The 92,839-nt window shown below is 28.7% G+C and carries 84 protein-coding genes, 4 tRNA genes, 2 pseudogenes, 3 riboswitches and 1 other annotated feature; of the genes and pseudogenes, 78 read left to right on the top strand and 12 right to left on the bottom strand.

Annotated features, from left to right (window positions below):
* Window positions 1-12: 12 nt before the first annotated feature.
* Window positions 13-1,143 carry a zinc-dependent alcohol dehydrogenase gene (locus tag A500_RS01585; RefSeq protein ID WP_016205845.1) on the bottom strand — a complete coding sequence of 377 codons (1,131 nt, stop codon included), beginning with the start codon at window positions 1,141-1,143 and terminating at the stop codon, window positions 13-15.
* Between the two features lie 187 nt (window positions 1,144-1,330).
* Window positions 1,331-1,510: a hypothetical protein gene (locus tag A500_RS01580; RefSeq protein ID WP_040436407.1), complete on the bottom strand. Its 180-nt coding sequence runs from the start codon at window positions 1,508-1,510 to the stop codon at window positions 1,331-1,333.
* A 143-nt stretch (window positions 1,511-1,653) separates the two neighbouring features.
* On the opposite strand from A500_RS01580, the pseudogene A500_RS01575 reads away from it, so the two are divergent.
* The 8 genes and pseudogenes from A500_RS01575 (at window position 1,654) to def (ending at window position 7,411) form a co-directional block, all read left to right on the top strand.
* Window positions 1,654-2,480 (top strand): annotated as a pseudogene (locus A500_RS01575) (AIM24 family protein).
* Window positions 2,481-2,580: 100 nt separating this feature from the next.
* Window positions 2,581-2,886, top strand: a complete 306-nt coding sequence (locus A500_RS01570; RefSeq protein WP_016205844.1) for a YerC/YecD family TrpR-related protein — start codon at window positions 2,581-2,583, stop codon at window positions 2,884-2,886.
* A 106-nt stretch (window positions 2,887-2,992) separates the two neighbouring features.
* Entirely contained in the window at window positions 2,993-4,336 is a 1,344-nt protein-coding gene (gene glmM / locus A500_RS01565) for a phosphoglucosamine mutase (protein WP_016205843.1), read from the top strand.
* A 120-nt stretch (window positions 4,337-4,456) separates the two neighbouring features.
* On the top strand, window positions 4,457-4,885 hold the full coding sequence (locus A500_RS01560) for an Rrf2 family transcriptional regulator (RefSeq protein WP_016205842.1): 429 nt from the start codon (window positions 4,457-4,459) through the stop codon (window positions 4,883-4,885).
* A 137-nt stretch (window positions 4,886-5,022) separates the two neighbouring features.
* The gene (locus A500_RS01555; protein ID WP_016205841.1) at window positions 5,023-5,646 is read left to right on the top strand and encodes a DsbA family protein; all 624 of its coding nucleotides are present in this window, start codon (window positions 5,023-5,025) and stop codon (window positions 5,644-5,646) included.
* Window positions 5,647-5,701: 55 nt separating this feature from the next.
* Entirely contained in the window at window positions 5,702-6,478 is a 777-nt protein-coding gene (gene ygiD, locus A500_RS01550) for a 4,5-DOPA-extradiol-dioxygenase (RefSeq protein ID WP_016205840.1), read from the top strand.
* Window positions 6,479-6,722: 244 nt separating this feature from the next.
* Window positions 6,723-6,959, top strand: coding sequence for a helix-turn-helix transcriptional regulator (locus A500_RS01545; protein ID WP_016205839.1), 237 nt, complete (start codon window positions 6,723-6,725; stop codon window positions 6,957-6,959).
* Entirely contained in the window at window positions 6,959-7,411 is a 453-nt protein-coding gene (gene def, locus A500_RS01540; protein ID WP_016205838.1) for a peptide deformylase, read from the top strand. Before A500_RS01545 ends, def begins: the two co-directional genes overlap by 1 nt.
* A gap of 145 nt (window positions 7,412-7,556) precedes the next feature.
* On the opposite strand, the gene A500_RS20255 is transcribed toward def, so the two are convergent.
* Complete coding sequence (locus A500_RS20255) at window positions 7,557-7,694, bottom strand: hypothetical protein (protein WP_157453596.1); 138 nt, start codon at window positions 7,692-7,694, stop codon at window positions 7,557-7,559.
* Between the two features lie 677 nt (window positions 7,695-8,371).
* Here A500_RS20255 and ilvN point away from each other — a divergent pair.
* The 15 genes from ilvN (at window position 8,372) to A500_RS01470 (ending at window position 26,606) form a co-directional block, all read left to right on the top strand.
* Entirely contained in the window at window positions 8,372-8,884 is a 513-nt protein-coding gene (gene ilvN, locus A500_RS01535; protein ID WP_016205837.1) for an acetolactate synthase small subunit, read from the top strand.
* Between the two features lie 161 nt (window positions 8,885-9,045).
* Window positions 9,046-10,641 carry a citramalate synthase gene (gene cimA / locus A500_RS01530; protein WP_016205836.1) on the top strand — a complete coding sequence of 532 codons (1,596 nt, stop codon included), beginning with the start codon at window positions 9,046-9,048 and terminating at the stop codon, window positions 10,639-10,641.
* Window positions 10,642-10,659: 18 nt separating this feature from the next.
* On the top strand, window positions 10,660-11,934 hold the full coding sequence (gene leuC / locus A500_RS01525) for a 3-isopropylmalate dehydratase large subunit (protein ID WP_016205835.1): 1,275 nt from the start codon (window positions 10,660-10,662) through the stop codon (window positions 11,932-11,934).
* 292 nt (window positions 11,935-12,226) lie between these two features.
* Complete coding sequence (gene leuD, locus A500_RS01520) at window positions 12,227-12,712, top strand: 3-isopropylmalate dehydratase small subunit (protein ID WP_016205834.1); 486 nt, start codon at window positions 12,227-12,229, stop codon at window positions 12,710-12,712.
* 198 nt (window positions 12,713-12,910) lie between these two features.
* Window positions 12,911-13,987, top strand: coding sequence for a 3-isopropylmalate dehydrogenase (leuB, locus tag A500_RS01515; RefSeq protein WP_016205833.1), 1,077 nt, complete (start codon window positions 12,911-12,913; stop codon window positions 13,985-13,987).
* A gap of 14 nt (window positions 13,988-14,001) precedes the next feature.
* Window positions 14,002-15,660: a dihydroxy-acid dehydratase gene (ilvD, locus tag A500_RS01510; RefSeq protein WP_016205832.1), complete on the top strand. Its 1,659-nt coding sequence runs from the start codon at window positions 14,002-14,004 to the stop codon at window positions 15,658-15,660.
* Window positions 15,661-15,758: 98 nt separating this feature from the next.
* Window positions 15,759-17,435, top strand: coding sequence for a biosynthetic-type acetolactate synthase large subunit (gene ilvB / locus A500_RS01505; protein WP_016205831.1), 1,677 nt, complete (start codon window positions 15,759-15,761; stop codon window positions 17,433-17,435).
* A gap of 12 nt (window positions 17,436-17,447) precedes the next feature.
* Window positions 17,448-18,452: a ketol-acid reductoisomerase gene (gene ilvC, locus A500_RS01500; protein ID WP_016205830.1), complete on the top strand. Its 1,005-nt coding sequence runs from the start codon at window positions 17,448-17,450 to the stop codon at window positions 18,450-18,452.
* Between the two features lie 103 nt (window positions 18,453-18,555).
* Window positions 18,556-18,984, top strand: coding sequence for a hypothetical protein (locus A500_RS01495; RefSeq protein WP_016205829.1), 429 nt, complete (start codon window positions 18,556-18,558; stop codon window positions 18,982-18,984).
* Between the two features lie 221 nt (window positions 18,985-19,205).
* Window positions 19,206-20,162, top strand: a complete 957-nt coding sequence (gene menA, locus A500_RS01490; protein WP_016205828.1) for a 1,4-dihydroxy-2-naphthoate polyprenyltransferase — start codon at window positions 19,206-19,208, stop codon at window positions 20,160-20,162.
* A 122-nt stretch (window positions 20,163-20,284) separates the two neighbouring features.
* The gene (locus tag A500_RS01485; protein ID WP_016205827.1) at window positions 20,285-20,524 is read left to right on the top strand and encodes a GIY-YIG nuclease family protein; all 240 of its coding nucleotides are present in this window, start codon (window positions 20,285-20,287) and stop codon (window positions 20,522-20,524) included.
* A 739-nt stretch (window positions 20,525-21,263) separates the two neighbouring features.
* The gene (gene glmS / locus A500_RS01480; RefSeq protein ID WP_016205826.1) at window positions 21,264-23,090 is read left to right on the top strand and encodes a glutamine--fructose-6-phosphate transaminase (isomerizing); all 1,827 of its coding nucleotides are present in this window, start codon (window positions 21,264-21,266) and stop codon (window positions 23,088-23,090) included.
* A 112-nt stretch (window positions 23,091-23,202) separates the two neighbouring features.
* A complete protein-coding gene (locus A500_RS20665) occupies window positions 23,203-23,373 on the top strand; it encodes a hypothetical protein (protein WP_016205825.1) in 171 nt (56 codons plus the stop codon).
* A 307-nt stretch (window positions 23,374-23,680) separates the two neighbouring features.
* Window positions 23,681-24,349, top strand: coding sequence for a helix-turn-helix domain-containing protein (locus A500_RS01475; protein ID WP_016205824.1), 669 nt, complete (start codon window positions 23,681-23,683; stop codon window positions 24,347-24,349).
* Window positions 24,350-24,366: 17 nt separating this feature from the next.
* A riboswitch (cyclic di-GMP riboswitch) is annotated at window positions 24,367-24,453 on the top strand.
* Window positions 24,454-24,617: 164 nt separating this feature from the next.
* The gene (locus A500_RS01470) at window positions 24,618-26,606 is read left to right on the top strand and encodes a methyl-accepting chemotaxis protein (protein ID WP_016205823.1); all 1,989 of its coding nucleotides are present in this window, start codon (window positions 24,618-24,620) and stop codon (window positions 26,604-26,606) included.
* 173 nt (window positions 26,607-26,779) lie between these two features.
* On the opposite strand, the gene A500_RS01465 is transcribed toward A500_RS01470, so the two are convergent.
* Window positions 26,780-27,517, bottom strand: a complete 738-nt coding sequence (locus A500_RS01465; protein WP_016205822.1) for an alpha/beta hydrolase — start codon at window positions 27,515-27,517, stop codon at window positions 26,780-26,782.
* Window positions 27,518-27,578: 61 nt separating this feature from the next.
* Here A500_RS01465 and A500_RS01460 point away from each other — a divergent pair, with 61 nt between their 5' ends.
* The 13 genes from A500_RS01460 to A500_RS01400 all read left to right on the top strand — a co-directional run bounded on the left by A500_RS01460 (window position 27,579) and on the right by A500_RS01400 (window position 42,145).
* On the top strand, window positions 27,579-28,058 hold the full coding sequence (locus A500_RS01460) for a hypothetical protein (RefSeq protein WP_040436405.1): 480 nt from the start codon (window positions 27,579-27,581) through the stop codon (window positions 28,056-28,058).
* An 83-nt stretch (window positions 28,059-28,141) separates the two neighbouring features.
* Window positions 28,142-28,429: a helix-turn-helix domain-containing protein gene (locus A500_RS01455; RefSeq protein WP_051993115.1), complete on the top strand. Its 288-nt coding sequence runs from the start codon at window positions 28,142-28,144 to the stop codon at window positions 28,427-28,429.
* A gap of 110 nt (window positions 28,430-28,539) precedes the next feature.
* Window positions 28,540-29,484 (top strand): ABC transporter substrate-binding protein, encoded by a 945-nt coding sequence (locus A500_RS01450; RefSeq protein ID WP_016205821.1) that lies wholly within the window; start codon window positions 28,540-28,542, stop codon window positions 29,482-29,484.
* A gap of 145 nt (window positions 29,485-29,629) precedes the next feature.
* Window positions 29,630-30,637, top strand: a complete 1,008-nt coding sequence (locus tag A500_RS01445) for a FecCD family ABC transporter permease (protein ID WP_016205820.1) — start codon at window positions 29,630-29,632, stop codon at window positions 30,635-30,637.
* Window positions 30,630-31,652, top strand: a complete 1,023-nt coding sequence (locus A500_RS01440; RefSeq protein WP_016205819.1) for a FecCD family ABC transporter permease — start codon at window positions 30,630-30,632, stop codon at window positions 31,650-31,652. The genes A500_RS01445 and A500_RS01440 overlap by 8 nt, the downstream gene beginning before the upstream one ends.
* 11 nt (window positions 31,653-31,663) lie before the next feature.
* On the top strand, window positions 31,664-32,449 hold the full coding sequence (locus A500_RS01435) for an ABC transporter ATP-binding protein (RefSeq protein ID WP_016205818.1): 786 nt from the start codon (window positions 31,664-31,666) through the stop codon (window positions 32,447-32,449).
* Between the two features lie 208 nt (window positions 32,450-32,657).
* The gene (locus tag A500_RS01430; protein ID WP_016205817.1) at window positions 32,658-32,912 is read left to right on the top strand and encodes a DUF4176 domain-containing protein; all 255 of its coding nucleotides are present in this window, start codon (window positions 32,658-32,660) and stop codon (window positions 32,910-32,912) included.
* A 411-nt stretch (window positions 32,913-33,323) separates the two neighbouring features.
* Entirely contained in the window at window positions 33,324-34,697 is a 1,374-nt protein-coding gene (locus A500_RS01425; RefSeq protein WP_016205816.1) for a PTS mannitol transporter subunit IIBC, read from the top strand.
* 504 nt (window positions 34,698-35,201) lie between these two features.
* Window positions 35,202-37,334 carry a BglG family transcription antiterminator gene (locus A500_RS01420; RefSeq protein WP_016205815.1) on the top strand — a complete coding sequence of 711 codons (2,133 nt, stop codon included), beginning with the start codon at window positions 35,202-35,204 and terminating at the stop codon, window positions 37,332-37,334.
* Window positions 37,327-39,177 carry a PTS mannitol transporter subunit IICBA gene (locus tag A500_RS01415; RefSeq protein WP_016205814.1) on the top strand — a complete coding sequence of 617 codons (1,851 nt, stop codon included), beginning with the start codon at window positions 37,327-37,329 and terminating at the stop codon, window positions 39,175-39,177. The genes A500_RS01420 and A500_RS01415 overlap by 8 nt, the downstream gene beginning before the upstream one ends.
* Window positions 39,178-39,189: 12 nt before the next feature.
* Window positions 39,190-40,350: a mannitol-1-phosphate 5-dehydrogenase gene (locus A500_RS01410; protein WP_016205813.1), complete on the top strand. Its 1,161-nt coding sequence runs from the start codon at window positions 39,190-39,192 to the stop codon at window positions 40,348-40,350.
* A 319-nt stretch (window positions 40,351-40,669) separates the two neighbouring features.
* On the top strand, window positions 40,670-41,683 hold the full coding sequence (locus tag A500_RS01405; RefSeq protein WP_016205812.1) for a ketoacyl-ACP synthase III: 1,014 nt from the start codon (window positions 40,670-40,672) through the stop codon (window positions 41,681-41,683).
* A gap of 69 nt (window positions 41,684-41,752) precedes the next feature.
* Window positions 41,753-42,145: a hypothetical protein gene (locus tag A500_RS01400; RefSeq protein ID WP_016205811.1), complete on the top strand. Its 393-nt coding sequence runs from the start codon at window positions 41,753-41,755 to the stop codon at window positions 42,143-42,145.
* Between the two features lie 132 nt (window positions 42,146-42,277).
* Here the strand turns inward: A500_RS01400 and A500_RS01395 are convergent, their stop codons facing one another.
* Window positions 42,278-42,766, bottom strand: a complete 489-nt coding sequence (locus A500_RS01395; protein ID WP_016205810.1) for a spore coat protein — start codon at window positions 42,764-42,766, stop codon at window positions 42,278-42,280.
* Between the two features lie 236 nt (window positions 42,767-43,002).
* On the opposite strand from A500_RS01395, the gene A500_RS01390 reads away from it, so the two are divergent.
* From A500_RS01390 to A500_RS22015, 15 genes are all read left to right on the top strand, one after another.
* A complete protein-coding gene (locus tag A500_RS01390) occupies window positions 43,003-43,425 on the top strand; it encodes a MarR family winged helix-turn-helix transcriptional regulator (protein ID WP_016205809.1) in 423 nt (140 codons plus the stop codon).
* Window positions 43,426-43,529: 104 nt separating this feature from the next.
* Window positions 43,530-44,129, top strand: a complete 600-nt coding sequence (locus A500_RS01385) for a nitroreductase family protein (RefSeq protein ID WP_016205808.1) — start codon at window positions 43,530-43,532, stop codon at window positions 44,127-44,129.
* A gap of 533 nt (window positions 44,130-44,662) precedes the next feature.
* A complete protein-coding gene (locus A500_RS01380) occupies window positions 44,663-45,370 on the top strand; it encodes a pirin family protein (protein WP_016205807.1) in 708 nt (235 codons plus the stop codon).
* Between the two features lie 301 nt (window positions 45,371-45,671).
* A complete protein-coding gene (gene nifJ, locus A500_RS01375; RefSeq protein ID WP_016205806.1) occupies window positions 45,672-49,199 on the top strand; it encodes a pyruvate:ferredoxin (flavodoxin) oxidoreductase in 3,528 nt (1,175 codons plus the stop codon).
* Between the two features lie 359 nt (window positions 49,200-49,558).
* Window positions 49,559-51,028 (top strand): glycosyltransferase family 39 protein, encoded by a 1,470-nt coding sequence (locus A500_RS01370; RefSeq protein ID WP_016205805.1) that lies wholly within the window; start codon window positions 49,559-49,561, stop codon window positions 51,026-51,028.
* A 254-nt stretch (window positions 51,029-51,282) separates the two neighbouring features.
* Window positions 51,283-51,993: a glycosyltransferase family 39 protein gene (locus tag A500_RS19290; protein ID WP_051993114.1), complete on the top strand. Its 711-nt coding sequence runs from the start codon at window positions 51,283-51,285 to the stop codon at window positions 51,991-51,993.
* A 26-nt stretch (window positions 51,994-52,019) separates the two neighbouring features.
* Entirely contained in the window at window positions 52,020-52,763 is a 744-nt protein-coding gene (locus A500_RS19285) for a hypothetical protein (protein ID WP_051993113.1), read from the top strand.
* Complete coding sequence (locus tag A500_RS01360; RefSeq protein WP_040436404.1) at window positions 52,764-53,225, top strand: hypothetical protein; 462 nt, start codon at window positions 52,764-52,766, stop codon at window positions 53,223-53,225.
* Between the two features lie 26 nt (window positions 53,226-53,251).
* Entirely contained in the window at window positions 53,252-54,565 is a 1,314-nt protein-coding gene (locus A500_RS01355; protein ID WP_051993112.1) for an LTA synthase family protein, read from the top strand.
* Between the two features lie 25 nt (window positions 54,566-54,590).
* On the top strand, window positions 54,591-55,547 hold the full coding sequence (locus tag A500_RS01350; protein WP_016205804.1) for a glycosyltransferase family 2 protein: 957 nt from the start codon (window positions 54,591-54,593) through the stop codon (window positions 55,545-55,547).
* 7 nt (window positions 55,548-55,554) lie between these two features.
* Window positions 55,555-55,947 carry a GtrA family protein gene (locus A500_RS01345; RefSeq protein WP_016205803.1) on the top strand — a complete coding sequence of 131 codons (393 nt, stop codon included), beginning with the start codon at window positions 55,555-55,557 and terminating at the stop codon, window positions 55,945-55,947.
* A gap of 245 nt (window positions 55,948-56,192) precedes the next feature.
* Window positions 56,193-56,348, top strand: a complete 156-nt coding sequence (locus tag A500_RS20250) for a hypothetical protein (protein WP_016205802.1) — start codon at window positions 56,193-56,195, stop codon at window positions 56,346-56,348.
* A 144-nt stretch (window positions 56,349-56,492) separates the two neighbouring features.
* The gene (locus tag A500_RS01340) at window positions 56,493-57,599 is read left to right on the top strand and encodes an MBL fold metallo-hydrolase (protein ID WP_016205801.1); all 1,107 of its coding nucleotides are present in this window, start codon (window positions 56,493-56,495) and stop codon (window positions 57,597-57,599) included.
* Window positions 57,592-57,720 (top strand): hypothetical protein, encoded by a 129-nt coding sequence (locus A500_RS21585; protein ID WP_278245065.1) that lies wholly within the window; start codon window positions 57,592-57,594, stop codon window positions 57,718-57,720. Before A500_RS01340 ends, A500_RS21585 begins: the two co-directional genes overlap by 8 nt.
* Window positions 57,708-57,968, top strand: coding sequence for a GNAT family N-acetyltransferase (locus A500_RS22015; RefSeq protein WP_083935656.1), 261 nt, complete (start codon window positions 57,708-57,710; stop codon window positions 57,966-57,968). The genes A500_RS21585 and A500_RS22015 overlap by 13 nt, the downstream gene beginning before the upstream one ends.
* A 156-nt stretch (window positions 57,969-58,124) precedes the next feature.
* Here A500_RS22015 and A500_RS01335 read toward each other — a convergent pair whose 3' ends face one another.
* Complete coding sequence (locus tag A500_RS01335) at window positions 58,125-58,874, bottom strand: NAD-dependent protein deacylase (RefSeq protein WP_016205800.1); 750 nt, start codon at window positions 58,872-58,874, stop codon at window positions 58,125-58,127.
* 239 nt (window positions 58,875-59,113) lie between these two features.
* Here A500_RS01335 and A500_RS01330 point away from each other — a divergent pair, with 239 nt between their 5' ends.
* The 14 genes and pseudogenes from A500_RS01330 (at window position 59,114) to A500_RS01265 (ending at window position 72,543) form a co-directional block, all read left to right on the top strand.
* Window positions 59,114-59,974 carry an AraC family transcriptional regulator gene (locus A500_RS01330; protein WP_016205799.1) on the top strand — a complete coding sequence of 287 codons (861 nt, stop codon included), beginning with the start codon at window positions 59,114-59,116 and terminating at the stop codon, window positions 59,972-59,974.
* A 189-nt stretch (window positions 59,975-60,163) separates the two neighbouring features.
* Window positions 60,164-60,358 (top strand): hypothetical protein, encoded by a 195-nt coding sequence (locus tag A500_RS01325; protein WP_016205798.1) that lies wholly within the window; start codon window positions 60,164-60,166, stop codon window positions 60,356-60,358.
* Window positions 60,359-60,402: 44 nt separating this feature from the next.
* Window positions 60,403-60,912 (top strand): DNA topology modulation protein, encoded by a 510-nt coding sequence (locus tag A500_RS01320; protein WP_016205797.1) that lies wholly within the window; start codon window positions 60,403-60,405, stop codon window positions 60,910-60,912.
* Between the two features lie 551 nt (window positions 60,913-61,463).
* A complete protein-coding gene (locus tag A500_RS01315) occupies window positions 61,464-63,149 on the top strand; it encodes a PTS transporter subunit EIIC (protein ID WP_016205796.1) in 1,686 nt (561 codons plus the stop codon).
* A 246-nt stretch (window positions 63,150-63,395) separates the two neighbouring features.
* Window positions 63,396-64,682 carry a neutral/alkaline non-lysosomal ceramidase N-terminal domain-containing protein gene (locus tag A500_RS01310; RefSeq protein ID WP_016205795.1) on the top strand — a complete coding sequence of 429 codons (1,287 nt, stop codon included), beginning with the start codon at window positions 63,396-63,398 and terminating at the stop codon, window positions 64,680-64,682.
* A 72-nt stretch (window positions 64,683-64,754) separates the two neighbouring features.
* On the top strand, window positions 64,755-65,471 hold the full coding sequence (locus A500_RS01305) for an SIS domain-containing protein (protein WP_016205794.1): 717 nt from the start codon (window positions 64,755-64,757) through the stop codon (window positions 65,469-65,471).
* Window positions 65,472-65,596: 125 nt separating this feature from the next.
* Window positions 65,597-66,319, top strand: coding sequence for a GntR family transcriptional regulator (locus A500_RS01300; RefSeq protein WP_016205793.1), 723 nt, complete (start codon window positions 65,597-65,599; stop codon window positions 66,317-66,319).
* Window positions 66,320-66,572: 253 nt separating this feature from the next.
* Window positions 66,573-67,631: a homoserine dehydrogenase gene (locus A500_RS01295; RefSeq protein WP_016205792.1), complete on the top strand. Its 1,059-nt coding sequence runs from the start codon at window positions 66,573-66,575 to the stop codon at window positions 67,629-67,631.
* Between the two features lie 374 nt (window positions 67,632-68,005).
* Window positions 68,006-68,437 carry a helix-turn-helix domain-containing protein gene (locus A500_RS01290; protein ID WP_242835020.1) on the top strand — a complete coding sequence of 144 codons (432 nt, stop codon included), beginning with the start codon at window positions 68,006-68,008 and terminating at the stop codon, window positions 68,435-68,437.
* Window positions 68,438-68,475: 38 nt separating this feature from the next.
* A pseudogene (locus A500_RS01285) lies at window positions 68,476-69,053 on the top strand (5-formyltetrahydrofolate cyclo-ligase).
* 55 nt (window positions 69,054-69,108) lie between these two features.
* A riboswitch (SAM riboswitch) is annotated at window positions 69,109-69,229 on the top strand.
* A 137-nt stretch (window positions 69,230-69,366) separates the two neighbouring features.
* Window positions 69,367-70,644: an O-acetylhomoserine aminocarboxypropyltransferase/cysteine synthase family protein gene (locus tag A500_RS01280; protein ID WP_016205789.1), complete on the top strand. Its 1,278-nt coding sequence runs from the start codon at window positions 69,367-69,369 to the stop codon at window positions 70,642-70,644.
* A 296-nt stretch (window positions 70,645-70,940) separates the two neighbouring features.
* Window positions 70,941-71,720 carry a ZIP family metal transporter gene (locus tag A500_RS01275; protein WP_016205788.1) on the top strand — a complete coding sequence of 260 codons (780 nt, stop codon included), beginning with the start codon at window positions 70,941-70,943 and terminating at the stop codon, window positions 71,718-71,720.
* A gap of 39 nt (window positions 71,721-71,759) precedes the next feature.
* A complete protein-coding gene (locus A500_RS01270; protein ID WP_016205787.1) occupies window positions 71,760-71,942 on the top strand; it encodes a hypothetical protein in 183 nt (60 codons plus the stop codon).
* Between the two features lie 43 nt (window positions 71,943-71,985).
* A complete protein-coding gene (locus A500_RS01265; RefSeq protein WP_016205786.1) occupies window positions 71,986-72,543 on the top strand; it encodes a sugar O-acetyltransferase in 558 nt (185 codons plus the stop codon).
* A gap of 105 nt (window positions 72,544-72,648) precedes the next feature.
* Here the strand turns inward: A500_RS01265 and thrS are convergent, their stop codons facing one another.
* Window positions 72,649-74,586 (bottom strand): threonine--tRNA ligase, encoded by a 1,938-nt coding sequence (thrS, locus tag A500_RS01260; RefSeq protein WP_016205785.1) that lies wholly within the window; start codon window positions 74,584-74,586, stop codon window positions 72,649-72,651.
* 114 nt (window positions 74,587-74,700) lie between these two features.
* Window positions 74,701-74,913, bottom strand: a binding site (T-box leader).
* Between the two features lie 129 nt (window positions 74,914-75,042).
* Between thrS and A500_RS01255 the strand changes: the two genes are divergently transcribed.
* Window positions 75,043-75,126 (top strand) — tRNA-Leu (locus A500_RS01255).
* Between the two features lie 26 nt (window positions 75,127-75,152).
* Window positions 75,153-75,227, top strand: a tRNA-Gly gene (locus A500_RS01250).
* Window positions 75,228-75,300: 73 nt separating this feature from the next.
* Here the strand turns inward: A500_RS01250 and A500_RS01245 are convergent.
* The gene (locus A500_RS01245; RefSeq protein ID WP_016205784.1) at window positions 75,301-75,711 is read right to left on the bottom strand and encodes an HNH endonuclease signature motif containing protein; all 411 of its coding nucleotides are present in this window, start codon (window positions 75,709-75,711) and stop codon (window positions 75,301-75,303) included.
* A gap of 230 nt (window positions 75,712-75,941) precedes the next feature.
* Between A500_RS01245 and A500_RS01240 the strand changes: the two genes are divergently transcribed.
* From A500_RS01240 to A500_RS01225, 4 genes are all read left to right on the top strand, one after another.
* Window positions 75,942-76,616 (top strand): hypothetical protein, encoded by a 675-nt coding sequence (locus A500_RS01240; RefSeq protein WP_016205783.1) that lies wholly within the window; start codon window positions 75,942-75,944, stop codon window positions 76,614-76,616.
* A gap of 64 nt (window positions 76,617-76,680) precedes the next feature.
* Window positions 76,681-76,754, top strand: a tRNA-Gly gene (locus A500_RS01235).
* Window positions 76,755-76,757: 3 nt separating this feature from the next.
* Window positions 76,758-76,833, top strand: a tRNA-Lys gene (locus A500_RS01230).
* Window positions 76,834-76,995: 162 nt separating this feature from the next.
* Window positions 76,996-77,102, top strand: a riboswitch (SAM riboswitch).
* Between the two features lie 118 nt (window positions 77,103-77,220).
* Window positions 77,221-78,498 carry a Na+/H+ antiporter NhaC family protein gene (locus A500_RS01225; RefSeq protein WP_016205782.1) on the top strand — a complete coding sequence of 426 codons (1,278 nt, stop codon included), beginning with the start codon at window positions 77,221-77,223 and terminating at the stop codon, window positions 78,496-78,498.
* Window positions 78,499-78,670: 172 nt separating this feature from the next.
* On the opposite strand, the gene ispF is transcribed toward A500_RS01225, so the two are convergent.
* Complete coding sequence (ispF, locus tag A500_RS01220; protein ID WP_016205781.1) at window positions 78,671-79,153, bottom strand: 2-C-methyl-D-erythritol 2,4-cyclodiphosphate synthase; 483 nt, start codon at window positions 79,151-79,153, stop codon at window positions 78,671-78,673.
* Between the two features lie 430 nt (window positions 79,154-79,583).
* Here ispF and A500_RS01215 point away from each other — a divergent pair, with 430 nt between their 5' ends.
* From A500_RS01215 to A500_RS22010, 5 genes are all read left to right on the top strand, one after another.
* Window positions 79,584-80,174 carry a class D sortase gene (locus A500_RS01215; protein ID WP_016205780.1) on the top strand — a complete coding sequence of 197 codons (591 nt, stop codon included), beginning with the start codon at window positions 79,584-79,586 and terminating at the stop codon, window positions 80,172-80,174.
* Between the two features lie 14 nt (window positions 80,175-80,188).
* Window positions 80,189-81,184, top strand: coding sequence for an anti-sigma factor domain-containing protein (locus A500_RS01210; protein ID WP_016205779.1), 996 nt, complete (start codon window positions 80,189-80,191; stop codon window positions 81,182-81,184).
* Between the two features lie 20 nt (window positions 81,185-81,204).
* Window positions 81,205-81,984: a 23S rRNA pseudouridine(2604) synthase RluF gene (gene rluF / locus A500_RS01205; RefSeq protein ID WP_016205778.1), complete on the top strand. Its 780-nt coding sequence runs from the start codon at window positions 81,205-81,207 to the stop codon at window positions 81,982-81,984.
* 332 nt (window positions 81,985-82,316) lie between these two features.
* On the top strand, window positions 82,317-82,805 hold the full coding sequence (locus A500_RS01200) for a DUF4163 domain-containing protein (protein WP_016205777.1): 489 nt from the start codon (window positions 82,317-82,319) through the stop codon (window positions 82,803-82,805).
* Entirely contained in the window at window positions 82,802-83,020 is a 219-nt protein-coding gene (locus A500_RS22010) for an RsiV family protein (protein WP_083935654.1), read from the top strand. Before A500_RS01200 ends, A500_RS22010 begins: the two co-directional genes overlap by 4 nt.
* Before the next feature lie 51 nt (window positions 83,021-83,071).
* Here the strand turns inward: A500_RS22010 and A500_RS01195 are convergent, their stop codons facing one another.
* Both A500_RS01195 and A500_RS01190 read right to left on the bottom strand, forming a co-directional pair.
* A complete protein-coding gene (locus A500_RS01195) occupies window positions 83,072-85,735 on the bottom strand; it encodes a cation-translocating P-type ATPase (RefSeq protein WP_016205776.1) in 2,664 nt (887 codons plus the stop codon).
* A gap of 362 nt (window positions 85,736-86,097) precedes the next feature.
* Complete coding sequence (locus A500_RS01190; RefSeq protein ID WP_016205775.1) at window positions 86,098-88,923, bottom strand: endo-beta-N-acetylglucosaminidase; 2,826 nt, start codon at window positions 88,921-88,923, stop codon at window positions 86,098-86,100.
* A gap of 270 nt (window positions 88,924-89,193) precedes the next feature.
* On the opposite strand from A500_RS01190, the gene A500_RS01185 reads away from it, so the two are divergent.
* A complete protein-coding gene (locus A500_RS01185; RefSeq protein ID WP_016205774.1) occupies window positions 89,194-89,460 on the top strand; it encodes a sugar phosphate nucleotidyltransferase in 267 nt (88 codons plus the stop codon).
* Between the two features lie 302 nt (window positions 89,461-89,762).
* Window positions 89,763-91,679, top strand: a complete 1,917-nt coding sequence (locus A500_RS01180; RefSeq protein WP_016205773.1) for an SIR2 family NAD-dependent protein deacylase — start codon at window positions 89,763-89,765, stop codon at window positions 91,677-91,679.
* Between the two features lie 442 nt (window positions 91,680-92,121).
* Here the strand turns inward: A500_RS01180 and A500_RS01175 are convergent, their stop codons facing one another.
* A complete protein-coding gene (locus tag A500_RS01175; RefSeq protein ID WP_016205772.1) occupies window positions 92,122-92,589 on the bottom strand; it encodes a hypothetical protein in 468 nt (155 codons plus the stop codon).
* Window positions 92,590-92,839: the final 250 nt, after the last annotated feature.

Genomic DNA, 92,839 nt, shown 5'->3' with positions numbered 1-92,839 from the left:
CGCATTTTAAAACTATGGTTTTAGTATTACCTTTATGCAGTTGTCTTTTTTATTGCTAAATATATCGTAAGCATGAGTTCCTTCATCTAAGGAAAGCTTATGAGTAATTATATCTGTAGCATCAAATTTTCCTTCTTTTATAAGTTTTAATATTGGATCAACATAAGCTTGAGCAGGACATTGCCCCATTTTTAAAGTTATGTTTCTAGAAAAGAAGTCTCCAAGAGGAAATAAATTATACCTAGCGCCATAAACACCAACCATAGAAACAGTTCCATATTTTCTAATGGATCTACTAGCAATTTCTATTGCAGATTTAGAACCACCTTGGAGTTTTAATATAGATTCTATTTTTTCAAATGTTGACATTTTACCGTCCATACCAACACAATCAATTACTACATCTGCGCCTCCACCAGTTAATTCTTTTATGTACTCACCAGTATCATCATAATCTTCTAAATTAATAGTTTCTACGCCCTTATAGTTTTTAGCATGATTTAGTCTGTAATCTACGCAATCAACAGCAATAACTCTTTTAGCACCCTTAAAAATAGCCCATTTTATAGTTAAAAGCCCAACAGGACCACATCCAAGAACCACAACTGTATCATCCTTCTTCATTCCGCTAATATCAACACCCCAATATGATGTTGGAAGTATATCAGTTAAGAATAATACTTGTTCGTCACTTAAATCATCAGGGATAATTGTAGGACCAACATTTGCATAAGGAACTCTTAAGTACTCTGCCTGACCTCCATCATATCCTCCGAAAGTATCGCTATATCCAAATAATCCGCCTACTTCTCCATATTCATTAGAATTATCACATTGTGAATATAAATCATGCTCACAGTACCAACAATGTCCGCAAGATATAGGAAAAGGTACAATAACCCTGTCACCCTTTTTGACTTTAGTAACATCATTGCCTATCTCTTCAACTATACCCATGGTTTCATGACCCAAAACTGACCCATGTCTAAGATTAGGAACTCTACCATTAATTAAATGTAAATCAGATCCACATATTGCTGTAGATGTAACTTTAATTATAATATCTTCACTATGCTGAATCTTAGGATCTTCAACTTTTTCAACTCTAACATCTTTAATACCTTCATAAACAATTGCTTTCATAATGTCCTCCTAAAAGTATGATAAACATAACATAGTTTTACATTTTTAATTCTTAATGTTTAATTGGAGCCATCTTGAGACAGCTCCAATTAAACATTAAGAATAAGATTGAAAATAGTCGTGTTAAGTTTAATATAAGAAAATAGTAAAGTAAGTTATTTTTATGTGCATTGTAAATTAATAAGTTTTATGGTTTTAAAATAATTTTTACGTAAGTATCCTTTCCATTGTTAATCATATTAGATGAATAATCTCTGTTGTCAAATGTATTAGATTGGTTATTTCCATTATTTAAAGAAATACCATGATTTATTATGTCCTTTGTATTGCTAGTATCTCTAATACCTTCATATACAATTGCTTTCATAAAACACCTCCAACAAAATAATGAGATTTAAAACTAATGGATATATTTTAATTCTACCTATTTTGAGCTTAGAATATACATTAAATTATATGGTAGTTTACAAATATAAAATTATGGTAAAATATAGATGGAGGGATAGAATTATGATAACTTCATTTAATGCAAATAATAAAATGACAATGATTTCGGAAATGAGAAATGATAGTATATTTCAAATATTAGAATATGATAATTTAGAAGGTTCGGATGATTTAAACTTATCAATACAATTGAATTTCATGAAAAAATCATCGGTCAAATTAAGACAAATAAGAGTGATATTAGAGGATAGTGCAGTAAAGATTGAAGCAGGCGCCTTAAGTTATATGAAAGGTGATATAGAAATAGAAAATAAAACAGGAGGAATTATAGGACTTGGAAAAAAATTTTTTCAAGTAAAGTAACAGGAGAAAGTATGTTTAAGCCAGTTCTTAGAGGAAATGGAGAGGTGTTTTTAGAACCTAGATTTGGACATTTTACATTAATAGAACTAGAAGATGAAGAAATTATAGTTGATGATGGATTATTTTATGCTTGTGAAGAAAATATAGAAGTAGAGCCAGTAATGCAAAAAAATATATCTTCAATGATTTTTGGTAATGAAGGAATTTATCAGACTAGACTTAGAGGTAGTGGAATAGTAGTGTTAGAAGTACCAGTGCCTGAAAATGAAATATTAAGATGTAAAATGTTTAGAGATACCTTAAAAATTGATGGGAATTTTGCTATTTTACGAAGTAATAATATAGAATTTACAGTGGAAAAGTCAGGAACTACACTTGTTGGAACAGCTCTTAATGGAGAAGGATTATTAAATGTTTATAGAGGAACTGGAGAAGTATGGCTTATTCCAACTAGAGCTGTATATAATGAGCTTAAAGAAAGAGGCTTAAAAGAATTTATATCTGTAGACATAGAGGAAGATGTTTAAATTAGTAAGGCTTTACAATGTTACAGTTATAAACTAATATTAATATAAATTATACTTTAACTTATGAGAACTATTCTAAAGAAAAGGAGGATTGAAAAAGTTGGGTAGAAATGAAAGTAAACTTAATAATCCTGAATTAGATTTATTTTTTGAAGCTGTTTTAAAATTGGAAAATATAGATGAATGTTATAATTTTTTTGAAGATGTTGCAACTATAAATGAATTAAAGGCTTTAGCACAAAGAATACATGTAGCTAAGATGCTAAAGGAAAAAAAGATTTATACAGAAATAGCAGAAAATACAGGAGCTAGTACGGCCACAATAAGCAGAGTTAATAGGTGTTTAAACTATGGAACCGGAGGATATAACCTAATATTAGATAGGCTAGAAGGAAATAGAAAATAATAAAGTTGTAATATAATAAAGTTGTAATATGTAAATTAAAAATGTATACTATTAGTGTTATATTATGTACAACCAATAAACCAATAGAAAAAGTGAGGTAAAAAGTATGGGTAGAATGTTTGGGACAGATGGAGTTAGAGGAATTGCAAATACAGAATTAACATCTGAAATAGCGTATGGTTTAGGAAGAGCAGGAGCTTATGTATTAACGGAAGGAACTCATAAACCAAAGATATTAGTTGCAAAAGACACTAGAATTTCAGGAGATATGCTTGAAGCAGCTTTAGTATCAGGAATACTGTCAGTAGGAGCTGAGGCTGTTATATTAGGTGTTGTTCCAACTCCAGCAGTAGCACATTTAATAAGAGAATATAATGCTGATGCAGGTATAATGATTTCAGCATCACATAACCCTGTTGAATATAATGGAATAAAGTTTTTTGATAATAAAGGATATAAGTTGCAAGATGAATTAGAAGATGAAATCCAAAGAGTTATAGAAAGTGGATTTGAAGGAGTACCAAGTCCAACAGGACATGATTTAGGAAGATCATCTATGGAAGTTGGAGCTCTCGATGAATATACAGACTATGCATTATCTACAATCCCAGTAGATTTAAAAGGTTTAAGAGTAGCTTTAGATTGTGCAAATGGAGCATGTTATAAAGCTGCAGTAAAAGCATTTAGAGAGCTTGGAGCAGAGGTTTATGTTATAAATGATAATCCAGATGGAACAAATATAAATGAAAATTGTGGATCAACTCATCCAGAAGAATTACAAGATTATGTTGTAAGAAAAAAATGTGATTTAGGTTTTGCTTTTGATGGAGATGCAGATAGATGTTTAGCAGTAGATGAAAAAGGGAATCTTATAAATGGAGATTTCGTATTAATGCTATGTGCAAAATACCTTAAAGATTTAGGGAAGCTTAAAGATGATACTTTAGTAGTTACAGTAATGAGTAATTTAGGCTTAGACATTGCTTGTAAAAAAGAAAGTATCAATGTTATTAAAACAAAAGTTGGAGACAGATATGTTTTAGAAGAAATGGTTAAGGATGGATATATTCTTGGTGGAGAACAATCTGGGCACATAATATTCTTAGAATACAATACAACTGGTGATGGATTAGTTACAGCGCTTCAGGTTGCAGCGATAACAAAGAGAAGTGGTAAGACTTTAAGTGAATTGGCTGGAATAATGAAAGAGCTTCCTCAAGTATTAGTAAATGCTGAAGTTCCAAATGATAAGAAAAATATATATTTAGAAGATGAAGAAATAGTTAATGAAATAAAGAAAATAGAAGAAGCACTTCATGGTGCAGGTAGAGTTTTGATTAGACCTTCAGGTACAGAACCTCTAGTTAGAGTTATGCTAGAAGGAGAAAATCAAGAAGAAATAGATAAAATGGCGCATGGATTAGTAGATTTAATATTAAGTAAAATATAATATGTTAATAAAAATATTACTAGTAATAAAAATACTAGTAATATTTTTTTTTTGATTCCAAATAAAATATTGACATTTTATTTAGCTGTAACTATAATGGTTACAACGGGAGGGGTTATTATGAAAATAAGTAGCAGATTTTCTGTAGCTGTTCACATACTATCAGTAGTATCTATTGAGAAAGATAGACTATGTACATCAGAATGGATTTCTGAAAGCGTAAATACTAATCCAGTAATTATTAGAAGAGTTACAGGGATGTTAAAAAAAGCTGGTATAGTAGGTGTAAATCCAGGAAGCGGGGGCGCATATCTTTTAAAAGATATAGAAGAAATTTCTTTGCTAGATATATATAAGGCTGTTGATGTTGTTGAAGAAGGTCAGCTTTTTCAAATACATGAAAATCCTAATCCTAAGTGTCCAATAGGAGCTAACATTCAGATTGTATTAGAGATTATACTTTTTAAAGCTCAAGATGCCATGGAAAATGTCCTAAAAGACGTTACTATGAAGGATATAGTTGAAGGACTAATTAAAAAGATGGAATAAATATATTCTATTTTTTTTATAATAGGTGTAACTTAATTGGTTACAACAAAATTATTTAAGTGATTATATGAATAATATTTAAAGTTTATATATTGACCATTTAAAAATTTATTTAAATTTAGGAGGAATAAGTAAATATGAAGAAAAAAATATATTATATTATGGATACAATGTGTGGTTGGTGCTATGGTTTCAGCAACGTAATAACTAAAATACAAGAAAAATACAATGATAAATATGATTTTATAATTTTACCAGGTGGAATGTGGGTAGATGAAAATATTAAAGAAATTAATGAGGATTTAGGAAATTATATAAAGAATCACAATACAAATATAGAGAGACTAACAGGAAGGAAGTTTGGAGAAGGATTTAATAAAAATATATTAGGTAATAAAAACATGGTTTTAGATAGTTTACCTGGAGCCAAAGCTGTAGTTTTAGCACAAAAGCTAAAGAAGGATATTTCATTTGAATTTCTTAAAAAGATTCAAGAATCATTTTTTATTGAAGGAAAAGATCCTAATAACTTAGAAATCTATACTACAATAGCAGAAGAGTTTGGAATAGACAAAGATGAGTTTGAAAAGAAATTTTTATCAGAAGAATTAACAAATGAAACTTACTCAGTTTTTAATATGGTAGCTTCAATGGGGGCAATGAGTTTCCCAACTGTTATTATGGTAGAAGGTAATAAAGGAAAAATAATAGCACAAGGTTATAGCAGCTTTGAAGAATTAGATAAAATACTATCGATATAGATAAAATATAAAAGCAGAATTTATTGATAAATTTAAAAATAAGGAGGGAAATAATATGAATAAGAAAATGCCAGTACTATTTATTTCACATGGAAGTCCTATGAATGTAGTATTAGATAATGACTACACTAAAGCATTAAAAAATTTGGGAAAGAGTTTAAAAGAACCAAAAGCAGTAATGGTAATATCAGCACATTGGAAAACAAAAGGAACTTATGTAACATATAGTGATAAGCCAAAACAAATTTATGATTTTTATGGATTTCCAGATGAAATATATAATATAAAATATACTCCAGATGGTGGGAAGGAATTTGCGAAAATGGTAGTAGAGGAATTATCTGAAGAAGGTCCCAAGCTTACAGATGAATGGGGACTAGACCATGCTTCATGGGGAGTGTTAAAATATATATTTCCAAAAGCTAATATACCAGTGTTTGAATTAAGTTTAAATGCACTTCTAACAGAAGAGCAGCATTATAATATAGGTAAAAAACTATCTAAGTTTAGAGAAATGGGATTATTAATTATAGGTAGTGGGGATATAGTTCATAACTTAGGAACAGCAGACTATGATATATATGGAGAGGCATATGAGTGGGCAGAAGCTTTTGATAATTATATAGTTAAAGCAGTGAAAGAGTATAAGCATAAAGATATAATTAATTATAGAGAGCTAGGAGATATAGTAAAACTTGCAGTTCCAACAGATGAACATTTTTTACCACTATTATATGTAATTGGATTACAGCAAGAAGGTGAGAATGTAGAGATTATTCATCAAAGTATTCAAAATGGGTCTATTTCAATGAGTTGTATAAAAATAGGATAACTATATATAAACTAATAAAAAATGAATTAAAGAGCTTAGTACAGATACTGAGCTCTTTAATTTAAGAAATAAGATTAAGCACTAAAGCTTTATAAAATTATAATATTAAAGAGAAAGTATAAATATAGATAATTTTAAAAAATATATGAGATATAATTAATTTAATTGATGTAATGTAGACTTGACATAAAAGTAGTGAAATAGTAAACTAAAAGTAAGGTAAACTTTACAGGAGTGGTAGTGTATGAGAAATAGATTAAAAAAATTGCGTGAAGATTTAGGTTTAACTCAAGAACAATTAGGAGAATTAGTTGGTGTATCAAGACAAGCAATCAATGCCATTGAAACAGAGAAATTTGAGCCATCTATTTGGTTAGCTTATGATATTGCAAAAGTATTTAATAGTAGGATAGAGGATATTTTTTTATTTGAAGAAAGTGAGAGAAAATCTAGGTCACAACAAAGAAGAGGTGTAGTGTAATGGCATTAAGGCAAATTAGATTAGTTGGTGATGAAATATTAAGAAAAAAGAGTAAAGAAGTTAAAGTTGTTGATGATAAAATAAGACAGCTACTAGATGATATGGCAGAAACTATGTATAATACCGAAAATGGTGGCGGACTTGCAGCTCCTCAAATAGGAGTGCTAAAAAGATTAGTTGTTATTGATATGGGAGAAGGCCTTATAAAGCTAGTTAATCCTAAAATCATTAAAGCTGAAGGAACTCAAAAGGTGGTTGAAGGTTGTCTAAGCATTCCTAATAAATATGGAAAATTAGAGAGACCAGCTAAAGTTACCATTGAAGCTTTAAATGAAAATGGTGAAAAAATTATATTGACAGGTACAGGAGATTTGGCAAAATGTTTTTGTCATGAAATAGACCATTTAGATGGAATTCTTTTTACTGATTTTGTTACAGAATATATTAATTAATTAAAAAATACATTTCTGAGTGTTAGATAATATCTAGACAAGGAAATGTATTTTTTTTACTCTCTAGGAAATTATATTCTAAAAATCTGTGTATAAAATAAGTTGTTAAAGTTATTTCTACTTATTCTTCTATTGTTACAACTATTTATAATTCACCATTATCTTTTACATTTTTTATTCGTATATGAAGTACTCCAGAGTATTTGACGGCTTTACCTGGATTAATTATATCAGGTTTTAGTACATAAGAAAAAGTTTCTCCATTAACTTTGTTGTACATCATTATATCAGTATGATTTTTTTAATTAATAGTAGAGATTCCTATTTGTTTATTAGAATTTGCTTTTAAATCATACCTTTCAAAATATATATTGAATATATTCTATATCAATTTCAATATAATGTAAATAATTTAAAATATTTTAAAAAATGAAAATAAAATGTATAAATCAATTTGTTAATTTAAAGAAATAAATATATAAAACAAATATACATAAATAAAAATAATTACAATTTATTTAATAATATAGCTATTATATTATTAAAGTGATAAAAGTTTGCATTAAAAACAGTGTTGAAAAAAGTAATTTAGCAAAGTTTTCATAAATTGTTGACATCAGAGAGAATGGGGAGTAAAATTTTAGCAATACCAAAATTTAATAGGTCCTTATAAATTTTATAAAATGCAAAGAAGGAGACTTTTATTTAGAGAATAAAGTTACAGAGAGTCCATGGTAGGTGTGAATGGATACTTTACTAAATGATTATCACTCCAGAGCAGTGTCCTTGAAAGTACGAAGAGGTATAAGTAAAGGATAACCGGTAAGCACCGTTAAAGGCAAGGGTTTGTTGGAACCTAGTGATAGTATAATTAAGGCGGAATGTTTATTACCACCATATTGAGTCATATCATTAATGGTGGTTTTTTCACACAATTTTTTAATAAAAGGGGGCAAAAAATTGGAAAGGCATGTGTTATCAGTACTAGTGCGAAACTCATCAGGGGTATTAACTAGAGTTTCAGGGTTATTTGCAAGGCGTGGATTTAACATTGATAGTTTAACAGTTGGAAGAACGGAAAATACTGAAATATCAAGAATGACAATAGCATTAATGGGAAATGAGGATGCTTTAGAACAATTTAAAAAGCAGCTGAACAAGCTAGAGGATGTACTAAGAGTGCATGAATTAAAGTCTGAATATTCAGTATATAGAGAGCTGGTTTTAATTAAAGTCCAAGCTTCAGCAGAAAAAAGAGGGGCAATAAACGAAGTAGTAAAAATATTTAGAAGCAAAATAATAGATGTAGCCCACAATACAGTAACCATTGAACTCACAGGAGACGATAGTAAGATAAATGCATTAATAGAACTTATGGAAGACTACGGAATAGTGGAAATAGTAAGAACAGGAATAACAGCATTAGAAAGAGGAGACAAAAATATAACAGACTATGGGGAATATTTTAATTAGAATGAAAAAATGAAGGAATGAAAAAATGAAAAAATTTATATTGAAATTCCTAAGGGATTTCTTAAATTAAATTTGATAATTCAGCTTTGCTGAATTATTATAGTAATTTTTTCATTATTAATTCTTTCATTCTTCACATTACTATTGGGGGTGTTTTAGCAATGAGCAATAGTCGTATAGAGATTTTTGATTCGACTTTAAGGGATGGGGCACAGGGTGAAGATATTTCATTTTCTCTTGAGGATAAAATCAAAGTTGCTATAGCGTTAGATGAAATAGGGGTATCTTATATAGAGGCTGGTAATCCTGGATCTAATCCTAAAGATATGGAATTTTTTAAGAGAATGAAAAATGTTAATTTAAAGAATTCTAAGTTAGCAGCATTTGGGGCAACAAGAAAAGCTAACATAAGGGTCGAAGATGACAATAATATTAGAAGCTTATTAGAGGCTGAAACTGATGTTGTTGTTATCTTTGGGAAGACATGGGACTTTCAAGTTAAAGATATATTAAAAACTTCTTTAGAAGAAAACATAAGGATGATAGTTGATTCAATAAAGTATTTAAAAAGCAAAAACAAAGAAGTAATATTTGATGCAGAGCATTTTTTTGATGGATACAAAGAGAATAAAAAGTATTCTCTTGAAACTATAACCTCAGCAAAAGAAGCAGGAGCTGATGTAATAGTATTATGTGATACAAACGGAGGAACACTTTCTAGTGAAATTAAAAATATATCAAAAAGTGTAGTTGATTCACTAGGTGGAAGAATTGGTATTCATTGTCATAATGATATTGGTATGGCAGTATCAAATTCAATAATAGCAGTAGAAGAGGGGATATGTCATATTCAAGGTACCTTTATAGGTATAGGAGAAAGATGTGGAAATGCTAATTTATCAGTTATTATACCGACATTGCAATTGAAAATGGGATATGAAGCTATACCAAAGGAAAAATTAGCAGATTTAACAAAGACAGCAAGGTTTGTTTCGGAAATATCCAATATAAACTTGTTAGATAATATGCCTTATATAGGAGCATCAGCTTTTGCGCATAAAGGTGGTATGCACATAGATGCAGTAGGAAAAGCATCAAAATCATATGAGCATATAAAGCCAGAGCTGATAGGAAATAATAGAAGATTCTTAGTATCAGAAGTAAGTGGTAAAAGTACCATTCTAAAAGAAATACAAAAAATTTTCCCAGGTATAACAAGAGATAGTAAAGAAGTGGAAAAGATAACAAATAGGCTAAAGGACTTAGAATATGAAGGCTACAAGTTTGAAGGAGCAGAAGGGACAGTTGAACTTTTAATAAGAAAGACAATAGGGAAATACAAACCTTTCTTTAAATTGAATCACTTTAAAACTATAGGTGAGCAGCCTTGGAATAATAAGAATTTTACGTCAACAGCATTAATTAATATAACAGTTGATGGAAAAAATAAAATGACCGCATCCGAAGGAGATGGACCTGTAAATGCATTAGATAAAGCATTGAGAGAAGCTCTTGAAAGTTTTTATCCACAGTTAAAAGAAGTTAGATTAGTGGATTATAAGGTTAGAGTTTTGGATTCGGAAAGTGCTACAGGAGCAAAGGTAAGAGTTCTTATAGAATCAACAGATGGAGTAGAAAATTGGAGTACAGTTGGGGTATCAAGAGATGTTGTAGAAGCCAGTTGGATAGCATTAGTAGATTCATTAGAATATAAATTAATAAAAGATATAGAAAAAACAGTAAGAATGTATTTTTAAAAAGGGGGACAAAAAAACATGGGAATGACTATGACTCAAAAGATTTTGGCAGCTCATGCAGGCTTAGAAAGTGTAAAGGCAGGACAATTAATTGAAGCAAACTTAGATTTAGTATTAGGTAATGATATTACATCTCCAGTTGCAGTAAATGAATTCAAAAAATTAAATTTAGATAAGGTATTTAACAAAGATAAAATAGCAATAGTTCCAGATCACTTTACACCTAATAAGGATATAAAGGCAGCAGAGCAATGTAAATTTATTAGAGAATTTGCTAGAGAAAAAGAAATCACTAATTTTTTTGAAGTTGGAGAAATGGGAATAGAGCATTGCTTAATACCAGAAAAAGGTTTAGTAGTTGCAGGAGATGTTGTAATTGGGGCAGATTCACATACTTGCACATATGGAGCATTAGGAGCATTTTCAACAGGAATAGGATCAACAGATATGGCAGCTGGAATGGCTACAGGTAAGTGTTGGTTTAAGGTTCCTTCAGCAATAAAGTTTGTATTAAAAAACAAGCCATCAAAATGGGTAAGTGGAAAAGATGTAATACTTCACATAATTGGAATGATAGGTGTTGATGGAGCTTTATACAAATCAATGGAGTTTGTAGGTGATGGATTAAAATACTTATCAATAGATGATAGATTTACAATGGCTAATATGGCTATTGAGGCAGGAGGAAAAAACGGAATCTTTCCAGTAGATGATGTAGCAATAAAATATTTAATGGAGCATGCACAAAGAGAATGGACAATTTATGAAGCAGATGAAGATGCAGAATATGATGAAGTTTATGAAGTAGACTTAAGTAAGTTAAGACCAACAGTGGCATTCCCACATTTACCAGATAACACAAGAACTATAGATGAAGTTGGAGAAGTGGTTGTAGATCAAGTAGTTATAGGCTCTTGCACAAATGGAAGAATATCAGATTTAAGAATTGCAAGAGATATTCTAAAGGGTAAGAAAGTTAGAAAAGGAATTAGATGCATTGTTTTCCCGGGAACTCAAAAAATTTATCTTAAAGCTTTAGAAGAAGGTATAATAAAGGATTTAGTTGAAGCTGGAGCAGTAGTTTCAACACCAACTTGTGGTCCATGTTTAGGAGGACATATGGGAATTCTTGCTAAGGGGGAAAGAGCAATATCAACAACAAATAGAAACTTCGTAGGAAGAATGGGGCATGTTGAATCAGAAGTTTACTTAGCAAGTCCAGCTGTAGCAGCAGCATCAGCACTAACAGGGAAAATAACAAACCCAGAAGGAATTGGAAAAGTGAAGGAATGAAAAAGTGAAAGAGTTATGGATGAAATCCATTGGGAATTTCTGAAATAATTAGTAATAGTTAAAAGTGAAAGAATGAAAGAGGAAAGTTGATGAGAAAATTCTATTGGAATTTCTGTAATAAGTAATAAGCAATAATAGGGAAGAGTAAAAAGTGAAGAGTGAAAGAGTTTAGGAATAAATTCTTTCAGAATTTTATTAAAGTGTTTAAATAATTCAACTTTATTGAATTATTACCTAAAATTTTTCATTTTTTGATTATTCATTTTTCCCATTAAAAAAAGGGGGATTTTATATGAAAGCAAACGGAAGAGTTTTTAAATATGGAGATAATGTAGATACAGATGTAATAATTCCAGCAAGGTATCTAAATACATCAGATCCTAAAGAGTTAGCAATGCATTGTATGGAGGATATAGATGCAGATTTTATTAAGAAAGTTGAAAATGGAGATATAATAGTTGCAAATAAGAACTTTGGATGTGGATCATCAAGGGAACATGCTCCAATAGCAATAAAAGAAAGTGGAGTAAGCTGTGTAATTGCATCAACTTTTGCAAGGATATTTTATAGAAATGCAATAAATATAGGACTACCAATAATAGAATGTGAAGAAGCAGTTAAGTCAATAGATGCAGGAGATGAGCTTGAAATAGATTTTACTACAGGAGTAATAAAGAATAAATCAAAAAATCAAGAATACCAAGGAGAGCCATTCCCAGAGTTTATGCAAAAAATAATAAATTCAAATGGACTAGTTAATTACATTAAGAATAAGTAATAGTAGTCTGTAAGGACTAAGCGTTAATAAGAAAATAAATAAAATAGTGCACAGTGGACAGTCCACAATTCACAGTTAAAGAGTAAACTGCTGCGCAGTTTATAAAAATTTTATAATTCAGCTTAACTGAATTATTTCATCAACTGTGAACTGTAAACTGTGAATTGACAACTGTGAACTGAAGAACGGGGGTTAATTATGAATTATAAAATAGCGGTTATACCTGGAGATGGAATTGGTCCAGAGGTTGTGGAACAAACTGTGAATGTTTTAAATTGTGTTGGGGATAAGTTTAATCATGTATTTGAATATGAGTATTTATTAGCTGGAGGTTGTGCAATTGATGAAAAGGGAACAGCTCTTCCAGAGGAAACTTTAGAATCATGTAAGAAGGCAGATGCTGTACTACTTGGTGCAGTTGGAGGCCCTAAGTGGGATGATCCAAATGCGAAAACTAGACCAGAGCAAGCATTACTTGGTCTTAGGGGTGGAATGAATTTATATTGTAATTTAAGACCAGCATTATTATATGCACCTCTTAAAGATGCATCACCACTTAAGGATAGCATAATAGGTGATGGAATTGATATATGTGTAGTTAGGGAATTAACAGGGGGCATATATTTTGGAGAAAGAGGAAGAGAAGAGATAAATGGTATTAAAGGGGCATATGACACAGAAAGATATAACATTGAAGAAGTAAGAAGAATAGCTAAAATAGGTTTTGAAACAGCTATGAAGAGAAATAAAAAGCTTACTAGTGTTGATAAAGCCAATATTTTAGAAAGCTCAAGATTATGGAGAAGTGTTATAGAAGAAGTTGCTAGAGAATATCCAGAAGTAGAAGTAAATCATATGTATGTTGATAATGCAGCAATGCAATTAGTTAGAGATCCAAGACAATTTGATGTAATAGTTACATCAAATATGTTTGGAGATATATTATCAGATGAAGCAAGTATGATAACAGGATCAATAGGAATGTTACCTTCAGCATCACTAGGTGAAGGAACTTTCGGAATGTATGAGCCAATACATGGAAGTGCACCAGATATTGCAGGAAAGGGAATAGCAAATCCACTAGCCACAATACTTTCAGCTTCAATGATGCTAAAATTTAGTTTTAATTTAGAAGAAGAAGCCAAGCTTATAGAAACATCTGTATTAAAAGTTCTTGAAAATGGATATAGAACAGGTGACATAATGAGTGATGGAATGAAGTTAGTTGGAACTAAAGAAATTGGAGAGTTAGTTTTACAAGAAATATTAAGATAAAAGAGGTGAGTTATTTGAGAAGTGACGTAGTTAAAAAAGGACCATCAAGGGCTCCTCATAGATCATTACTAAAGGCTACAGGTCTTACAGATGAAGAAATAGATAGACCATTAATTGGAGTTGTAACATCACAAAATGATATAATTCCAGGTCATATAAATTTAGATAAAATAGTTGAAGCAGTTAAAAAAGGGGTATTACTATCAGGTGGAACACCTTTGGTATTCCCAACTATAGGAGTATGTGATGGTATTGCAATGGGACATGAAGGAATGAAGTATTCCTTAGTTACAAGAGAGCTTATAGCAGATACCATAGAGTGTATGGTCAAGGCTCATGGATTTGATGCATTAGTTTTAATACCAAATTGTGATAAAATTGTTCCAGGTATGATAATGGCAGCATTAAGACTAAACATTCCAGCGATTGTTGTGAGTGGAGGGCCAATGCTTGCAGGGAAATTTAAGGGCAAAGAAGTATCACTTTCAACTATGTTTGAAGCAGTTGGGGCTTATGAGAATGGGACTATGTTAGAGGGAGATTTATGTGAACTTGAAAACAAGGCATGTCCAACATGCGGATCATGTTCAGGAATGTTTACAGCAAATTCAATGAATTGCTTAGCAGAAGTACTAGGGTTGGCGTTACCTGGCAATGGAACTATACCAGCAGTTTATTCAGAAAGAATGAGACTTGCTAAATATGCAGGTATGAAAATAATGAATTTACTAGAAAAAGATATAAAACCACGAGATATAGTTAATGAAAAATCTATAAAGAATGCTTTAACAGTTGATATGGCTTTAGGATGTTCAACAAATAGCGTACTTCATCTAACTGCAATTGCAAATGAAGCAAAAGTTGAATTGAATTTAGATATTATTAATGAGGTATCTTCAAAAACTCCAAACCTTTGTAAATTAGCACCAGCATCAGACACGCATATAGAAGATTTATACTGGGCAGGTGGAGTTCAAGCTGTTATGAAGGAGCTTTCAAAGAAGGATTTACTTAATTTAGATTGTATAACAGCAACTTCAAATACACATAAAGAAAACTTAAAAGGTGTAGTAGTAAATGATAATAATGTAATAAGAAGTATAGATAAACCTTATAGCAATACAGGTGGTATTCAAGTATTAAAAGGAAATCTAGCAGAAGCTGGAGCTGTAGTTAAAAAGTCAGCAGTACTAGAAGAAATGCTAACACATAAAGGTCCGGCAAGAGTATTTGATTCTGAAGAAGAGGCAATCGAAGCAATTCTATCTAAAAAAGTAATAAAAGGTGATGTAGTAGTGATAAGATATGAAGGTCCAAAAGGTGGACCAGGAATGAGAGAAATGTTATCCCCAACATCAGCAATAGCAGGTATGGGATTAGATAAATATGTGGCATTAATAACAGATGGAAGATTCAGTGGGGCAACAAAAGGAGCTGCAATAGGCCACGTTTCCCCAGAAGCAGCAGAGGGTGGAACTATAGCCTTAGTAGAAGAAGGAGACACTATTTCAATAGATATACCAAATGGAAAACTAGAACTTTTAGTACCTAATGAAGTTTTAGAAGAAAGAAAAAGAAATCTAAAAATACTTGAGCCAAAGGTAAAAGAAGGATACTTAGCAAGATACGCTAAGTTAGTAAGCTCAGCAAGCAAAGGAGCAATATTAAAATAGTTAACAGTTCACAATTCACAGTTTACAGTTAAGGAATAGAATTTTATAACTGTGAGCTGTGCACTTTCAACTGTCAACTGAATAAAAGGGGGGTATTTATGTTTTTGACAGGAGCTGAAATATTAATTAAGTCTCTCTTAGATGAGGGCGTTGACACCATATTTGGGTATCCTGGTGGAGCTGTTCTTAATATATATGATGAATTATACAAGTATAGAGATAAAATAACTCATATATTAACAGCTCATGAACAGGGGGCGGCACATGCGGCAGATGGTTATGCTAGAGCAACTGGAAAAGTTGGGGTATGTTTAGCTACATCTGGACCGGGAGCAACTAATCTTGTTACAGGGATTGCAACGGCATATATGGACTCTATACCTATGGTTGCTATAACTGGAAATGTAACAAAGCAGCTTTTAGGAAGAGATAGTTTTCAAGAAGTAGATATAACAGGAATAACTATACCAATAACAAAGCATAATTATATAGTTAAGGATGTTAATGATTTACAAAAAATAATTAAGGAAGCCTTTTATATAGCAAAGGAAGGAAGACCAGGACCAGTATTAATAGATATACCAAAGGACATAACAGCAACTAAGACAAAATATGAAGCAATAACTCCAAAAAAGGTTGAAAGAAAAACTAAGCATATAACTGATAAAGCTTTAGAAGAAGTAGCTGCTTTAATAAATGAAGCAGAAAATCCTTTTATTTATGCTGGAGGAGGAATAGTTGCATCAGAAGCCTTTGAAGAACTTAGAGAATTTGTTGAAAAAATAAATTCACCAATAGCAACTTCTCTTATGGGGACATCAGCTATACAGTATAATCATCCCTTATATACAGGAATGATAGGAATGCATGGAACTAAAGCATCTAATATTTTAGCTTCAAAGTGTGATTTAGTAATAACTTTAGGAGCAAGGTTTAGTGATAGAGTTGTAAGCAATGAAAATAGTTTGAAAAATGCAAAGATAATTCATATAGATGTAGATCCAGCAGAAATTAATAAAAATGTTAAGGTAGATTCTTTTATAGTTGGAGATTTGAAAATCGTTCTTCAAAAATTGATACCATTATTAAAGGAAAAGAAAAATGAAGAATGGTTAGAAAAAATGAGGGAATTAAAGGGTTTAGACGTTAAGGAAACCTCTATTACTGGTGAACTAACTCCAGAATTCTTATTTAGAAAATTAAGTGAACTAGATGATGGAAGCTTTGTTATTACAACAGAAGTTGGACAGCATCAAATGTGGGCAGCACAGTATTTTAATTATAAAAAACCAAGAAGTTTTATATCCTCAGGGGGACTTGGAACAATGGGATTTGGACTTGGAGCATCAATTGGAGCTCAAATAGCATTAAAAAATAAGCAAGTTTTTAATATAGCTGGTGATGGAAGCTTTGGAATGAATTGCAATGAATTAGTTACAGCTGTTAAAAATAATTTACCTGTAATAGTAATTATATTAAACAATAATTCCTTAGGAATGGTTAGGCAATGGCAGAACTTTTTCTATGAAGCAAGATATTCAGCAACAACTTTAAATAGATCAACTGATTTTGTTAAACTAATAGAAGCTTTTGGAGGAAGAGGTTTTAGAGTATATGAAAAAGAAGAATTAGAACCTATCTTAAATGAAGCTTTAGAATTTAAGGGGCCGGTTGTAATAGATTATGTTATTCATAATGATAAAAAAGTGTTTCCTATGGTTGCACCTGGTGCAGCAATTGATGAAATAATAAGTGAAGAAGATATAGATAATTAGGGGGTTAAAAAAATGGCAAAAATGTATTATGAAAAGGACACAAATTTAGAATTATTAAAGGGGAAGAAAGTTGCTATAGTTGGATATGGTAGCCAAGGACATGCACATGCATTAAATTTACATGATAGTGGAATTGATGTGGTAGTTGGACTTTATGAAGGAAGCAAATCTTGGGAAAGAGCAGAAAAATCAGGTCTACAAGTTACAACTGTTGCTGAAGCTTCAAAAGAAGCTGATGTAGTAGTTATATTATTACCAGATGAGAAACAGGCGAAGGTATATAAATCAGAAATAGCACCAAACTTAGAGGCGGGAAACTCGCTAGTATTTGCCCATGGATTTAATATTCACTATGGTCAAATAGTTCCACCAGAAGATGTAAATGTATTTATGTGCGCACCAAAGGGACCTGGACATATGGTAAGAAGAACTTATACAGAAGGCTCAGGAGTACCTTGTTTAATAGCTGTATATCAAGATGCTACAGGAAATGCTCGTGATTTAGCATTAGCATATTCAAATGGAGTAGGTGGAGCTAGAGCAGGTGTTTTAGAGACAACATTTAAAGACGAAACAGAAACAGATTTATTTGGTGAACAAGCAGTTCTTTGTGGAGGATGTACAGCACTTATAAAAGCTGGATTTGAAACTTTGGTAGAAGCGGGATATGCACCAGAAAATGCTTATTTTGAGTGCTTACATGAAATGAAGTTAATTGTAGATTTGCTATATCAAGGTGGTATGGGAATGATGAGATATTCTATATCAGATACAGCTGAATATGGTGACTATATGGTTGGGGATAGAATAGTAACAGATGAAACAAAGAAAGAAATGAAAAAAGTTTTAAAAGAGATCCAAGATGGAACTTTTGCTAAAAATTGGTTGTTGGAAAATCAAGTTGGAAGACCAATGTTTAATGCAAGAAGAAAAATGGAAGCAGAACATCCAATTGAAAAAGTGGGACAAGAATTGAGAGAAATGATGAGTTGGATAGATACTAAAAAATTAGATTAAGATAATAGTGAAGTTGTTATGTTTTATTATACATAACAACTTTACTTTATATAAAACTAAATTATGGTATAATATAAATAGGTATAAACAAAGGAGGATGGCTATGTTTTTAGGTGAATTTAATAAAGATATAGGTACTGCATATATCAATCTACTTATAGAATTTGCTTTAGTAGATGATAAAGTTGAAAAAAAGGAAAGAGAACTAATTGAAAGAGCTTTAAAAGAAATGAGTATGGAGAATTTAGAGTTAGAAGATATTAGTCATGAAGAAACTATACAAATTCTCAAGGATTCAGGAGAAAGAATAATAAATATAGTATTTTTTGAATTAATGAGGGTTGCATTAGCTGATGCAGAATATGAAATGTCAGAGGTAAGATTTTTAGATGATTTAGCAGAGGAACTAAACATATCAAGAGTAAAAAGATTCCAAATGGCGGACTATTTCTTTAATCATACAGAATATGATGAAAGTGGTTTAGAGAGTCAAGAATCTGCTAAACTAGAAGCACAAGCATTTTTAAATTAAAAAGGGTATAGACCATTTGTACTTCTTAGGAAATTATAAAAAGATTACCCTTTGAATAATCTTTTTATAATTTCCTTCTTTCAGTTTTCAAGTGGACATATGTAAGTTTGCGTTGACTTGGAGCGAAGCGAGGTCATAAGCAAATTTACATATATCCACTTTATTATTTTGGATAAAAGTAATAAAATATAATTTATATTATACTTTTAGGAGGAATAATTTTGAATATAGTAAGCTTTTTAAAATTAGTAGAAATACAAACCAAAGTAGCAAGTGTAATTCCTTTCTTATTAGGAACCTTTTATACTTTATATAGATATGATAATTTTAATATAAAAAATGCAATAATAATGTTTGCATCAATGATTATATTTGATATGACAACTACAGCGATAAATAATTATATGGATTATGCAAAGGCGATAAGGAAAGAAGGATATGGATATGAAACTCATAATGCTATAGTTAAATATAAATTAAATCCAAGATTAGTTAGATTAACTATTTATATTATGTTAGCTTTAGCTACCTTTTTAGGATTATTATTAGTAAAAAATACAAACATAATAGTTTTACTAGTTGGAGCAGTTTCATTTGTTATAGGAATTGCATATTCTTTTGGACCAATTCCGATATCAAGAACACCTTTTGGAGAAATTCTTTCAGGACTTGCAATGGGATTTATAATAACATTTTTAAGTATTTACATACATATATTTGATTTAAAAATTCTATCAATTAGTTTTAGTAATTTAAGTAGTATATCAATTAATTTAAATATAGTTGAATTAATATATATTTTTATAGTTAGCTTACCTTTAATTATGGGAATAGCAAATATAATGCTTGCAAATAACATTTGTGATATAGATGAAGATATAGTTAATAAAAGATACACTCTTCCAATATATATTGGTAAAGAAAATGCCCTAAAGGTATTTAAATGGATATATTATATTGGCTTTATAGCTATAGTAGCAGGGGTATTACTTAGAATACTTCCAATAGTTTCAATAGTAACCTTATTAGCCTTAAAGATAGTACAAAAAAACATAAATAAATTTAATAAAATTCAAACTAAGAAAGACACTTTTATATTAGCAGTAAAAAATTGTGTTATAATGAATGCATTTTATGCATTAACTGTATTAGTTGGAGTTATTTTATCTTATATCTAATATTAAAGAAACTATTATGATAATTTTCATAGTAAATTTGCGACGAAAAATATATAAACAATGATTTTGTAAATAAGTAAACTTCTATAGAAATTTTAAACTACAGGATTCTAGGAGAAAAAATGAATTATGTATATATATTAAAATGCTCAGATAATACCTTATACACAGGGTGGACAACAAATTTAGAAAAGAGACTTAAAGTTCACAATACTGGGAAAGGAGCTAAATATACAAGAGTCAGGTTACCAGTTGAAATAGTATATTTTGAAGAATTCGAAGATAAAAAAGATGCAATGAAAAGGGAATATGCAATAAAACAATTATCTAGAAATGAAAAACTAAAACTAATAAACGGATAGATAGAGAAATGAAAAAATGAAGAAATGAAAGAATTTATGTGAAAACTCAGCTTTGGCTGAGTTTTTTCTATTAATTATACATTATCTATTAGTAATTATACATTGATAATATGTCTAGACATCTACATGTATAGTTATTAACAAGAGCAAACAAGAGATAATAGAAGATATAGTGAATTAATTAACTTAAAAAGCTTAAAATAATTAAATTTAAATTAAAACAGTTGATTTTAACAAAATTTATGTTAAAATTAGTGTAGATTTTGAATTTAGATGCATAGCATATATTACCAAAATCATTTTAGAAGAAAGGAGAAATACTAATTAAGAAGTAGAAAAGCGCCAGAACTTAAGTGACACCCCAAATCTATGATTTGGTTGGTGGAACTTACTTAACGATTAAAAGGAGTTGAGTTTCCTATAAAAAACTTATGCATTATAGCGGTGGAAAAAAGGAAACTCCTTCTCATATGCATTCGAATGAGTAAATTCGCCTGATTAAATCATAGATTTAGAGGCTCACTTAAGTTGACGAGGTTGGGGAGTATCGATACTTCGGCGGGTGCCCCACGGTATTGCACACTACCGTTAACAGCTAACAAAACTGTAGAGCGATCTATAGGACAATATTAGCTTGGTGTTAAAACCTTCAATAGAGAATTTATTTCTTTATTAAAATTAAAACTAGAAACATTATTAAAAATTAGAAAATCTTTAAAGTAAGGAAGGAAGAAAAAGTATGTGCGGAATAGTTGGATTCGTAGGAAAAAAGGAAGCATCTCCAATATTAGTTGAGGGATTATCAAAGCTTGAATATAGAGGATATGATTCAGCAGGAGTAGCTGTATTAGAAGATGGAGAAATTAAAGTAAGAAAATTCAAAGGACGTTTAAAGAATTTAGATGATAATTTAAAGCAGAGTCCTTTAAATGGAACAATAGGAATAGGACACACTAGATGGGCAACTCATGGAGAACCATCAGATATTAATTCACATCCTCATACAAATGAAAATGCTACAATAAGTGTTGTTCATAATGGAATAATTGAAAATTATATAAAATTAAAGGAATGGCTTAAGAAAAAGGGATATGAATTTTATTCAGAAACTGATACAGAAGTTATTCCAAATTTAGTTGATTATTATTATAAAGGTGATTTATTTGAAGCTGTAGCAAAGGCAACTTCTAAAATGGAAGGAAGCTATGCAATTGGGGTTATTTGTAAAAATGAACCTGATAAAATAGTTGCAGTTAGAAAAGATAGTCCATTAATAGTTGGATTAGGTGAGAAAGAATACTTTATTGCATCAGATATACCAGCAGTTTTAAATCATACTAGAGAAATATATCTATTAGAAGATAAAGAATTTGTAATAATGACAAGAGATGGAATAGAAATAAAAACAGAAGATGGAGAAGTTGTAGATAAAGAAGTTTTCCATGTTACTTGGGATGTAGATGCAGCTGAAAAGGGTGGCTATGAAGATTTCATGTTAAAAGAAATTCATGAACAGCCAAAAGCAATAAAAGATACACTAACTTCAAGAGTGTTAAAAGATTCTCCTATTAACTTAGAAAATATAAACTTCACAAAAGAAGACCTTGAAGCCTTTGATAGAGTATTTATAGTGGCATGTGGAACGGCTTATAACTCAGGGTTAGTTGGAAAAACAATTATAGAAAAGCTAGCAAAAATTCCAGTTGAAGTTGATATAGCATCAGAATTTAGATATAGAGATCCACTAATAACAGATAAATCATTATTAATAGTTGTAAGTCAATCAGGGGAAACAGCAGATACATTAGCAGTTTTAAGAGATGCAAAGAGAATAGGTGCAAAAGTTTTAGCTATTACAAATGTTGTTGGAAGCTCAGCTTCAAGAGAAGCAAACCATGTTATTTACACTTGGGCTGGTCCAGAAATAGCGGTTGCATCAACAAAAGCTTATGAAACACAATTAATAGCTATGTATATGCTTGGAATATACTTTGGAGAAATAAAAGGAACTTTATCAAAAGAGTTTGCTGATGAACTAAAAGAGGAATTATTACAATTACCTGAAAAAGTAAAAGAAGTTATGGGTAATAAAGAATATATACAAAAATACGCTTCAAGAAACTATATGGATAAAGATACATTCTTCTTAGGAAGAGGACTAGATTATGCAGTTGCATTAGAAGGATCTCTTAAATTAAAAGAAATATCATATATACACTCAGAAGCATATGCAGGTGGAGAGCTTAAGCATGGAACAATTGCTCTAATTGAAGAAGGGACTCCAGTAGTTGCATTACTAACAGATGATAAGCTAAAAGACAAGATGATAAGCAACATCAGAGAAGTAATTACAAGAGGTGCTAAAGTTTTAGGTATAGCATATGAAGGCGATAAAGAAGCAGAACAAATTTGTGATGAAGTAATATATATACCAAGAACTAGTACTTTATTAGCACCAGTTATTTCAGTAGTTCCATTACAATTAATTGCATATTATATTGCTAAACAAAAAGGCTGTGACGTAGATAAACCACGTAACTTAGCAAAATCCGTTACAGTTGAATAGGAGTTAGAAGATAAATTTTAGAGGGTAAAAGGGTTAAATAAAATATTGTTATTTTATAATTAAATTATATAAAACAACAATGAATTTAAATTAATTTATGGAGTTGATATATATGAATGAAGAATTAATAAAGACATTACTAAATGAATATAAAGAAACTGAAAAAGCATTAGAATTAGGAATAAACTGGCTAACTGACAAGGATTATGCTAAAGGAAAGTTAGATTTAGTAAAAGTTATTATAGCAGATTTAGAAAAGTTATCAGATAAGGCAACTAATTAGATTCAAATAAAGTCTTGAGATATAAAACAAACTTTTCAGAGAGAAAATAAAGTTGTTAGAAAAATTGTGGATAGATTACAGTTTACACACTGAATCTGTGCACAATTTTTTATTTTTCTGAAGGAAGATAGCACGGGGAACATAAGATTTTATCAATTTTAAGACTGAAAAAGGGAAGATTTTACACCTTAAACCTTGATGCCTAACTTTATTTATAACAATAGTATAAAAAATGTAAAAAATAGTCTTTTTATGTTGCGTGATAGCACAACAATATGTATAATTGTGAAATGGAGGGTGATTGAAGATGGAACAATTCGGAACTTACCTAAAAAGTATTAGAAAAGGAAAGATGACACAAAGAGAACTTGCAAGAGAAATAGGGGTAGGATATCCGTATATAAGTAAACTTGAGAATAATGTTGAAACTACTCCAAGTGATGAAGTTCTAATAAAGATAGCAGAGACTTTAAATGTTAGTATTGATGAATTGTTTATGAAAGCCAAGAGAATTCCAATAGATTTTAAAGATTTCATTATTAATGAACCAGAAGTTTTTAAGTTTATTAGATTCTTAAAAGATAATAATCATTTATTAGATGAATTTAGGAACTCAATAAAATCAAGAGAGGATAATTATTGGTCAATGTTTAATCAAAGTAATAAAATAATGTTAATTATTGATCCTCTTACTGGAAATATTATTGATGCCAATGACTGTGCTGCAGAGTTTTATAAATATACCTTAGAGCAACTAAAAAAGATGAAGATAACAGATATAAACACACTATCTATGGAAGAGATATATAAAGAAATGAGAAAAGCAAAATTAGAATTGAAAAAAACATTTTCTTTTAAGCATAAGATTGGTAACGATGAAATTAAAGAAGTAGAAGTATATTCGGAACCCATAATAATTGATGGGAAAGTATACTTGAATTCAAGCGTACAATTAGTACATTTGAATACTATATAGGTAATTAATGAGAGAAAATATATAAAAGGCAAACTTATTGAAAAGTAAGGACGCAAAGCCAAAGGGCCTAAATTACATAAGTAATATGGCAGCCGGTTGCATAATTAAAGGCTTCTTTTGTTCTGATTATGCAGAACTAATGAAGTCTTTTTTTATGTATTTAAAGAGTTTAGCTTTACAAATTTTCTGACTACTTTTTAAATAAGAAAATTTGTTATACATAATAAACTAATATTTAAATAAATAAGATGGAAGAGGTGTGTGTAAAATGAAAAGTATTAAAACAAAATTAATAACTTATTTTTCAATTTTAATTTTATTATCTTCTTTTTTGGTAGGTATTGTTTCTGTATATAGAGCAGGTCAATCTCTTACTAAAGAAGCAGAAAAATCACTGGAAGCACTATCATTTGAGGCTGCAAGACTTACAAATAGCCGAATTGAAACACAGAAGAAAATCTTAGAAATGATATCGTTAAGGGCAGATATTCAAAGTATGGATTGGGAGATACAAAAACCCATATTACAAAGACAAGTAGAAAGAACAGATTTTCTTGATCTGGCAGTTGTACAACTTGATGGTACTGCCTATTATTCAGGTGGAAACACAAGTCAGCTAGGAGATAGAGAATATGTACAAAAAGCCCTAAAGGGAGAGACGAATATATCTGATTTATTAATTAGTAAAGTAACAAATGATATTGTTCTAATGTATGCAACTCCTATTGAAAGAGATGGAAAAGTAATAGGGGCATTAATAGGTCGTAGAGAGGGAGAGGCAGTAAGTAAAATTACAGATGATGTGGGATATGGTAAAGAAGGATATGGATACATAATTAATAATAATGGAACTGTAGTTGGTCATACTGATAGAGAAAAAGTAGTAAAACAGTTTACACCAATTGAAGAAGCAAAAAGCGATAAAAGTTTAACCTCATTGGCTGAGATGTTTGAAAAAATATTAGCAGAAAAGAAGGGGGTTGGTACATACTCCTTTAATAAAAATAAGCTATATGCTGGATATGCACCTATCGAAGATAGTAATTGGATAGTTGTTATTACTGCTAATCAGAATGAAGTTTTGTCTGCAATCCCAACCCTACAAAAGAATATTGCAATGATTATGATTATTGTTTTAATAGTGAGTGTTATTATAGCATACTTAATTGGTAATTCCATTACAAAACCAATTATAAGTATAGTACATCATTCAGAAAAATTAGCAAATTTAGACCTTAAAGAAGATGTGTCAGAGATGTTTTTAAGTAGAAAAGATGAAGTTGGAGTACTATCAAAATCTTTACAGAGTATAACTATAAATCTTAGGGATATAATTAAAGATATTAGCAGTTCTTCAGAAGAAGTGTCTGCTGCTTCGGAAGAATTGACGGCTATATCACAACAATCAGCCACTGCAGCAGAAGAAGTATCAAGAACAGTAGAAGAAATAGCAAGAAGTGCAACTAATCAAGCACAAAATACAGAAGAAGGTGCATTTAAGTCCGAAGCATTAGGAGAAATTATTGAAAAAGATCAAGGACATCTGAAGCAGTTGAACAATGCTTATCAAAATGTTGGGATTGTTGTTGATGAGGGATTAAAAGAAATTGAAAAATTAACAAAAGTAACTGAAGAAAGTAGTAGGGCTACAAAAGAAATTCATGAGGTTATTTTAAAAACCAATGATAGTTCCAATAAAATCGGACAAGCAAGTAATGTAATTGCTTCTATTGCAGAGCAAACTAATCTATTGGCTTTAAATGCGGCTATAGAAGCAGCAAGAGCAGGGGAAGCGGGAAAAGGTTTTTCAGTTGTTGCTGAAGAAATAAGAAAATTAGCAGAACAGTCAGGAGCATCTACAAAGACAATTAATGAAATAGTAAATGAGTTACAAAGCAATTCTAAAAATGCCGTAAAAACAATGGAAAGAGTATCGACTATATCAAATGAGCAGAAAAGTAGCGTGATTAGCAGTAAAAGTAAATATGAACTAATCGCCGAAGTAATGATGGATTCTGAACAAGCTATTAAACAACTAAATATTTCTGGTGAAGAAATGGAAAAGATGAAGAATGAAATACTTACTACTCTACAAAATCTTTCTTCTATTGCAGAAGAAAATTCTGCCGCTACCCAACAAGCATCAGCGTCAATGGAAGAGCAGACGGCTTCTATAGAAGAAATAGCAGGTTCAAGTGATGGATTATCAATTTTAGCACAGAATCTACAGGCAATTATTATGAAGTTCAAAGTTTAAATTCAAAATTTATATAAAAATTAACTCTTTAGAATAAAATAAAGAAAAAATTGTGGATAGATTGCAGAAGAGACTGCATACATCTGCAATTTTTTTATATGTATGAAGAATTATTATAAAATACTATAAAGATTTTATTTTATACAAGTAATGGGGTCTTTTGGAGTGTAGTTTCACCCAAATAAATTAATATATCTAAGGGACCTACTTATACTAGTAATTACTACAGAGCCATGGTTTTCTTCTGGGGCAACATATATAGTACAATTTTTATTAAAATTTTTAATTTTATCATATATTTTTTGTGCTCCATCAACCATATATCCTTCTTTTTCTCCTACTCCAATGAAAATATTTTTATTACTCTTTTCTAAGTTAGGAAAGTTTAAAAGCTCATAGTCATTCCACCATACTGATGGACTAAAGGATATTATATTCTTATAGATATTTGATCCTTTTAATAAATTCCATAATACATAATAGCCGCTTAGAGAATGGCCAATTATAGTAGTGTTATTTTTATCAAAATTAAGATTACCTTCAATTATTGGAAAAAGCTCTTTTTCTATAAATTTGTTAAAGTCCTCACTTCCACCAAGGTTTTCAGGGATTATTGCTTTTCTTTTTTCATCAATTATGTATTTATCTGCTGGAGCTGTAAAATCTAAAAATCTCTTTTCTTTTTTTTCAAATTCTTGATGAGAAATGCCAATAACTATAGCTGAATTAACTCCGGTTTTAGCAGATGCTTGCCTTTGTTGCTTTACACAAGCTTTTACTACATCAAAGTAGTATCCACCGTCTAAAACCAATATTAGTGGTAAATTATTTTCATTTGATTCTTCTGGTATATAGAAACTAATATCATAAAAGCTATTAGTATAATTTGATTTTATTTTAAAATTATTCATAAATTTACTCCTTTATGTTAAGATTTATTCACAAGTATAAAATAATAAAGGGAAAAGGTCAATGAATATGAAACGAAGTATTAATTGGTTAACTGAATATTTTTCTGAGAATTCTATGGAATTTGTTGATATTTTTAAAAGTAGTTTACCTCCTAAAGAGAAGGATCTTAATAGAAAAACTGCAAAAAATTTATGTGGAATAGTAATACCTATAAGAGGAGAATGTTCTTTTTCTGTAAATGGAGAAAAATATGCTTTAAATGAAAATACAATACTTCACTGTGGGTCAAATATGGATATAAGAGTTGAAACAGAGGATATAGGTATTGAGTATTATGTAGTTCATTATAAGAATATTTTAACTATAGAAAAGTTTCAAAACATAGAAAAAGAATCTTTTTATTTAGAAATTGAGGACAGGTTACCTTTGATAAAGTATTGTGAGACTATTAGCGATGAATCATTAAATCCAGATAATTACTCAAGGTTTTCTTGTAAAGTTGATTTTTTAGGTTTAATAAATTCATTAATAAAAATGTAAGGGTATCACAATATAATGATAAATTAAGATTAGTAAATAAGGGAATTGAATATATAAATAAAAATTTTAATGAGTTAATAACAGTGAGTGAAATATCAAATATCCTAGATATAGATAGACGAAGATTTAGTGATATTTTTAAAGAGGTCACAGGATTATCTCCTGTAAAATATTTAGTAGAATATAGATTAAAAGAAGCTAAAAGGTTATTAAAATTTTCTAATTATACAATTTCAGAAATAGCTGATATGACAGGATATAATGATTGTTTTTATTTCAGTAAAACCTTCAAAAAAAATGTAGGAGTATGCCCTAGAAAATATAGAGAAATTAATGATAATGTTATTAAAGGTATTATTATAAAAAAGTAAATTCGGCAAAAGTACAAAAAATTATCCCGAAAGTCTATTTTACCTTTCATAAGATTTTGCTAAAATAATTATGAATTGAAAATGATTATCATTATATATGGAGGGTTAATATGAAAAAATATTTAACATTATTACTATCAACAGTTTTAATTACAAGTTTAACTGCTTGCACTGCAAAGAATTCTTCAGCCCAAAAGGAAGTTGAAGATAAAAATACAGCATTTAAAATAAATTATTTAGATAAAGAATATTCTTTTGATAAAAAGGTTGAGAATGTAGTTCTTGCAAGTCTAGAGGGAATGGAAGATGCAGCGGCTCTAGGTATTAAAGCAGATGGAGTTTTAGAAATTGCTGGAGAGGTTCCCAAATATTTAGCAGAAAACTTTAAAGATGTAACTTTAGTTGGAGATAAAAAAGCTCCTAATGTAGAGGTTATATTAGGATTAAATCCAGATGTCATTATAGGAAGTTCAAAATTTGGGGAAGAAACAATGACTCAGTTAAATAAAATTGCTGTAACTCTACCATATTCACATATATCAGGAAATTGGAAGAATAATCTTTTAGCTTTAGGAGAAATAACAGGTAAGGCAGAAGAAGCTAATAAACTAATTTCAGATTATGAGGGAAAAGCTTCAAAATCTAAGGAAGAGTTTTCAAATAAATATAAGGATCAAAATATTTTAGTTATTAGAGTAAGAGGTGGATTAATGTATATATATCCAGCCGATGTATATTTGAATCCAGTTTTATATACTGATTTAGGGGTAAAGATTCCTGATGTAATAACTCAGGCAAAAGCACAAGCGGAATTGACTATAGAAACATTATCAGAAATAAATCCAGATGTGATTTTCTTACAATTTGAGGATTCAGAAAATAAAGATGCACCTAAAGCTTTAAATGAATTATTAGAAAATCCTATATTTAAAAACATAAAAGCTTCTAAAGATAATAAGGTATTTGTTAATACTGTTGAACCTTTAGCTCAAGGGGGAACAGCTTGGTCAAAGGTTAGATTCTTAGATGCAGTTGTAGACAACTTATTAAATTAAAAATTTAGAATTATTAATATAATTTTTAAAAATTTACTAAAAATATTTCTATTTTAGAAACTCCGAAAGGAGTTTCTTATTTAATTTTGAGTTTCACATCATTCATTTTACATTGAGTTTCAGTGAAAGCTTTAAGGGGATAGATATGAAAAGTTTTAATAAAAAATATTTATTGATTTTTATAATATGTATAATAGGAATAATTAGTGTAACGATTTTATCAGTAACTATGGGAACGAAAGCCATACCAAAAGAAGTTGTTTACAATGCTATTTTTAAATTTGATCAAAGCAATGTAGATCATATAATAATTAGAAATAATAGATTGCCTAGAGCTATTGCTGTACTATTAGTTGGAGGTTTTTTAGCAGTAGCTGGTTCAATTATGCAAGGTATAACAAGAAATTATTTGGCCTCTCCATCTTTAATGGGAGTAAATGATGGTTCAGCATTTCTAATTACTATAGCAATGGTTTTTTATCCAGGACTTTCAAATGGAAGTTTAATTTTAGTTTCTATAATTGGTTCTATAATAGGAGCTGTATTAGTATTAGGTATAGGATCGTCTATAAAAAATGGCTTATCTCCTGTTAGGCTTGCAATTATAGGAACAATAGTAGGTAGCTTTTTAAGTAGTTTAGGTTCTGCTATTGCCATGTATTTTCAAATTTCTCAGACAATCTCAGCTTGGTATAATACAAAAGTTCATACTGTAAATAGTGATTTATTAAAGCTTACAGTACCAATAGGAGTTATTGGTATTTTAATAGCCATAATAATAGCCAAAGATATTACTATAACTTCTTTAGGAGAAGATATAGCTATTAGTTTAGGACAAAAAACAAATATAATTAAATATTTATCAATGACATCAGTTGTATTACTAACAGCTATTTCTGTTGCTTTAGTTGGGAAAATAGCTTTTGTAGGACTTGTAATACCCAATATTACAAGAATGTTAGTTGGACATGATTATAAATATATAATTCCGTATTCATTAATTGGAGGAGCTTTTTTCTTAGGATTATGTGATTTATTAAGTAGATACATAGCATTTCCTTTTGAAACACCTATAGGGACTGTAACATCTATTATAGGGGTACCTTTCTTTTTATATATGATAAAAGTTAAGGGAGGGACAAAAAATGCATAATAAAAAACTTAAATATTCTTTTGTAATAATATTATTACTTATATTAATATTTTTAGCTTTTTACTTACATCTAACTAATGGAATGTTCGATATAAGTGTAATTGAAATATTTCAAACCCTATTTAGTTTAAATGATAATGAAAAATTTAGATTAGTGATATTTGAATTTAGGCTTCCAAGAATAATTATATCTATATTAATTGGAATAGGATTATCAGTATCAGGGCTTTTTCTTCAAGGAATTACAAAAAATGAATTAGCTGATCCGGGAATCCTAGGAATAAATTCTGGTGCAGGAGCAGCAATAATGATGTATATGTATTTCATAAATTTTAAAGCATCAGCATCTGATGGAAGTAATTTTTTGAACATTTTCTCAATGCCTATATTTGGATTTATAGGAGGTTTTTTAGCAGCTTTAATAATATTAATATTTTCAAAGAATAATAAAAAGATGGACATGCAAAGACTTATTTTAACTGGTATAGCAGTAAATAGTGGATTTTCAGCTATTTCAATGCTTTTTTCTATGAAGATGAATGCTTCAGATTTTGAATTTGCAGCAGTTTGGCAAGCTGGTTCAATATATAATGCAAATTGGACATTTATTTATATGATGCTTCCTTGGATAATAATTTTAAGTGTGTATCTTTATAAAAAGGTTCATTTATTAGATTATTTTCAGTTAGAGGAAAGTAGCATAGTTAGTCTTGGTATAGATTTAGATAAAGAAAAGAGAAAATTATTATTTTCTTGTGTTGGTTTAATTAGTGCTTGTGTATGTGTTGCTGGAAATATAGGATTTATAGGATTAATGGCACCTCATATAGCTAGGCAATTAGTGGGTATAAAGCATAGAAAACTTATGCCAATAACTATCTTAGTTGGAGTTCTTCTTTTAATATTATCAGATTTTATTGCTAAAACTATTTTTGCACCATCAGAATTAGCAGTTGGGATAGTTATATCTATAATTGGAATTCCTTATTTTATATATTTATTATACAGATCGTAAAGAGGTAAGATATGAAAAAAGCTATTGATATAAAAAAGTTAAAAGTAGGATATGATAAAAAAATTATAATTGAAGATTTAGACCTTACTCTTGAAAAAGGGAAGATAACTAGTATTATTGGAGCTAATGGTTGTGGAAAATCAACTTTATTAAAGAGTATAGGAAGAATCCTTAAAAAGGAAAAGGGAAATATATTTCTTTTAGATAAAGATATGAATGATATGAAGAGTAAAGAAATCGCAGAGAAATTAGCTATATTATCTCAAAATCCAACTGCACCTTCTCAATTAAAAGTCGAGGAATTAGTGTCTTATGGAAGATATCCTCACAGAAGTAATATAAATAAGTTATCTAATCAAGATAAAGAAAAAATTGAATGGGCATTAAAAGTAACAAATACAATTGAATTTAGAAATAGAGAGTTATCAGATTTATCGGGTGGACAAAGGCAAAGAGTTTGGCTTGCAATGGCATTAGCTCAAGATACGGATATATTGCTATTGGATGAACCAACTACTTTTTTAGATATGTCTCATCAACTTGAAGTACTTAATATTGTAAAAAAATTAAATGATAAAGAAGGATGTACCGTAGTAATGGTATTACACGATATAAATCATGCTGCAAAGTATTCTGATTTTATTGTAGCAATGAAAAAAGGGAAAATACTTTATAATGATGAACCAAATTCAATAATGAATAGAAAGGTTTTAAAAGATATTTACAATATAGATGCTGACCTTATAAAAAGTGAAAATTATAATGTACCATTATGCTTAAATTATGAATTATTATAGTTTGATTTAAATAAAGTACAAACACAAAGCCGTACACTTAATTATAGATGTAGGGCTTTTTTATAATTGAATATTATTAAAAAATTATTTATATTTAATGTTAAGATAGGTAATATTTATATTATTATCAGAATGTAGTACAATATATAGTATAGATGTTTAGAAAGAAGTAAATAAATTAGGGGATAGTATAACTGGAGGACGTAAAATGGATTTATTGCCACTAGGATCAATAGTTGTATTGAGAGATGGATATAAAAAGTTAATAATAATAGGGAGAAAGATTTTAGTAGGAAGAGGAGAAGAATTAAGCGACTATCTAGGTTGTCTTTATCCAGAGGGATACTTAGGCGAGGAATATTGCTATGTATTTAATAATAGTGATATAGATCAAATAATATTTAGGGGATTTGAAGATTTAGAAGAAAAGGCTTTTATCAAAGCTATAAACGATATAGAATAAGAAAAAATAATACAAGCACTCAAAAAGGCATCGTATTAACAGATTAAAATCTGTTAATATGATGCCTTTTTGGTTTATAGTTACCTTTTTAATTGAGAATTGATAGTTTTATGTGGAAAATTATAGAAATAATTCAGCGTTGTTGAATTAAAAAAATACTACGAAACTCTCAACTCTCATCCCTTAATTATCAACAGCTAACTGTCTAATAACTGTGAAATTTGTCTTGTGAATTTTGAATTGTTTTAGACTATGAATAAATTATAGTGTAAATTTGTCACCAACATTAGATGACAAAAGGAAGGTTTCTTCAAATTGAATTGTTGTGAATAAGAAAATATAATTAAGTCATAAAGTAAAAGTTTACATGAAGAAAAGACAGCAATTATAAATTAAATGGAGGGTGGAATTATGTCAAACACTAAATTAAAAACAAATGATACAATGCAAAGATTTGGTAAATTTTTAAGTGGTATGGTAATGCCTAATATCGGAGCTTTTATAGCTTGGGGACTAATAACTGCACTTTTTATACCAACAGGCTGGTTACCAAACGAATCACTAAGTTCACTAGTTGATCCTATGATTAAGTACTTATTACCACTATTAATTGGTTACACAGGTGGTAAGATGGTAGGAGGTTTAAGAGGAGGAGTAATAGGGGCAGTTGCTACTATGGGTGTAATAGTAGGAGCAGACATGCCAATGTTTATTGGAGCAATGATTATGGGACCATTAGCTGGTTTCGTAATTAAGAAGTTCGACAAAGCTATAGATGGAAAAGTTCCAGCAGGCTTTGAAATGTTAGTAAACAATTTCTCTATCGGTATTTTAGGAATGGTACTTGCTATACTTGCATTCCTTGCAATAGGTCCAGTAGTAGTTGCAATAACAGGAATATTAAAAGTAGGTGTAGAATTTATAGTTGGAAAAGGATTATTACCTTTAATTTCAATCTTTATAGAACCAGCAAAAATATTATTCTTAAATAATGCTGTTAACCATGGTATTTTAGGACCAATAGGAATAGAACAAGTTCAAGAAACTGGAAAATCAATAATGTTCTTATTAGAAGCAAACCCAGGTCCTGGATTTGGTATAATATTAGCTTATTGGATGTTTAGTAAAGGATCTGTTAAACAATCAGCTCCAGGAGCTGCAATAATACATTTCCTTGGAGGAATTCACGAAATTTACTTCCCATATGTATTAATGAATCCAGCTTTAATATTAGCAGTAATTGCAGGGGGAGCTTCAGGAGTATTTACATTCTCAATATTAGGAGCAGGACTTGTTGCAACACCATCACCAGGAAGTATATTTGCATTAATGACAATGGCACCTAAGGGAGGATTATTCCCAGTTTTAGCAGGGGTATTAGTAGCTACAGTAGTATCATTCTTAGTAGCATCACCATTTGTTAAAAAGGCTTCAAAAAATAGTAAAGATGAAGATTTAGAAGTTGCAAAAGCACAAATAAAAGATATGAAAGTTACAGTAAAAAGCAATGTAAGCAAAATTATATTTGCTTGTGATGCAGGAATGGGATCAAGTGCAATGGGAGCTTCAAAGTTTAAGAATAAAATAAAAGATTTAAACTTAGGAATAGAAGTAAAACATGCATCTGTTGACGATATAGATAAAGATACTGACATTGTAGTTACTCATGTAACTTTAATAGAAAGAGCAAGAAAATCTTGCCCAAGTGCAGAAATCATCGGTATTCAAAACTTCTTAACAGATAATAATATTCAAGAATTATATAACAGACTAGCAAGTAAATAAATTAATATAATTTACTAATAATTTAGACCTCAAACATTAGATAATTTTATTATACAGTTTCAAAGGATTGAGTATGGTATTAAACCAGTCTCAATCCTTTTCTTTTTTTATAGATAAACTTAAAGAGATAATTTATTATAAAGAAATTATTTTTAAATTATATTTGGGCAAATTAAAAATATATAAATTTTTAATTTAATATTTAATTTAAATAATATAATGGACATTTATATGTTACTTAAGCACTTATATAAATCAATGCTTGGTAAATATATACAATAGTAAAAGCTATTATTCTGATATAATTAATATGTAAATCTATGGAATAAGGAAAGGTTTATAATCCAGTAATAAATATTAAAAGATAGTGACATCTTTAAATATGTCACTAATGGTTTAAGACATTTGTAATGGATGATTGAATTGAGTAAATGGATTCATAGGATTAAAATAAAGATAGAAGGAGCTTAGCATATAAAAATGTCATTAATGGAGAGGTTTAATATGAAAAGTAAAAAGTTGAACTCTAGACAAAAAGAAATAATACAAATTCTAACTAAGTCTACAGTTACAAGCCCTATAACAATAGCTGCTATAGCGGAAAAACTTTCATTAAGTTCTAGAACAGTATTAAGAGAAATGCCAAAAATTGAAGCTTGGTTAGAAGAAAATGAGTTTAAGTTTATAAAAAAGCCAGGCGTTGGATTGGTTATTGATGAAGATTTGGAAAATCAAAAGTTAATATTAGAATTACTAGAAATAGAAAAAATTCATAAGGAATACTCTAGGGAAGAAAGAAAGAAAATAATAGCAAATGAATTGCTTATAGCTAAAGAACCTATTAAGTTATTCTATTTCACATCTCATCTGAAGGTTTCGGAAGGAACTTTAAGTAATGATTTAGATAGTATAGAAAAATGGCTTCAAGACTTTAATATAAAATTAATTAGAAAGCCTGGTTTAGGAATTTATATTGAAGGAAGAGAAAATGACTATAGAAAAGCTCTTATAAATATTTTATATGACACATTAGAAGAAAAAGAATTAATCAATCTTTTAAAGGGCTCCTTGAAAACTAACAGAAATGAAAACGTTATAGAGTTTTCTATAGAAAATAGACTTTTAAGCTTTATTGATAAGTCAATAATAAAGTCAATTGAAGAAATTGTTCAAGGATTAGAGAAGGATATAGATATACATCTTGTAGATAGCGCTTATATAGGACTTGTAGTTCATTTATCATTAGCTATTCAAAGAATAAAAAACAATGAAAATATAAAAATGGATAAGGCTGTTTTAGATGAATTATCAAAATCGCCAGAATTTAGAATTGGAGAAAAAATAGTTAGAGATATAGAAAAAAGATTTGAAGTCAGCATTCCAAAAGATGAGATAGGTTATATAACAATGCACCTTAAAGGAGCGAAACTTAGATTAAACTCTGTATCAGATTTAGAAAAAGATTTAAACAATCTAGATGTTAAACAAATAGCAAACCACATAATAACAGTAGTAGAAAATGAACTAAATGTTTATCTTAAAAATGATGAAAAGCTTATAAAGGATCTTACGAATCATTTAGTACCTGCTATAAGTAGATTAAAGATGAAACTAAATATAAGAAATCCACTATTAAATAATATTAAAGATAAATATTCTGTAGAATATGAAATTACTAAGAAAGCATGTGAAATATTAAAAATTCAAACTAAAGTAGATGAAATCCCAGAATCAGAAATTGCATATATAACAATGCATATAGCAGCAGCTTTATATAAAAAAGGTTTTGAGGATAAGGTTAAAGTTGTTATATCTTGTCCAACGGGGATTGGAACATCAAGTCTACTAGAAGCTATCTTAGAAAAAGAATTTAATAATATAGAGCTTATGGGAACTATTTCAGCATTAAATATAAATGAAGAAAAGCTAAAGGAAGATGGAATAGACATCATAGTTTCTACGATACCTCTAAATATAGATTTTAAAAATGTTTGTGTTAATCCAATTTTATCATTACAAGATAAAGCTATACTACAAGATAACTTTAGAAGGATATCTAAGCAAAAAAAGTATAAAAGTATAATAAAAAAAGCAAAAGTAAATAAAAGTAAAATTGGAATTAGAGAAATTACAGACTTAGGAAGTGAGATTATATCTATCATAGATAATGTGAAGATAAAGGTAATAGATAATGTCAAATCTTTAGAAGATATTATTGATGTAGGAAGTAAACTATTTACAGATAATGAAGATGATATAAAGGAAGTTAAGAATAAACTTTTACAAAGGGAAGATATCAGCAGTACTTATTTACATGAATTAGAAATAATTCTTTTACACTGCAAATGTAATTGTTTTAGTAATAGCAGATTTGGATATATAAGAATTAAAGATGAATTTATAGATAAAGAAAAGATTATAAGGGGAGCAGTAGTCTCTATAATACCTGAAGAAAGTAAAGAAATTACGCCAGAGTTAATGAGTAAGTTAAATAGTGCATTAATAGAAGAAGATAAATTTATAGAGATATTAAGACAAGAAAAAGAAGAAAAGGTAGTAGAAGAAGTAGAAAGAATATTGAAAGATTTCTATTTAAAAAAGGTACAAAAAAGCTTGGAGGCAATTAAAAATGATTAAAGACAATATACAAAAGTTTGGTAAGTTTTTAAGTGCCATGGTGATGCCAAATATAGGAGCATTCATTTCTTGGGGACTAGTAACTGCATTTTTTATACCAACAGGGTGGATGCCAAATGAATCTTTAGGTGAATTAGTAGATCCGATTTTAAAATATTTATTACCACTTATGGTTGGTATGACTGGTGGGTATGTAGTCGCAGGTAAACGAGGAGGAGTTATGGCAGCTATAGCTACAATGGGAGTTATAGTTGGTGTAGAAATTCCAATGTTTATTGGAGCTATGGTAATTGGGCCTATAGCAGGATTTACAATAAAAAAATTTGATGAACTTATTAAAGATAAAGTCCCAGCAGGTTTTGAAATGCTAGTAAATAACTTTTCAATTGGAATTCTAGGAGTATTTTTTGTAATAATAGGATTCAAAACAATTGGTCCAATAATATTAGTTATAACTACCTTCTTAAAAAATGGAGCAGAAGTAATAATACAAAATGGTTTAATATCGCTTGTTTCAATATTTATAGAGCCAGCAAAAGTACTATTTTTAAATAACGCTATAAATCATGGAGTTTTAGGACCAATAGGAATAGAGCAAGTTCAGGAAACTGGAAAATCTATAATGTTCTTACTAGAATCTAATCCAGGCCCAGGACTAGGAGTAATTTTAGCATATTTACTATATGGTAAAGGCGTAGCAAAGCAGTCAGCATCAGGAGCAGCCATAATACATTTTCTTGGAGGAATCCATGAAATATATTTTCCATATATACTAATGAACCCAGCATTAATTATATCAGTAATTGCAGGTGGAGCAGCAGGAGCATTTACATTCTCTGTTTTAGGGGCAGGGCTTGTTGCAACACCATCGCCAGGAAGTATATTTGCATTGGTTGCAATGTCACCAAAAGGAGGAATCATTCAAGTGTTATTAGGAGTAATAGTAGCAATAATTGTTTCATTTATAATAGCAGTTCCATTAGTAAAGAGAGCAGCTAAAAATGAAGAGAAAAATGATAAACAAATGGAAGAAAAAGAAGGAATACTAACTATGGAAACAACTAAAGAAAAAGAAGTGAAAAAAGAGACAATAAAGAAAATAGTATTTGCTTGCGATGCCGGAATGGGGTCAAGTGCAATGGGTGCAACTAAATTAAGAAATAGGATCAAGTCTTTAGATTTAGATATAGAGGTAGCTAATTCATCAGTAGATACAATACCAAAAGATGCAGATATAGTAGTAAGTCATGTAAATTTAGTAGAAAGAGCAAAAAGAAATTCTCCAAATGCGGAGCATATTTTTATAGAAAGTTTCTTAAAAGATGACAAAATAGAGGAGTTATTTAAAAGATTAGAAGAAAAGTCAAAAAATAATTTAGCATGTGAAGTGAAATCGGAGGATATTATGATTGAAGAAAAATTATCAGTATTATCAGAGAAAAATATACTTTTAGGTTTAAAAAGTGAAACTAAAGAAGAAGCTATTGAAAGAGCTGGAAAACTTCTAGTTAGCAGAGGATATGTAAAAGAAGAATATATTGATGCTATGCAAGAAAGAGAGAGAGTTGTTTCAACGTATATAGGAATGGGAGTAGCAATACCTCATGGAATAGGAGAAGCAAAAAGACAAATAGAGGCATCAGGAATAGTAGTTCTTCAATATCCAGAAGGAGTTAATTTTGGTGAGGAATTAGCATACTTAGTTATTGGAATAGCAGGGGTTGGAGATGAGCACTTAGAGATATTATCAAATATAGCAATATCATTAGAAGACCTAGAACTTGTTGATAGATTAAGCAAAACTGAGAATAAAAAGGATATACTAGACGTATTTCAAAAATAAGGGGGAAAAACAATGAAGGAAGCAATACAATTCGGAGCAGGTAATATAGGGAGAGGTTTCATAGGGGGATTACTATCTAAATCTGGATATCATGTTATTTTTGCAGATGTAAATAAAGACATAATTAATAAAATTAATGAAGATAAAGAATATGTTATTAATGTTATGGATGTTGAATGTACTAAAGAAAAAGTAACAAATATAAGTGGAGTTTTCTCTACAGATGATTTAATTCTAGATAAGATAAATAATGCTGAAATAATTACAACAGCTGTAGGACCATTAGTATTACCTAAGATAGCAGGAACAATAGCAAATGGTATAAAGAGAAGAAAAGAATTAGGAGTGGAAAAAAACTTAAATATAATAGCGTGTGAAAATGCAGTTAATGCCAGCACACAACTTAAAAATGAAGTTGTTAAGTATTTAAATGAAGAAGAAGTAGAATATTTAGAAAAATATATAGGTTTCCCAAATTGTTCTGTAGATAGAATAGTTCCACCAGTAAAAAGTGAAAATATCCTAGATGTAGTGGTTGAAAGCTTCCATGAATGGAATGTAGAAGAAGATGCATTTAAAGGTGAAATTCCTAAAATAGAAGGAATGAATTTAGTAGGTAATTTAACAGCATATATAGAGAGAAAATTATTTACACTAAATACTGGACATGCTATAACTGCATATTTTGGATATCTTAAAGGGTATAGAACTATAGATGAAAGTATAAATGATGAAAAGATATATAACTTTGTAAGAAATGCAATGATAGAAAGTGGAAAAGCTTTAATTGCTAAATATAATTTTGATGAAGAAAAGCATATGAAATATATAGATAAGATAATTACAAGATTTAGAAATCCTTATTTGAAGGATGATGTTGCTAGGGTTGGAAGAGAACCATTAAGAAAACTTAATGAAAATGATAGACTTATAAAGCCTTTAATTACAGCAAGATCATATAATATAAATACTGAAAATTTGCTTCTAGGTGTAGGCGCGGCAATGAATTACAAAAATGATGAGGATGAGCAGAGTGTTAAATTACAAAGTTTAATAAAGAGCAAAGGTGTAAAGGGATCTTTATCAGAAGTTGCAAAACTACCGGAAGATAGTGAAATACTAAGCAAAATTGAATATTACTACAACGAGGTAAGATCATTAATTGGAAATTGAAAAGCAAAGAAAAAATAAGCCATTTAGTAATACCCTATAAATAATAAATAAAAGAACTATTGCATAGAGTCTTGCTCTTTGTAATAGTTTTTTATAACTTAGAAACTATTAAACTCTTTTGACAATGTAATGATTTATTAGACAAAATGTTGAATAAAAAAATATAATATAAAATATAATTAAAATTAAAAACAAATTTAAAAAGTTGAAATTTTACACATTATGTTATAATATTTATTTATATGGAATTTAAAGTAATACATGAAAAATATAGAAAATTACTTGAAAGTAATTTAAAGAAACATAGGGAGAGGTATTTATGAGAGAAAAAAATATTAATATTATCAGCACAGGAATATATCATCCTTCAAATAGGGTTCACAACGATTACTTTATTAACCATTTTAATAAGATGGGAATTGAAGTAGAAGGGTTATTAAATCATTTAGAGAGAGAGTATAGATATATTTCTGATGATCCTAATGAAACTGTAATAACTATGGGTTACAAGGCAAGTATAAGTGCATTGAAAGAAGCAAACTTAAGTATTAAAGATATAGATTTACTTATTTTTGCAACAGATACTCCAGAGTACACATCACCTTCCAACGCAATTAAGGTATTAGAGATGCTTGGTGGATCAGATATAAGAATAAAAATGGCATATGATACAAATTCTAATTGCTTAGGTATGATAACTGCATTAGATCAGGCAAGCAGAATATTAATGACTAATAAGAGATTTAAACGAGCATTAGTTGTTGGAGGAATTTTATTTAGTTCAGTAGGAAGTCCAAATGACTCAGTTTCATATGCTAATTTTGGAGATGCAGCAGCGGCTGTAGTTTTAGAGAAGATAGAAGAGGATGAAAAGAGAGGATTTATTGATTCTATACATTTAGCACAAACGGCAGAATGTAATAATATACTTATGCCTAGGGCAGGATATTCCAAGGTTATAAAAGGGCAAATAAAAAATGAAGATGATAAAAAATGGTCTTGGGAACCTTTTGATGGGAATTTCATTTCGGATGTATGGGTAGATTTAATTAAACAAATAGCTGAAGACAACGAAATAAAAGCAAAAGATATAAATCATCTAATTTTTTCACAATTCACTATTCCAGATGCTAGACTTACTTTAGAAAAGTTAAATATAGATAAAAATAGGACAACTTATATTGGAAATGAATTTGGATATACAGGAACAACAAGTCCAATAATAGCACTTGATAGAGCATTAAGGTCAGGTAAAATTAAGAAAAACGATTATGTTACTTTAGCATCCATGGGTTCTGGATCTGTAGTCACCGTTTTGTTATTTAGGTTTTAATATAGTATTAACAAACATAGATAGTTAATATTATTTGAAATATATAATAAAATATTAGGAGGAGTTATTATGGTAAAATACCAAGGAAAAAATTCAAATTATCAATTAAATGCAGACAAGCTAAAAAAGATTTTTCATGCGCAAGCATCTGGATTCTTTAGTGCAGAGGACGGAGCAGCTTTTTTAAAGGATTATGATGAGTTAACTAAAACATTTCCTGCAAAAGAATATGCATTAATTATTGATGCAGCAGAATTAAAGCCATCAAGTCCAGAAGTAGCACAAGCATTAGGTGTATTACTAAAAAGATATATGGATGTACCTTTTAAAAAGAGACTTTTTATTACAAAAGGAAATGTTGTTACTATATCTCAATTTAAGAGATTAGGCAAAGAAATACCTGGCTGGACTGAATCGGTTCAATATGTAGATAATATTAATGAAGCATTAAAAAATGTATAATATTAGAAAATAATAAGACTAAAAGAAAAATATCATAATGATTACATAAATTAATATATAAAAGTACATAAATCTCTAATATATAATTTAGAGATTTATGTACTTTTATTTTATATAGTTTTAAAAATATAATTATTGAGGATTATATAGTCCCTTACTTTCCATATACTGAAATATGGTTTCCCCATGTTTTTGTTCTTCTTTTTGTATATGGTTTAACACATCACGAACCCTAGTATCTCTAAATTCAAAAATTGTAGTATCATAAGTTCCTGATACATATTTTTCTGTCATTAGTAGGTCTTTACACATATCAGCATCAGATACATTTGCTGTATTTACCTGTGTAGTATTCATAGTAGGAGCCGAATTTTGATTAGCCATATTTTGACTTGAATTTTGATTTTGCTGCTGACCCATTTGAGGGATTGTGCCGCTTAATAACTGATTAATGCTATCAAGATGGGTTCTTTCATCTTGAGCTTGTAAATTAAATATTTGTTTTAATTGAGGATCTTGAGCTTGATTAGCATAGTTTGTATATTTTTCTATGCAAATTTGCTCATGACTTTTTTGATCTTCAAGTAATAATCTTTCCTTTTGTGTTAATGTTATATCCATATTATCACACCTCCGAGTCTATTTTGTGTAAAATACTTTATTTTATACTATTAAAATATTTCAAATAATAATTAAGAATAATTTTATAAATATAAATAGATAATAAAGAATTATATTGAAAAGCTATAGAAATGCACAGGGGGAAGAGGGAAGATAATTAATTTTTTAAAATATCTTGACTTCAAGATATTTTAAAGATATAATTATCTTGAAATCAAGATAATGTAGGTGAATATATGAGTGATATAAATTTAAAACTAGTTATTGCTATGGCTAGAACTTATAATGACATGTTTTCTGAAATAGAAAAAAATGTAGAGGGATTTGGATTAAATATTAGTGAGTTTGGTGTCCTAGAGATGTTATATCATAAAGGTGACCAATCTGTTCAAAAGGTAGCTGAGAAAATTCTAGTTACTAGTGGGACAATAACATATGTAATAAATAAATTAGAAAAGAAGGAATTAGTTATTAGAAGAAAATGCGAAAAGGACAAAAGAGTATTTTACGTTTCATTAACAGAGAAAGGTAGGATATTTATTTCAGATATATTTCCAAAACACAAAGATTTCTTAGATAATTTATTTATTCAGTTAGATGAAGATACAAAAAGAGAATTAGTAGATAACTTAATACATTTAAGAAAGGCATTAAAGTAATAGAATTTATTTTGCTTGATAAATTTCATCAAATTAATACTTATATAATTAATACTAAATGAATATTAATTAAAAAATGAAAATAAGATAGGAGAATGATATAAATGAATAAAAATTTTTATGATGCAATAAAGGAAAGAAGAAGTATATATTCAATAAGTAAGGAGTCACCAATATCAGATGAAAAGATTAAGGAAATAGTGGAGTATTCAGTAAAACATGTACCATCATCCTTTAATTCACAAAGCTCAAGAGCAGTTGTATTATTAGGAGAAAGTCATGATAAGCTATGGGATATCACAATGGAAGCATTAAGAAAAATAGTTCCAGAGGAAAATTTTGCTTCAACAGAACAAAAAGTAAACTCATTTAAAGCTGGATATGGAACAGTATTGTACTTTGAAGATTTTAATGTTATAGAAGCATTACAAAATCAATTTGCACTTTATAAAGATAACTTCCCAGTTTGGGCAGAGCAAACTTCAGGTATGTTACAATTTGCAATTTGGACTGCCTTATCAATGGAAGGACTTGGAGCAACCCTGCAACATTATACCGAATTAATAGAAGTAGAAGTAAAGAGAGAATTTAACCTTCCAAGTAGCTGGAAAATGGTTGCTCAAATGCCATTTGGTAAAGGAACTGCTCCAGCAGGGGAAAAGGAATTTACATCAATAGAAGAAAGAGTGAAAGTTATAAAATAATTTATAAAAGTGCAAAGCACTTTTATAGTTCATAGTTCACAATTCACAGTTTCTTGGAGAAAGTAACAGGTGTCAGGGAACAGGGAACAAGTTATTATATAAATTGCTCCGCAAAACCTAAACCATATAATGTACGCGGCATTGAATACTTAGTGAAGTTGAGTGTAGCGATAACTGAACTTAGTATGAAAGCCCATCTACTGAAGCTTGTCTGAAGTAGACGTTCATTTGACGAATACTTAGTGAAGTTGAGTGTAACGATAACTGAACTTAGTATGAAAGCCCATCTACTGAAGCTTGTCTGAAGTAGATGTTCATTTGACGAATACTTAGTGAAGTTGAGTGTAGCGATAACTGAACTTAGTATGAAAGCCCATCTACTGAAGCTTGTCTGAAGTAGATGTTTCTTAATTTTAATTATAGTTTACACTTAGTACTTGTTCCCTGATACCTGTTCCCTGTTACCTATAAAATCAAAACAACTGTGAACTGTGTTATGTGAACTCTAAACTGATATAAGGGAGGTTTTAATTATGTTAAGAAAATTGGACCATAGAAATATGGGAAAAAGTAATTTAGGCTGGCTTAATAGTATATTCCATTTTTCATTTGCAGAATATTTTAATATAGATAATATGAATTTCGGGGTATTAAGAGTTATAAATGATGATTTAATATCAGCAGGAACAGGCTTTGATTTTCATCCCCATAAGGATATGGAAATTGTATCTTATGTTATTAATGGTGCATTAACTCATGCAGATACAATGGGGCATAAAAACACTATATATAGAGGTGAAGTTCAATATATGAGTGCTGGAACAGGAGTATATCATAGTGAACATAACCTTGGTGATGAAACTGCAAGATTACTTCAGATATGGGTAGTTCCAGATAGAAAGGATTATAAACCAGCATATGGTGATTATAGATTTCAGTGGGAAGATAGAAAAAATAAGTGGCTTAATATAGTTTCAAGTAAAGAAGGCTATGCTCCTATTAAAATTAATCAAGATGCTAACTTCTATGTAGTTGAGTTAGATGAAGGAAAAGAGATAGATTTTCAAGTTGCTTCTAATAGACAGGCTTATCTAGTTCAAATAGAAGGAAATTCAATTATTAATGATGTAGAATTAGATGAAAGAGATGCACTAGAAATAATAGAAGAAAATATAAAGATTAAATCAAATAAAAAATCACATATACTTGTAATTGAAATGAAAAAGCAATTAAAGTGGTAAATTTTAAAGTAGGAGAACTTCTCCTACTTTTTGTTTTTACAATCACAATAAAAAGGATTTTTAAAATTATAATATATTTTTAGTAAGCTAATAATACTAATCAATGATTATAAAAAAATAACTATAATTTTGTATTTGCAAGAAAATTTTAGCGTATAAAATTTAAGATATATTACATACGTAATAAAAATAATAACGCATAATAGAACATGGCGATGCAAATACTTAAGTTATTATAAAGATTAAAAAATTTTTATATAAAATAGTTAATATAATAATTATAAGGAGGATTAGTAAATATATGAGAAAAACAAAGACAATGGATGGAAATACTGCTGCAGCACATATTTCGTATGCTTTTACAGAAGTAAGTGCAATCTTTCCAATTACTCCATCTTCACCTATGGCTGAGCATATGGATGAATGGGTAGCACAAGGAAGAAAAAATATTTTTGGGAAACCAGTTAACATCGTAGAAATGCAATCAGAGGCTGGAGCAGCTGGAGCAGTTCATGGGTCACTTCAAGCTGGAGCATTAACTACTACCTTCACTGCATCTCAAGGTTTACTATTAATGATTCCAAATATGTATAAGATGGTTGGTGAAAGACTTCCGGCAGTTATACATGTTGCAGCTAGAGCAATAGCAACATCTTCATTAAGTATATTTGGAGATCACCAAGATGTTATGGCGGCAAGACAAACAGGTTTTGCGATATTGTCAGAGGGATCAGTACAAGAAGTTATGGATTTAGCACCAGTTGCACACTTAACTGCAATTAAGGCTAGAATGCCATTTCTTAATTTTTTTGATGGCTTTAGAATATCTCATGAAATTCAAAAAATAGAAGTTTTAGAATATGATGAATTGGCTAAATTAATTGACTATGAAGCAATTAATGATTTTAGAAAAAATTCATTAAATCCTGATCATCCAGTTGTAAGAGGAACATCACAAAATCCAGATACATATTTTCAATTAAGTGAATCTTTAAACAAATATTATGATGATATTCCAGAAATCGTTGAAGAGTATATGTCAAAAATTACAGAACTTACAGGAAGAGAATACCACTGCTTTGATTATTATGGGGATCCAGAAGCAGATAGAATACTTATAGCTATGGGTTCTGTGATGGAAGTTGCAGAAGAAACTATAGATTATTTAAGAAAAAAGGGAGAAAAGGTTGGACTTGTAAAAGTAAGACTTTACAGACCTTTTTCAATAGAAAAATTACTAAAGGTTATTCCTAGTACAGTTAAAAAAATTGCTGTATTAGATAGAACTAAAGAACCTGGTTCTATTGGAGAGCCTTTATATTTAGATATTGTTAGAGCAGTTAATGAAATGGAGAACCCACCTAAAGTATATGGAGGAAGATTTGGACTTGGTTCAAAGGACCCATATCCATCACATATATTAGCAATTTTCGAAAACTTGAGTCAAGATAAGCCGAAAAATAGATTTACTATTGGCATAGAAGATGATGTTACTAATTTATCAATTTCACCAAAAGAAGAAATTGATGTTGCAGAGGAAGGAACGACTGCATGTAAATTCTGGGGATTAGGTTCGGATGGAACAGTAAGTGCAAATAAGAGTGCAATTAAGATAATTGGTGATCATACAAATATGTATGCACAAGGATACTTTGCTTATGATTCTAAAAAATCAGGAGGAATAACTGTATCTCATTTAAGGTTTGGTAAAACTCCAATAAAATCACATTATGAGATAGATCAAGCAGATTTTGTGGCATGTCATAATCAATCTTATGTATATAATTATAATTTATTAAAAGGACTTAGAAAAAATGGTACTTTTGTTTTAAACACTATTTGGACTGAGGAAGAACTAAATGATAGGCTTCCTGCAAGTATTAAGAGATCTATAGTAGAAAATAATATAGAATTTTATATTATTAATGCAATAAAAATAGCACAACAAATAGGACTTGGTGGAAGAATAAATATGATAATGCAATCAGCTTTCTTTAAGTTAGCAAATATAATTCCGCTTGAAGATGCTGTTAAATATTTAAAGGAAGCAGTTGTTACATCTTATGGTAAAAAGGGAGAAAAAGTAGTAAACATGAACTACGAAGCCATAGATAAGGGAATTGAATCTTTAGTTAAGATAAATCCACCAGAAGAATGGAAAAATGCTGAAGATGATAAGTTAGAAGAAAAAATGAATGTTCCTAAGTTTGTTGAAGAAATATGCATTCCAATAAATAAATTAGAAGGAAATCATTTACCTGTATCTAAATTTATAGAGTATGGAGCAGCAGATGGTACATTTATGGCTGGTACTACTGCTTTTGAGAAGAGAGGAATTGCAGTTAATGTTCCAGAATGGATTCCAGAAAATTGTATTCAATGTAACCAATGTTCATTTGTATGTCCACATGCCGTAATAAGACCATTTTTAGCAACATCTCAAGAAATAAAAAATGCACCAAGTAGCTATAAGAGCTTAAAAGCTAATGGAATAAAAGGAGATAAGGAATACTTCTATACAATAGGAATTACTCCTTTAGATTGTACTGGATGTGGAAATTGTGCACAAATTTGTCCTGCACCAGGAAAAGCATTAGTTATGAAACCTATGGATACGCAAAGTGAGCAAATAGAAGCTTGGAATTATGCTGTAGAAAAAGTTACCCATAAGAAAAACCCAATGAATAAAACTACCGTTAAGGGAAGTCAGTTTGAGCAACCATTACTTGAATTCTCAGGAGCATGTGCTGGTTGTGGAGAAACAGCTTATGCTAAACTTGTTACTCAATTGTTTGGAGATAGAATGATGATTGCAAATGCTACAGGTTGTTCATCAATCTGGGCAGCATCAGGAGCAGCAACAGCTTATAGACCAAACTATGATGGTCATGGTCCAGCCTGGGCGAACTCATTATTTGAGGATAATGCGGAATATGGTTTAGGTATGTACTTGGGTGTTAAGACAATTAGAGAAAGAGTTGCAGATAATATTAAGATAGCTTTAGAAGGCAATATGTCTGAAGATTCAAAGGCTGTATTGAAAGATTGGTTAGATCATAAAGATAGTGGAGAAGGAACAAGACAAAGAGCAGAAAACCTAACAAGAGTTTTAGAAGAAGAGAATTCTGAAATTGCAAAAGAGATTTTAAAGGATAAAGAATTCTTTGTACATAGATCTCAATGGATATTTGGAGGAGATGGTTGGGCTTACGATATTGGATATGGTGGATTAGATCATATTTTAGCATCAGGTGAAAATGTTAATGTTTTAGTATTTGATACAGAAATATATTCTAACACAGGTGGTCAATCATCCAAAGCAACTCCAGAAGCAGCAGTAGCAAAATTTGCTGCAACAGGAAAGAGAACAAAGAAAAAAGACTTAGGATTAATGGCAATGACTTATGGTTATGTATATGTAGCTCAAGTTTGTATGGGTGCTAACTTAAATCAAACTCTTAAGGCAATATCAGAAGCAGAAGCTTATAATGGACCTTCGTTAATAATAGCTTATTCAACTTGTATAAGCCATGGAATAAAGATGGGTATGTCTAATACACCATATGAAGAAAAGAGAGCAGTAGAATCTGGATATTGGCATTTATATAGATATAATCCAGACTTAAAAATTACAGAAAAGAATAAATTCACATTAGATTCAAAAGAGCCAAATAGTAATCTTAAAGAGTTTTTAATGGGAGAGGTAAGATATTCTTCATTAGCAAAAGCTTTCCCTGAAATAGCAGAAGAGTTATTTGCTAAAACAGAGGAGGATGCTAAAGAAAGATATCAAAGATATAAGAGTTTATCTGAAAATTCAGTATTGTAAAATCAAAATATAAATAAATTATAAGAAAACTATAAAATCTAGAATAAATTAAATAAGGTATTTAAAGAGCTATTTGTTTAAAGATAACTTAAACAAATAGCTCTTTTTAGTTATATAAGGATTATTATGAATACATATTTTATGGAAGATAACCAATCATTGTAATAAATGTTAATGAACTATTAATTATATATTCTATATTTCTTAATAAATCCTTAATAAATATGAACTAACATAAAATTAAAGGGTTATTAATTGGGGGAGATAATAACTCTTGTAAGTAAAATTATAATTTGTACTTATGCTATTAGAAAAGTAAAATGTTTATCAGTATCTTATAGACTAGAAAGGGGTAAGATTTGGAGAAATTCAAGGAAAAATTCACGACATTTTTCTTAACAACATTGAAAGTACTAATGATAGTAGTTATGGTCGCCAGTAGTGGATATATTAAAAATTTTAATAAAAACTCCATAATAGTAGGAGCTATTTTATTAAGTATTATAGTAATAGAGGTTTATATTATAAAAAGAAATATATGTTATAAAAAACAAATAGCATTAATATTGATTTGTGGATTTATATTAAGAGGTTTATGGTTATTAAATGTAAAGAGCATTCCAATATCTGATTTTAGCGTTATTTACGAATGTGGACAAGAATTCTTAAATGGTAATACAGGTATGTTTTGGGGACATTCATATATAGCAAGGTTTCCTCATTTAACAATTATGGTACTTTATATGGCTCTTATGATAAAGATATTTCCAACAAATAATATAGTAATGATGAAATTAGTTAATTTAGCTTTAGGTGTTTTAACAATTTACATTATATATCTTTTAGTCAAAGAATTATTTGATTCAAAGAAAAGGGGGATTTATGCAGCAAGTTTAGCATCAATATTCCCACCGTTTATAACATATACAGGAGTATTTTGCACAGAAAATGTAGCAATACCATTATATTTACTTAGTATATATTTTTTTATACTTGTAATTAAAAATAAAAAGAGCAAATATTATCTTATTTCATCTGGAATTTTATTATCTATTGGTAACTTATTTAGAATGGTAGCTGCAATAGTTGTAATAGCTTATGCAATATATATATTAATTTATTTAAAAGATAAAATAATTAATAAATTAAGAAATATAGCACTTTATATAGTTCCATATGTTGTATTTTTAGTTGTAGTTAGCTACACATTACAAAGCTTAAAAATAACAGAGTTTCCATTATGGAAAGGTAGCGAACCTAAGATAACAAGTATATTAAAAGGAAGTAACTTAGAAAGTAATGGTAGATGGAATGAAAAAGATGCAGCTATTGTTGAAAAATATAATTATGATTATCAAAAAATTCAAGATGCTAGTTTAGAAATTATAAAGGAGAGATTAACTAAAACTCCACCATTAGAATTAGTGAAGTTTTATATTAGAAAGATTGCCCTGCAATGGAATGAAGGAGACTTTGGAGGCGTTTATTGGACAAAACTAGGGGTTCCAGAGGAGGATATAAAGGTAGATATCTCATTAGAAGTTTTACAAATTGTTTATTTAAGTGTTATGATACTTATATTTATAGGGCTTTTTAATAGAAAGAATAATAAAGATAGCCAAGAAATAAATTTACTTTACATAATATTGTGTGGATATGGTGTGATGTATTTAGTAACTGAGTCACAAGGAAGATATGCTTATATTATTTCATGGATATTTATAATCTTGGCGATAGAAGGAATAAACTTTATTTTAAATAAATTTAATACATCTAATATAGAGTATCATAATAAATATAAAAAGAATTTTGATTTATATAAGATATAGTTAAGAATTATATAAGATATGCTTAAGAAATATATATTAAGATAATATTAACATATTATTAAGAATTTTATTAAGTTTATTAAGTAATATTTAAAAGGAAGTATAGGTATAAAATTAGAATATTTACATTTAAATACATATTTATAATCCTTATGTAAAATATGTATGATATAATTTGTTTGGTGCTATTTAGCAAATAAAATGTTTATAAATATATAATAGAATATTAAAATAACTTCTTGGAGGTGCATGATTTGGAAAACTTTAAAGAAAGGTTTACTACAACTTTTTTAGCAGTATTAAAAGTATTAGTTATAATAATTATAGCTTGTAGTATAGGAGCTACTTTTCTTTCTCATATTTTTGTTGATAATGAAAACTTTATTAAAAACTTCATAATAGTATTTTTAATTGTAGCATGTGTAATGGCAGTAGAATTTTATATTTTAAAGAAGGACTTACAATATAAAAAGAAATTATTTTTAATATTATGTTGTGGACTTGCTTTTAGGGTTTTATGGTTGCTGAACGTAGATAGTGTTCCAACATCAGATTTTAGTGTTATTTACGAGAGTGCACAAGAAGTTTCAAATGGTAGTACAAGTATGTTTTGGGGAACTTCGTATATAGCTAGGTTTCCACACTTAACAATAATGGTATTTTATATGGCTTTAATGATTAAAGTATTTCCAGCTAATAATCTTTTAATGATGAAATTTGTTAATTTAGGTTTAAGCATTTTAACAATTTATATTATATATTTAATAGTAAAAGAAATATTCAGTTCAAATAAAAAAGGAATTTATGCAGCTGCATTAGCTACAGTATTTCCACCTCTTGTAACATATACAGGAGTTTTTTGCACGGAAAATATAGCAATACCATTATATTTATTTAGTGTATATATGTTTATACTTGTTCTTAGAGGGAAAAAAATAAATATTATCTTATTTTATCAGGATTAAGCTTATCATTAGGAAATTTATTTAGGATGGTAGCTGTAATAATGGTAATTGCATATGCAATGTATATACTAATTTATTCTAAAGATAAAATAGCTACTAAAATAAGAAATATAGCGTTATATACTATTCCATATTTTATACTGTTATTTTTAGTAAGTTTTACACTTCAAAATTTAAAAATAACAGAATTTCCATTATGGAAGGGTAGTGAGCCTAAAATAACTAATATATTAAAGGGGACCAATATAGAAAATCATGGAAGATGGAATAAAGAAGATGCATCTATTGTAGAAAAGTATAATTATGATTATGAAGAAATAACAGAAGCAAGTGAAGAAATTATAAAAGAAAGATTAACTACAACGCCACCTCTAAAGCTTATAGGATTTTATATTAAAAAGTTTGCATTACAGTGGAGTGTAGGAGATTTTGAAGGGACTCTTTGGACAAAGTCAGATGTTCCAGATGAGGATATAATAGTAGACGTTTCACAAGAAATTCCGCAAATTATTTATACATTTATGATGATACTTATATTTTTGGGAATCTTAAATAGAAAAAATAATAAAGAAACCCAAGAGATGAATTTATTTTATATAATATTATATGGATATGGTTTTATGTATTTAATAACTGAAGAGCAAGGAAGATATTCTTATATTGTTTCATGGGTATTTGTAATTTTGGCAATAGAAGGAATAAACTTTTTATTAAATAAAAAAAATACAAAAAAGTTTAATGAAAATGATAAATTGGAGAATGTGGTTTAAATGAAGAAAATAGACAAAAGAATATTTTGGGCAATTATAATGGTTATTATCTTATATATAAAAAGCTTGATTTTAACTTTTATGAGTTCTTCAAATAGTGGATTTGGTTTATATGGAGTATCTGTGGATATAAGATTAATGTTACCACACTTAGCTATATTAGGAATAATTATATTTCCAAGTTTAATGCTTAAAGGTAAATCACAAGTAAGATATTTAATTATTATAGATATAATATATTCAATTTTAATTATTTGTGATATATGGGCATATAGAGGGACAGGCTATGTATTAGAACTTAAGTATTTATTTTTCAAGGATAATTTCAATCCTCTAAATGGAAATCTAATAAATCCATCATTAATAGATATATTTTATATAATAGATATTCCATTATTAATATATAAATATAAAAATATCAATATATATCAAAGTTTAAAAGAAATATTAAAGTTGCTTTAATAGGAATTATATCCTCAATAACAATAGTGGCTTCATATCATTATTTATTCGATATAAAGGGAGTCTTAGATGGACGAGTAAAGTTTATTCAGAATGATTGGCAGGCTTCATGGAGTCCAGCTCAAAGATTTTCTAATAGATCACCTATAGGAGATCATTTATACGAAGCTTATAAGACTTTAAGGAAAGTAAATAGTACTGCCAATGAAAATGAAATAAAAGAAATTAACAAATGGTTATTATGGAATAAGGAAGTAACTGAAGATAATGAATATAAATCAATAGTAAGAGGGAAAAATGTTGTATTTCTTCAAATTGAATCATTAGAAAATTTTGTTATAAATAATAAAATTTATGATCAAGAGATAACACCAAATTTGAATAATTTGATAAAGGAAAGTTTATATTTTAGTAATATCCACGAGCAAAATAATGCAGGAAATAGTATTGATATGGATATGATGGCAGCTTCAGGAGTATTACCATTAGGAGATGTTATAACATATTTAGAATATCCAGAAGTGAAGTATAAATCATTACCAAGGCTTTTAGAAGAGCAAGGGTATAATACAATTTTAAGTCATGCAGAAAGAGCTGGAGATTGGAATTGGGCAGAAGCTGGTAAGTCGGCGGCAGGGTATAATGAAATTTGGGACATAAGACAATATACAATAGATGAATATGCTGGATTTGGTCTATCAGATAGAAGTTTATATACTCAATTTAGTGAAAAACTTTCAAAATTAGAATCACCATTTTTTGCGGTTATTCCTACTTTAACAAGTCATGGACCCTTTGACATAGCTAAAAAGTATAGGGAATTAGATTTACCTAAAGAGTTAGATGAAAATAAATTAGGTGGCTATTTTCAAAGTGTCAACTATGCAGATAAACAAATTGGATTATTTTTTAGTTTATTGGAAAAATATAATTTATTAGATAATACAATAGTTGTAATATACGGGGATCATGGAGGAGTGCATAAATATTATATGGAAGATGTAGAAGCTTCAAATATTCCAGGAGAATGGTGGAAAGAAAAAGACAGTAAAGTTCCTCTTATAGTATATGGCAAGGATATAAAAGAAAAGACTATAGATGTTAATGGGGGGCAAATAGATATAGTTCCAACAGTATCTTATTTATTAGGCATAGATACAAAAGATTATTGTATGGGAAGAAATTTACTTACAACCAAAAGAGATGCTACGGTCATAAAAGATGAAATAATAATAGGAAATCCATCTAAAGAAGAAGAAATAATGCTGAAGGAAGCTTATGACATTGCAGATAAGATAATAAAAAACAACTATTATGTGAATACAAATAAGGTAGATTAATGTTAGGATAATTAGGAGGGGTATTATGAATGAGACATTATACTTGGTTATTCCTTGTTATAATGAAGAAGAAGTTTTAACAGAAACAAGTAGCAGGCTTCTAGAAAAAATGAATTCAATGATAGAAAATAAATATATATCAGAAAAGAGCAAGATATTATTTGTGAATGATGGCTCAAAAGATAAGACATGGGACATAATTGAGAATTTATATGAAGAAAATAAAATATTTAGTGGCGTTAATCTTTCCAGGAACAAGGGACATCAAAATGCATTATTGGCAGGACTTATGACAGCAAAAGAACATGCAGATATGGTTATATCTTTAGATGCAGATTTGCAAGATGATATTGATGTAATAGATGAATTTGTTAAGGAATATTATACTGGAAGTGATGTGGTTTATGGAGTTAGAAGTTCAAGAAAAACAGATACCTTCTTTAAAAGAACAACAGCACTTGGTTACTATAAGGTTATGAATAAACTAGGTGTAGATGTTGTTTATAATCATGCAGATTATAGACTTATGAGCAAAAGAGCCTTAGAAGGTTTAAGTGAATTTAAAGAAGTTAACTTATTTTTAAGAGGAATAGTACCGCTAATTGGATATAAGTATTCCATTGTTGAATATGAAAGGCATGAAAGATTTGCAGGAGAATCTAAATATCCCTTAAAAAAAATGTTAGCCTTTGCTTGGGATGGAATAACATCCTTTAGCATAAAGCCTATAAGAATAATTTCAACTTTAGGATTTTCTATATTTATACTTAGCTTAGTAGCATTAGTATATTCCTTATCAGTAAAATTTTTTGGTAGAACTACAACAGGATGGACATCTTTAACAATATCCATTTGGATGATAGGAGGAATACAACTTCTTTCATTAGGAGTTATAGGAGAGTATATAGGAAAAATATATAATGAAACTAAGGCTAGACCAAGATATATTATTAAAGATAAATTAATAAAGAATAAGGAATAAAAGATAAATGAATATAATAAATAAAATAAAAAATATATTTATAAATAAGGAATTTATATTATTTATAATTATAGGTGTTATAAATACCTTTAATGGAATTATGTTTTCCTTTATATATTCAAGTTTACTTAATGAAAACTTAGCATTTGTTTTAGGATATATTTCTGGTTTAATAGTTTCATACATTCTAAATAGTTATATAACCTTTAAAGAAAAACTATCCATTACTAAGTTTTTAAAATTTGGAATTTCATATATACCAAATTTTATAATTCAAAATATTGTTGTAATAATAACCTTTAATATTTTAGAATTACATAAATTAGTTGCCTATTGTTTAGCTGCAGTAATAGGAATTCCAGTAACCTTTGTATTATTAAAATTTTTTGCTTTTAAATAAAAAATATACTATTGCTTACTTGATTTTAAATTCCAAGTCAATGCAATAGTATATTTATTTAGTTTTCCATCTTTTATTTGGCATCCCCCCATATCAAAATATATACTGTAAAATAAATACTTTATAACTAATTTCTATACAAATATAATACATCTAATTATTAAAATATAGTTAAGAAAGATACGTTTATTCTTATATAATGTTAATATAAGAATATATTATATTACAATGTGAGGGATGATTATATGCTTAGGGAGTTTGGAGAAAAGTTAATTATGGAAAAAATAATTACTGATGATTTTTTATCAGCAATGCATGAAAATATAAGACCAGTAAACGAATTAATGACTTACTATCGTTGTGCAATAATGGAAGTTGAAACAAAGTTCAATGTATTATAGGATAGAAAAAAAGCTATAATATAAATTTTAATAATGATGAAAAATGCACCTGAAAGAATTATATAATATTTTCAGGTGTATTTTAGAATATAAACATTGTAAAAGAGAAAGAATTAATTAGATACTTTAAGGAGTAAATTAATAATGCAAAAAAAGAAGTTGGTGAAAATAGCATTGAGAACATTAGAAATTATAATAGCAATAGTTATACTAGGTACATTATTTGTAAATATTAACCCTATATTTGGGGGTAGAATATCAAAAGAAGACAAAAGTGATTATGAAAAACGTGCAGAAAACTATGTAAATGGAAGGTTTATATATCCATCAGAATATGAAATAAAAAATCAGTTTACTGATAATCCTGTATCAAAGAAAGAAAAAGTTCCAAAAGGAATAGTACCATCAGCAAATCCGTCAATTAGCAAGACTTCAAAAGAGGAATTTGCAGTAACATGGTTTGGACATTCAAGTTTATTAATTCAAATGAATGGAATGAATATTCTTATTGATCCTATGTTTTCTGAACGTTCATCACCTATTTCTTTTATGGGGCCAAAGCGATTTAGCAAATCACCAATAAAAATAGAAGAATTACCTGAAATTGATATAGTAATTATTTCTCATGACCACTATGACCATTTAGATATGAAATCAATTAAAGAACTTGATAGTAAAGTAAGTAAATATATAGTACCCCTAGGAGTAAATAAACATTTGGAACGTTGGAATATTGATAAAAGTAAGATTCAAGATATGGCATGGTGGGAAGAATTTGAAGTAGATGGATTAACAATAGCCTGTACTCCGGCTAGACATTTTTCTAATAGAAAGGGTTTCAATATTAATAGGACACTTTATGCTTCTTGGGTATTAAAGAATGAAAACTACCAAGTATATGAAAGTGGTGATGGTGGTTTTGGGGGACATTTTAAGGAAATACGTGAAAGGTATGGTTACTTTGATTTCGCTATTATGGAAAATGGACAGTATAATATGAAGTGGCATAGCAGTCACATGTTTCCAGAAGAAGCAGCTGAAACTGCAAAAATATTAGGAGCAAAAAAGGCTATGCCTATCCATTGGGGAGCCTTTGTATTATCAGATCATGGTTGGGATGACTCAGTAGAAAGATTTGTAAAAGCTTCTGAAAAGCTTGATACTGAGGTAATTACCCCTAAAATTGGAGAAACTGTATATTTAGATAAATATTTAAATTACCAAGAAAAATGGTGGCAAGATATTGAATAAAAGTAATGGGAATGAAATTGTGTTTATGATAAATAGAGCGAATAAAATGGAAACAAGTAGATGTATAATACAACTTTTAAAACAAGATGATTACAATGATGTTAAGGAATTATATCTATAAATGAACATCATGATAGGATATATAAGGAACTTTCATATCAATTTATTCCGGAATATTGGGGGAATGGGTATGTTTTAGAAGTAACTAAGAAAATTATAAACTTTGTATCTAAAGAGTTAAATATTAAAAGGATTGTATCAGAAACACAAGTTGCTAACAAAGCATCATGTAGATTCTTAAGTAAATTAGGTATGAAAGTAATTGATAAGGTATATAGGTTTAATTCGGAACAATATATTTTTTATTAGAAATAGAATAATAATTAATAAAGTATGATATAAGAAAGGGACTGCCTTAGCAGCCTCAAATAAAGAATTTAGAATGTAAAATGTAGAATTATTAAAGTAATTTGAAACAAATTACTAAAGATATATTTATTTTAGTAACTCCTTAATTTTACATTTTTAATTATTAATTTTACATTGTGCAACAGCCTCTTCTAAAACTTTTCCAATAGAATCATGAATAACTAAATTAGCTTTATTATCTGCAGAAGTTGTGCTCTTATTTATAAGAATAAGATTTTTACCTCTAAAGTAATTAATAAGTCCAGCAGCTGGATAAACTACAAGTGAAGTACCGCCAATTATTAAAGTATCTGCTTTAGATATAGCTTCAATAGCACCTCTAATAGTAGCATCATCTAAACCTTCCTCATAAAGAACAACATCAGGTTTAACTCTTCCACCGCATTTTGTACAAGTGGGAACTCCTTTTGATTCTAGGATAAATTTTTCATCATAAAAGGCATTACAGCTGATACAATAATTTCTTAATACAGATCCATGTAATTCAAAAACATTTTTGCTTCCAGCTTCTTGGTGAAGTCCATCTATATTTTGAGTTATAACTGCCTTTAATTTTCCCATTTCTTCAAGTTTAGCTAATGCTATATGAGCTTTGTTAGGCCTAGCTTCAGGATAAATAAGTTTAGCTTTGTAAAAATTGAAGAATTCCTCAGGGTACCTAATGTAAAAGCTATGAGAAACTAATTGTTCAGGAGTAAAAGTTATATTAAGCTTTTCATTAAATAATCCATTGGAACTTCTAAAGTCTGGAATACCTGATTCTGTACTTACGCCTGCTCCTCCAAAGAAGACTATGTTATCACTCTCATTTATTATTTGAGTTAATTTATATATATTATTTTCCATAAAATCATCTCCAACATTATTTTTATTTATTATATCATAGGATAACTATATTTCATTATTTGTATTCTGATATAATTATAGTAGATTAAAAAGTAATTTATAAAATGAATAATTGACATTGAGTATGTTTTACTCCGTAAAACTTAAATTTAGATAAACCATTTGGACAAATTTGAGCAAACTTAGCTAGGATTTATAAATTTTAATACCTTACAATAAATACATGAGGTGAGATAAAGATGGATTATATCCAAAGTATACAAAAATCAATTGACTATATGGAAAGTAACATTTTAGAAGACATTAATTATGAGGATGTAGCAAGATATGTTTACATGTCAAATTATCATTTTCATAGATTATTTAGCATGATAACAGGTATAACGGCTAACGAATATATAAGAAAAAGACGATTGTCTATGGCTGGACAAGAAATTTCTATGTCGGATGCTAAAGTTTTAGATATTTCATTAAAGTATGGATATGATTCTCCAGAGAGTTTTTCGAAAGCATTTATGAGATTTCATGGAGTAACCCCCAGTATAGCAAGACGTTCTGGAATGGAATTAAAATCTTTTAATCGCCTTATAATAAAAATTTCATTGGAAGGTGGAACAATTATGGATTATAAGATTGTAAAAAAAGAGAGTTTTAAGTTACTAACAAAGGTTAAGGAGTTTAGAGTTGAGTCAATTTCAGAAGAAGATAATAGGGATATACCTAATTTTTGGAATGAATGTGCAGAAAGTGGAGTTCTAAAGCAATTAAAAAGTAATACAAAAAAACAGGACATTTATGGAGCTTGTAAGCCTATATCTAAAGAAAGTAAATATTTTGATTATGGAATCGCTATGGAATATTGTGGTGGTGATATACCAGAAGGATTTGTGGTATGGGATGTAAAGCCAACATTATGGGGAGTTTTTAAGTGCATAGGAGAAGATGAAAAATGTATTGGTGAAATGTGGAATAGAATATTTAATGAATTTCTACCAGGCTCAGAATATGTTATGTTAGATGATATTGATTTTGAATTATATAAAGAAGAAAATAATACAGATTGCTTTTGTGAGATATGGATACCAGTTGAAAAGAAATAAATAAAGTGGAGCTGTTGTGTAGACAGCTCCATTTTATTTTATATTTAATGGTAGGTTAATAGATTTATTAATAGCAATGATAAAATAAAGTTCTATATGGATAAAAATGTATAATGATATGGTATAATTATATAACTATATTATAGAGCAAACAAAGTATTAGAATATAAAAGGATGGTGGAGAAATAGATGAAAAATAAAGAAAAGGCATTATTAGGTATAACATGTTTTTTAGGAGGTGTTGTAGCTGGTTTTTTAATTGCACCAATAAAGAAAGGTATATACTGTGGAAATAACTGTGGAAATCATGTTTCGAACACAGAAGATTTAAAGAAAATCGCGGGAAATGATTTAGAGAAATATGTAAATGAGATAAATAATTAGCTTATATAGGAAGAGGACTATGAATGCACAAAGGAGGCTAAGGTATGAATAGGGTTATAATTATTGGATGTGGTGGAAGTGGAAAATCTACATTAGCTAGAAATTTATCTAAAAAAACTAGTCTACCAGTGATTCATCTTGATAAAATTTTTTGGAAAGAAGGCTGGGTAAATATTTCAAGAGAAGAGTTTAATGCTTTTCTTAAAGAAGAATTAAAAAAAGATAAATGGATAATAGACGGTAACTATGATAGAACTTTAAAAGAAAGACTTAAAGCCTGTGATACTGTAATATATTTAGACTATTCAAGAATAACCTGCATATGTGGTGTAATAAAAAGAACTTTATTAAATTATGGCAAGGTTAGACCGGATATGTCAGAGGGATGCCCAGAGAGATTTGATATGGAATTTATGAAATGGATATGGAATTTTAATAAAAATCATAGAGATGATTTTTATAATATTCTAAAAGCGGAAAGAGAAAAATCTGTATATATTTTTAATAACAGAAAAGATTGCAATAAGTTTTTGAATAGTATAAATGTAGATTAAAAGAAGGGGTAAATTTAATATTAAATTACTCCTTTATCTAATCTGTAAAGATTTATTTATCATAAGCTTAAGCAATATATTAAAAAGAATAATAAGGATGTTAATAATAAAATTATAGATAAATCTATTCTAAGTGAACTGTTGTTATTTTCCAAAATATCACCTCATTGAAATTATATCCAGTTCATAGAGTTATAATCAAAATTTATAAAAGTAATTGAAAAGTATATTCTAAATATAAATTTTATATTGTATTATTAATTGAATAAAAAAATAAAAAAAATCTCAAAAAAACATTTACATTTTAAAAAACATATGATATTATAAGTACATAAATAAATAAGTAGTGTGTTACTGGTTATGCAGGCAAGGACTAAAAATATTATAGATATAGATATATCTATAAGGTTTTGGTACTTTTTTTATTTTTTAATATTATTTATAAAAAGCTTCATAACTTTAATCTTAAATGGAAATAATAAATCCATAGTAGCATGAACTACTGTAGTAATCTATTTTTATTAATATAAATTTTTAAGGAGGAATTATAAATGCTACAATTTTTACAAAGAATAGGTAAAGCTATCATGCTTCCGATAGCAGCTTTACCAATAGCAGGTATTTTATTAGGAGTTGGTGGTGCTTTACTAGGAATAGCAGGACTTGACAATCCACCAGCAGTTTATCAACCACTTATATCTTTTGTTACTATTCCAGCTGTAACTGCAATATTAACAATAATGAAAAACGTTGGAGATATAATATTTGGTAACTTACCTTTATTATTCGCAGTAGGTGTTTCTGTTGGACTAGCTAAAAAGGATAAAGGAACAGCTGCATTAGCTTCAGTATTTGGTTTCATAGTTATGAACCAAGTTATTTCTACAATGTTAACTTTAGGATTAACTCAATTAGGTGTTGTTACTCCTACAGAAGTTGGTGCATATGGTACTTATGTAACTACTAACTTAGGTATATTTACATTAAATATGTCAGTATTTGGTGGTATTATAACAGGTATAGTTACAGCAATATTACACAATAAATATCATACAATACAATTACCACAAGTTATTGGATTCTTCTCAGGATCAAGATTTGTTCCTATAGTAACATCATTAGCAATGGCATTAGTTGGAGCAGTTTTAGCATTCTTATGGCCAATAGTTCAAAACGGTATAGGAGTACTTTCTGAATTAGTTAGAAATGCAGGAGCAATTGGAACATTCTTCTATGGAGTTATTGAAAGAGCTTTAATTCCATTTGGATTACACCATGTATTCTATACACCATTCTGGTTTGGATCATTTGTTGAAGGAAAGATATTAGTAGATGGAACATGGCAAACAGTTGCAGGAGCTAACACAGCTTACTTTACTCAATTATCAAGTATGGGTAGCTTAGTTGGAGCTTCATCAGCAGATATGGCAACAATAGTTTCAGGTACAACAAGATTTATGGCTGGTAAATTCCCATTCATGATATTTGGTCTTCCAGCAGCTGCTTTAGCAATGTATAGAACAGCAGCTCCAAGCAAGAAAAAAGTTGTTGGATCATTATTAGTATCAGCAGCAGTAACAGCAATGTTAACAGGTATTACTGAACCAATCGAATTTACATTCTTATTCGTTGCTCCAGTATTATACGGAGTACACTGTTTATTAGCAGGTTTATCATTCATGCTAATGGATATACTAAATGTATTCATAGGTATGACATTCTCAGGTGGTATAATAGACTTCACATTATTTGGTTTATTACCAGCGGGAGCAGGAGTACCAACTAACTGGATAATGGCTGTAATTGTTGGTCTAGTATATGCAGTAGTTTATTACTTCTTATTCTTATTCATCATTAAGAAGTTCAACTTAAAAACTCCAGGTAGAGATGAAAATGAAGAAGAAACTAAACTTTATACTAAAGCAGATTACCAAGAAAAAGCTGGAATTCCTCAAGCTGATATAAAAGAAGCTTCAAAGGGTAAAAGCAATGAAATAGTTGAAAAGGCTCCAGCAGTTTTAGAAGCATTAGGTGGAGAAGCAAATATAGTTAGTGTTGATGCTTGTATAACTAGATTAAGAGTTGAAGTAAAAGATAAAGCAAATGTAAATAAAGACAAATTAAAATCATTAGGTGCAGCTGGCGTTGTTGAAGTTGGTAATGGAATTCAAGCTATTTTCGGAGCTAAAGCAGATGCATATAAAAATGAAATTAAGAACATCCTAGATATGGATTAATATACATTGATTTTCCCTATAAATAGAGGATCATTAGATTAGCTAATGACTCCTAGACTGCTGATAAGTATCAGCAGTCTTTTTTTGTATAAAATTTTTTATTTCTTATTGACTTACATTTTAAAGGATAATATAATTTGTATATACAAATAGTATATACAAATTATTAATTTATATAAAAAGATTTATAAGTAAAATAATTATATAAAGAATTTAAGGTTTATTATAATGTAAGGGAGATTTTATATGGGGACAAAAGTCGGGTTTTCTCAAGTAAATATAACACCAGAAATTGGAGTGTTACTTTCAGGGTATGATAATTTTAGGCCTTCAAAAGGTATCCATGATGATTTATTTGCAAGAATATTAATAATTGACAATAATGAAGAATTATTATGCTTTATACAAATGGATACACTTTGTGTAGATAATTATTTTATTCAAGAATTACATGATAAAATTAAGCACTTAGGAATAAAAAGAGGAAATTTAATTGTGGGAGCTACACACACTCACTCTGGACCTAAGGGAGTTTCTGATAATATAAATGGAATACTTAATGGATTAGAAGAAATATTTGGAGAATACAATAAAAATTTAGTTGAAGATTATATTAATAAATTAATAGAAGGAGTAAGGGGAGCACTAGATAATAGAGAAAATTGTGAAATACAAATAGGAATTTCAAATGTTTATAATGTATGTAGTGAAAGGCATAATATTAAATTTCCTTGGGATACAGAATTATTTACAATTGAATTTTTACTTAATAATGGTAAAAAAGTATTAATGTATAATTTTTCATGTCATCCAACAATAATGAACCAGGAAAATTTATATATTACAGCGGATCTTCCTTCTGGTGTATTAAAGCATTTAGGAAATTCATACGATATGATTACTTTTACTAATGGAAGTGCTGGTGATATAAGTACTAGATTTACAAGAAAAGAATCATCATTTGATGAAGTAGATAGGCTTGGAAAAAATTTATCAGATGCAATTAAAAGTAGTTTAAGCAATCCTATATATAAAGGGCCTATAAATAATATACAAGTTAAAAATTATAATTTAGATTTAGAAATTAAAGATTTAGATAGTGTTGAAGAAGCTCAAAAAATATTATATGAGTTAGAAAAGAAATTAGAAGAAGTTAAGAAAAAAGAAATCTCTTATAATGATTTAAGAGTAATAGAATCTCAATATGAAGGGGCTTGCACAAATTTAAAATTTGCTAAAAATATAGGTAAAATGGATAAGCTAAATGTAGAAATAAATATAATAAAAATAAATAATTGGAATTTAATAACAGTACCTGGGGAACTTTTTTCAAGCTTAGGCAAGAAGATAAAGGAAGTTGGTAATAATATAATTTTAGGATATACCAATGGATATTATTTATATTTTGCTGATGAAAAATCTTTTGATAATAAATGCTATGAAGCTTCCTCAAGTATTATAAAAAGAGGACAAGGGGAAAAGATGATTTCTTTTATATTAGAAAAGCTAAAACAAGATTTTGATAATAAATAAAATATAAAGATTTTAAAAAGAAAATAGTGTAAAAAAATTTTACGCTAACTAAATTATGTAGGGGGTATATAAATGATAATAAACAAGTATTTAGATTTTGTAATTTCAAAACTAAAAGAAGTACAACAAACTCAAAGTCAAAATATAGAGAAGGCAGCAGACTTAATAGTAGAATCTTGTAAAAAGGGTGGAAGATTTTATGTATTTGGCTCAGGGCACTCTCATATGGTAGCTGAAGAATTATATATTCGTGCTGGAGGATTAGCATATGTACAAGGGATATTACCTCCAGAATTAATGTTACATGAAATGCCTAATAAAAGCACATATTTAGAACGATTAGATGGATATTCAAAAAGCATTCTAGATTTATATAAAGTAAATAAAAATGATACTATAATGGTTGTTTCTAATTCAGGAAGAAATAATGTACCTGTTGAAATGTGTTTATATTCAAAGGAAATAGGAGCAAGTGTTATTGCATTAACATCTCTTAAACATTCTACTAAAGTTGAATCAAGACATAAGTCAGGAAAAAATATGTATCAAATAGCAGATGTAGTAATAGATAATTGCGCTGAAAAAGGTGACGCTGCATTTTATGTAGAAGGATTTGATGTACCTATAGGAGCAACTTCAGATGCAACAGGTATAGCAATAGCTCAAGCTATAATAGCAGCTGTTATTGATAAATTAGTAAAGGCAGGAATAGAACCACCAGTATTTAAAAGTTCCAATTTAGATGGAGCAGATGAGTATAATAATGAATTATTCAATAGATATTATTAATATTTAAGATAAGTATTATATAGATTATATTATATTTGAACTAATGTTTAATAATATGCTATATTAATATAAAACATAGGCAAAAGATATAGAATTATATTAATTTAAAAGCAGGTGACTAGATAATGAAAGAATCAGGAAAGCCTATTTATAAAGAAATTATTGATTATATAAAGAATGAAATAAAAGATGGAAGGTATGAGAAAGGAGAAATTATTCCTACAGAAGAGGAATTCTGTACTCTTTTTAATACAAGTCGTATGACAGTAAGAAGGGCTATTGATGATTTAGTTAGTAAGGGGATGTTAACTCGTATAAGGGGTAAAGGAACTTTTGTGGCTAAGTTCAATATTGAAAAAACAATGAACTCTGTTTCTAAGGGATGGAGCGAAACAATGGAAGCTTTAGGTTTTAAAACTTCCTCAAAAATTTTAATGTTTGATAAAGTTAAAGCTGATAATTATATTGCAGATAATTTAAAAATACCTGTAAATAGTGAAGTTTACGTTTTGGAAAGATTAAGGTATGCAGATAATAATCCAGTAGTAATAGAAAAAATATTTATATCATCTGATAGGTTTCCTGATCTCGATCAATATGTTCTTGAGAATGAATCAGTTTATAATGTATTGAGAAAAAAATATAATATTAAGATAAATCATTCTTATCAAAAATTAAAAGCAGTAGAATTATTAGGAGAAAAAGCTAAATTCTTTTCAGATACAGGAAAAGCAATTGTCATTGAGATAGTTACCACAAACTATGATCAATATTCTAAACCTATAGAATTTGGTATAGATTATGTAAATAGTGAGGTTTATTCTTTAAGATATGTAATTAAGGAATAAAGATATTATTTTAAATTACGGATGAATTTAATTTTTAAATTTAAGAATTTTTACAAAATAGAAAAAGGCTATACTTCTGACTAAGCTAAATTACATTAAATAAGTGTGATTTATTAGTTAGAAGGATAGCCTTATTATATTAAGGATTTTTATATTAACCATAAAATTAAATATATAATTATTCAAGATTAATAAAAAGAAAATTGATACTACTAGAAACTTAGTTATAATTATATTAAAGGGAGGTCTGAATATGGATATAGGAATATTAGGCTATGGCGGAGTAGCTAAAGCTTTAATAAAATTATTACAAGATAAAAAAGATACATTAAAATCTATGAATTTAGATATAAAAATAAAATATATAATAAAAAGTGATGGTGGAATTTACAATAATAATGGAATAGATATTGAAGAAATTATAAAAAATAATTTTAATTTAAAAACATATAAAGATAAGTTTGATGAAAATATAAATATAAATACTATTATAAAAAATAAAGATATAGATACTTTAGTAGAACTAACAAACACTAATATAGAGACAGGCGAACCAGGATTAACTCATATAAAATTAGCACTAGAAAATTCTATTAATGTAGTAACAGGAAATAAAGGACCAATACTATTACAATATAAAAATCTAAAAAATTTGGCGAATAGAAATAAAGTTAACCTTGGTATAGGATGTACAACGGGAGGTGCACTTCCATCCATAAATGTTGGTACTTTTGATTTAGCTGGAGCAGAGATACTAGCAATTGAAGGGATATTAAATGGAACAAGCAATTATATTTTAAGTGAAATGTATGAAAATGAAATTGAATATGGTGAAGCTTTAAATAAGGCAATAGGCTTTGGAATTGCAGAAGCAAACTATAATTTAGATGTACAAGGTTATGATACCGCATCAAAAATATTAATATTAGCAAATGCTATTATGAATTCTGATTTAAGTATTAAAGATATTGATATAAAGGGAATAGATTTATTAGATAAGAATTTAATAATGAATGAAAAAAAGAGAGGTAATAAAATTAAGTTAATAGGAAAAGTATATAAAGAAGGTAGTCAAATAAAAGCATATGTAAGACCAGAAGTAATATGTAAAAGTCATCCTTTATACTGTGTAGATGATAAAAATAAAGGTGTATTTTATAGTACCGATACATTAGGGGATATTAGTGTAATAGGTGGTGCATCAGGAACAATGAATGCAGCAGCATCTATATTGAGAGACATTATAAATATAAATTGTGAAGCATTTTTCAGTTCACAGCGCACAGTTCACAGTTCACAGTTTTTGGAATAAAGTAACAGGGAACAGGTTATGATATAAATTGCAAAGCAATTTATAAATGAAAGAATGAAAAAATTAAGGTTATTTTGCTACACAAAACTAACTACTGTCCCTAAGCTTACCTTGAAGTAGATGTTTCTTAATTTTTAATTATAGTTTACATCTAGTACTTGTTACCTGATACTTGTTCCCTGTTACCTAAAAAAATAAAACAACTGTGCACTGTGCCTTGTGAACTGCAAACTAAAAATTTTGCTTCGCAAAATTTTACAATGGCAACTTTAGGTTGACAAAAAGCAAATAGTAATTGGTAGTATAATACACTTGTATAGGGTATTTTTTTTATAGAGGTGATAAAAATGAAATTTTCAGAAAAGTTACAGTCCTTGAGAAAGGGAAAAGGATTATCGCAAGAAAAGTTAGCGGAATTATTAGATGTATCTAGACAAGCGGTTTCTAAGTGGGAGTCTGGTCAAACCTATCCTGAAATAGAAAAGTTAATAGTATTATGTGATTTATTTGAAATAACATTAGATGAGCTAGTAAGAGATAGAGATAGTATGGTTAATGATACAGTTATTAAAGAAATTAATCTAGAAGATAAAAGCAGTAATGAATATGAAGAAAAAGACGAAAATAAAGAAACTGGTGAAAATAAAGAATTAGATGAAAATGAAGAAAAGGATGAATTGATAATATTAGGAGGGTTTATCGCTGGAACAGCAATTGGATTACTTACAAATAATTTAATGTTAGGAACAGTCGTAGCCTTTTTAGGATTAGGATTATCATATATTATAAAAGGAATTAAAATTTAGATGGCATAAGTTGCAATAGATATTTTTAGGAGAATAATATGAAAAAAGAAGAGAAAAAGATTTTAAGAAATAAAATATTATCAATAAGAGATTCACTAAATAGGAATGAAAAAGAAATAATGGATAATGAAATATTTAATAAGTTAAAAAATACGGAGTTATATAAGAATGCTAGAAACATATTTATTTATATTAGTTTTAGTAATGAAATAAATACAATAAATATAATAAAAAAAGCTTTAGAAGATAAAAAGGATGTTTTTATTCCTAAAATATATAAAACTAATAAATCAATGAAAGCAATAAAGTTAAACTCCTTTGATGATTTAAAGAAAAATTCAATGGGAATATTAGAGCCAATAGATGATTCTAAATATATTGAAAAAGAAAATATAGATTTAATAGTAGTACCAGGAGTTGTTTTTGATAAAGATTGCAATAGAATAGGCTATGGGGAGGATATTACGATAGATATTTAAAGGATATAGCTTATAAAGTTAATAAAGTTGTCTTAGCTTATGATCTTCAAGTAATTGATAAAATAGAAAGTGAAGAACATGATATTAAAGTAGATTATATAATAACTAATAGTAAAATTATAAAAAATTACCAATAATGGTTGAAAAGTATAAAAATGTAGTGTATTATAAAATATAATTAAATAAATAAAGACTTTATTAAGAATGGTGGAGGGACTGGCCCTATGAAACCTAGCAACCTACTAAATTATGAAGATATTTTGTAAATTAGTGTGGTGCTAAATCCTGCAAGCTATGGCTTGGCAAATAAGGTATTTCATTAAACTTTTTAATGAATAATTTAGTATTTTAGGTTGCTTCTTATTTTGAAGTAACTTTTTTTATTTTATTAAAAAATAATATCTAAAAGTATAAGCAATAAGCAATTATATTAAAAAGGGGGCTTTTAATATGACAAATCAATGGAAAAAAGGGACAATATGCATTCAAGGAGGGTATGCACCAAAGGCTGGAGAGCCAAGGGTATTACCAATATTTCAAACAGCGACATATAAATATGATGATCCTGATCAATTAGAAAAGTTATTTAATTTGGGGGCTGAAGGACATCTATATAGCAGAATATCAAATCCAACAGTGGGAGCATTGGAAGAAAAGTTTGCTAAACTGCAAGGTGGTATTGGGGCAGTAGCTACCTCATCAGGACAAGCAGCTTTATTATATGCAATATTAAATATATGCAGCGCTGGAGATCATGTTATATCATCAGCGAGTTTATATGGGGGAACTGTCAACTTATTTACAGTAAATCTTAAAAAAATGGGAATAGATGTTACTTTTGTAGATCCAGAAGCAAGCCAAGAAGAAATACTTTCATGTGCAAAGGATAATACTAAAGTAATATATGGAGAAACAATAGGAAATCCAGGATTAGATATATTAGATTTTGATAAATTTGCAGAGGTTGCAAGAAAATTAGAAATTCCATTTATAGTAGATAATACTGTGGGGACTCCATACCTATGTAATCCATTTGAACATGGAGCTAATGTAGTAGTGCATTCCACAACAAAATATGCAGATGGTCATGCTCAAAGTATTGGTGGAATAGTAGTTGATGGTGGAAATTTTAACTGGGCAAATGGAAAATTTAAAGATTTCACAGAACCAGATGCAAGTTATCATGGGTTAAGGTATGTAGAAAGCTTTGGAAATGCAGCATATATAACAAAATTAAGAGTTACATTAGGACGAGATTTAGGGGCGTGCCAAAGTCCCTTTAATGCTTATTTAACTAACTTAGGGCTAGAAACTCTTCATTTAAGAATGGAAAGACATTCACAAAATGCTTTAGATTTAGCAAAATGGTTAGAAAAACATCCTAAAATAAGATGGGTTAATTATCCATATATTGAAACGAGCTCTCAATATGATAAAGCAAAAAAATATTTAAAAGGTGGAGGAAGTGGATTATTAACTTTTGGAATAAATGGCGGTATAGAGGATGCAAAAAGGTTTGCAAAATCATTAAATTTAGTAGCATTAGTAGTAACATTAGGTGATGTAAGAAGCTGCCTTTTACATCCAGCAACAACTACTCATAGTCAATTATCTGAAAAAGAACAGATAGCAAGTGGAGTAACTCCTGATTTGATGAGAGTATCAATTGGAGTAGAAGATATAAGAGATATAATCTCAGACTTTGAACAAGCATTAGAATCAATATAGAGAATTTTATAAAGCTACTATTCTATATACATTATGTAGAATAGTAGCTTTTTTTTCAAATTTAATATTATTGAGAGTATTCAAATAGGCAGATAAGCTTATTTACAGCAATAAGTATATATTTTAAGACTTTGATGAATATAAATAGGGTAGAAATCCATGAATACTTGATAAACATGAGTAAAAGTTGTAACATATTAATAAGTAAAAATTAAGTCGATATATATGATGAATAAAATTTAATTCATTATTATAAAAATAGAGAACATTCTATTTGTAAAGGAGGAGTAGTAGCAATGAATATTTTAATCGGAATCTTAATACCTTTTGTAGGTACGTCTTTAGGTGCTGCTTGTGTATATTTAATGAAGAAAGAAATGAATAAAAAAGTTAATAAAATACTTCTTGGATTTGCATCAGGAGTTATGATAGCAGCATCAGTATGGTCATTAATTATTCCTTCAATAGATATCTCTAAAGACATGGGAAAATTATCATTTATTCCAGCTGCTGTTGGAATACTTGTCGGTATTATGTTTTTATATTCTTTAGATAAAATCATTCCACATATACATGTTGATGGTAAGAATGAAGAGGGATCAAAAAACTATAAATTAAGTAAAACTACAAAACTGGTATTATCAGTAGTAATTCATAATATTCCAGAAGGAATGGCTATAGGAATTGTTTTTGCAGCAGTTATGAATGAAGGTGGAGCAATAACTATTGCATCGGCTCTCGCTCTTTCTATAGGAATAGCAATTCAAAACTTCCCAGAGGGGGCAATAATATCAATGCCTATTAGAAGTGAAGGATTAAGCAAAAATAAAGCTTTTCTTTATGGAGCTTTATCTGGAATAGTAGAACCTATAGCAGCAGTAATAACTATAATATTTTCTAGTGTTGTTTCACCAATTATGCCATATCTTCTTTCTTTTGCGGCAGGAGCCATGATTTTTGTTGTAGTTGAAGAATTAATACCAGAAGCTGCAGAAGATAATTTTTCAGATATTAGTGCAATAGCTTTTTCTATAGGATTTGTAATTATGATGATTTTAGATGTAGCACTATCATAATTAAATAAATTAATTTACATTAGCATAAGGAGTGTTTTTATGTTTAATAAAGAAGAATTTCAAATTCTCAATGAAGCATTAAAGTTATATGAAGAAAAGACTACAAAGCAATTAGAATCTAGTGTTAATAATAAGGAAAAAATGGTTTCTTATAATAGAAAGCAAAAGAAAATATGGTTACTTCAAAATAAGATGAAAAAGCTTATTGAGGAAAATAAATAGAAGTCTTTTCATAAATATAATTTAATGTTAAAAGGAGATTAATATGACCGAGAAAGAAAAGATGTTAAAAGGTGATTGGTATGTGTCTTTAGGGGATGAGTTGTTTAATGATAGACAGCATGCAAATGAAGTTATGTTTGAATATAATTCATTACACCCAAAAGAAATAGAAAAAAGAATGAATTTGCTTAGGGGATTATTTGGATATACGCCTGAAGAGTTCTATATAGAACAACCATTTAGATGTGCTTATGGATATAATATACATTGGGGCGAAAAATCCTTTGCAAATTATAATTGCACAATATTAGATTGTGGAAAAGTTACTATAGGAAAAAATGTTATGATTGGGCCTAATGTAAACATATTTACAGCTAATCATGCACTTTCCGTTGAAGAGCGAATGAAAGATTTAGAGTATGCAGATCCGGTAGAGATATGTGATGGAGTTTGGATAGGTGGAGGGACTACTATTAATCCAGGTGTAAGAATAGGAAGAAACTCGGTTATTGGGTCAGGAAGTGTTGTAACTAAGAGCATTCCAGATAATGTATTAGCTGTTGGTAACCCTTGTAGAGTAATAAGAACTTTAGATAAATAGCCAAAGAATAGTTTTGTAAGATGATGATAGTTTCTGAGAGTTATAATTTAATGGAAGTAATGAAAAAAGAAGGCATTTGAAATTAATCAAATACCTTCTTTTTTATTACTTTTCTTTATTAGCTATTTCTAATATTAATCTATTTTTTAACTCGGAAACTTGAAGAGCACCTTCTTCTCCATTTTTTCTACTTCTTACTGAAGCCTCATTATTCGCAGCTTCTTTTTCACCAACAACTAATATATAAGGTATTCTTTCAAGTCTAGCTTCTCTAATCTTATAACCAATTTTTTCAGCTCTATAATCCCCATTTATTCTTATGCCTGAGTTTTTGAAATCTTTAACTATTGATTCAGCATAATCATTATATTTATCTGATATAGGAAGTACTATAGCTTGAGTTGGACATAACCAAGTTGGTAATGCTCCAGCATATTTTTCTATAAGCATAGCTAAAGTTCTTTCGTAACATCCAATTGAAGATCTATGAACTATATAAGGATATTTTTTATCACCATTTTTGTCTATATAAGTCATTCCAAATCTACTAGCAAGAGCAAAATCAATTTGAACTGTTATTATTGTATCTTCTTTACCATGAACATTCTTAAATTGTATGTCAAGCTTTGGTCCGTAGAATGCAGCTTCATCATCAGCTTCAACATAATCAATACCAAGATGATTTAGTATATCTCTCATTATATTTTGAGTGTTATTCCAAGCTTCAGGATCATTTATATATTTTTCAGTATTATTAGGATCCCATTTTGAGAATCTATAAGATATATCCTTATCTATTCCAAGAGTAGTCATAATATGATTTATTAAATCAACACAGCCTTTAAATTCTTCTTCAAGTTGTTCAGGTGTACATACAATGTGCCCATCAGCAAGGGTAAATTGTCTTACTCTTATAAGTCCATGCATTTCACCAGAAGATTCATTTCTAAATAGAGTTGAAGTTTCAGCAAATCTTACTGGTAAGTCTCTATAACTGTGTTGAGTTGCATTATATATTGAATATTGGAAAGGACAAGTCATAGGTCTTAGTGCCATAACTTCAGTATCCTTTTCTTCATCTCCTAATACAAACATTCCATCTTTATAGTGATCCCAGTGACCAGAAACTTTATATAAATCACTTTTAGCCATTAAAGGAGTTTTAGTTAATACATAACCTCTTTTTTCTTCTTCATCTTCTACCCATCTTTGAAGAAGTTGTATTATTTTAGCTCCCTTTGGCATTAATAAAGGTAATCCTTGACCGACATTTTCATCAGTAGTAAATATACCTAATTCTCTTCCTAACTTATTATGATCTCTTCTTTTAGCTTCTTCTAAGGCTTCTAAGTGAGCATCTAAATCAGATTTTTTTAAGAATGCAGTTCCATATATTCTTGAAAGCATTTTATTCTTTTCATTACCCTTCCAGTAAGCACCAGCGCTTCTAAGAAGTTTAACTGCTTTAACAGGTTTTAAAGATATTAGGTGTGGTCCAGCACATAAATCAATAAAGTCACCCATTTTATAGAAAGATATAACCTCATTTTCATCTAAATCATTTATTAGCTCAACTTTATAGGATTCATTAGCTTCTTCCATAAGTTTTAAAGCTTCAGATCTTGGTAGTTCAAATCTTTCAATTGAAGGATTTTCTTTTATTATTTTTCTCATTTCATCTTCTATCTTTATTAAATCATCAGCACTAAATGACTTTTCTACATCAAAGTCATAGTAGAAGCCATCATTTATTGCCGGTCCTATAGCTAACTTTGTATTTGGATATAATCTTTTAACAGCGTATGCTAAAACATGAGATACACTATGTCTTAATGCATCTTTCCCTTCTTGTGAGTCAAATGTACAAATAGCAAGTTCACTATCCTCATTTACTGTATGACGTAAGTCAACCACCTTTCCATTAACTATTCCACAGCAAGCATTTCTAGCTAAACCTTCGCTAATTGATTTAGCTATGTCTAAAACAGAAATACCAGCTTCAACTTCTTTTATTGATCCATCTTTTAAAGTGATTTTAATCATTTTATTTTCTCCTTCCATGTTATATAAATAAAATATCGCAATTGCGATTTATGGTTCATTAGCCTTAAAATAATATTTTTATAAATAAAAAAGCCCTCATCCCTTCAAAATAATAGAAGGGACGAGAGCATTAAATTCTTAATTTCCCGCGGTTCCACCCTAATTTGCCTAAAGTTAGGCCACTTAAGATATCGTAACGTGATATAAACGGACTTTATTAAAGTCACTCAGAGGTGGTTTTCAACTAGATTCAAATAAGATAATTTCACCAAATATATCCCTCTCTGAAAATGAAAATTAGTTTACTCTTCTCTTCAACGTGTTAAAATATTTAATATTAATTATAATTATATAATATGTTAATGTCAATAAAAGAATACAGTAAAAAATAATAATATAAAATATTTTATTATTGATTTAAAAATATTTTTTCTATATAATGTTAATATAAGGTATGCAGATGTGGCGGAATTGGCAGACGCACTAGACTTAGGATCTAGCGCCATTGGCGTGGGGGTTCGACTCCCTTCATCTGCACCATATTAAATCTTAAAATAATTGTATATGCGGAAGTGACTCAACGGTAGAGTGTCACCTTGCCAAGGTGAAAGTTGCGGGTTCGAATCCCGTCTTCCGCTCCAAAAATAGACTTTAATTTTAATATTAAAGTCTATTTTTTTATTAAAAGTTATTATCTGAATATAAAGTTAAACTTTAGCTAATATTAATACTATTGAAAAGACGTTCCAATTCTAGCTCCTTAAGCATAGCATAGGAGTAGAGTTTACCACCCATGAGGTTTTTTATTACTTCTTTTTTAGAATATCCTTCTTTAAATAACTTAAGCTTTTTTATTAATCTTTTTAAAGAAGAGTTAGACATTCCTAAAATAGTATAAAGTTCTTTAGCTGTATAGTAGTCTTTTGGCAAGAGATTAAAAAGTTTATCTTGCATTTCTAGTTTATATTTCAAATCAGTTTCTATACAGTTATGAGGTCCATTTTTCCCTCTATGGTGGTAGTTACAGAGATATTTATAGTTGAGTTTAATATCGTAACCACCTTCATGTTTATGAACTATATGATGAATATCCGCTGTTGATCCACAAATTTCACAGTGGTGCAAAGTCATGCCTCCTTTTTCTATCTTTAATAATATTATAAAATAAATTTATTTTTATTTCAAATATGTATATCTATATTGTCAGAAAATTAAATTTAGAAAGTGTTTTAATTTACTTTGTTATATTCTTTAAAAGTACTTGAAAAGATGGTATAACATACTATATAATGTACGTATAGTATATTATATATGTATAATATATTATACTATGTAGGTGAAAGAAAGGTGATACAGTGAGACATAATTATGATTCATTTGATTACTGGGAAGAATTAATTAACGAAAATAAAACTATAAGAGGTCATATGTTTATGGATAAATTACCCAATGAAAAGAGTATATATATCCATACATTAGTTTTTTGTAAGAATAATGGACTTAGTAATATATGGGCATATTTTCCTAATGAAAAGATGCTATTAGGTTATATCCAATACTCATTTTTGCAAGAGGCATTTTATAAATGGATATATGGAAAAGAGAGAATGGTAATTAATGTTCCGAATATCCCAGTGGACAGAATAATCTCAGATGGAGAAAAAAATAAAAAAATATCAAGAGAAGAAGCAGATAATATGCGAAGACATGTGAAAATGATAAAGGAATGTTGGGTTTTATCCAAGGATAAATTAATTAGAGCTCTTCAAAGATTTGCAAGAGATTTTAATAGAACTTGGTATGGAGACAATAAGGAGTTTTTATACTTAAAGATATTTAATACTCCAAAAGACTTAGGGGAATTTGTTGTAAACTCAAGTTATATGACAACAAATGATAGTGAGTTTAAGGAGCGAACAGGTATAAGTATTTCTGAATGGAAAAACATATGTGAAAAAGCTGACAAAAGTAAAAGTGATGGAGAAAAGTTTAAAGATATTCTATTAAAATCACTTACAGAAATAATTTAAGACTAAAATTTATTATTGACAGTATTATTTAGAAATTATATAATTATTATTGTCAATAATATATGCGGGTGTAGCTCAATGGTAGAGCCCTTGCCTTCCAAGCAAGTTACGTGAGTTCGATTCTCATCACCCGCTCCATATGCGTTATTAGCTCAGTTGGTAGAGCACCTGACTCTTAATCAGGGTGTCCCGGGTTCGATCCCCTGATAACGCACCAAAGAGATTACTATGTAATCTCTTTTTTATGTTTAAATCAACTATATTTTGCGTATAACTTTAATTGTTTGTAGAAATATATAATCGTAATATATTGTGAGGGAAAATATAACTGTTGACAATATAAATTTAAGCTGATACTATGATAATGCAAAATTTAAAAGTCTTATCAAGAGTGGTGGAGGGACTGGCCCTTTGAAGCCCAGCAACCAAGGATTTTAATTAATTCTTAAGGTGCTAAATCCTGCAGGATATCCTGATAGATAAGAGGCGAATTATAACTTTTTATATGTGTAATCAAAGCTTCTGTATTCTTGCAGAAGCTTTTTTAAATTTAAACTAAAAATACATACAAATTATTTAATATCAAAAAGGAGAGAAAAGAATTTTGAATAACAAAGGTAATGGGCTGGCTTTACTTCCATTGGGAGTATTTCTATTAGTTTATTTAGGAACATCAATAATTGCAAAAGATTTTTATGCTGTATCTATACTAATCCCTTTCCTAGCAGCAGCTTTAACAGCATTAATCATGAATAAAAAAGTAAAGTTTGATGAGAAAGTAGATATATTTTGTAGAGGTGCAGGAAATACCAATATTTTACTTATGGTAATTATATTTATATTAGCAGGAGCTTTTGCAAAAGTAGCAAAGGATATGGGAGCAGTAGATTCTACTGTTAATTTAGGACTTTCTTTATTGCCAAGTAGTCTTTTAATTCCAGGAATATTTATTATAGGATGTTTCATATCATTATCTATAGGAACATCAATGGGAACTATTGTTGCGCTAGTACCAATAGCTGTTGGAATAGCAGATAAAACTGGAATAGCAACAGCTTTAGCTACAGGAGCGGTGGTTAGTGGAGCGATGTTCGGAGATAACCTTTCTATAATATCAGATACAACTATAGCTGCTACTAGAACACAAGGTTGTGAGATGAAAGATAAATTTAAAATGAACTTTATTATAGTACTTCCAGCTGCAATCATAACTGCAGTAATACTTATGTTGCTAACTAAGAGTGCAACAGTTGTAAATTTAGAGGCCCTAGAATTTAATTTGTTTAAAATCTTACCATATATAATTGTAATAGTAACATCATTAATTGGAGTAAATGTAATTATAGTATTATTACTTGGTATTTTATCCTCAGGAATAATAGGATTTATTCTTGGAAGTTTTAATCTTATAGGATTATTTAACTCTATATCCTCAGGAATATTAGGTATGAGTGAACTAATAATAATTTCAATTCTTATAGCAGGAACAATAGAACTTATTAATTTTAATGGTGGAATAGATTTTATTATTAATAAAGGATTAAAAAACTTCAAAACTAAGAGGGGAGCCGAATACGGTATTGCAACATTAGTTAGTTTAGTTGATATTTGTACAGCTAATAATACTGTTGCAATTGTGACTGTAGGACCTATAGCGAAAGATATTTCAAATGAATTTGATTTAGAACCCAAAAGAGTTGCAGGCATAATGGATATGTTTGCATGCGTGTTTCAAGGAGTGATACCATATGGTGCACAATTAATTTCAGCAGCAGGACTTGCCGCTTTATCACCATTTGCAATAATGAAATTTTTATTTTATCCTTATCTTATGGGGATATGTGCTATAATATCTATATACATACATTGGAGAAATAAATAAGGCTATTGTAAAATTAAAATATAAACCAGAAAAAGAAAAGTATGGCTAAATAAAAAAGCCATACTTTTCTTTTAGTGAAAGAGTGAAGATTTTATTTTAAATGCAATCTTCACTCTTTCACTTTTCACTCCCATAACTCAATTGTTTGAGTTATTTCCTAAACTGTAAATTGTTAATCGTTAATTGTCAATTGTAACAAACATATGCTTTGAGAAGAAATTCCTTCACCATTTCCAGTAAATCCAAGGCCTTCTTCAGTAGTTGCCTTGACATTTATTTGGTTTAAATTAATATTTAGTGCATTTGCTATGTTTTCTCTCATTTGTTGAATGAAAGGAGCCATTTTAGGTTTTTGAGCAATAATAGTTGCGTCTATATTGTTAATAGAATATCCATTAACAGAAAGTAGTTTCCCTACCTCTTCTAATAGCTTTATACTTGATATTCCTTTAAACCTTGAATCTGTATCGGGAAAATGTTTTCCAATATCACCAAGAGCTGAGGCACCAAGTAATGAGTCCATAATTGCATGAAGTAGAACATCTGCATCTGAATGACCTAGTAACCCCTTTTCATAAGGAATATTAACACCACCTATTATTAAATCCCTTCCTTCAACTAAACGATGTACATCGTATCCTAATCCTATCCTCACTTTATCACCTCTAAAATAATTATAGAGTTATTTTACCATAAATATTAAAAATAGATATGGTTTAATTAATAATATAAATATATGAGATGATATATATTTTTTATAACTATTTTTCAATATTATATGAATTTTTTATTATATCTATAGTACTTTTTAAAAGGATAAATATTAGAATTAATTTTTCTCTTTCTATTTTTAAATATTTTATTAAACAAATGCTTTAATTTAACTTTGAGTTTATAAATAAAATGGATAGTTCTAGAAGAAAGTTTTCGACGCTTAAAAACAAAATCGACATAAATTATTTTCCTATTCATAAGTTACTCCTAAAATATTAATGGATATAAGAGACACAATTATATTAAAAGTATAGTCTTTATGTTATAATATATGATGAATTATTATAAATGTTTATTGGGAGATGAGAAATATGGGAGAAAAAATCAGAAGGCTTATAGGCGTTGTTTTAATTATAGTTGGACTAGCATTAATTGCATCAATTGCTTACAAAAAAATTGAAACATCTAAAAGGCAAAAAGAACTTCAAAATATTTTAGAAGAAGTCATAAATGAAGAACCAAAGAGCAAGGAAGAGGGTACAGAAGAAAAATCTATTAATGGATACAAACCAATTGCTTTAATTGAAATTCCTAGTATAAATCTATCTCAAGGACTAGTAGAAGGTATAACTGATGATATTCTACAATATTATTTGGGTCATTTTGCAGATTCGGCAGGACCGGGTGAAAAAGGCAATTTTGCAGTTGCAGGCCATAGAGTATCTGATTATTCAGAAGCCTTTGTAAACTTATATAAGGTAGAAAAGGGAGACAAAATACTAGTTAAAGCTAATAAGAAAGAATATATATATGAAATTACGGATAACTTCATAGTTGATCCAAGCAATGTAGAAGTGCTTGATAATACCAGTGAAGCTACTATTACATTAGTAACCTGTACTGTTGGAGCAAAAGAAAGGGTTATAGTAAAAGGTAATCTTATAGAAACTAAGGATTTATAAAACGGAGGATAATAATGAGCGATTTTCAAAGTGATAAATATAAATTTTCGACTAAATCTCCATCAAGTGTAGCTTTAGAAGAAGTAATAGAGAAAAGAGCAGAAGAAATAGAAAAATTAAGTGAGGATCTTTTAAATTATAAGATACTTATAAAAGATTTAATACATGAAAAGGTATCGTACACTATAAGAAATAAAATTTTGAATATAGCTTATTTTATAATAGAAGATGTAGAATTATTTGAATATCTAAATACAACTAGAAAGTTCCCAATTAATAGAATTCTTAAAAGAACACCAATAGAAAAGGAATTTCTTCAAACTTGGAAAGAATATATTATAACTTATGTTGTTATATTGTCTAATCCTAACTATAAATATATCCAGGAATATATACAAATAGTAGAGGCTATTAATATCCTTGGTGTAGATGAAATATCTCAAATTATGAAAGAAACTGAACATAGAGGAATTATAATTAGTAAGAACTTTAGAAGTGCTATAATATTAACATCTAAAGGTGAGTTTATAAAAGTTAAAGCTGGAAAAGATAATAATATAGGAGAGGATTTTGTTAGTGTAGAAGCTGTTACTATAAAAAAGTACAAATTACAGCTTTCAATACTACTTAGTTTATTTGTATTAGTAATTATTATAGGTGCGTTTAAATATAAATCAATTGATAAAACTATAGTTATAGAAACTACATCAGAAATCACATTAGAGGTAAATAGATTTGATAGAATAGTAGATGCTTACAGTAAAACTGAAAAAGGAAATAATATGTTACTTGAACTAAATGTTAATAATGCCAATATAGATGATTCAGTAAAGAATATATTAAATTATGCTATTAATAATGAAATGATTCCAGAATCAGGAGTAATAGTTACTGTAACAGGAACACCATTAAGCTATGATGCTTTAAAAGATACAGAAAGTTTTATTAAAGAGAAAGAAATTCAAGTTAGGTTAAATAATTCAGGGGATGAACATAAGGTAAGCCCTTAAAATTTATAAAGGTGAGAATAATGAAGCAAAAGAATAATGAAGATAAATATGTAATAATACACAGTGATAGAGGAGCTGAAATAAGACTAAATAAGTTTATAAGCGAAACAGGATTTTGTTCAAGAAGAGAAGCTGATAAACTAATAGAAGCTGGGAGAGTAACTGTAGATGGTATAAATGCAGTTATGGGAACCAAAGTTAAAGAAACGGCAGATGTAAAGGTAGATGGAAAACCTATAAAGAAAGTAGATGAATTAGTATATATTGCTTTAAATAAACCGGTAGGTATTACATGTACTACTGAAAAAAAGGTAAAAGGAAATATAGTAGATTTTATAAATCATAAAAAAAGAATTTTCCCAATTGGAAGATTAGATAAAGATTCACAGGGACTAATACTTTTGACAAATGATGGAGATATAGTTAATAAGATATTAAGAGCTGGAAATAATCATGAAAAGGAATATATAGTTACTGTAAATAAACCAATTGATGATAATTTTATAAAATCTATGTCAAGTGGAGTTAGAATATTAGGGACAGTAACTAAAAAATGTATTGTTATAAAAGAAAATAAGAACACATTTAGAATAATATTAACGCAGGGAATGAATAGGCAAATAAGGAGAATGTGTGAAGCTTTAGGATATAATGTAGTTAAACTAAATAGAATAAGAATAATGAACATAAATTTAGAAACATTAAAAATTGGAGAGTGGAGAAACTTAACTTCAGATGAGCTTAAGGGACTAAATAATTTAATAAGTACATCAGGAAAAACAAAAGAATTTGATAAGTAGGGAGATATTAGTTGCTATGCTTAGAACCAGTAGGTGAAGCAAGCAATTAGTATCTCCCTATTAAAATATGATAAAAAATCAAAAAAGTTATCCACAGGGAACAAAGTGGCTTTGTAAAAGGACTTGTCAACTTTTTTATGAACAAAAAATAGTAAATTATAATAAAAATTCGTATGTTACACACATAATCCACATGTCCATGTGGATAACTTGTGTAAATTATGTTGAAAGTATTGTTAATAATTATTAACAGTATTGTAGATAATATAATATAAAAATAATTTGAAAAAAACTGAAAATTATATATATTTATAGAAATAGGAGATATACATATGAATAAGGTTTATAAAATATTAATAACTGTTCTAGTAGTATTAGAAATTGTCCACATTTGTCCACAGGCACTGTTAATAAATTTAAGTAGAGATGCTGTCGAAAATCCGAAACTTGTGGATAAAATAATAAAGAAAAATTTAAAATTTGTAAATATTGATGTCGATATTCCTCAAATAGTAGGATTAATTAATGAAAATGGTGAAAAAGTTATCAACAATGAAATAAGTGATTGGACTGATAGCTGGATAAACGAGGTTAAAGAAACCAGTGAGGATTTAACTCCAACAATTCCATATGAATTGAATGCAAAATATACATTAACTAATAATGAAGCTATATTAAGTTTTTATATAGATTACTATCAATTTAGTGGTGGCGCACATGGAATTACAACTAGAAAATCTTATAACATAGATATTAAATCAGGAAAGAAAATTGAATTGAAAGACTTATTTAAAGTTGGATATAATTATAAAAAAATATAAATGAATTAATACAAAAAGAGATAAACAAACATCCTGATTATTATTTTACTGGAAAAGAAGGATTTAATGGAATTAAAGATAATCAAAGTTTTTATATTAAAAATAATAAGATAATAATATATTTTCCTTATTATGAGATAGCTCCTTATGTAGCAGGAATGCCAGAATTTGAAATACCTTATGATATGCAAGAATTTAAAGAGAAAATTGGATAAAAAAACAGCTTGTACCAAGTACAAACTGTTTTTTATAGAATTTAAATTTAATTAAGCAACTTTTTCAACTTCTTCTTTTTCATGTGAAGAATTAATATTATTATCTTTTCTACTTTTTATAACATCTAATATTACTTTAGCTATTTGAATAATTAGTGTTGGTATAAAAGCAAATAAATATATATAACCAATTTGTGAACCAGTTAAATTGGATACTTCAAATAATTTTTGAAGAAATGGTACAAATAATACTAAGTTTAATAATAGTACACCTACACCAAATGCCATCCAACTAAATCTATTTGAAAATAAGCCTATTGAGAATATTGATTTATCGCCTCTACAATTAAATCCATGGAATAATCTAGCTAAACAAAGTGTTGAGAAAGCCATTGTAGATGCTACAGCCTCATTAGTTTTTAGACCCATATAAAATGCGAATAAAGTAAATACAGCAATTATTAAACCTTCAATAGCAATTTCAGATATAAAGTCTTTTGACAATATAGATGAATTTCTTGATCTAGGTTTATCCTTTAATAAATCTTTCTTAGACTTTTCCATACCTATTGCAATTGCAGGTAAACTATCAGTTAATAAGTTTATAAATAGTAAATGTACTGCATGGAATGGCATTGGTAAAGCCATTAATGAAGTATATAATACTGATAATATACCGGAAGTATTACCTGATAATAAGAATTTAATAGAGTTCTTTATATTCTTATAAATATTTCTACCATTAGCTACAGACTTAACTATTGTAGCAAAATTATCATCTGTTAATATTACTGAAGCAGCATCTTTTGAGACTTCTGTTCCTGTAATACCCATTGCAATTCCTATATCAGCTTGTTTAAGTGCAGGAGCATCATTAACTCCATCACCAGTCATAGCAACTATTTCATCTTTTTCTTGCCATGCTCTAACTATTCTTATCTTATGTTCAGGAGAAACTCTAGCATAAACGGCGATATTTTCTATGTTACTCTTTAATTCATCATCTGACATTTTATCTAGTTCTATTCCTTCAATAGCTCTATCTCCATCTCTTAAAATACCTATTTGCTTTGCAATGGCAGATGCAGTTATTTTGTGATCACCTGTAATCATAACTGGCTTTATTCCAGCTGTTATACAGTCTTTAACAGCTTCAGCAGATTCTTCTCTAGGAGGATCTATCATTGAAATAAGACCTATAAAGGTATAATTATTTTCATCTTCTAATGATAAGAATTCAGGATTTGCAAATTCTTTATAAGCAAAAGCTAAAACTCTTAATCCACTTTGCGATAATTGTTTATTTGCATTTATTATATTTTGTTTATCTTCATATGTTATTTCTCGTACACCAGTAGAAGTTTTGATTTTTACAATTCTATCTAGTAATACATCAAAAGCACCTTTAGTGAACATTAAGTTTTTATTATCAAACTTATGAAGAGTACTCATAAGTTTTCTATCAGAATCAAATGGTAATTCACCTAATCTACCATATGATTTTCTTAAATTCAGTTCATCTAAAGATAATTTATGTCCTAAATTAACTAAAGCAACTTCTGTTGGATCACCTATTTCAACTCCGTTTTTAGATGTAGAGTCATTACATAAAATTGAACTACTAATTAAATAATTTCCTAACTCATCATTTAAGTCTACTTCTTCACCATCAATTAATTTATTATCAAAATAAACTTTTTTTACAGTCATTTTATTTTGGGTTAATGTACCAGTTTTATCAGAACAAATAACTGATACTGAACCTAAGCCTTCAACAGCTCTAAGTTTTTTTACAATAGCATTTTCTTTAGCCATCTTTTGAGTTCCTAAGGCTAGTACAATTGTAACTATTGAGCTTAATGCTTCAGGAATAGCAGCAACAGCTAAAGCAACAGCAAACATAAGTGAATCTAAAATAGATACTCCCCTATATAAACTTAATGCAAATACAATAGCACAAACAACTAAAATTCCTATAGCTAATTTTTTACTGAAATCATCTAAACTAACTTGTAGTGGTGTTTGCTTTTCTTGAGTTTCTTCCATTAAATGGGCAATTTTACCTATTTCAGTATTCATTCCTGTGCCAGTAATAACAACTAAGGCTCTACCATAAGTAACTAAAGAACCTGAGAAAACCATATTTTTTTGATCACCTAAGGCGATTTCTTCTTCTTTAATTTCATCAATAAATTTATTAACACTTTCAGATTCACCAGTTAATGAACTTTCATTTACTTGAAGGGAGAAGTTTTCAACTATTCTACCATCAGCGGCAACCATATCACCAGCTTCTAAAATTAATATATCTCCAGGTACAATTTCTTTAGATTGAATTTCAATCTTCTTTCCATTTCTATAAACTTTAGCAGATGGAGCAGATAATGCTTTTAAACTATCTAATGATTGTTCTGCTTTAAAATGTTGAACAGTGCCTAAAATTGCGTTAAGAATAATAACAGCAAAAATAACTAATGTACTTTCAACATTTCCAGTTGCCATAGAAATTATAGCTGCAATAATTAGTATTATTACAAGTAAATCCTTAAATTGACTTAGAAAGACTTGCATAACAGTTTGTTTTTTCTTTTCAGTTAATTGATTATAACCGTATTTGTCCAAATTTTCTTTTACTTGATTTTCACTTAAACCACTTTTAGAGACATTAAATTGCTTTAATACATCTTCATATGATTTTGAAAAAAATCTTTCCATAATAACTCCTCCAAACTATTTAATAGTAGTATTTTGTGTTTTAATTTTAAAAATTAACCTAGAAATATATGAGCCTACAAACAAAAAGAGACTCTTAATACAATTTTCACTGTGTTAAAAATTGTATTAAAAGTCTCGTAACCAAGATGGTATATAACACCAGACCAAAAGGCCGCGAATGTTGATGTTATATTTTTTACTACTCCCTCTTAATGGAAATATTATATTATAAAATAATTATAAAATTTTTATTTAAAAATGTCAATATATAAATTTTTTTAAATAAAAATTAAAAAATGAAAAAGAGAACATTTATATGTTCTCTTTTATTAAAAATATTAATTTATAATAGATAATAGAATTTATTTTTCTATGCCATAAACTTCAATTTCGTAAAGTCTTACAGCAGAGTCTGAACCTTGGGTTGGTTTTGTTACATTTATTCTTACATATTTAGCTTTAGTTACCTTGAAGGTATCTACAGTATTGGCTTTATTATTTTTCTTGACTAAGATGACTTCGGTAAAGTTCTTACCATCTTCGCTAACTTCTATAGTGTAGTCTGAAGTATTCATATCAGGGCTTTCTTTACCTGCTTCAGCATGTGCTATCCTAACTTCACTTACAGTCATTACACTGCCAAGATCAACTGTTATATTATGTGGTGGAGTACCAACAGCACACCATTTAGTATCTAGCTTCCCATCAAAAGCAAAAGGTGGTGCCTCATTAGGATTTACATAACTGGAAGCTTCAGGAGTCTTAGCTAAAGAAAGATTTTTAAAGTTATCTTTAGCATCATTAGAAACAGTTATTAGTCCATCCATTACTTTAACATCTTCACCGGATTGACTCTTAGCTGTTAATGTAACTGTATAAGTACCTTCTTTATCATATTTAACTTTTGGTGACATTTCAGTACTTGATTCAGTAGTAGCACCATCAAATTTCCACTCAACAGATTCAGTTACCTTAGAGCTTAAGTTTTCAAATTGAATTTCTTCACCTGGAGCCACTAATGTCTTTGAAGCTTTAAAATTAGCTTTTGGAATACTATTATCAGGCCATTCCATTTTTACTGTGTTTGATTTTCCAACAGACATATTTTTATTTATAGCAATAACTTCAAAGGTAGTAGTATTAGATTTTTCATCTCTTGGAAGAGCATTTATAAAATACTTATTATTTGGTGTGGCACCTAAAAATGTTCTAGTATTATCACTATTTATTTTATATATTTCATAATTATTAATATTTTCCTTATTAGAGGCATCAAATGATAGTTTAACGCCTGCGTACATATTATCTTCTTCAAAGCTTACATTATCTACATTAACGTTCTTAACATCTACAGGTTTAATCTTTTTTGAGCCAGTAATTTGAATATTACCTAAGTTAAGACTTAAGTTAGATATAGAATCTTTATTCGAAATCTTATAAGATATGGATTTTATAGCTTTTCCATTAAATTTAGATATATCATACTCTACAGTAGTCCATTTATTTCCTACTTTAGATTTACCTTGAATTTCCTCATTATCTCCATCATAGAATTCTAGTATTAAATCAAGTGAAACTTCAGAATTTGATTGTGCTGTAGTTGTAAATTTACTTCCTTTTTCTAAAGTTAAATCAGTGCTAAATAATTTTATTACTGAAGCTTCATTTGAATTTAGATTACCAGCTAGTTTTATTGAATTACCTCCATAATATGCATTTGCATAATCTATTGAAGCTTTAATATTATTTGATCCCTGGTTATCAATTATCCATCTATAAGTTGGCATTATATCTGCAAGACTTCGATTATTCCAATCTAGTTTAGATACTTTTTCTCCATTAATAAAGAAGTTGTATCCGTTACCTAAATTAAAGTTAGTATTAAAAGGTAATGAAGTAATAGCTGTCTTTTCTATAGAATATGTCGATATTCCTTTAAATTCAGTTCCTGTAACCTTGGTTTCTTTTGATGGATTTCCAAATTCATTTACCCATAATCTATTTTCCTTAGAATGGAATTCATCTATATTTCCAGCTGAATAATATGTCCAACTTGGGCAATATAGTCCCAGTGATGTATATGGAATTTTGTTTTCATCCTCGAATAAATCCCAACGTATAGGAGTAGAAGTACCATTTGCTTGAAGATCAATTCCAGCATACAGATCATAAGGATTAATTTTAATTTGTTTTGCTTTTTCATTAGAAGCCTTTAAAAGTTGTTTTTCTGCAAGTTTCTTATTTGTCCACCAGAAGTTTAAGAACATACTGTCTGCAACCTTTTCTTTATCACTGTCAATTAAGAAGTAATCATTTTTATCAGTTAAAGCATTTTGCCAATCCATTTTTCCGTCTTTTGTCAATGAATCGTACCACATTACTTGTAATTCATCTTTAGCCTTTTCCTTAAAGACTTTAATAAATTCTTGCATAAGTTCAGCGTGCTTTTGATTCACTTTAGAAGATTCTTTAGATATATCCTCATTGTCACCTTCAGCTAATCCTGTTTCTTCGTTTATAAACCAACCATCGAATCCTATTGTCTTACAAACTTCTATAAGCTTATCAGCCATAGGAAAGTTTCCGTTACTGTCTTTTTGTAAAAACTCATCTAACCATTGAACTTTTCCACCATGCTGTACCATTGGGAAGAATATAGTTCCAAGAACAGGAACACCATTTTTGTGTGCAGAATCTATTACATCAGCACCTGGAGGAACTATTATTCCTTCTCCCGATGATCCACCCCAATAAACAAGTTTATCTATATATTGCCAATAAGAAAAGGTATTAGAAGCAAACTTATTTGAACCTTGAGATGGGTTACCACTTGTACTAGAATTCATTATTGACAAAGCAACAACATTAAAGTCTTTATTTTGAGTTGAATTAACAGCTTCTAATCTATCTTTTGAAGCTCTTTTTGAAAGCGGAATAGAACTCTTATTAAATTGAATATTTTCATCCGTATCTGGATCCCATTCTAGAAGTTGATTTGGGAACCAGTAAGGTGATGTTGGCATATTCATCATCTTTAATTCAGCAGCCTCACCTGCTTCATCAGTAATAGAATATTTAATGTTAGTATTTCTACTAGCTGAAGAAGAACTTGAACAAGAAATTAATCCGATTGTTAATGAACAAGCAAGAGTAAGAGTTATTACTGTTTTTGATTTTTTAGAAAACATTTTTTATCCCCCTTATATAGTAATTAGACAATATTTGTAAACGTTATTTTGAGTTTAGCATATAGAAATTTTAAAAATAAGTGTATTATTTATAGAATCATTGGAGAAATCTTATATAAAAAAATTATACTTTCAAAATAATAGTGGTTAAGTGAAAAAAATTGTTTTGAAATAAATACACAGGATTTTATTCGTGTTAGATAATGTAGATACACAAAACAAAATAACTAGCATAAGATGTAATATAGTATTTACATGGAGTTGAAGTTATTGATATACGGGCTAATATTAGCAGGGGGAAAAGGTACAAGACTTTATCCTTTATCGAGATCAAGTAAGCCTAAACAATTTTTAAAAGTTATAAATAACAAAAGTTTTCTACAAAATACAGTAGATAGAGTTTCTCCTTTAATTAAGAAGGATAATATTTATGTGGTTACTAACAAAGATTATGAGGACAAGATAAAAGGTGAATTACACAATATAAATCCAAATAATATTTTTACAGAACCACAAAACAAAGAAACCCCGTATTAGACGACATTGGTCGTCTAATAATTAAAAATTTAAAATTAAAAATTGAAAATGGAGGAATAAACTAGGCAAAGCCTAGTTTGGAAAAATATATTTTAAGAAATTCTGAAAGAATTTCATCATTAATTTTACATTTTTAATTTGGCATTTTAAATTTAGATAAACATTTGGCATTTTAAATTCTAAATTGATGAAGTGGATAGATTAGTTTACAAAATTAAATAATAACATTACATAAGGACTACCTAGTTAATAGGTAGTTTTTTCTATATAATAAAATTATAAGTATGATGGGAGGAGAATTTATGGAGAATGAAGCATATCAAAGGTTATTAAAAAAAGTAAGGGATAAGAATGTAGTTCTATGGGTAGGAGCAGGGTTTTCGAAAGTAGCAGGATTTCCATTAGGAAATGGAACTATTGAGTTAATAAAGAAGCAATGCACTAAACAAGAATTAAAGAGGTTAGAAGGGATTAATTCATTACCTGATTTTGCAGAAAAGTTTGTTAAGTTAAGACGTGAAAGAACTGACCTGATAAATATATTAGAAGATATATTTAGGGTTGAAATAACAGAGAGTATGGTTAAATATCATAAGAAGTTAACCAATATACCACAAATAGATACAATAATTACTACAAATTATGATGAGTTATTAGAAGTAGGTTATGGTAAATCTAATGTAAGAATAATAAGAAAAGATACAGATATATCAAGCATAAGAAATGATAAGATTAAGATATATAAGATTCATTCTGATTTTGATAATAGGGATGATATAGTTATAACAAGAACAGATTATACTAATTTTTTTAGAGATAAAATTTATAGTATAATGTGGAGTCATATTAAAACAATATTATCACAGAAAACAGTGTTGTTTATAGGTTATGACTTAGGTGACCAGAATGTAGATTCGTTGGTATTTGATATAATAGATAATTTGGGTGATTTCACCAATGAAAATTTTGTAATAGCACCATCCTTACCTTCAGAGGAAATAGATGATTTAAAAAATAAGAAAGTGTCATATATTGATATGACAGGAGAACAATTTATTAATAAATTAGAAAAAGATATTAAAAATACATTATGTGAAGATGTAGAATCAGGAAAAATTGATTATAAACTTGTATCAGATATTTTAAAGAGAGAAGGTGTAGGAACAAAATTTGTTATAGACAATAGAGGAATATCCTTAGCATCAGTATCAGAATGCGATAAAGAAATTGAAGCAAAAATAAATGTGAAATTTCAAAATATAGACGTAGAGAATGAAGAAGAAAGAAACAAATTCGTAGAAATTATAAATGAATTAAATAAGAGATTAGAGGGAAAATCATTTGAATCTCTTGAGATATCAGGAAAGTATGTTGATATGATTGATAATTCATTTAATGGAATAAAGATTTTACCTATAAATAATGAAAATAATGAATGTTCAACACTATATATTTCACCAAATCCAGATGAAGTAGAAAAATTTAATATGTTTCTTGGAGAAGATGATAATATGGAAGAGGCTACATTAAAAAGATTTAAATCGAAGTATTTAATAAGGACAGTTATATCGTGTAGCATCTTTAAATTATCATATGAAATAAATTTAAAAGATATTGGAAATGGAAAGTTTTTATTAGATGAGGTTGGAAGAACTAAAATAAATATAAAATATGCAGAAACACTTTTGGAAAATAATAGGAAGTTTAAATTTCTAAATAGATGGATGAATGGAGAAAATATAAAATTATTTAATAAGAAAGATTATTCTATGAAATTTGAATTGCCATATAATGAAGAAAATTATAGTGAATTAAGTAAAGTAATAAAGAGGGATGAATATATATTTTCAACATTGGTAATGATTCAGAAGAAATTTGGAGTTACATTTGGAGAGGTAGGTAATATAACATATGATGATTTACATAATATGAAATTTTTAAGGAACTATTGTGAAAATGGAGATAAGATAAAGTGTGAACAAGTAAAAGTTAACTATGATTTTATAAAAGATATGGCACTAGATGAAATAAATTTTGATATTAATGAAACGGAAGAGATTATAAATTTATTTGGAGAAGAAATTAATTTGGGAGTCCCTATATTGAAAGGGAAAAATATTTATATTGAAGGTATTAATAAGGTTACTAATAATGGTTGTCAATATAATGTTGCTACAATCAAAAGTAATACAAAAGATTTAAGTATAACATATAAATAAGATATAAAACTTTTATTAAAATAACAAACATTAAAAATAATAAATCATGTTTGTTATTTTTTATTTTGATAAAGTAATATAGATGGGTACATTATTTTTCTGCTTTTTTATAAATAATAGAATGAATTAAATTGCCTTGAATAAGTATACTTATAATTTATAATAATTTTATTTTGTAGAGTAAAAAGCAATTTTAGAATCAATTTCCTTATAGAAGTAACACTTACAAGAATATATGCAGCAGAGGCCCTGTTATATACTTGAATCAATTTTATAGGCTATAGAACCAGCATAGAAGGGGGAGAAACCATTTAACTGGTGTTAGTTAAGTATAATGGATAAAATAGAGTATGAATGTAATATAATAAATTTATTTTAAGAATTATAGAATAAAGAAGACTTATGAATTGAAGGATTATTTCAGTTCATAAGTCTTCTCTTACTATAATGAGATGGGATTAGTATTTTTATAATCTTCTAAAATGCATGTCACAAATTCGGTAAGATTTTTTCTTTCTAATCTACTTTTAATGAAACAGTAGTCTTTTAAATCTTGGTTTATTTTAATATTAATATTTGAATAATCAGTACAAGTTTTATTACTAGTTTCCTTTATTTTATTAGAATTATTGACGCAGTTATTACAAGTAGATTTAAATCCAGATCCTAAACCATGAAAGTGGAAATCGGATGAAATTATATTGAATGATAAGGTATCTAAACTTGGCTCTAAGCAAGGATACCAATTCTTACATTTGCTACAATACCTTTCTATAAGATGATTTTCAATATTGTATCTGAAACATTTGATAGCCCTATTAAAATATTTTGGCTTTTCAAATTCTACATCATCTATATTAATTTTAGAATCACTTTTATCAAAATGTATATAATTATTTATTGTTTTCATAACAATCACTCCTTTGTTGTTTTATTGAAAGCATTATAAGTAACATTGGTGTTAATATCAAATTTTGATTATTACTTTTTTATAAAATAACAAAATAACATTGTTACAAAAGAAAAGTGGCTGTATAAAACCAATTTATAGTTTTGATACAGCCATAGTAATTTAGAATTTAGAATGCAAAATTTAAAATTAAGGATGTAATTCTATAAGAATTACTAGAGAATATATTACATTAGAAACTCTTGTAGAG

The sequence above is a fragment of the Clostridium sartagoforme AAU1 genome, assembly GCF_000401215.1.
Lineage (GTDB): Bacteria > Bacillota > Clostridia > Clostridiales > Clostridiaceae > Clostridium > Clostridium sartagoforme.
This window is presented reverse-complemented; position numbering and strand designations above follow the sequence as displayed.

Bases quoted from the DNA above. Each gene is read 5' to 3' on its own strand.
- A500_RS01210 (WP_016205779.1), top strand. From the start codon at position 80,189: ATGAGCGATTTTCAAAGTGATAAATATAAATTTTCGACTAAATCTCCA.
- A500_RS01200 (WP_016205777.1), top strand. From the start codon at position 82,317: ATGAATAAGGTTTATAAAATATTAATAACTGTTCTAGTAGTATTAGAA.
- A500_RS01450 (WP_016205821.1), top strand. From the start codon at position 28,540: ATGAAAAAATATTTAACATTATTACTATCAACAGTTTTAATTACAAGT.
- A500_RS01445 (WP_016205820.1), top strand. From the start codon at position 29,630: ATGAAAAGTTTTAATAAAAAATATTTATTGATTTTTATAATATGTATA.
- A500_RS20250 (WP_016205802.1), top strand. From the start codon at position 56,193: ATGCTTAGGGAGTTTGGAGAAAAGTTAATTATGGAAAAAATAATTACT.
- A500_RS01435 (WP_016205818.1), top strand. From the start codon at position 31,664: ATGAAAAAAGCTATTGATATAAAAAAGTTAAAAGTAGGATATGATAAA.
- cimA (WP_016205836.1), top strand. From the start codon at position 9,046: ATGAGCAATAGTCGTATAGAGATTTTTGATTCGACTTTAAGGGATGGG.
- A500_RS01180 (WP_016205773.1), top strand. From the start codon at position 89,763: ATGGAGAATGAAGCATATCAAAGGTTATTAAAAAAAGTAAGGGATAAG.
- A500_RS20665 (WP_016205825.1), top strand. From the start codon at position 23,203: ATGAATGAAGAATTAATAAAGACATTACTAAATGAATATAAAGAAACT.
- A500_RS01175 (WP_016205772.1), bottom strand. From the start codon at position 92,589: ATGAAAACAATAAATAATTATATACATTTTGATAAAAGTGATTCTAAA.
- A500_RS01320 (WP_016205797.1), top strand. From the start codon at position 60,403: ATGAATAGGGTTATAATTATTGGATGTGGTGGAAGTGGAAAATCTACA.
- leuD (WP_016205834.1), top strand. From the start codon at position 12,227: ATGAAAGCAAACGGAAGAGTTTTTAAATATGGAGATAATGTAGATACA.
- A500_RS01350 (WP_016205804.1), top strand. From the start codon at position 54,591: ATGAATGAGACATTATACTTGGTTATTCCTTGTTATAATGAAGAAGAA.
- A500_RS01385 (WP_016205808.1), top strand. From the start codon at position 43,530: ATGAATAAAAATTTTTATGATGCAATAAAGGAAAGAAGAAGTATATAT.
- A500_RS01345 (WP_016205803.1), top strand. From the start codon at position 55,555: ATGAATATAATAAATAAAATAAAAAATATATTTATAAATAAGGAATTT.
- A500_RS01545 (WP_016205839.1), top strand. From the start codon at position 6,723: ATGAGAAATAGATTAAAAAAATTGCGTGAAGATTTAGGTTTAACTCAA.
- A500_RS01270 (WP_016205787.1), top strand. From the start codon at position 71,760: ATGTTTAATAAAGAAGAATTTCAAATTCTCAATGAAGCATTAAAGTTA.
- glmM (WP_016205843.1), top strand. From the start codon at position 2,993: ATGGGTAGAATGTTTGGGACAGATGGAGTTAGAGGAATTGCAAATACA.
- A500_RS01280 (WP_016205789.1), top strand. From the start codon at position 69,367: ATGACAAATCAATGGAAAAAAGGGACAATATGCATTCAAGGAGGGTAT.
- A500_RS01440 (WP_016205819.1), top strand. From the start codon at position 30,630: ATGCATAATAAAAAACTTAAATATTCTTTTGTAATAATATTATTACTT.
- A500_RS01425 (WP_016205816.1), top strand. From the start codon at position 33,324: ATGTCAAACACTAAATTAAAAACAAATGATACAATGCAAAGATTTGGT.
- A500_RS01300 (WP_016205793.1), top strand. From the start codon at position 65,597: ATGAAAGAATCAGGAAAGCCTATTTATAAAGAAATTATTGATTATATA.
- leuB (WP_016205833.1), top strand. From the start codon at position 12,911: ATGAATTATAAAATAGCGGTTATACCTGGAGATGGAATTGGTCCAGAG.
- glmS (WP_016205826.1), top strand. From the start codon at position 21,264: ATGTGCGGAATAGTTGGATTCGTAGGAAAAAAGGAAGCATCTCCAATA.
- A500_RS01325 (WP_016205798.1), top strand. From the start codon at position 60,164: ATGAAAAATAAAGAAAAGGCATTATTAGGTATAACATGTTTTTTAGGA.
- A500_RS01430 (WP_016205817.1), top strand. From the start codon at position 32,658: ATGGATTTATTGCCACTAGGATCAATAGTTGTATTGAGAGATGGATAT.
- leuC (WP_016205835.1), top strand. From the start codon at position 10,660: ATGGGAATGACTATGACTCAAAAGATTTTGGCAGCTCATGCAGGCTTA.
- A500_RS01560 (WP_016205842.1), top strand. From the start codon at position 4,457: ATGAAAATAAGTAGCAGATTTTCTGTAGCTGTTCACATACTATCAGTA.
- A500_RS01555 (WP_016205841.1), top strand. From the start codon at position 5,023: ATGAAGAAAAAAATATATTATATTATGGATACAATGTGTGGTTGGTGC.
- A500_RS01395 (WP_016205810.1), bottom strand. From the start codon at position 42,766: ATGGATATAACATTAACACAAAAGGAAAGATTATTACTTGAAGATCAA.
- ilvC (WP_016205830.1), top strand. From the start codon at position 17,448: ATGGCAAAAATGTATTATGAAAAGGACACAAATTTAGAATTATTAAAG.
- A500_RS01470 (WP_016205823.1), top strand. From the start codon at position 24,618: ATGAAAAGTATTAAAACAAAATTAATAACTTATTTTTCAATTTTAATT.
- A500_RS01405 (WP_016205812.1), top strand. From the start codon at position 40,670: ATGAGAGAAAAAAATATTAATATTATCAGCACAGGAATATATCATCCT.
- ygiD (WP_016205840.1), top strand. From the start codon at position 5,702: ATGAATAAGAAAATGCCAGTACTATTTATTTCACATGGAAGTCCTATG.
- def (WP_016205838.1), top strand. From the start codon at position 6,959: ATGGCATTAAGGCAAATTAGATTAGTTGGTGATGAAATATTAAGAAAA.
- A500_RS20255 (WP_157453596.1), bottom strand. From the start codon at position 7,694: ATGATGTACAACAAAGTTAATGGAGAAACTTTTTCTTATGTACTAAAA.
- A500_RS01415 (WP_016205814.1), top strand. From the start codon at position 37,327: ATGATTAAAGACAATATACAAAAGTTTGGTAAGTTTTTAAGTGCCATG.
- A500_RS01580 (WP_040436407.1), bottom strand. From the start codon at position 1,510: ATGAAAGCAATTGTATATGAAGGTATTAGAGATACTAGCAATACAAAG.
- A500_RS01400 (WP_016205811.1), top strand. From the start codon at position 41,753: ATGGTAAAATACCAAGGAAAAAATTCAAATTATCAATTAAATGCAGAC.
- ilvB (WP_016205831.1), top strand. From the start codon at position 15,759: ATGTTTTTGACAGGAGCTGAAATATTAATTAAGTCTCTCTTAGATGAG.
- A500_RS01190 (WP_016205775.1), bottom strand. From the start codon at position 88,923: ATGTTTTCTAAAAAATCAAAAACAGTAATAACTCTTACTCTTGCTTGT.
- A500_RS19285 (WP_051993113.1), top strand. From the start codon at position 52,020: ATGGTAGCTGTAATAATGGTAATTGCATATGCAATGTATATACTAATT.
- A500_RS01315 (WP_016205796.1), top strand. From the start codon at position 61,464: ATGCTACAATTTTTACAAAGAATAGGTAAAGCTATCATGCTTCCGATA.
- A500_RS01275 (WP_016205788.1), top strand. From the start codon at position 70,941: ATGAATATTTTAATCGGAATCTTAATACCTTTTGTAGGTACGTCTTTA.
- A500_RS01475 (WP_016205824.1), top strand. From the start codon at position 23,681: ATGGAACAATTCGGAACTTACCTAAAAAGTATTAGAAAAGGAAAGATG.
- thrS (WP_016205785.1), bottom strand. From the start codon at position 74,586: ATGATTAAAATCACTTTAAAAGATGGATCAATAAAAGAAGTTGAAGCT.
- A500_RS01295 (WP_016205792.1), top strand. From the start codon at position 66,573: ATGGATATAGGAATATTAGGCTATGGCGGAGTAGCTAAAGCTTTAATA.
- A500_RS01305 (WP_016205794.1), top strand. From the start codon at position 64,755: ATGATAATAAACAAGTATTTAGATTTTGTAATTTCAAAACTAAAAGAA.
- A500_RS01410 (WP_016205813.1), top strand. From the start codon at position 39,190: ATGAAGGAAGCAATACAATTCGGAGCAGGTAATATAGGGAGAGGTTTC.
- A500_RS01585 (WP_016205845.1), bottom strand. From the start codon at position 1,143: ATGAAAGCAATTGTTTATGAAGGTATTAAAGATGTTAGAGTTGAAAAA.
- A500_RS01420 (WP_016205815.1), top strand. From the start codon at position 35,202: ATGAAAAGTAAAAAGTTGAACTCTAGACAAAAAGAAATAATACAAATT.
- A500_RS01215 (WP_016205780.1), top strand. From the start codon at position 79,584: ATGGGAGAAAAAATCAGAAGGCTTATAGGCGTTGTTTTAATTATAGTT.
- A500_RS01360 (WP_040436404.1), top strand. From the start codon at position 52,764: ATGAAGAAAATAGACAAAAGAATATTTTGGGCAATTATAATGGTTATT.
- A500_RS01495 (WP_016205829.1), top strand. From the start codon at position 18,556: ATGTTTTTAGGTGAATTTAATAAAGATATAGGTACTGCATATATCAAT.
- nifJ (WP_016205806.1), top strand. From the start codon at position 45,672: ATGAGAAAAACAAAGACAATGGATGGAAATACTGCTGCAGCACATATT.
- A500_RS01390 (WP_016205809.1), top strand. From the start codon at position 43,003: ATGAGTGATATAAATTTAAAACTAGTTATTGCTATGGCTAGAACTTAT.
- A500_RS01485 (WP_016205827.1), top strand. From the start codon at position 20,285: ATGAATTATGTATATATATTAAAATGCTCAGATAATACCTTATACACA.
- A500_RS01335 (WP_016205800.1), bottom strand. From the start codon at position 58,874: ATGGAAAATAATATATATAAATTAACTCAAATAATAAATGAGAGTGAT.
- A500_RS01195 (WP_016205776.1), bottom strand. From the start codon at position 85,735: ATGGAAAGATTTTTTTCAAAATCATATGAAGATGTATTAAAGCAATTT.
- A500_RS01265 (WP_016205786.1), top strand. From the start codon at position 71,986: ATGACCGAGAAAGAAAAGATGTTAAAAGGTGATTGGTATGTGTCTTTA.
- rluF (WP_016205778.1), top strand. From the start codon at position 81,205: ATGAAGCAAAAGAATAATGAAGATAAATATGTAATAATACACAGTGAT.
- A500_RS01340 (WP_016205801.1), top strand. From the start codon at position 56,493: ATGCAAAAAAAGAAGTTGGTGAAAATAGCATTGAGAACATTAGAAATT.
- A500_RS01465 (WP_016205822.1), bottom strand. From the start codon at position 27,517: ATGAATAATTTTAAAATAAAATCAAATTATACTAATAGCTTTTATGAT.
- A500_RS01310 (WP_016205795.1), top strand. From the start codon at position 63,396: ATGGGGACAAAAGTCGGGTTTTCTCAAGTAAATATAACACCAGAAATT.
- A500_RS01460 (WP_040436405.1), top strand. From the start codon at position 27,579: ATGAATATGAAACGAAGTATTAATTGGTTAACTGAATATTTTTCTGAG.
- A500_RS01330 (WP_016205799.1), top strand. From the start codon at position 59,114: ATGGATTATATCCAAAGTATACAAAAATCAATTGACTATATGGAAAGT.
- A500_RS01380 (WP_016205807.1), top strand. From the start codon at position 44,663: ATGTTAAGAAAATTGGACCATAGAAATATGGGAAAAAGTAATTTAGGC.